Origin of the sequence: Winogradskyella psychrotolerans, from assembly GCF_018860565.1 — a bacterium.
GTDB lineage: Bacteria > Bacteroidota > Bacteroidia > Flavobacteriales > Flavobacteriaceae > Winogradskyella > Winogradskyella damuponensis.
Window position 1 is genome coordinate 173,014 of the sequence record NZ_JAHKPS010000009.1, and the last position, 83,706, is coordinate 256,719.

An 83,706-nucleotide genomic window follows, 5' to 3' on the forward strand; every position below is an offset into this window, starting at 1 on the left:
GAAAATTAAACCCGGAAAACACAGCTTAATTGTGCCATTGGGTGCTAAAGCAAAACTAAAATTTAACGCTTCACAAATTAAAAATTTACCAAAAGGAAACTACACATTAAAAATAACAGACATTAGTGGAGCCAGCTGGAAACATCAAATAATCAAATAGAAGTATCACAATTCAACTCCTAAAGCTGGTCTTTAGGAGTTTGTTTTTCTAGATAACTTCTAAAAATAAGTCTATCCCTCACAAAAATAGATGTAACTTATTTGGGTTCTGATTTATTCCACCTATTTTTATCAAAACATATTACAAATTTTTTCTTTTATGACGACTTCACCAAAATTCATTGCAACACTAATCATAGCCTTATCAATTTCAATCGCTAGTTGCGCTCAAGTCGCCAATAAAAAAGCCACACCAATTTTTAAAGATGGAGAAGCCCAAATTGTAGAAGCTTTTAACAATCCAGAAAAATGGCTTCGTCACGATTTATGGGTCGAAACAACGTTTGATACTGATGGTAATGGAAAGCCAGACCGTATGCATGTGTCTGTAACTCGTCCTGAACAAACGGAAACTGAAGGTTTAAAACTACCAATAGTTTACGTTACAAGTCCTTACTTTGCTGGTGTTGCAGCAGATTTACCCGGAGTAATGTGGGACGTTAATATAGAATTAGGAGAAACGGCAAAAGAACGTGTTCATCCCGAAGTTACACGTCGTGGAAAACGCCCAATTATTTCAAATTCACATATCAGAAAATGGGTACCAAGAGGCTATATCGTTGTACATTCCTCTTCTCCTGGGACAGGATTGTCTGATGGTGCACCAACTATTGGCGGAGAAAACGAATCTTTAGCGCCAAAAGCCGTAATTGATTGGTTATGTGGCAGAGCAAAAGGGTACACAGAACGCGAAGGCAATGAAGAAGTAAAAGCGTATTGGTCTACAGGTAAAGTAGGCATGACAGGCACTTCTTATAACGGAACACTTCCTCTAGCAGCAGCAACCACTGGAGTTAAAGGCTTAGAAGCTATCATTCCTATTGCTCCAAACACGTCATACTATCATTATTACCGCTCTAATGGTTTGGTACGCTCGCCAGGTGGCTATTTAGGTGAAGATATTGATGTATTATACGATTTTGTACATAGTGGTAAAGAAGAAAATAGACCTTATAATAATGAAACTGTTAGAGATACCGAAATGAAAAATGGTATGGACAGAGCAACAGGTGATTATAATGATTTTTGGGCTGGTAGAGATTATCTCAACCAAATGGATAACATGAAAGCTGCCTTATTAATGTCTCATGGTTTTAACGATTGGAATGTAATGCCAGAACACAGCTACCGAATTTATAAAGCCGCAAAAGAAAAAGGCTTACCAGCTATGATTTACTATCATCAAAATGGACATGGAGGACCACCTCCAACTTCTATGATGAACAAATGGTTTACCAAATACCTTCATGGTATAGATAATGGTATTGAAAAAGTAGAAAACAAAGCTTATATCGTAAGAGAATACAATAATCAACAACAACCTACAGCATATAAAGATTATCCTAATCCTGAAGCTTCTGATGTCACATTTAATCTAACGGCAGGAGGAGTAATGTCTGGTGGTTTAACGCTTAATTCTGGTTCTAAAAAAGATGAAACTCTATCTGACGATGCAGCGATTTCTGGTAGTGAACTTGCTAAAGTAGCCTACTCAAAAAATAGACTATTATATGTAACTCCTAAGTTAAAAAACGACCTTCATATTTCAGGTGTAACAAAAGTGAGTATAACGTTATCTAGCGATAAACCTGCCGCAAATCTTTCGGTTTGGTTAGTATCCTTACCTTGGGAAGAAGATGCTAAAAAAATCACTAAAAATATTATAACACGTGGATGGGCAGATCCAAAAAATTATAAGTCAATAACAGATGAAGAAGATTTAGAACCCGGAAAATTTTACACTGTAAATTTCGATTTACAACCAGATGATCAAATCATTAAAGCTGGGCAACAAATTGGTTTTATGATCTTTTCTAGTGATAAAGAATTTACCTTACACCCAAAAGCAGGAACTGAGCTAACTATTAAATTAGACAAAACGACATTGACTTTACCCGTTGTTGGCGGAAAAGAAGCTTTTACGAAGGCAACTAATTAGTATGGTTTAGTTTTTTATAAGAATATTGATATTTATTAATTGTAGTGTATTTAAAATGAAGAATACCTTGACAATTTTACTACTTTCAATTTTAGCATTTAGTTGCTCAAAAAATGATTTTGAAGACACCAATCTGTATATGGAATTTGACAAAGAAACGTATCAATCTAATGATAACTTTGAATTAACAATCCGAATTGCACCAATCAAAGCAGAAAAAACCATCAGACTCTATAAAAATCTAAATAATATTGAAATTTCATTTTTGTCAAAAGCTGAACAACTTGGATTTAATCAGGAATTAAAAAAACGTTTTGTTGAAGGACCGAGTTTGACTGGAGATGATAGTGAATATATAGATAAATATACCATATCAAAGGAAAATCCATTTGAAAAAAAATTATTAGGTACCATTTCTGAAACGGAAAAAGAAATAGTGATTGAAATTTCTGAATTGAAAATAAAGAATAAAATAGACAAAATTTATTTGCTCGATAATCCAATCATTTTAATTAAAGGAAACTGTAGAACAGTTTATGGGATTGAAGGTAAATCCTTTGAATCGACAGAAATAAAAATAAAAGTGGAATAAAAAACTTACTACAAAACCAAAATGTCTAAAACGTTAGTTTTTTCAACTTTTAAAACCTACTTGCAAATCAAATCTTAATTCTAACAGCGAAGCGCTCTAAACTCTTAAAATAAATAACTAATTCTTATCTTCCAACATAGGAACAAACCTAAAATCACCAAATTCATGTTTTTCAAATTCCTTTGGTCCTTTTCTAATAAACATAGTCATTACTTGTACATCATCACCAACAGGAATGACCAAGCGACCTCCTATGGCTAATTGACTTAATAATGGATTTGGAACAAACGGCGCACCTGCAGTAACAATAATACCTTGAAACGGAGCTTCATCTGGCATTCCTTTATAACCATCGCCAAATATGAGACTTTTTGCTCTGTAACCAATTTTTGGTAAAAACTTAGACGTCTTTTTAAACAATTCTTGCTGACGTTCAATACTAAAAACCTTTGCGCCTAGCTCTAAAAGCACAGCAGTTTGGTAACCACTACCTGTTCCAATTTCTAATACTTTATCGCCTGCCTTTACTTGTAATAATTCAGATTGAAAAGCCACCGTATAAGGTTGAGAAATGGTTTGATCTGCAGCAATAGGAAATGCTTTATCTTGATAAGCGTGATCTATAAAACTAGAATCCATAAAAAAATGCCTAGGAATTTTACCTATAGCTTTTAAAACAGCTTTATCTTTTATGCCTTTATTTATTAAAGTTTCAACGAGTTGTTGGCGCATCCCTTGATGCTTAAATGTATCTTTCAAAGCGTAGTTTAGTTTAAGGTAAAAATACTTCAAAACTATTCAAACTTCAAAATGAAAGTTCCTGTTTTTTTCTCCTGATTCAATTCATCTTTGAAATCTAGACACTTATTAATTTCGTAGTATTTTATATTTTCTTTTTTCAATTTCTGAACGAAAACGACTATTTTTGTTAAAAACAGAAAAACATGCTCAAAGTTGGTGTTCTTGGTGCTGGTCACCTTGGTAAAATTCATTTAAGACTACTTAACCAATCTCATAAATATGACCTTGTTGGCTTTTATGATGCAGATGCAGAAAATGCAGAACGTGTAGTTAAAGAGTTTGGCTATACCTACTTCGATTCTATTGACGAATTAATAGATGCCGTAGATGTTGTAGATATTGTAACTCCTACGCTTTCGCATTATGATTGTGCAAAACAAGCCATAAAAAAAGGAAAGCATATTTTTATAGAAAAACCAATCACCAACACTGTTGAAGAAGCCGAAACCATTAGAACTTTGGTTGCTGAACACGGAGTAAAAGGTCAGGTTGGCCATGTAGAACGTTTTAATCCTGCATTTATAGGAGTTAAAAATCAGATTGTAAATCCGATGTTTATAGAATGTCATAGACTTGCGGAATTTAATCCTCGTGGTACAGATGTACCTGTAGTTTTAGATTTAATGATTCATGATATTGACATTATTTTAAGTGTTGTTCAATCTCCTGTTAAACATATTTCTGCAAGTGGAGTTTCAGTAGTTAGTGAAACTCCAGATATTGCCAATGCACGTATAGAATTTAAAAACGGTTGTGTTGCTAATTTAACCGCAAGTCGAATTTCTTTAAAGAATATGCGTAAAACCCGTTTCTTTCAAAAAGACGCTTACATTTCTGTAGACTTTCTTGAAAAGAAGTGTGAAGTGGTTAAAATGAAAGATGCACCAGAAAATCCAGGTGATTTTGATATGATACTACAAAATGCAGAAGGCATTAAAAAACAAATCTATTTTGATAATCCAGATATAGCAAACAATAATGCTATTCTAGACGAACTAGAAACATTTGCAGATGCCATAAATAACAATACAAAGCCAATTGTAACTTTACATGATGGTACTGAAGCTTTAAGAGTTGCCAATATGATTATTAATCAGTTCTAGCACTCTTTAAAGCAAAAATCTTATCAAATCAGATAAATATTAGATTAACAGATTCCTGTTTTTACAGGAATAAAAATTAAATTTTTTAATGAAAAACATAGCAGTTATAGGCGCAGGAACTATGGGTAATGGAATTGCCCATACTTTTGCACAATCAGGATTTAACGTTCAACTTATTGATATTAGTGAAGCATCTTTAAAACGCGGCATGGATACTATTGCCAAAAACTTAGATCGTATGGTCGCTAAAGAAAAAATTAGCGCATCAGATAAAACTGAAACTTTAGAAAAAATTACAACTTTTACAAATACAGAAGAAGGTGTAAAAAATGCCGATTTAGTTGTTGAAGCTGCAACAGAAAATATCGATTTAAAACTAAAAATCTTTAAACAACTTAGTGAGATTTGTAATGAAAATACCATTTTAGCTACAAACACATCTTCAATTTCAATAACGCAAATTGCAGCAGTTACTTCCAGACCTGACAAAGTTATTGGTATGCATTTTATGAATCCTGTACCAATTATGAAATTGGTAGAGATTATTAGAGGCTACAATACAAGTGATGACGTTACTTCTACTATTATGGAACTCTCTAAAACTTTGGGTAAAGTACCAACCGAGGTGAATGATTATCCTGGCTTTGTGGCTAACCGTATTTTAATGCCAATGATAAACGAGTCTATTGAAACGCTTTACAACGGAGTTGCAGGTGTTGAAGAAATAGATACAGTTATGAAATTAGGTATGGCACATCCAATGGGTCCATTACAATTGGCCGATTTTATTGGTTTAGATGTCTGTTTATCTATTCTTAATGTGATGTACGATGGCTTTAAAAATCCTAAATATGCACCTTGTCCTTTATTAGTTAATATGGTAATGGCAGGGAAATTAGGTGTAAAATCTGGAGAAGGGTTTTACGATTATGCTGAAAGTCGAAAGGCTGAGAAGGTTGCTGGGCAGTTTTTGAAGTAAAAAGTGTAAAGTGTAAAGGCTGAAGTTTGAAGTTTGAAGTTTGAAGTTTGATTACTCAATTAATACAGTAATTTATGAAAGTACATGACTTAATAGCTTATAAAAAAGGTTTTAAATTAGTAATGGACATCTTGCATTTTTCTAAGAAATTTCCTAAAGAAGAAACGTATTCACTTACGGATCAAATAAAAAGATGCTCTCGTAGTGTTTGTGCTAATTTATCTGAAGCCTATCGAAAACGACGCTATCCGAAACACTTTATTAGTAAACTTACAGATTGCGATGCTGAAAATGGTGAAACACAAACTTGGCTAGAATTTGCTTTAGCTTGTGACTATATTTCAAATGAGAGCTACAACAACTTACTGAAAGAATCACAAGACATAGCAAATTTATTAAACTATATGATATTAAACCCTAAAAAAATCGGTTCAAGCGAATCTTAATTTAAAGTGAAATGACCTAAAAAAGAACTCTCACTTTTTACTCAACACTTTTCACTTTTCACATAAAACATGCCAAAAATAGTCCCATTCAAAGCCGTAAGACCTACAAGAGCAATTGTTGGTCTTGTTGCTGCGCGCCCTTATCAAAGCTATACAGTTGATGAACGAGAATCTCGAATGGCTTATAACCCGTATAGCTTTCTACATATTGTAAATCCTGGTTATAAATACGATCAAGAAGTTACAGGTGAAGAACGTTATAGGTTGGTTAAAAATAGATATTTAGAATTTAAAGAAGAGGGTGTTTTTGTTCAAGATGAAAAGCCATCATTCTATGTTTATAAAATAGTAAATCGGCATGGACAAGAATTTAGTGGTATTATTGCGGCTACTAGTGCAGAAGATTATGAAAATGACATTATAAAAAAGCATGAAGACACAATAGCCAAACGCGAAGAAACGTTTAAAAGTTATCTGCAAACGGTTGGCTTTAATGCAGAACCAGTGCTACTCACCTATCCTGACAATGCGGTTATTGCACACATTATAGCAGATACACAAAACACACTACATGCCGAGTTTGAGTTTACTATGACTTACAGAGACACGCATTATTTATGGAAAATAGATAAAAAAGAGACCATTGCTACCATTCAAAAAGAATTTGAAAAAATGGGCACAATTTATATTGCTGATGGTCACCATAGATCTGCGTCGTCATACTTATTATTTAAAGATGAAAAAGAAAAGAACACCAATCATAAAGGCTGTGAGTCTTATAACTTTTTTATGTCGTATTTAATTCCAGAATCAGATTTAGTAATACACGAGTTTAATAGACTTATTAAGGATTTAAACAGTTTAACCAAGGAAGAGTTTTTAATTAAATTAGATACTTTTTATCGTATTGAAAACAGAGGACTAATGCCCTACAAACCATCCAAACTACATCATTTTAGTATGTATTTAGATGGTGAGTTTTACTCCCTTTATTTACGAAAAACAAGCTATGAATTTAAAACATCCTTAGATAAATTAGATGCACAATTGTTATACAAAACCATACTTCAACCAATTTTAGGTATTGATGATTTACGAGATGATAGTCGTATTTCATACGTTAATGGGCAACACGACATGATTACTATAAAAAGCAGTGTAGATAGTGGAAAGTTTAAGGTTGGTTTTGGTATGTGTCCGTCTAATGTAGAACAAATGAAACAAATTGCAGACGATGGTTTAACAATGCCACCTAAAAGCACTTACATTCTACCGAAGTTGAGAAGTGGAATCACTATATATGAATATTAAATTATGACTAAAAAATATATATTATTATTACTTTTTATAAGTATTAGCTTCGCCTGCTTTTCTCAAAACCAAGGTGATACCGTTATAAAAAGTGGAGTTGGCTTAGGTAGTGTTATTGCTGTTGTAATCTCATGGGACAGAAATAAATCAATTCTATGGGCAATTTTACACGGCATATTCAGTTGGCTATATGTTATATACTATGCATTAACTAGAGATTAAATAATTATGTCTATACAAGAAAACCTATTAAAAATTAAATCAACCTTACCTGAGCACGTTACACTTGTAGCCGTTTCAAAAACGAAACCAATCAGTGATTTAATGGAAGCTTATAATACTGGACAACGCATTTTTGGAGAAAATAAAATCCAAGAAATGGCAGAAAAGCATGAACAAATGCCAAAAGATATTGAATGGCATATGATAGGACATGTTCAGCGAAATAAGGTAAAATATATGGCTGAATTTGTAAGCCTAATTCATGGTGTAGAAAGCTTCAAATTATTAAATGAAATTAATAAACAAGCCCAAAAACACGATAGAATAATAGACTGTTTACTTCAAATTAAAATCGCTGAAGAAGACAGCAAATTTGGGATGTCTGCCGAAGATGCTTCTAACCTACTAAAATCCAATGAGTTTTCTGAATTAAAGCATATTAAAGTTGTTGGCTTAATGGGAATGGCCACATTTACAGATGACACCAATCAGATAAAAAAAGAATTTAAAAGCCTAAACCACACATTTACAGAACTTAAACAACTACACCCTGAACTTAAAACCATTAGTATGGGAATGAGTGGAGACTATAAATTAGCTATTGATTGCGGAAGCACCATGATTCGCGTTGGAAGTAGTATATTTGGTTCTCGAAATTATAATTAACACGTTACCCGAAAAAAGTATAACAAAGCTGTCTTTAGAATTATAAAGACTGCTTAACTCTGTTCGTAAAAACGTAAAATACTTAACGCTATCTACGCAATACTAGACATAGAAACCACAGGTGGAAAGTACAATGAAGAAGGCATCACTGAAATTGCAATTTACCAATTTGATGGTCATAAAGTAACTGACCAATTTATTTCTTTGGTAAATCCCGAACGGGAAATTCAACCTTTTGTAGTTAATCTTACAGGCATAAATTCTAATATGCTTAAAAACGCACCAAAATTTTACGAAGTTGCAAAACGTATCGTTGAAATAACTGAAGATTGTATTATTGTAGCCCATAACTCTTCTTTTGATTACCGAATTCTTAAAACCGAATTTAAACGTTTAGGCTTTCCTTTTAAACGAAAAACACTTTGCACGGTTGAACTATCTCAACAACTCATTCCTGATATGGAATCCTATAGTTTAGGCAAACTAACACGAGCATTAGGTATTCCTATGAGTGATAGACACAGAGCCAATGGAGATGCAATGGCCACTGTAAAGTTGTTTAAAATGTTATTAAACAAAGATTTAGAAAAAGTTATTATTAGAGATGCTGTTAAAATTGAACAGAAATCTAATATTCCAACCAACCTTATAACAATTATAGAAGGATTGCCTTCAGATACAGGAGTGTACTATATTCATAACACAGAAGGTGAAATTATTTATATTGGAAAAAGTAAAAATATTAGAAAACGAATTATTCAGCATTTTACAGGTAAGAACTCTAAATCTAAAAAAATTCAAAAATTAGTTAGTACTGTTACCTACGAAAAAACGGGAAGCGAACTCGCGGCTTTATTAAAAGAAAGTGCAGAGATAAAAGCAAATAAACCCATCTTTAATAGAGCTTTAAGAAGAACCATTTTTACCCATGTCCTTTACAGTTTTACAGATAAAAATGGTTATATAAATCTTTTTATTGATAAATCTAACAGAGAAGAAATGCCTATTACAACCTTTAGTACAAGAACAAGTGGTAAACACTTTCTCTTTAAAGTTGTCGAGGAATTTAATCTATGCCAAAAACTTACCGGTTTATACAATACAAAAACAAGTTGTTTTAAATATGAAGTAAAAGAATGTTCTGGAGCATGTATTAATGAAGAGCCTGTTGAGGCCTATAACAAAAGGGTAAATTCATTAATAGAAAAGTATAGTTATGCTAATAAAAACATGCTAATTATCGATAAAGGGAGAGCTATAGAAGAAAAAAGCGTGTTTTTAATAGAAAATGGTATCTTTAAAGGCATGGGCTTTTTTGATTTAAACCATCAAATAAATAACAGAGCTATCTTGGACTCTCTTATAACTCCAATGGAAAACAACAGAGACACACAGCATATTATTCAGAGTTATATGAGAAGAAATAAAAGACTTAAAATCGTTAGTTTAAACTAATATATACAAGACATATAACTTAAAAATTGTAGCATTATTTGCTGCTTTTTTAGGTTATTACAACAGAATAAATAAACCACAACCTAAAACTTTAGAAACTATAATTTAACTTTTCGTACATTTAGAATATGATATCGAATCAAAAACATAATTGGAAAAATAGAATACATGAAGTTATCTATGAGGCTGATACTCCTTCTGGAAAACTTTTTGATATACTGTTATTAATATTCATATTAGTTAGTATTTTACTGGTTATGCTAGAAAGTGTCGTTAGCATAGATAAAAAGTACCACGAACTCTTATATATTGGTGAGTGGGTTGTAACCATATTATTTTCTATTGAATATATTTTAAGAATAATTTCAGTTAAAAAACCATTTAAATATATATTTAGTTCATTTGGAGTCATCGACTTCTTATCAACCATACCAATGTATTTATCTTTCTTTTTTGTTGGTTCCCAAGCTTTAGTCACCTTAAGAGCATTACGGTTACTAAGGGTCTTTAGAATTTTAAAATTGGCGCGCTATCTAGGAGCATCAAATCACCTAAAAGCATCTTTAGTTGCAAGTCGTGTAAAAATTATGGTTTTCTTATTTGCTGTAATGATTACTTCGGTCATTTTTGGAACTATTATGTATTTAGTAGAAGGAGAAGCCAATGGTTTTGACAACATACCAAAAAGTATTTATTGGTGTGTAGTAACATTGACTACCGTTGGATTTGGAGATATAGCCCCTCAAACGCCTTTAGGTCAGTTTATAACAACATTTATCATGATTTTAGGTTACGGAATTATTGCAGTACCAACAGGAATTGTTTCTGCAGAATATGTTAGAAGTGGTCAGAAAGAAGATGCCGAAAATGAAGCATTAAAAACGAATAAAAATAGTCCAGAAAATAATTCATCTGACAATATTACTATTCACCTCAATTCCCAACATTGCTCAAATTGCCATGCATCAGACCACAAAGATAATTCAGATTATTGCTATAACTGTGGAAATGAACTCAATCCTTTATTGTAGATTAAATAATGCCTAAGATATATCCCAAAACTCTCATTACCATTGTTGGTCCAACTGCGATTGGTAAAACAGCATTAAGTATTAAGCTTGCTCAACATTTTAAAGCTAAAATTATTTCTGCAGACTCTCGGCAATTTTACAAAGAAATGTCTATTGGAACTGCTGTACCTTCCGTAGAAGAACTAAATGCGGCACCACATCATTTTATTCAGCATAAATCTATAGATGAAAATTATAATGTTGGTGATTTTGAAAGCGATGCCATATCTAAAATAAAAGAATTACATCAAGACAATCCTGTTGTAATCATGGTTGGAGGTTCTGGATTATATGTAAAAGCTGTAACAAAGGGCTTAGACTATTTTCCTGAAGTTGATTCTAATATTAGAGAAAGCCTTAATCTTCAACTAGAAAAAGAGGGTTTAAATACTTTACAAGAACAACTCAACGTTTTAGATCCAGAGGCTTTTAAAACTATAGCAATAGACAATCCACAACGTGTTATTAGAGCTCTAGAAATTTGTATTGGCACAGGAAAACCATATACTTCTTTTCTTACCAATCCTGAAAAAAATCGAGACTTTAAGACTATTAGTATTGGCTTAAATGCTAAACGTTCTGTTATTTATGATAGAATTAACCAACGTGTAGATCTAATGATTGAAAACGGATTATTAGAAGAAGCAAAAGCTCTATTACCAAAAAAGCATCTTAATGCACTAAATACTGTTGGTTACAAAGAGTTATTTGAATACTTTGAAGGTAATGACTCTCTAGATTTTGCTGTCTCTGAAATTAAAAAGAATACCAGACGTTTTGCCAAACGACAACTCACATGGTTTAGAAAAGATGACGCAATTAAATGGTTTGATTATAAAACTGACGCTAACGCTATTATACAATATATTGAATCTAATCACCAAAAGTAATCATTACCATTTAAGTAAGAATGAGTAATTACATAATATCCATCACAAAAAAATCCAGCGTAATAAACTGGATTTTTTCGAGATATAAAAAAGGATATAAAACTTATTTGTTGTTAATAACCAACCTAAAGCCTTCTCCATGAATATTTAAAATTTCTACGTTAGGATCTGGTTTTAAATATTTACGCAATTTAGCAATATACACGTCCATGCTACGAGAGGTAAAATAATTATCATCTCTCCATATTTTAGTCAGTGCTAATTCTCTAGGCATTAAATCATTTTCATGCAATGCCAATAAACGTAACAACTCGTTTTCTTTTGGCGATAATTTTGAAGGTTCACCTCCATCGAACTTTAAGAAACGAAGTTTTGAATTGAGATCAAAACGTCCAATTTTAAATTCAAATTGTTTGCTGTCTGCAACCGTATCTGTTGCCTTACGTTGAATTATAGCTTTAATTTTCATTAATAAAACCTCACTATCAAAAGGTTTATTAAGGTAATCGTCTGCTCCTACTTTATAACCTTTTAATACATCTTCTTTCATCGCTTTGGCGGTTAAGAAAATAATAGGAACGTCTGTGTTTTTTTCGCGAATTTCTTTAGCTAATGTAAAGCCATCCTTATAAGGCATCATCACATCTAATATACAAAGATCGTAATCGTCTTTTTTGAACTTTTCAAAACCTTCCATTCCATTTTTGGCATGGACAACGTCGTAATCGTTCATCATTAAATAATCTTTTAAAACGGTTCCAAAATTTGGATCGTCTTCTACCAAAAGAATTTTCTTGTTTTGTTCTTCCATAATTCGTTTTTAAGATATTAACGGCATCTTTATAATAAAAGTACTGCCTTTTCCTTTTTCACTTTCTACTGATATATGACCTTGATGGTCTTCTACTATTCTTTTTACATAGGCTAAACCTAAGCCATGTCCTTTTACATTGTGCACATTACCTGTGTGTTCTCTATAAAATTTTTCAAACACACGTTTGGCAACAGCTTTTGACATTCCATTGCCTTGATCTGCTATTTTTACAATAATATTATTTCCTACGTTTTCAGTATACACATCTATTTTTGGTGCATCATCTGAATACTTAATAGCATTATCTAATATATTAACAATCACATTTGTAAAATGTGTCTCGTTTGCTAAAACTGATGACTCAGCAGCGTTTAAATGCATTTTTACATAACCTTTACGATCTTCAACTATTAATTCTACATGTGTAATAGCATCTTCTACTAAGTCGTGTAATTCTATATGTTCCTTACTAATATTAAGTTCGTTTTTTTCTAATTTAGAAATACGCAATACATTTTCTACTTGAGCATGCATACGCTTATTTTCTTCTTTTATCATTCCTAAATAACGTTTTACCTTTTCTTGGTCATTAATTATTTTAGGGTTTTTTATAGAGTCTAAAGCTAAATTGATGGTTGCAATTGGCGTTTTAAACTCATGTGTCATATTATTAATAAAGTCTGTTTTTATCTGTGATATTTGTCGTTGCTTTATTAATTGATAAATCGCACTAGCATAAGCTATGATAATAATACTTGTAAATAGTATAGACAAAAATCCCATCTTTAGTACAGAGGATATTAAATACTTTTTTCTATCCGGAAAATCAACCCAAAGATTATAATTACTCTCTTTATTATTGTCTAAAAACACAGGAATACCATAAGCCTTTTCTTTTTCAAAATTTTGGGTTTGCACCTTTGTTGCTAAATCATCATCATAAATAGCAAACTCAAAATTTAAATCTATGCCTTCATCCTTCAGTTCTCTTTTTAAGAATGCTTCAACTTGTTTAGTCGTAACACGTTTATAAATTGGAATATCTTTTAAATACTCCTTTATAACATCTTCATACATTTGCTTTTCAATAATTGGCATAGATGAAATCTCTACCAATCGTTGCATAGGTTTTATAGAAGTATTACCATCTAAACTAGAATTACTATAAACTTCTTTAACACGCTCATTAGTTAATTTACTAATGTTAAAACTGTCTGCATCAATTTCAAAGAACAACGAAGGGACTTTAAGACGCTCTTCTAAAACCGTATTACGATTTATTATAGTGAGGTCATTTAAATCATCTTCTGATGTAATAAAAAGCTGTCTTATTTTTACCGAATCTACTTTAGTGTCTTTATTTAAGTGAGGTTGAAGCTTTGAAAATGCATCTCTTAACTCCATTTCTTCAATTGAATTAGACACAAAACTTAAAGCTCGTTTTACACTTAGTGTAAAATTTTTGTCCTCATTTTCTAAACTATTATTAATAAAAAATGATTGCACAAAAATTATTCCAATGAGAGATAAACTCATTAAGACTATCAATAAGACAAATAATTTTTTACCCATCAGTCAAATTTAACATTTTAACATTTAGTACAAATTAGGTTTAACCTTACATTAACAAAAGAAATTCTTTTATTTTTTGTTAATATCTTGAAGTATTTGCTGATGAATTTCTAAAGCTTGCTTTTTTGCTGATTCCAAATCATTATTTGTGATTACAAAATCTGACTTTTCAATTTTCTCTTTATCAGACAATTGATTCTTAATAATTGATTTTACCTTTTCTTCTGAAGTATTATCACGTCTCATTACACGTTGTATTCGTAGATCTTCATCTGCAACTACTGTGATAATGTAATTGTATTGATTTTCAAGGTGATTTTCAAAAATAATAGCGGCTTCTTTTATAACATAATGTGAATCCTGCTTTTTTAGCCAACGTTTAAAATGCGATGCAACTTTTGGATGTACAATCGCATTCATTTTAGAGAGTAAGGTCTTGTCGCTAAAAATTTTTGAAGATAAATACGGTCTATTTAATGTATCATCTACATAGGCAGCGTCACCAAACAACTGAATAAGTTTTCTTTTAATAATTTTAGAACGATTCATTAAAGCTTTGGCTTCGACATCTGCAATATAAACTGGTACTCCAAACGATTGAAAACACTTTAAAACCGTTGTTTTCCCACTTCCTATTCCACCTGTTAATCCTACTACTATCATCTTATAACTTTATAAAATCTATTCGTTTCTGTTTTATATTAACATGTTTTACAGACGCTGGCTTCTTTACTATTTTAGGTACTAAATACGTTTGGTTTGCATTTAAGTCTGTATAATCACATTCTAATTTAAAATTTGAAGCTTTGATAGCGTTATAGCTTTCCAAAGCTACATAATAGGAAACACTAACTGTTTTTGGAAAATAATTAATTGTAACATCCTTGGGCTGATTGGTTATAGTAACAGGAACTTCTACAATGCCTTCTGTAAATCTAGCAACCTCTCCTGATACGGAAATTGATTTTGGAAATATTTCAATATTTTCAAAACCTGAAATATCTAAATTTACGTTTTTTTCAATATTGTTTTTAACATTATTAAGGGTTAAATTCTCAGTATTAATGTGAGTAATTTTGTCGACCTCAGAAGTTGAACCTACAATTTTCACACTGTCTTTATCAAATTTAAGTTCCCCTTTTAAATCATAACCTACAGCATAATTAATAGTCTGTTTTAAAGTTATAGGAACCATTTTTGAAGCTCTCTTAGAAAATAAAATTAAAAGTGTATCTGGTAAAACAGAAAGTAATTTATAGGAATGACCTAATTGATCTTCTATTAAATATTTATGCTTTTGTACATCAAACAAAAAATGATTGGATTTTACAGTCACATCTTTTTTTGCGTTTAAAACAAGTCCTTTATAGCTATTAAACATTAGCGGCACTAATGAAAAGCCTTTAGCCTCTACATACGCATTAATATAAGTAATCGAGTCATTTTCTAACAAAATTTCATCTTCAAAATCGACTAAATTTACTTTTAGTTGTATTGTCTGTTTATAATCGTTAGATAACTTAGAAATAATTAAAAACACAAATGCAATGGCAAAGAACAGACTAAAACGCTTAACGCTTTTCTTTTTTAAATAATCTAATATGTTTATTTTTTTCTTAGAATTCATTTATACTTTAAAAAAAAGTTGTGGAAATGCCTCTTCTGGGTGCTTACCCAAAACAACCAGATTAAATGTAGACTTAAAAAAACCATAACCATAGCCTACAAACTGAATAATTATAGCAAATAAAGCCTGAAACGCTACACTGATGCTTCGAGTTAAAATTAAAGCCATTACAAAAGCTAAAGTAAAATATAAGCCATAAAGATATAATGGCAAATTTACATGTAATAATGCCAATATAATTGAAACAATTATCCCTAAACTAAATAAAGTAGGAAACCAATACACTACACTTTTAGACTTAGGGTGCCATTGATTAAGAATTGGTCTTACCATACCAAATTTGTAAACTTGAGTATAAAACTTAGACCAAGAGACCCGGCGTTTATGATAAACAAAAGCCGTTTCAATTAGTGTAGTTTTAAAGCCTAATTGGTGTAAACGTAATGACAAATCGGGATCCTCACCTGGATGAATTTTCCCAAAACCACCAGAAGCTAAAAATGCTTTTTTAGACAATCCCATATTAAAACTTCTTGGCTGAAAATCTTCAAGCTTTTGTTTTCCGCCTCTAATACCTCCTGTTGTTATAAACGAAGTCATAGCAAAATTAATAGCTTTTTGCAGATTCGTAAACGACGAATGCGCAGCGTCTGGCCCACCAAAGCAATCGTAATAAGATGCATTTAAAAACGTTTCAACTTCTATTAAATAATTTGACGGCAACAAAACATCTGAATCTAAAATAATATAGTAGCTTCCTTTTGCTTTTGTCATACCAAAGTTTCTAGAATCACCTGGACCTGAATTTGGTTTAAAATAGTATGAAATATTTAGATGATTACTAAATTGCTCAACTATGTTTTCTGAAGTTTCTGTAGACCCATCTTCTACAATGACAATTTCACAACTACGATGACCTTCAAAATTTAAAAAACTCTCTAGGAGTTCTTTAATTTCATCTGGCCTATTATAAACTGGAATAATAAAGGAAAAATCAATGTCATTCATAGGTAACAAAGATAAATAAACCAAGCGCAACTTTTAATAGTTACATGAGCTTTAAATGCATAGACCACCATTTAATAAAAATGACACATCGAAGTCTTGGTTATAAATAAAAAAAGCCGCTAAAATAGCGGCTTTTCTGTAATTATATGTTGATTAAACTTATTGCTTAATCACTCTTATTGTTTCTGTAACGTTTGCAATAGTTACTTTAACAAAATAAGTACCTGTTTGTAAGCTAGACATATCTAAATCACTATCTACTGAGTTAGGAGTCGCTCTTAATACTTCTTGTCCTAGCATATTATACATTGCCACTTGCTCTATGGTATTTTTAGCATTTAATGTTAATGTATTTTTAACTGGGTTTGGAAAATAAGAGAATGCTGCTTCAGTTTCAAAATTGTTTACACTTAACGCTTCATCTGGAGACCATAAGGCTATTGTGAAATTTGGTGTAGACGTTGGGCCTGCACTATAATAAAATACTCTTACAAAGTAAGTTTCACCTACCACAAAATCAGTACGACTAATTCTTGGGTTAGCATATGTAGAATCATAATCATCACATTCAATTGAGACTAAACTACCACAAGCTCCACTAAATAATTCAACTACCCCATCAAAATCATCAGTTACATCAATATTAGCAGCTGTTGAAGTGGCTACAAAACTATACCAAACATCATCATTTGCATTACTACCTGCACAAGCTGCAATACCTGAGTCGGTTGCACTAGCAATAGTTCCTGATATTTGTGTTGCAGAAGCTAAATCAGTAATTTCATTTTCAACAGTTAATACTACTGCACCTTCGCAATCATCATTAGCTGGTGGTGGTGGTGGTGTTCCAATACAAATATCAAAAGTTGTCGTTGGATTAGCTGCTGTACCATATGAATTTACTCTTAATAAATAAGTTTCACCTACCGTTAATCCTGTTAAAGTACTGTTATCAGCGTCACTACAGTTTATGTTTGTAAGTGTCCCACAAGCTCCTGACCAAACAGAATGGTATAAATCAGTAGGCGTACCTGCTACATTTAACAAACTAATTTTATGAGAATCTGCTGTTGCCACAAAAGAAAACCATACATCATCATTTTCAGTACCAAAACATGTCGCTTCATCTTCACCTGATGCGGTAGCAAATTGAATTGTACCAGCTGTAGTTACTGCACAATCAAAATCTGCATTAACAGTTAATGCAATTGCTCCTGCACAATCATCATTAGCTACCGGATCTACAACAAGCTCGATACTTACATTGTTAGTCCCATCCCAAGTGCCATTGAAACCTCCATAAGTATAAGCTGCGTTATTTAAACGCCATCTTGCTGCTACATAGTTTGTACCAGGTTGAGTATCCGAAGTCGTATATTCATATTCATCATCATTACCTGAATCGCTGCTATATGTAGCAACTTTCCATAGTGCGTTGTCCCACGTTGCAGGATCAGTATCTTCGTCGTTAATTGCAATCCAACATTCAACACCTGCACCTGCACCTGCTGCATCGGTAACACCAGCTTCGTAGCCTTTAGCATATACTGTTACGGCTGTACCAGCGTTAACAGATAAAGATGTATCACTACCATTAGTACCATCAGTCACCCATTGTACATTGTTAAAATCCATAGCATCAGTAGGCGCAGCTACAATAGTTAGTTTGTAATCCTCTACCTCACCTCTTCCAGAACCAAAGGCACAGGCATCATCATTAGGATTAGAATCATTATAATCTACCATAGTTCTAAGTCTATAGTCACCCATAGCTGTTCCACTTGGCACGGCTATTGTAGCTTCAAATGGACCATTATCATAACCTGTTGTATTGTAAACGGTTTCTGTGTCAGCATCGAATATAAAATCATTATTCCAATCTACCCAAACAGCATAACCAGCTGTTCCACCTACAATTTCTGCAGAAAAATCAAACGCACCTCCTTCGAAGCTTTCAATTGTATTTGTATCATAATAATCTGCGTATCCAGTGCCTGTATAACCTGTTTCACTTGTTGAAGTATCCATTAAAGCACCTGTTACAGTAAAAGAATCTGTATACGTACCAGGATCTGTAGATTCAGGAATACAATATCCTGTATAAAAATATTCAGGTCCAACCCATGCACTTACATCACCACCTGTACAATCTGCTTGTACATAATATTCATATGCTGTATCTGCAGTTAAACCAGTTTTAGTAAATGAGTTTGCAACACCAGTATCAGTTGCAATACCAGTTGGAGCGTCTCCTGCTAATACAACTTCAACGTTATATAAAGATGCAGAACCATTTTCTACCCAAGATAAAACTGCTTGCGTTGATTCTAAGTTAGAAACTGTTAAATCAGAAGGTTGAGGACAGCTAATAGCCTGAGTAACATAAATATTATCTAAGTAAAAATAACTGTCACCTGATACCCACTCACCTCTTACTCTAAATTTAAAATCTGATCCACTTGGCAGACTAGCCGCAGGTATTACTTCAGAATATTGCGTACAAGCTGTTGTTTCTGTAACCGCAAAAGAAGAAATTAAATTCCAGTCTGTACCGTCATTTGTTGAATACTCTACATAAATAATATAATCTACTGCATTAGTAGTATATGGTCTAGCATTCCATTCAAACTCAACTGTTGTATCTGTCTCATTAGATACACCTACGTAATTAGGAGAAGTTAAATCGCCATCGTAAGCCTCTTCAGACCAAGTGTTATAATATAAGTTATTATACACATTCCCTGTACCTTCACATAAGTAATCTGCAGTTGAATTTGAATAATAATAAGTGTTAGTCCAATCAGCAGGAACCCCTGAATCTAATGACTCGTCAATAAATATTTGCGACTGTCCTTGCCAAGAAAAGGCAAAGCAACACAGTGCAAATAAGCAAAACGTAATTTTTTTCATAAAATTGTATTTTAAAGTTAGTAATTCTTTAAAAATATGTTAATTATTTAGAATAACTTTTAGTTTAACTTTCAAATCGTTGAAATGTCGAAAATACCGACAAAACACATTTTGACTACATTTTAAAATAATTGACTATTTTACTTCAATAAGTCTATCAAAATTCATGAATTTTAAAAGCCATAAAAAAGCCGCTATGTCATTAACATAACGGCTTAAAAGCATATTGTCTATTATTTTTTTTTTATTGTTTATTTATAAAGGCATCCATAACGGCATCACTGACTCCCATATTACTAAAACCTCCATCATTATACAAATTCTGAAGCGTTACACGTTTAGTTAAATCACTAAATAAAGAAACGGTATAATTAGCACAATCTAGTGCTGTTGCGTTTCCTAATGGAGACATTTTATCTGCATAAGCAATAAAACCATCAAAACCTTTAACACCCGAACCAGCTGTTGTTGGTGTTGGTGATTGCGAAATGGTATTAACGCGTACGTTTTTATCTCTACCAAAGAAATAGCCAAAGCTACGTGCAATACTTTCTAAATATGCTTTGTTATCTGCCATATCGTTATAATCAGGAAATACACGTTGTGCAGCCATATACGTTAAAGCTACAATACTTCCCCATTCATTCATAGCATCGGCTTTATAAAGTGTTTGCATCACTTTATGAAAAGACATCGCAGACACATCTGTTCCTTTTTGTGTCCATGCATAATTTTGATCTGTATAGTGTTTTCCTTTTCTAACATTAATAGACATACCTATTGAATGTAAAACAAAATCAATTTTACCTCCTAAAATCTCCATAGATTGTTCTACTAAATTTTGTAAATCTGCTTCCGATGTTGCATCTGCAGGAATAATTTGAGAGCCTGTTTTTTTAGCCAATTCATCTATCTGTCCCATTCTCATAGCAACAGGCGCATTAGTTAATACAAACGTCCCACCTTCTTCATGTACACGTTCAGCAGTTTTCCAAGCAATAGAGTTTTCGTCTAAAGCTCCAAATATGATTCCTTTTTTTCCTTTTAGTAAATTGTATGACATATGGTTATTGTTTTAGTTGTTTGTTTTTTAAAGTCTAAAAATTGCGACTGCAAGCTTATAAATTCATTTTAGGTTATAATTCTTCAATAATATTATTCCATTTATCTGTCCATTGGCCGTCTTTATATATAATGGGACCAAATTTTTTATGATAATATTTATCACCATTTTGTAATACGACGCTATTATCTGGAAAAATATAGTCAGGAACACATTCTCCATTTATAATGACATGATTAACCTCACAAGGATCATCTTTATCACAAGCAAGACACACAAGGCCTCCTGCAAATAATAGAATTATAAAATACCGTTTCATCTTTTAAAATTAATTAATTTAACAATTGCTTTGCATGTGCCATTGCTGAATCTGTAATATTTAATCCACCAAGCATCTGAGCAATCTCTACGATACGTTCGTCTTCATTTAATTTTTTAAGCTGTGTATGTGTTACTTCTTCGATATCTGTTTTAAACACTTTAAAATGTGAGTTGCCTTTGGCGGCAATTTGAGGTAAATGTGTAATTGTAAACACTTGCATCTTATTACTCATTTGCTTCATTATCTCTCCCATTTTGTTGGAAATCTCACCTGAAACACCAGTATCAATTTCATCGAACATTATAGATGGCAACTGAATATATTCAGCCAATATAGATTTTATAGCCAACATTATACGTGACAGTTCTCCACCTGAGGCCGACTTTTTAAGTTCGTTAAAACTAGCCCCTTTATTAGCCATAAATAAAAACTGCAAGTTGTCTTTTCCATTTTTAAGAAAATGACGAGTAGCCTCTAATTCTACTTTAAACTTTGCATTTGGCATGCCTAAATCTGAAAGTATAGCCTCTAACTTTGAAACGAAAGTTGGAATAATTTTCTTTCTTTTATTATGGATTTTTAAAGCCACCTGATTAAGCTTCTCTTCTAATTTTAAAATCTGCTCTTCTTTAAGGCGTATGGTATCGTCTAAAATTTCGGTATTGTCAATTTTAGATTTTAAATCATTTTTAATAGTGATTAATTCTTCAATTTCTGAGACCGAATGTTTTTGAAATAGATTGTTTATAATTTGAAGTTTACTACCAATTTGTTCTAATTCTTGCGGATCTGTAGATAAATTTTCTTCTAAATTATCTAACTCAACTAAAATATCTTCGAGTTCAATTCCAACACTATCAATACGATCTTTTAAGCTTTCATATAATTTACCAAAACCAGCAATTTTAGACAATTCTTGCTTTACAGCTTTTAATTGATCTATAGCACCAAGGTCTTCGGTATTTAATATGACTTTAGAACTACTTAACTTCTCTCCTATGGTTTCCACATTATTGAGCTCTTCATATTGATTTTCTAAATCTTCAAGATCAATTTTCTCTAAATTTATTTCATTTAACTCATTAGATAAAAACAGATTATAATCGTATTCTTTTATCAATTCAGCCTTAGAAAGCTTTAATTCTTCTAAATCTTTTTGAAGTGACTTATACGCTACTAAGCTTTTTGAAAATGTTTCCAAATTAGACTTATTTTCAGCTAAAGCATCTATAACTTTAAACTGATAATCGTCTTGGGTTAATTGTTGTGTTTGATGCTGCGAATGAATATCTATTAAGTAGCTACTCAAAGCGACTAAACTTTCTAAGGTTACAGGTGTATCATTAATAAAGGCTCTTGATTTTCCTGAAGGTAAAATTTCGCGTCTAATAATAGTTTGCACATCATAATCTAAATCTAAAACCTTAAATAGTTCTTTTAAATCATAATTGGCGATGTCAAATACGGCTTCTATAATGCATTTTTCTTGTGCATTTTTCACCTGACTTAAATCTGCACGTTTGCCTAAAACTAAAGATAGACCACCTAATAAGATAGATTTTCCGGCACCTGTCTCTCCTGTAATGATAGTTAAACCATTATTAAATACAACATTTAACTCATCTATGAGTGCGTAATTTTTTATGTAAAGTGATGTGAGCAAGACTTTATAATTTGTTATACAAATTTAAGCGTTTACTTATTCATATTTTGAAATAGGTAAAAAAATATTCGAGTTTACTATACTCTTATATGTTCTGGTAAAAATATAAAGGATTCTGAAATACTGCAATAACTTAAAACGGATGATTCTACATGAGAAATAACAGTGTAGACTATTTGAATAGCATATTAATACTTAATATTTCGCCATTTTTGTGAATGCATTGGCGCTATTCGGTTTAAAATATCCATTGCTTTTGTAATGTTAACATTTGGTCCTCCAGAAAGAATATCCATAATTTCATCTGCTTTAGCATCAAAAAACACACGCATTAGAAATGAGTTTGGTCGTATACTATGTACTTTCTGTAATTCATCTAATGCAGAAATAATTTGTGTCTTTCCGTCCTTTGCGCCTTGGTTCATAATATCTAAGCCTTCAATATGATATTTATACATTGTAGATCTCATGGCTTTATATGATGGTGATAATAAATTATCTATTAACGCAAAACGCGACTGCAAACCATCTTCTAGTTTCCAGCCTTGTCCACTTAGCTGCTGCGAATAATTTGCAATTGTTTGAGCTTGTTTAAAATAATTATCTCCTCCATTAAGCTCAAACGTATCTGCATCCATTCCTAAAATCATATACACATGAAATGATAATACTGAAATTAAGTTAGATTCAAACTGGCTCTCATTAAACACTAAATTTTGGAATTCTAAATACTGAAAATTAAAATCTCTATCATTATAATTATAAACAGGTGAACTGTAAGTTGAATTAAAAACTGGTCGAGATGATGATACTTGAAGTGAAGCCGAAAACGAATCGTTATTATAGTCTTTAACATTAATTACCATACTACAATTAATACGCTCTTGTGCTCCAAATTTTTCTCTTGTCCATTTGGTATTATTAATGAACTCTGTGAGTTGTTTTTCTAATGTTCTGAAAACAACATTATTTTCATTTCCTGTTTGTTGAGCTATAACGCTAACCGTACAATTTAATTCTTGAGAGAATGTTACTGTTGTACATAAAAAAGCAAATAAAAAAAGTAGGTTACGCATGTGTTTGTTTTAATATAAGTTGCATTAAATCTTCAGCCACTTCGGTCTTAGATTTTAATTCATTTTCAATAATACTGTTAGAAGATGTTATAAATGTAACTTTATTTGTTGACACCCCAAAACCTGCTCCTTTATCTTGTAATGAGTTTAGTACAATAAGATCTAAATTCTTAGACTTTAATTTACCTTTGGCATGTTCTAACTCATTATTTGTTTCTAAAGCAAAACCGACTAAAAATTGGTCTTTTTTTATCTCTCCAAGAGATTTTAAAATATCTTTTGTCTTTTCTAACTCAATAGTAAACGTTGTTTCTTTCTTTTTTATTTTCTGAGTGGCAACATTCTTTGGTCTATAGTCTGCAACAGCTGCCGAAAGAATAGCAATATCTGAAGTATTAAAATGTTTATGAACTTCAGTATACATGTCTTCTGCACTAACTACAGGTTTTACTGTTACAAAGTTATCTGCTAATTTTTGATGTGTTGGACCAGTAACTAAAATTACCTGAGCACCTAATTTTGATGCTGCTTTTGCAATTTCAAATCCCATTTTTCCGCTAGAATGATTACCAATAAACCTAACAGGATCTATGGCTTCATAAGTAGGGCCAGCTGTTATTAAAACACGTTTTCCTCTTAAAGGTAATTGCTCTAGAATATCTTTTTCAATAAAACTAACAATGTCTTCTGGTTCTGCCATACGACCTTCTCCAACCAAACCACTAGCGAGTTCACCAGTACCTGCAGGAATGAGTTGATTTCCGTATGATGTTAGCTTGTCAAAAGATGTTTTGGTAGAATGATGCTTATACATATCTAAATCCATAGCAGGAGCAAAATAGACAGGGCATTTTGCAGAAAGATAAGTTGCTAATAAAATATTATCACAAACACCATTTGCCATTTTAGCCATAGTATTTGCTGTAGCAGGTGCTATAACAAACAAATCAGCCCAAAGAGCTAAATCGACATGATTGTTCCAGACTTGGTTATTATCTTCTTCATCTGTAAAAGATGAATACACCGGATTTTTAGATAATGTAGAAAGGGTAAGTGGAGTTACAAACTCTTTAGAAGCAGGCGTCATAACGACTTTTACGTTAGCGCCTGCTTTAATAAATAATCTGACTAAACTAGCAGATTTATATGCGGCAATACCAGCAGTAATGCCCAATAAAATATTTTTATCCTTTAGAATAGACATCTAAGGTTTTTATTTATGGCTGAGGGTCATCAGTATTTCTGTGATAAATCTTATCATCTAACCACTCTTTAACAGCTAAAGAATGTGGCTTTGGTAATTTTTCATAAAACTTAGACACTTCTATTTGTTCTTTGTTTTCAAAAATTTCTTCAAGACTATCATTGTAAGTTGCAAACTCTTCTAGCTTGTCAATTAACTCACGTCTAATATCTGTATTAATTTGCTCAGCACGTCTAGAAATTACAGAAATAGCTTCATAGATATTATCTGTTGCTGCATCAATTTCGTTTCTGTCGTAAGTAATAGTACTTACAGGTGCATCTGTCTTTTTTAAATCCATCGTTATAATGTTTAACTTTTAGTAGTAAACGTATTTAATTCTTGTTCTAATTCTTGTTTTTGTATCTTCGCGTCTTCCATATGTTCTGAATTTGGATACGCTTTTTCTAATGCGTTGTAATAGGCTAAAGCGTCTTTTAAACGTTTTTCCTTCAAATAATCTACACTTAATATCGCTAATTTGTAAGCAGAATCAAATCTGTAATAAAAAACTTCGCTTCTTAAAGAAGATCCTGGAAATTCAAGCAACATATTATTAAATGATTTAATAGCCGCACCATAATCGCCACTATAACCACCTATTAAATTGTATTGCATAGCTATTTCAAAAGCTTTTTTCTCTAATTTGAAATCTAACTCTTTAATTAATGCATTTGCTTCTGCTAAATATTTAGAATTAGGATAAACATTTACAAATAATTGTAATTTTTCAATAGCTTCTACCGTTTCTTTCTGTTCTTTAGAATAAACAGGCGAATTGAAGTAATAGCCTTTAGCAGATAGGAAAGCAGCTTCTTCTGCTTTTTCACTCTGCGGGTAAATATCTGTAAACTTATCTAAATGATAACTTGCAATGTAATAATCTCCTAAGTGATAAGAGCACATTGCATGCATATAGGTTAATTTTTCAGCTTGTGGTTTCCCTCTATACTTCTGAAGAATTTGTTCACATAATCTAAAAGATTTGCTCCATTTTCCAGCATCGTATAGCTCAGTTGCCATTTCAAACTTTGCGGCAGTATCTTCAGATTTTAATGTTTTCTGAAAATCACTACACGAAATAAGTAGTACACTAACAAGTAGTATGTAAAGTCCTCTCTTCATAAATTTTAAACAGAATGCAAAAGTAAGCATTATTAACGGATTTAAAAAAAATTATTATATGCTAAAGTAAGTGATGTTATTATGCTAAAAACCTATTTATATAAAGTTTAACTTTTCCCTAATGACTTCAACTCTTTTTTAATCATTTCTTTGAGCTGATCTGTAGCTTCTACAAGCGGTAAACGCACATGTGATTTTGAAATATTTAACACTTCTAAAACTGCTTTTATACCTGAAGGGTTATTTTCAGAAAATATTAACCCTGTAATAGGCATTAATTTAAAATGAATATCATAAGCTTCTTTTGCTTTACGAGCAATACCTAAGCGTATCATTTCAGAAAACTCTTTTGGCAGTGCTTGTCCTATAACAGAGATAACACCTGAACCACCAGCTAAGGCAACACCCAATGCTAAATCGTCATCACCAGATAACACTAAAAAGTCTTTTGGTTTACTTCGTAATAATTCTAAATATTGGTGTACATTATTACCCGCTTCTTTAATAGCAACTATATTATCAAAATCTTTTGCCAATCTAAAAGTAGTTTCTGGCAACATGTTAGACGATGTTCTTCCTGGTACGTTATATAAAATTATTGGTTTTGGCGACACTTCTGCAATAGCTTTAAAATGCTGATAAACACCTTCTTGAGTTGGTTTACTATAATAAGGAGAAACCGATAGAATTCCATCAATAGCAGAAAAATCTGTAGCTTTTATTTCAGCTACAACTTCTGCTGTATTATTTCCTCCAATACCTAAAACTAATGGTAATCTTCCATTATTTACCTTAGCTATAAATACTATTAATTGTTTTTTCTCTTCAGCGGTAACAGTTACACTTTCTCCTGTGGTTCCGCTTATCACTAAATAATCTGTACCGTTGGCAATATTGTATTCTACCAAACGCTCTAAAGCATCAAAATCAATACTTAAATCAGCGTTAAAAGGTGTGATTAATGCTACACCAGTTCCTATAAATTTGGTCATTATATTTTTTTTAAAATGTTTAAGTATTTTTTTAATTCTTGTTTAAAAATATTGATATCCTTTAACTCTACGTCAATTATTAAATCATACAAACGTTCATCTTCATTAGAAATTCCTACTTTTAAATTGGCTTTTGAAGCTGCAGTTATAAGGTTTAATTGCAATACAGGATTTTTATAAAAGCAAAGCAACATATCATAAGGCTCATTAATAAAATCTTCTAAGTCGATATTTTTTATTTTTCCTTTCCACCCAAAATCTTTTGGACTAAAATGTGCGTTCCATTGGTTATACTCTAACTTATCATCCATAGTAAAGGCTACAATTTTATGCTTTGGAGACGTTAATCCCAATTCTTTAAAATAAACTCTAAACACTTCAAATTCATGAAATTCGCTAGCATTAAGTAATACTGCAATTGTCTTTATTTTATTGTTGTTTACCGTAGGTTTACGCTCTGTCAACAATTTGTTCACATATTTTCGATTTGATTTTTCTTTAAATGCTTTTAAAATCATTTATCTTTAGCCTTTGTGCAAATTTAAGAAAAGCACTCACATTTTATTACAAACTCCTTATAAGTTATTCAATGACTATTAAACATATTTTAAAACTCGGTATTCTGCTGCTCATATTTTCTTGTGCATCAACAAAAATTTCAAAGATTGAAGGTAAGCGTCTTGAAATTGACGACACGCTTAAACCTAATCTGGCCATTGAAAATTTTATTAAACCTTATCGTGAACACGTTAATAAAAATATGGATAGTGTTATTTCTTATGCTAAAGAAACCTACACCAAAACTGATGGTGATTACAATACTGCAATTGGAAATTTAATGGCTGACGCCGTTTATACTGAAAGCAATCTTGTATTTAATAAGAGAACAGGAAAGGACATAGATTTTGTTTTACTTAATCACGGAGGTATACGTTCTATCATTTCTAAAGGAAATATAACAATACGAACAGCATACGAAATTATGCCTTTTGAAAATTCTGTAATCGTAACCGCTATAAAAGGCAAACAAGTTAATGAAATGATGACATATCTTTCTAAATCCAAACGCGCGCACCCTGTTTCTAATCAACTACAGTTAGTATTAGATAAAAACGGCGCTATTAGTTCTGCTACAGTTCACGGAGAACCGATAGACGAATCAAAAACCTATTATGTAGCTACTAATGACTACCTCTATAATGGCGGAGATGGCATGGTGTTTTTTAAGCCTAATGAAAACACTTATGTCTTAAATTATAAAATTAGAGATGTCTTAATTGACAATTTCAAGAAGAAAGACACATTAAACCCAAAACGCGACCAACGCTTTATACAATTAAAGGATTAAGACACCAACTGCACACAAAAAGCTATCACCTTTGAAATAGGCAATAGAAAAGCGCAAGTGAATGTTAAAAACCAATAAACACAAGACACGTGAAAAGAAGACAATTTATACAAAAATCTACAGCAGCAACAGCTCTAGCTAGTATTGGAGGCTTAAGCTTACAATCCTTTAGTCCTTCCAAAACAAAAAAAATAACAATACTACATACCAACGATGTGCATAGTCATATTGACCCTTTTGGACCAGATGATGGCAGAAATGCTAATAAAGGAGGTGTTGCTAGACGTGCCACTTTAGTCGACTCTATAAGACAAGACAATCCTAACACCTTACTATTAGATGCAGGTGATATTTTTCAAGGAACACCTTACTTTAATTACTATGGAGGCGAATTAGAATTTAAACTAATGAGCATGCTAAAATATGATTTAGCAACTATTGGTAATCATGATTTTGACAATGGCATTGACGGTCTTTATGCTCAAATTCCTCATGCAAAGTTTGATTTTGTCTCAGCCAACTACGATTTTTCAAATACAGTAATGGACACACATGTTAAACCTTATAAAATCTTTATAAAAGATGGGATTAAGATTGGCGTTTTTGGACTTGGAATTAAACTTGACGGCTTAGTCGATAAGAACATGTATAAAGAAACTGTTTATCATCATCCCATTGAAATTGCTCAAGATATGTCTCGTATTTTAAAAGAAGAACAAGGGTGTGATTTGGTGATATGTTTATCTCATATTGGCTATTACTACAAAAATGCTCCAGATAAAGTTAGCGACATTACCTTGGCAAGAGCCACAAAAGATATTGATCTTATTATTGGAGGACATACACACACCTTTTTACCAAAACCAACCATTGAAAAAAACAGTATAGGAAAAAATGTGCTTGTCAATCAAGTTGGAGCCTATGGCTTGTATCTCGGTAAAATTGACTTTTATTTTGAACCCGGTAAAAAAGTCTCATCTGAAGGAGCTTCAATTATAGTTTAGCACCCTAAAAATCAAACCTCTACACTATCATCTGAATATAATGGAATTGGATCAGTAACGATATGTTGAGATTGCATATAGTAAAACACAAATGCAACCACTAAGAAAAACGAATAAACATAACCTAAACTATTATCATCATCCAAAATATAGAAGTAGGCTAATTGCATAATTTCTGAAAAGACAATAAATATAGAACCTATTAAAAACAGCATTGATTTATTATTATTCCTATACATGTAATTAATTAAAGCCATAGATAAAAGTATCATTACCACAGAGTTGTACGCAAACTCTAGCGTATACTCATAATAATTAAAAACATTTTCTGTTGTGCTTGATATTAATGATACACAAAAAACATCTAAAACAACCAATACTATTACCGGAATAGCTAATTCTGAAAAAACTGTTTTGAGATTTAATTGAAGTAACATTTTAATTATAAGAAAACCATAAGAAGCAATACTTAGAATATTAGATATGTAATACAAATAATCTGTTTGTCCTTCCTTGAGATCTGGACTATACCAAGTAATATAACCTAATACTTGCGCAATGGTAAAAACCACTAAAAACAACAAAAACAATTTTGACTTATGTTTTGTCCATCCTATATATAGCCATGTGAGTAATATAAACGATATAGCTCCAACAGTATCACCTTCTACTTCTAAAGCAAAACCTTGAAGTAAAACGTAGAGGCCACCTAAGAGCAATAATACTACCTTTATAATTTTTTTTATTAACATTAATTAATCCCTTATTAACGGTAGCAAATATAAACAATTTTTTTACACTTTAACGTATTAAACAAGCATTTCATCGAATAAATAGCCTTTTTTATGTAAGAATTTACTTCAATTTAGATAAAAAGGCCTTTTCTGTCAGTATAGAAATACCTAAATTTTCTGCTTTAATAAGCTTACTTGGCCCCATTTTATCACCAGCTACTAAATAACTCGTTTTAGATGAGATAGATGAAGACACTTTACCTCCATTATCTTCTATTAGTTTTTTAAGGTCATTACGAGAGATTGTTTCAAAAACACCAGAAACAACTATAGAGAGCCCTTTTAATTTATCTGTTTGATTAGCTAGTTTTTCGGCAGAGATTTCTAATTGTACTCCAAAAGATCTCAAACGCTCTACAATTTGTCTGTTTTCTTCTGAGTTAAAAAACTCAACAACACTTTCTGCTATACGTTCACCTATTTCATCAACCGTCACTAAATCTAATATTGAAGCAAACATTAAGGCATCTATAGATTTATAATGCTTGGCTAATTTTTTCGCTACGGTTTCACCAACATAACGAATACCTAACGCAAATAATACACGTTCAAATGGAATTTGTTTAGATAGCTCAATCCCTTTTACCAAATTCTCAGCACTTTTTTGTGCCATACGCTCAAGCGGAATCACCTGTTCAACAGTTAATTCGTATAAATCAGAATAATTATGAATCAAACCTTCTTTAACTAATAAAGCAACCGTTTCACCTCCCAAACCATCAATATCCATTGCTTTTCTAGAAATGTAATGCTGAATTCGTCCGATGACTTGAGGAGGACAAGCTTTATAATTAGGACAATAATGTTTAGCCTCACCTTCTAGTCTAACAAGTTCCGTGTCACATTCTGGACATTTTGAAATATAAGTTGTAGGTACCGAATTAACTGGACGCATAGATAAATCTACAGCAATAATCTTTGGAATAATTTCTCCTCCTTTTTCAACAAACACTTCATCTCCTTCTCTTATATCTAACTTTTCAATTTGATCGGCATTATGAAGGGAAGCCCGCTTTACAATCGTACCTGCTAATTGCACTGGCTCTAAATTGGCCACTGGCGTAATAGCTCCGGTACGACCAACCTGATAAGTAATTTCGTTGAGTCGCGTAGACACTTGTTCGGCTTTAAATTTATAAGCCATTGCCCAACGTGGTGCTTTGGCCGTAAAGCCTAATTCGTCTTGTTGGTATAAATTATTCACCTTAACCACTACTCCATCAATTTCGTATGGCAAATTATATCTGTGTTCATCCCAATATTCAACATACTCTAAAACGTCATCAATAGAACTAACCAATTTAGCCTCTTGCGGCACTTTAAATCCCCATGATCTCGCTTTTTCCAGGCCTTCAAATTGCGACGTTATATTTAGATTATTCCCTACTATACTATATAACAAACATTCTAAAGGACGTTTTGCCACTTCAGCACTGTCTTGCAGCTTTAAACTTCCCGACGCTGTATTTCTTGGGTTTTTGTATGGTTCCTCATCATTTTCAACGCGTTCTTCGTTCATTTTTAGGAATCCTTCAATCGGTAAGACTATTTCTCCTCTTATATCAAAACGCTCAGGATAATCGCCTTTTAATTGAAGTGGAACCGTATGTATTGTTTTTACATTTGCAGTCACTTCATCTCCTTGTACTCCATCTCCACGAGTTACAGCTCTTAATAATTTACCATTTTCATAAGTTAAACTTATAGAGGCACCATCGTATTTTAACTCACAAATATAGCTAACCTCACCATCGACCATTTTTTTTACTCGGGTTTCCCAATCTAACAAATCTTCTTTGGAATACGAATTATCTAACGAATACATTCTAGAATCATGAACCGTAGTTTTAAAATTCTTAGTCACAGCTCCTCCAACCCGTTGCGTTGGCGAATTGGCATCAAAAAACTCAGGATTTGCTTCTTCTAACGCCTGAAGTTCTTTGAGTTTTATGTCAAACTCATAATCACTAATGGTGGCATCATCTAAAATGTAATAATTATAGTTGTGTTGACGCAGTTCTTCTCTAAGGGATTCTATTTTTTGTTTTGTATTCATTTCTAGGGAATGTAAATTATTCGCTTTATGTTTAATTCTTCATCAATAAAAAAAGTGACATTATAGCCTAAATAGCCATCACTATTTCCCATTGTTATAATAATTTCTTTATCGTAATAATACGCCTCAGTTAAATCGAAATTTGGTTCGTATAGGTCTTCAAAATAACGTTTATCAATTTCAACATGGTTATTACTTAAATCTAAATACATTTTTGAAATATAGTTATTCGGAATACCCTCAGTCCCTATAACATCATGATTATCAATTTGAGTAATATTTAAGCTATCACTATCGTAAGTAAGTTTGGCTTTGTTTTTTTCGAACTTAGATTTATGAAAAACAATTTCTATATTTTTAGTATATAAACTAATAGAATCAGAATATAATCTTTTAATAAATGGCTCATAATCGAAAGTGTAATCTAAATTAGCATCACTTTCTAAAAAATCGAAACCTACAATTGTATCTCTTGATTTTTCATCATCATAAAGTTTTATATGATAAAATCGCTCTTGTAATTCTTGGAGTTTTAATTTTTGTTTTTCGTCTTCTTTATTTAAAGTTTGATGCGTATCTGTTACAGTTTTATTTTCTATATCAATAATCTCTTCTTTTTTCTCTTTACAAGAAAAGCAAATTATAAAAACGATTAAGGACACTAAAACTCTCATATTATCCTTTCTCACCTTTCAACATTCTATCATTCCCATTCAAATCTTTGAGCAACTCAATCGCTTCAAAATTGGCATCTATTAATAACTGCTGCGTTTCTTCCCCAAGATATTGGTTAATTTCAAAATATAAGCTCCCTTTATCTTTTAACTTTTTAATCGCAAAATTGGTAATCGCTTTGTAAAATAACAACGGATTACCATCTTCTACAAACAGAGCCAAATGCGGTTCATTATCTAAAACGTTAGGCTTAATTTCTTCTTTTTCCAAGTTTCTTACATATGGTGGATTGGAAACAATGATATCAAAATTAGATTCCGCTTCAAATGCTAAATGACAAGTATCATCTAAAATACTAGCCTCAATAAAATTAATGTCAACCTTATTGATTTCTGCATTTTGTTTAGCAATCTTTAACGCTTCTTTACTCACATCCAAAGCATAAACTTTGGCATTAGGCAAGTTTTTAGCAAGAGCAATCGCTATACATCCCGATCCTGTTCCAATATCTAGGATTATCACAGGTTTATCAACTACAAGCGACGTCACAGAACGAATAATTAAATCCACTAACTCTTCTGTTTCTGGTCTCGGAATCAATACATTTTTATTCACCTTAAATGGTAATCCGAAGAATTCAGTTTCACCTAAGATATACTGAATAGGTTTTTGCTGTTTTAAATCCTCTAAAACTTTAAAAAACGTATCCGTTTCAGGTTTAGTGATTGCTAATCCTGGCTCTAAAGTCAACTGTATTCTTGGCACATTCAAATAATGTTCTGTGCATAAATAGAAAAAACTATCGACTTCATGCTTACCGTAAATAGCATCTAATTCAATATGAAATATATGTTGAAGTTCTTTTAAAACCATTATTTACAAATCTTTAAGCATCCAAACGGTACACGAATAATGCCCTGTATCTCCCATTGGTTTTTCAATAGACTTAAACCCCACTTTTTTATATAATTTACTAGCATCCTCCATATATGGTAAGGTTTCTAAATAGCATTGTTCAAAACCAGATTGCTTAGCAAAATCTAAACATGTATTCATCATTTCGCTTCCTAAACCTTTGCCTCTGACTTCTTGCATAAAATACATCTTTTGTAATTCGCACACATTACCTTCGTAATGATCTAAAGGCGAAATTCCTGCACCTCCAATGATATCGTTACCGCGTTCAACTACAAAATACGCTTTCTTAGACTGGCTGTACGTTTCTGTCATACAATCTAAGGCTGTATCTTCATAAGCTGTACCTACTTTTGGCACTCCCATTTCTATTAAAACACTCCGAATTGCTCTAGCAATTTTAGGATTGTCCTTGGCTTCAATTTCTCGAATAACAATAGTATCTTTACGCACTAAATTCTCTTTTTTAGACAAAACCAAAAATACATATAAAAACAATTTTATGTTTAAAAGACTCATAATGTTTTCCTTAATTTTTACATTACTTTTCAACTGCTCTTTTACAAAAAAACCAGAGTTTGTTAGACTAGAGGATTTTGAGGTTGTCGACTCCAATTCTAAAAACATAACGATTAGAGCGGAAGCTTTGTTTCTAAATAAAAATGATGTTGGCGGAACTTTAAAAACAGACGATCTTAAAGTCTATATTAACGAATTAGAATTGGCATCAGTAGTTTCAGAAGAATTCGATGTCCCTAAACGAGAGAAATTTACCATTCCGTTGACTATTAAGGTTGAAACCGATAGTTTTACAAATGACAAAAATCTCGGAAGCCTATTAGGCAGTTTAATTTTACAAAAGTTAAAAGTGCATATTAAAGGCGAAATTAAATATAAAATTATGGGGTATTCGTCAACATACTCTATAGATGAAATCCAAGATGTAAAAATAAAATTGTAATTGAAACAACACGAAATCTATATAAAACGCTGTTTACAAATTGCTAAAAACGGATTAGGAACCACCAGACCAAACCCGATGGTTGGTGCTGTTATTGTTTATAATGACCACATCATTGGAGAAGGCTTTACAAGCGAATATGGCTGTAATCATGCAGAAGTAAACGCCATAAACTCGGTAAAAGATAAAACGCTTTTATCAAAAAGCACTATTTACGTTACGCTAGAACCTTGTAGTCATTATGGAAAAACACCTCCTTGCAGTGACTTAATTATATCGCATCATATCCCTAATGTTGTCATTGGATGTATTGATGACAACCCCGAAGTTGCAGGAAAAGGTATAGCCAAATTAAAAGCTTCTGGCTGTAATGTTACTGTTGGTGTTTTAGAAAATGAATGCAAAATTCATCACAAGCGATTTTTTACATTTCATAACAAAAAGCGTCCTTATATTATATTGAAATGGGCCGAAACTGCCGATGGTTTTATTGCTCCTATCCAAAAAGACGAAAAAAAACCGGTATGGATCACAAACACATACTCGCGTCAACTCGTACATAAATGGCGAGTAGAAGAACAAGCTATTTTAGTAGGAACCAATACGGTTATAGAAGACAATCCGAATTTAACGGTTAGAGATTGGTCGGGCGAAAATCCTATTAGAGTGGTTTTGGACAAAACTTCAAAATTAAACTCAGACTACAACATTTTTAATGAAGACGCTAAAACCATAAGACTTACCAATAAAACTATTGATTTTGACAAACCGATAGCCACTCAAATTGCAAAATTGTTACATCAGCAAAGTATTAACTCTGTTATTATTGAAGGGGGAGCAACAACACTACAAACATTTATAGATGAACACCTTTGGGATGAAGCACGTATTTTTATAGGCAATTCCGAATTTAAGAACGGTACAAAAGCACCTAAACTTAAAGGGCAAACCATTCAGGAACATCATATTTTAAAAGACCAACTAAAAATAATGAGACCACATTCGTTTTAAGACGTAACATAATCTCTATACAATATTATATACAGCATGATTAAAACATTAATTTTCGATTTTGGAGATGTATTTATCAACCTTGACAAACAAGGTGCTATGAAAAATGCTTTAGACGTCTTCAATTTAGAAACTTTTGAAAACGATATGATTAGAACCAATGAATTATACGAAGTTGGAAAAATTTCTACTTCTGAATTTATTGCGTTTTACAAAACAAAGTTTCCAAACATTACTGAAAAACAACTTATTGATGCTTGGAATTTTATAATTAAAGAGTTTCCTAAGCACCGATTAGAATTCATTAAAACATTAGCAGAACAGAACAAATACAAACTTATATTATTGAGTAATACCAATGATATGCATATTGATTTCATAAAAGAAAATGTTTCATTTTATGAAGAGTTTAAAGCTTGTTTTGATGTCTTTTACTTGTCTCAAGAGATTCATCTTAGAAAGCCTAATAAGGCTATTTTTGAATTTGTTTTAAACGAAAACAAACTCGTAGCTAATGAATGTCTTTTTGTCGATGACACCAAAGACAATACAGATACTGCTGCCAACATGGGATTCCATATATGGAATATAGACGAAACTAAAGAAGATGTGGTAACACTTTTTGAAACTAAAAAAGCGCTCTTTTGATATATCTACTCATCAGTATCCTTTCTTCTACCGCTATTTTTGTAGTATTTAAACTCTTCAAAAAATATGAAGTTAATACCCTACAAGGTATTGTTGTTAATTATTTTACAGCATTCCTCTTAGGCTTTTTACTTTATAAGGGACAAATTGTACCTTCAGAAATCATTCAAACGGATTGGTTTATCGCTGCTATCATGCTCGGATTCTTATTTATCGCCATATTTAATGTTATGGCCTTAACCGCTCAGAAAAACGGTCTCTCCGTCGCTTCTGTTGCTAGTAAAATGAGCGTTATCATCCCTGTAGTCTTTGGTATTGTGGTGTTTAAGGAAAGTGTTGGTACTCAAAAAATATTAGGGATCATATTAGCTTTGGTTGCTGTTTATTTAACCTCTGTAAAACAAAAAGGAAATGTTGTACTAACCCAATCTATATATTTACCTGTTATCTTGTTTTTAGGATCTGGAATTATAGATACGTCAATAAATTATTTTGCTCCAGATGATAATATTCCTTTATTCTCGGCAACTATTTTTGCCATGGCAGCCCTCATTGGTGTTATCCTATTACTCGTAAGCCTTGCTCAATCTAAAAACAAACTTAAACTAATAAGTATTCCCTTTGGTATTGCCCTTGGTCTTGTTAATTACTGTTCTATTCACTTTTTACTTTTAGCATTAAGAGTAGAAAACACCGAAAGTTCAACCCTATTCACCATTAATCACATTGCTATTTTAGCACTCTCAACATTAATAGGACTAGTCTTATTTAAAGAAGATATTTCCAAGAAAAACTGGATTGGTATTATTTTAGCCTTAATTTCAATAGCATTAGTCACTTTAGCATAATGGAAAACGATTTATACAAAACAATAACAACTCCTGCTCAAGGCGAATTATTTAAAGACAAGAATAGTAAATTCTATGGTTTTGCTTTTCCTGTTACCACAGAAGAACAAGTAAAACAACATCTTGAAGACATAAAAAAAGAGCATTATGCCGCCAGACATTGGTGTTACGCTTACCAAATAGGAACAGAAGCTATTCAATACAGAGCTAATGACGACGGCGAACCTAACAATTCTGCAGGAATGCCAATTTACGGTCAGATACAATCTTTTGAAGTTACCAACATCCTAATTATAGTAGTAAGATATTATGGAGGTGTAAAACTTGGAGTTGGTGGTCTTATTAATGCTTACCGAACAGGTGCGCAATTAGCATTAGAAGCTTCAAAAATTGTAGAAAAAACAATTAATAAAAAATTTCAGCTCAAATTCGAATATAAAAACATGAGCAAAGTGATGCGAATTTTAAAAGAGAATGCTGTTGAAATTACAAATCAGACCTTAGAATTAAATTGTTTGTTAGAAATATCTGTCAGAAAAAGTCACAGTTCTAAACTATTTGAACTGTTCGATCAATTTTTCGGTGTAACTATCGATGAATTATAACGAATAATTTTGCAGTTTGTCTAAAAGATATTTTGGACATCGTGTAGGCCTATTCTTCTTCGTGTCAATAAATGCTAAAATTGTACTCCCGGTAGCCAATAAAACATCAGATTGGTTTCGCAATTCATATTCAAATTCTATGGTTGCGGTTGGCATCTTTTTAAGTGTTGTTTTTACTTTAAGCACATCATCATAACGTGCTGAATTTTTGTAATTTATAGACAATGAAACTACTGGCAACATAATCCCATCAGCCTCCATTCCGCTATAACTAAGTCCAAACTCACGTAACCACTCGGTTCTACCTACCTCAAAATATATAGCATAGTTCCCATGGTACACAACGCCCATCTGGTCTGTCTCGCCGTAGCGTACTCTTATTTTAGTTTCATTATAATTCATATATAAATCTTAGATTAAGAAAAAATATTGTAATTTTAAAAATCGTTTTAAACATGAGGAAAAAATTCTAAATATTCAAAACTATTTAATTTTTTTATTAAGAATTTTGTTCACATATTTGTCCTGTTGAAAACTACTAGAGAATCCTATTTTCTCTTTTTTTTTTGCTAATATAACTAACAACGAAAAATTTAACTTAACGCATGGAGAACACAGCGCAATCTGTATGGAGTAATTGTCTTGCTTTTATAAAAGATAATATCCAACCACAAGCCTATAAGACTTGGTTTGAACCTATAGATGCAGTGAAGCTTTCTGGTAACGCATTGAGCATCCAAGTTCCTAGCAAATTTTTCTACGAATGGTTAGAAGAACATTATGTAAAAATCTTAAAGGTTTCTCTAACTAAAGAGCTAGGTGAAGATGCCAAATTGGTTTACGTTATTAAAATGGAAAACACCTATGGCAATAAACAACCTTTCACTGAAAAGATTCCAAGTTCAAATAGGTCTGCTGTAAAATCGCAAGATGTAGATGTACCTTTTAATAATAAAAGTCCTGAATTAAGAAATCCGTTTATAATTCCTGGTATTAGAAATGTAAAGATTGAATCGCAACTTAATCCAAGTTACAGTTTTGAAAATTTCTTAGAAGGTGACTCTAACCGTTTAGCTAGAAACGCAGGTATTGCAGTCGCTAACAAACCAGGTGGCACCTCTTTTAACCCCCTATTAATTTTTGGCGGTGTTGGTTTAGGAAAAACACATTTAGCACATGCTATAGGTGTTGATATTAAAGATAAATATCCTGAAAAAACAGTTTTATATATTTCTGCTGAAAAATTCACGCAACAATACATAGATTCTGTAAAAAAGAACAATAGAAATGATTTTATTCACTTCTATCAAATTATAGATGTTTTAATTATTGACGACGTACAATTCCTTTCCGGAAAAACAGGCACGCAAGACGTCTTCTTCCATATTTTCAATCATTTACATCAAAACGGTAAGCAAGTTATTTTAACAAGTGATAAAGCTCCCGTAGATATGCAAGATATTGAACAACGCTTATTATCGCGTTTTAAATGGGGACTTTCAGCCGAGTTACAAACACCTGATTTTGAAACTAGAGTTTCAATTTTAAAGAATAAACTCTACAGAGATGGTGTTGAAATGCCAGAAGATATTATAGAATATGTTGCCAAACATATTAAAACTAACGTTAGAGAACTAGAAGGTGCCATTATTTCATTAATCGCTCAGTCTTCTTTCAACAAAAAAGAAATTACAATCAATCTTGCAAAAGATATTGTAGAGAAGTTTGTTAAGAATACTAAACGAGAAGTATCTATTGATTACATTCAGAAAGTAGTTTCCGATTATTTCCAAATGGATGTTAATACACTTCAATCAAAAACACGTAAACGTCATATTGTACAAGCGCGTCAGTTAGCTATGTTCTTTGCTAAAAAATACACCAAAGCTTCATTAGCTAGTATTGGCTCTCAAATAGGACAGCGTGACCACGCTACCGTACTACATGCTTGTAAAACTGTTGATAATTTATCGTCAACAGATAAGCAATTCAGAAAGTATGTTGAAGATTTATCTAAAAAATTAGCGCTTTAATTCGCTTTTAATATGACTAGTATCTTAATGGTATGCTTGGGGAATATTTGCCGTTCTCCATTAGCTCATGGTATTCTGCAATCTAAACTTCCAACAGACCTTTTTTATGTTGATTCTGCAGGGACTGCTGCCTACCACATAGGAAATACTCCTGACACACGCTCTATTGCTGTTGCAAAACAAAACGGCATAGACATTAGCACACAAAGCGCTAGACAGTTTAAAGTTTCCGACTTTGACCTGTTTGATTACATCTACGCCATGGATCAATCTAACTATACTGATATTATTAGCTTAGCGAGAAATGATATTGATATCAAAAAAGTAAAGCTCTTTCTCAATGCTAATGCCGCTATTAAAAATAAGAATATGCCAGACCCTTATTATGGAGATAAAAGTGATTTTGAATACGTTTTTAAGCTCGCTAATGAGACTTGTGACATAATTGCAAAGACTTTAAAACACTAATACACACAATATTGCTTATTGCAAAAGTCTTTTTTTGTAAATTAGTACCTAATCCCATTAACAAATTAAGATGAAATCATTAATAGTTCTAGTTTTCTTAGTATTTACAACTATTCCTTTTTCCAATGCTCAAGAACTAAATTTAGAACTCTTTGCTTCAAATTTAGATCGCCCTATTAGCATTAAACATGCAGGCGACAACAAACTATATGTTGTAGAACAAGATGGTTATATAAAAATAATTAATGCTGATGGTACAATTCAAAGTGCTCCATTTTTAGACATTGATAGTATTGTCATAAACACAGGAAACGAAAGAGGTCTCTTAGGCTTAGCCTTTCATCCAGACTACACTACCAATGGTTACTTTTTTGTTAACTATATTAACAACTCAGGGAATACTGTAATTTCAAGATTTTCAAGAGACGCTACAAATCCCTTATTAGCAGATGCTTCTTCAGAGCTTATTATTCTAACTTACGACCAACCTTATAGCAATCATAATGGAGGAGATATGGCTTTTGCTAGTGATGGTTTTTTATATATTGCTTCAGGTGATGGCGGCCTATACGATGACCCACAAAACAACTCACAAAACACATTAACCTTACTAGGTAATATTTTAAGACTAGATATTAATTCTATCACAGCAACACAAAATTATAGCATTCCATCAAGCAACCCTTTTATAGGAGATCCTGATGTTAGGGATGAAATTTTTGCTTATGGCCTAAGAAATCCATGGAAATTTTCTTTTGATCGTCAAACCAATGATTTATGGATTGCTGATGTTGGACAAAGTGGTTATGAAGAAATTAATATGGTTTCTGCAGCAGAAGCTGCAACAGGCCTTAATTACGGCTGGAGATGCTACGAAGGCAATGGCCCATACATTACAGATGATTGCTCAGATTCAAGTGCATACACCTTTCCTATAGAAGGCTATAGCCATTCTGGTGATGGCCTTTTTAAATGTTCTATTACCGGAGGTTATAGGTACAGAGGCACCAATTACCCTAACTTTAATGGTTTGTACTTCTTTGCTGATTATTGTAGTCAAGAAATTGGCTACTTATTTTACAATGAAACAACAGAGGCTTGGGACAAAAACCTAAGTCTATTCAATGGTAATTGGTCTACTTTTGGAGAAGATATTAACGGAGAACTTTATATTGCAGATATATCAAGTGGTAATATCTACAAACTAATTGATACGAGCTTAAGTATTAATGACGATATATCTTCTAATATTTCTATTTATCCTAATCCAACAAAAGGCATATTTAACATCAATTTTGGCCCAAATAACAATACAGACATTTCAAATCAAATTACGATTTATAATTTACAAGGTAAAGAAGTAAAAGTAATTCAAAGAAATACAGAAACGATTCAAACAATAAATACATCTCAACTCTCTATTGGTATTTATGTTTTAAAAATTAAGAATCAAAAAGGAAATCAAAGCACACATAAACTGGTTATACACTAATGAACAATCCCAAAGGAAAATTATACCTTATACCTACACGACTAGGTGATAATCCGCCACTCGAAGTTTTACCCATCTCTATTAAAAAAATAATTGAGCACCTCGATTATTATATTGTTGAAAATGAAAAAACAGCTCGTCGTTTTATAAAGCGTGTCTCGCCTAGTAAATCGCAACCTTCATTAAAGCTTCAAGTATTAAATAAATACACAACTGAGGCCGAACGTAATACATATTTAAACGCATGTCTAGAAGGAAACTCTATTGGTTTGATATCTGAAGCAGGCTGTCCTGCTATTGCAGACCCAGGAGCTGACATTGTAAGTTTAGCACATCAAATGGATATAACAGTTGTTCCTCTTGTTGGACCATCTTCTATTCTACTCGCTTTAATGGGTTCTGGCATGAACGGCCAAAGTTTTACTTTTAACGGTTATTTACCCATTGACAAAAGCGAACGAAAAGCGAAATTAAAAACTTTAGAGCGTTTATCTTCAGAACACAATCAAGCTCAAATCTTTATTGAAACTCCTTATAGAAATATGAAAATGCTTGAAGATTTAGCTAATACGCTACATCCAAATACAAGAATTTGTGTGGCATGCGATTTAACCTTACCAACTGAGTTTATCAAAACAAAAATAGCAAAAGACTGGAAACATAATAAAGAGGATTTACATAAGAGACCAGCAATCTTTATTATTCAGAAAGACTAAGAGCTTACTATTAATAAAAAACTATAAGGTAACCTTAGCTTTCTTATCAGGCTTAATCATAGACGTATCATAACCCGAAAACTTTTTCATATAATACCTAACAGAAGAGCCATAAGCGTCCGAAAGATTATTACCTCCATGACTACGCAAAAACTTTTTTACATTTCCAGGACCAGCTAAATGTGCCGCTGCTAAAATTCCAGACTCGGTTACTTTTATTCCCGAAATATGCTGCCCTTCAAAACGTTTAATGTCTTTTCTAAGCACCCACTTATTACGCTCTGCATTGGCAATAAACGCTTTTTCTTGCAATTCTGGATTGTATAAAAATTGATTTGGAGTATAAATTCCTATCAATTTTAAAGTCTCAGATCCAAACTGATATTTACCCAAATACCCTAAAGTATTCACCGTAAAATAGTTTCCTCGAGACTCTTTAAATGCCAAAGCCTCTTTAAATCCTTCAAAAGATTTTCCTAAATGTGGAGTAAAGATGCTATGCTCAATAAATTGGTCTTGATTAGCCATAGCTAATTCCTCAGAAATATTATAATTAAGCTCTAATCCTTCTGTAGAATATATTTCAGGATCAAGAGATGAATCAGGATATAATGCTAACGCACTAAATACACAGATTGTAAATGGTATTACAAAACTCTTAACGCTATTTTTAGTCATAACAGCTAAATTTTTACTGTAAAAAAGTTTCCCCAAACCGTCTTACAAAATTCGCGTGCAAATATACAACAATTTTACAACAACTGAAAATCAACCGATTAAGTGTAAAAAACTCACTTTAAAAGTATATATAATGCCATTTTATACCTCTTTTATCATTGAGTTCTAAAGTAGGAAACGGGACTTTTATAACGTTAAAAACGTCGAAAATGGTTTTTAAAAAGTTAGAATTTGTCTTAATTCTAGTTAAATCCACATCTAAACTAAGGTAATATTGACGCGTTCTATTCTGATCTGTGAACAAAGCATCATTTGCTTCTCCTGTTAACATACCTTCTGCCCCATACCCAAAAGCCAAATTCAACCAATCAGGAATAGTTTCTGTTTTTAAAAACGAATTAAGATTAACACTTAGCCAATAGGTTTGACCATTATAATCTTTTAGAAACTCTTCAGAAAGTCCACTACCTAACTTACTTGGACGTTGTTTTGCAAACTTAGTTCTATGAAAGGAGTATTTTAATACTATACGTTGTTCTGCCCAAAGTAATTCTTGTCCCATATGTAATCCGGTTCCCGCTGTATTAGCGGCCATATCGGTCCACGAAAAGCCCCATTCTTTTGAAAAACCATCCATTACTTCTATTGCTGTTAAAAACCCTAAACCTAAGGTTGCCCCATAAAGCATCCGATCTTTTTTACCAACTCCAGCCCAGTCTAAAGTATTAAATCCAAACCTTCCTAATTGATAGGATGAAAACACATGGCCCATTTTATCCATCTGTAACCACTCTCCACTATCATTTAAAGTCTTAAAATTAGAACGCGGATAATCTGCATACCACAATTGATTAAGCCCAATTAATGTCGCTGAAGCCAATGCCGTTTGTGTTATAACAACGGTATTGCGTCGTAATACATTAAGTGAATCACTAGGCTTTAAAAAAGTATTAAATTTAGATTGAGAAAAAAGCGAGTTACCTAATAATAAAAAAACTATGATATAAACATAAGCGCGCTTCACCTTATTTATTAATACCTTGAGAGGATAAATACTGATGATATGCTCTTGCATTATTGTTATGCTGCCCTAAAGTTTTAGCAAACTTATGATATCCCAAACGTTTGGCATCTGCAGCAAAATACAAATAACTATGCTTTTCCGGATTTAATACAGCTTTTATAGCTGATAAATCTGGCATAGCAATTAATCCTGGTGGTAAACCTGTATTTTTATAAGTATTATAAGGCGAAACAATATCTTTATGCACATTTAAAACACGTCTAATGATTGTATTTTTATACTGAGGCAATTGATAAGCTGCAAATTTTAAAGTAGGATCGGCCTGTAAAGGCATACCTATTCGTAATCTATTGAGATACACTCCTGCAACTCTAGGCTGTTCATCGGCTTGTTTTGATTCTTCATGAACAATAGACGCTAAGGTTATAACTTCATTAGGAGTTAAATTTAATTTTTTAGCTTGTGCTTTTCTGGTATCTGTCCAAAATCGGTTGTACTCCGTTAACATTCTATCTCTAAAAGTTTCTGCAGATGTATTCCAGAAAAATTCATAACTATTAGGCAAATACATACCTAAGGCTGTTGCCTTATTAAAACCATTCTCAGCTAAAAAAGTATCGTCTGACATTGCTTTTAATAACGACAAACTATCTGCTTCAATTTGTTTACTTACTCTACTTGCTAAATCTGCTAAACTATGCTGATTATTAAACGCAATTTTAATTGGTAGGTTCTTACTTCGTATGGAATTAATAATGTCATTATTATTCATTCCCTTAGAAATAGCAAAACGACCAGCTTTAATATTTGTACTGTATTTTTTCTGCTTTGCTAAAGCGTCAAACGTATTTATATTATCTAAAAGTGGTTCTAATTGAGAACGTACTTCAGCATATGTTGAATTCGTAGGCACATAAATATATGCGGTTTCATTTTCAAACTTTGTGTTAGACGAAAACATCGCGCTATAAAAATAATAGGCAACTGCTCCACAAATTACTAAACCGATAAGCGCAACAGCCCAAAGTATTTTTTTAATGTACATAGTTAATCTTTAATTCGTTGTAATATATATTCGTTCGTGTAGGTTTCGCCATCAAAACTCCAATCTTTTTTTAATCCTATTATTTCAAAGCCATTACCTTTAAACAACTTTAAACTGGCAGAATTACTTTCGGAAATATTAGCATAAACCTGATGCAAATGTAATGTCTGAAAACAATAATTCACCAATAAACTTAGTGCTTCTTTACCATAACCAAGGTTTCGGTTTTTTTCATTTTGAATAAGAATGCCAATACCAGCACGTTTGTTTTTTATATCAAAATCAAACACATCTATTAAACCAATCGTTTTGTTTTTCGTATTACAAATGGCTAACCTTAGTTGCTTAGCTTCAAAGATATCTTGCTGGGCATTTTCGAGATATTGTTTGATTAAAAATCTAGAGTACGGCGTTTGTGTATCGCTTAAATACCACAATGACGTATCGTTTTCAATGCTATAAACAAACTCTAAATCTTCAGGTTCTAAAGCTCTTAAATAGATATGCTCTCCTTGCAAACTTACCATTTTATCTCTCCTTTAAAAACTTGCTCTGCTGGTCCTACTAACCAAATATTCTTATAACCTTTATCGTTACTATTAAAAGTAACGTTAAGCTCTCCACCTTCTGTCTTTAAACTAATGTTTTCACTTTTAGTTTTACCAGATTTGTGCATTGCTAAAGCAACTGCGGTTACTCCTGTGCCACAAGATAATGTTTCATCTTCTACGCCGCGTTCGTATGTTCTAACCGCAAAATTATCGTCTGATAATTGCTCTACAAAATTCACATTACTCCCCTCTTTGTTATAAGGCTGTCCGTATCTAATTTTTGAACCATTCGCTTTTACTTCAAAATTGGCTAAACCTGAAACCATTTCTACATGATGCGGAGAACCTGTATCTAAAAATTGATGATTATCAAAGGATTTAATTTCAGAAACATCTTGCATTTGAAGATAAACCATTCCATTTTCAATCTTTGCCTTGTGTAATCCGTCAATAGCGACAAATGTTGTTTCGTTCTTTATGATACCTAAAAAATTTGCAAAAGCAACAATACATCGGCCGCCATTACCACACATAGTACTTTCATTGCCGTCTGCATTGTAATAAACCATTTTAAAATCAGTGTTATCATCATTCTCTAAAAGAATATATCCGTCTGCTCCTATGCCAAAACGTCGATGACATAGACGTGCTATGCGTTTGGTATCATTTTTGTTTATTGTTTGTAAACGGTTATCTACAATTACAAAATCGTTTCCCGTGCCCTGATATTTATAAAATGTCATATTCATAATTAAGGGCAAATATAAGAATATTAGACGTTAAAAACAGTTGTTAAACACGCGTTAAAATTGGCGTTAAAAAGTCGTTAAATTAAAAATTGAAATCAATAATTATCTAATTTTAATCGTTAGTTAAAATGAAATAGTAATATTTAAATTTAAAAAAAATGAAGAAGATCCTAACATTAGTCTTTGTTTCTGCTCTTGGAGGTTTATTAACCTTAGGAGGATACAAATTTTTTATTGAAAACGAAACACAGCCATTAGCCGTTGAGCAGTCATCTGACCTTCCTGTCTTTGTACCTACAAATAATACTATAACGAGTAGTACTGCCACTGCTCCAGATTTTGTAACAGCGGTAGAAAAATCATTAGATGCTGTTGTACACGTTAAGAATACTGCTATTATAAATGCACCTATCTCTATGCGTGATTTATTTTATGGTCGTAGCTCGCAACGTGCGCAAGTTGGTACGGGAAGTGGTGTCATAATTTCACCAACGGGTTATATTATTACAAATAACCACGTTATAAAAAATGCCAACGAAATCAGTATTACTTTAAATGATAATAAAACTTATGATGCTGAATTGATTGGCACAGACGAATCTACTGATATTGCTTTATTAAAAATAGAAACAGAAAAAGAATTACCATTTATGGCTTTTGGAGATTCTGATAATGCCAAAATAGGAGAATGGGTGTTAGCTGTTGGAAATCCGTTTAACTTAAATTCTACAGTAACTGCAGGGATTATTAGTGCTAAATCGAGAGATTTAACAGGCCAACATCAGCAATCGTTCATACAAACCGATGCTGCTGTAAATCCAGGAAACTCTGGAGGTGCTTTAGTTAACACCAATGGAGATTTAATAGGAATTAACACTGCTATTTCTTCACAAACAGGCTCTTATATAGGATACTCTTTTGCCGTTCCAAGCAATATTGCTCGAAAAATAGTAAATGATATCATGGAATATGGAAATGTACAGAACGGTATTCTTGGTGTCTCCATACTAAACAAAAATTCTCGAGAAGCTATTGAGAACAAGTTAAATGAAATTGAAGGTGTATATATAAGTGAGGTACAAGAAGACACCGGAGCCGAAAAAGCGGGCATTAAACCTGGAGATATCATAAAGAAAATTGATAATATTTACATCCATAAATTTGCAGATTTAACAGGCTATTTAAAAACCAAAAATCCTGATGACACTGTTAATGTGACATTATTAAGAGATGGAGATGAAAAAACGCTTCCAGTAACATTACTAAAACCAACAACAACTGTCGTTGAAAAAATAGGATTTGTAAAAAATGCCTCTAAAAAAGATTTAAAAAACTTCAACACAGATTATGGAGTGAAAATTTCGAAATTTGCAGATGAAAACTATAAGGCTGGTTGGAATCGTGTAGGTGTTGAAGAAGGTTGTATCGTTACAAAAATTAACGGTGAAAAATTATATTCCGTTGATGATGCTCAAAAAGCATTAAGAACTAGAAATCCTAGAGAACCTCTTCAAATTGAAATCATCAATAAACAAGGAGAGAAAATCATTCATAGTTTTAGATAAAACACACCTATAAATAGACTTAATTAACCCTTCAAAGTAATATTCTTTGAAGGGTTTTTATTTTCGTCAAAAAGCATTACGAAAACGTTTGAAATATGTATTTTTGCACAAAATTTAATTTTATTAAACCAAAAACAAATGGGTTTTAACGACACTTACGAAAAAGAGTTAGCATTTCAAGCAGATCGTCGCAGAGCAACGGTTGAATTTATTAAAATTGTAAGCGACTTATGGTACGACAAGTCTATTGAACTTGTGTTATTTAGAAATCAATTAATCGATAGAAATGTGAGCGAAATTTTAAACTTGCACGAATATGCAGGGGAATTTGTTCAAAAACCTATTTCTATTTTCGATTCTGTTGAAATTGCACAAGCGATTAAAACTTTAGATCTGCCACCAGCAAAGCTAGATATAGGCAAACTAACTTACGAATTTCATTTAGAAGATCAAAAATATAGTAACGCTACTGCTTTTGTCGCTTCTAAATTAGATAATGCTAAAGAAAATGAAGGCATAAAGCCAAAAGATGTTGTGCTTTATGGATTTGGTAGAATTGGTCGATTAGTAGCACGTGAGTTAATGACTCGTACAGGTAAAGGTAACCAATTAAGATTAAGAGCAATTGTTACTAGAGGAGCTATAAACGAAACGGTTTTAGAAAAACGTGCATCATTATTAAGAAATGACTCTGTACATGGTGATTTTTCTGGACTAGTAAGCACCGATGTTAAAAATTCTGCCCTAATTATTAATGGTACTACTGTAAAAATCATCTCAGCTAATGCACCAGAAGATATTGATTATACAGCATACGGAATTGACAATGCTCTAATTATTGATAATACAGGAGCATTTAGAGATAAAGAAGCCTTAAGCAGACACTTAAAAGCTAAAGGTGTTGATAAAGTATTATTAACTGCACCAGGAAAAGGAATTCCTAACATAGTACATGGAGTTAATCATAAAGAGTACAATCCTGATGAAGTTAATATTTTCTCAGCAGCATCATGTACAACAAATGCTATTACACCAATATTAAAAGCTGTTGAAGATTCTTTTGGAGTAAAAACCGGACATTTAGAAACGATTCACGCCTATACAAACGATCAAAACTTAGTAGATAATTTCCATAGTAAATACAGACGCGGACGTGCAGCTGCTTTAAATATGGTAATTACAGAAACTGGAGCAGGAAAAGCCGTTAGTAAAGCATTACCATCTTTAGAAGGAAAACTAACCTCTAATGCTATTAGAGTTCCTGTACCAAACGGATCATTAGCTATTCTAAGCTTAGAATTAGAAAACAAAACTTCTGTTGAAAGTATGAATTCTATCATGAAGAAGTATGCACTTGAAGGTGATTTAGTTGAACAAATTAAATACGAAATGAGTGACGAGTTAGTCTCTAGCGATATCGTTGGTAGTTCTGCTCCTTCTATATATGATAGCAAAGCTACTATCGTAAGAGCTGATGGAAAAAATGCAATACTATATATATGGTACGATAACGAATATGGCTATAGCCACCAGGTAATTCGTTTAGCTAAATATATTTCTAAAGTAAGACGTTATGCTTATTATTAGACTTATTTTAAAAAATTAATAACTCATAAAATCTTGTCTTTTAGGCAAGATTTTTTGTTAGTTATTAATTTGAATAATCCTCCTATATTAAACATCTAAAACAGCGTTTTTACCGTATATAAAATGCCTTACTATATTGTGAGGCTAATTGTTTAGTAATTCTTTATGAAATCTTTATAAAATTATTATCTTGGCAATCAATTAATCTAACCAAAATTAAAATTACAACTAAGATGAAATTCTTAACCAAACTTTCTGTAATTCTACTAGTTACAATGAGTTTACAATCTGTAAACGCACAAAAGAGCAATGAAGAAGCAGAAGACAAATTGTCCTTAAATAGTGGCAATATTGACAGCCAGTTTGAATATGTATTTAAAAAATCTGGTAATTTCAAAGGTACAGATGGACAGCGTTATGAAGCTGTAAAATTTTCTTCTCTTCTTACTTTAAAAAATAATGTTCTCGATTCTTTAAAAACAACCTATTCTAAATTAGAAAGTTCTGAAAAAGTTGTTGAAAACCAAGCCAATGAAATTGAAGAACTAAAAACAAAACTTGCCAATACGCTGTCGAGCTTAGAACAAACAGACTCTGAAAAAAATAATATGGCATTATTAGGCATGCAAACTAGTAAAACCAATTACAATGTTATCATGTGGTCTATTATTGCTGGTTTATTAGCATTTTTATTATTCTTTATCTATAAATTTAAAGGCAGTAATTCTGCAACACGTGATGCTAAACACAAATTAGACGAAGTAGAAACAGAATTTGAAGAACATAGACGAAATGCTTTAGAACGTGAGCAAAAAGTAAGACGTCAATTACAAGACGAATTGAATAAGCAAAAGGCTTAAATTAAAGTGCTGCAAACACTTAATTAAAAATACTTAACACCATAAAAATCCGTAATTTTAATTGCGGATTTTTTTTATCCTAAACTATAGAAACTAACCACTCTCTTTTCATTTAGGATTATCCCTATTGACTGTAATTCAATTTCTATTTAGAAACTAAAAATAGGATTAAATCCTTCTGTATCATTTTTAGAAAATCACCATTAGAAATAAAAAAAACATCGCAATTAAACATACCTTTGCAACTTATTTGAACATATTATGCGCATAGATATTATAACCGTATTACCAGAACTTTTAAAAAGTCCGTTTGAAGCCTCTATCTTAAAACGTGCCATTGAAGCCGGTTTAGTAGAAGTCCACTTTCATAATTTAAGAGATTATGCTACAGGTGGCTATAAATCTGTAGACGACACACAGTTTGGAGGAGGAGCAGGAATGGTAATGTCCATAGCACCTATTGATAAGTGTATTTCTAAATTACAGCAAGAACGTACTTACGATGAAATTATTTATATGACACCAGATGGGGAGCAGCTTAACCAAAGTATTGCTAACCAAACCTCTTTAAAAGAAAACATTATTATTTTGTGTGGACATTATAAGGGAGTGGACCAACGCGTACGTGATAAATTTATCACTCGTGAAATATCTATTGGAGATTATGTATTGTCAGGTGGCGAATTAGGTGCAGCTGTATTATGCGATGCTGTAATCCGATTAATTCCTGGAGTTTTAGGTAATGAAACCTCTGCCCTAACCGACTCTTTTCAAGATAATTTATTAGCACCACCTATTTATACTAAGCCTAGAGAATATGATGGCATGAAAGTTCCAGAAGTATTATTTAGCGGTAATTTCAAGGAAATTGAAAAATGGAGAGAGGAACAAGCTTATAAAAGAACTAAAGAAAGACGACCAGATTTACTTAAAGACTAAGCACATTACCTATGAATAGTTCTACAGAAATTCTCTTTTATACTGGTCAAATCATTAGTGCGTTATCAACTTTTATAATATTAATTGCTAGCATAATTCTCTTTATAAAAAAACGTACCCTAGCGACTTGGTTAATATTAATTGGTAGTGTACTAGTTATACTAACTTCTGTTACTAGTTTGGTTATCCGTGTTTTTGCGAGTGCAGAAAGTGTAGGCACCTTATTATTAACACAAGGGATTTCAATTATAATTCAAAATGTATCTTATTTAATATTTTCAGTTGGTTTAATCATTTTAGTTGTATCGGAATTTTCAAAAAAATAAATTGTAAAATAAGCTCAGGACAACTTCTAACGGGAGACAAAAAATAAAACAACAAAGCATTGTAAATAAGCAAAAAAGTAGTACTTTTGCAAACCAATTTAGACCAACCTCTGGCGAGAATCGTGAATGTTGCTTTAAATCAACTATTATAAATAAAATAAAATGGATTTAGTAAAATTTGTACAAGACGAATTTGTAACCCGTAAAGACTTTCCAGAATTTAGTGCCGGTGATACCATCACAGTATACTACGAAATTAGAGAAGGTGAAAAAGTGCGTACGCAGTTTTTTAGAGGTGTTGTATTACAGCGTAAAGGAAGTGGATCTTCTGAAACATTTACCATCCGTAAAATGTCAGGAACAATTGGTGTAGAGCGTATCTTCCCAATTAACTTACCTGCTTTACAAAAAGTAGAAGTTAACAAACGTGGTAAAGTACGTAGAGCTAGAATTTTCTACTTTAGAGGCCTTACTGGTAAGAAAGCAAGAATCAAAGAAGTTAGAAGATAATTCAAACTTATATATTACAATTAAAAGCCTTCTCTTTAAGAAGGCTTTTTTTGTTATTAACATTTGTTAATAATATGAGTTCATAAACTGTTGATATCTAAAATGTTAAAACCTCATAGATATCAAAAATATTTCACTAAATTTGTAAAACAATTAACGACAAAACTAAGTATGGTTTTGAATTGTGTTAATGCGTATTAAAGATTTGTTCTTTATATATTGAGGTTGTTTTTTGAGGTTGTATAGCAACTTGTGTAAAACAAGTGTTTGCAAAGCAATCAAGAAGCTTTACTAATATAACACACTATTGTAGGTTATATTAGTAAAGTGAAAAGCTCCGAAGAAGTACTGGGATCGAAAGTGAACACGAAAAGGACGAGCAATGTTTTAGTCTTAATATTTATTAAAGTTGAAGGTATTAAGAAAACATCAAGAAAAACAAGCCTAAGAAACAAAGTAATATCAGGTCAATACATTTTGAAAGGTATGAAATGTTTCGAATTGAAACAGTAACTCTTAAACCGAAAAAGGTGATGGCATTGGTCTATCAACTGAGTTAGCAAAAACTAAATAGGTTATGTTAGTACTGTTTCTAAGAAAGCCATGTCAGCACAGATTTCTCTGAGTGATATGGCTTTTTGTTTTAGTAAAGTTAACAGCCTTACCTACATTTATAGAGTCCAGACTAGAGTCTAATTTAATAACAAACCACACTAGACTGTGGCAAATACATTTCTTTTCGTATTCTTGCGACATGGATCAACCACTAACAGAAAACCACAATTTCAAAAACAAAGATTATACCACTAGCAATCTTTTTAAAACAGAATATACAGACTGTACGTTTACCAATTGTAATTTTGAAAATTCAGACCTTTCAAACATTAGCTTTTTAGAATGTGATTTTTTAGATTGTAATTTCAGCAATGCTAATGTAATGCACACATCTTTTAATGATGTTACTTTTAAAGGCTGTAAAATCTTAGGTGTTATATTTCAAAATTGCAACCTCTTTCTACTGTCTTTCAAGTTTATAGATTGTACGCTTAATTTAAGTAGTTTTTATCAATTAAAAATCAGTAAAACCAATTTTTTAAAATGTACAATGCATCAAGTAGATTTTACAGAAGCTGAGGCCAAATATGTGGTTTTTAAAGATTGTGATTTATTAGGAGCTACCTTCTACAGAACCAACATTGAATATTCTGATTTTACTTCTGCATTTAATTTCAATATTAATCCTGCATTTAATAAAATTAAAAACGCCTCATTTTCAAAAGAAAACATTTATGGCTTATTAGAAAGCTTTCACATCAAGATAATAGAATAAATTCAAGGTTTTAGCTATTAAATTATCAATATCACAAAATTTGATCTTGTTTAGTATAAATCATATACCTATTAAAATCAAACGTTTTCGTATATTCGCATTTCTCAATTTCGAGGAGAAATTTATTCAATTTATTTTCAAGACTTATGACAAAAACAGCAAAGATTGTTTACACAAAAACAGATGAAGCACCAGCTTTAGCAACACGTTCATTCTTACCAATTGTTCAAGCATTTACAAAGTCTTCAGGCATAACCATAGAAACAAAAGATATATCTTTAGCCGCTAGAATATTAGCCGCTTTTCCAGATTTTTTAACTGAAGATCAAAAAGTATCTGATGCATTAGCAGAATTAGGCGAGTTGGTAAAAAAACCAGAAGCTAACATTATAAAATTACCAAATATTAGTGCATCTATACCACAACTTACTGCTGCTATTGAAGAACTTCAAAACAAAGGTTTTAAACTTCCTGATTACCCAGAAGAACCACAAAATGACGCAGAAAAAGACATCAAATTACGTTACGACAAGATAAAAGGAAGTGCCGTAAACCCAATACTTAGAGAAGGAAATTCTGATAGACGCGCACCTAAAGCGGTAAAAAACTATGCTAAGAAAAATCCGCATAGTATGGGAGCATGGTCTTCAGATTCTAAAACACATGTCGCAACAATGTCTAAAGGAGATTTTGCGCACAATGAAAAATCTGTAACACTTGCAGATGCAACTACAGTAAAAATTGTACATACAGATACAAAAGGCAACCAAACCAATCTAAAAGACAATTTAGGCTTACTAAAAGGCGAAATTATTGACGCTACAGTAATGAGCAAAAAAGCCTTAATCGAGTTTTTAGAAGAGCAAGTAGAAGATGCCTTAGATAACAGTGTATTGTTTTCATTACATATGAAAGCAACAATGATGAAGGTTTCTGACCCAATCATTTTTGGTCATGCTGTACGTGTATTCTTTAAAGATTTATTTGAAAAGCATGGACAAACATTTGATAAAATAGGTGTTGATGTAAATAATGGTTTTGGAAATTTACTTGAAAAATTAGGCGATCTTCCAGAAGATAAACGCGACGAAATAAGAGAAGATATTCGTTTTGCTTTAGACCATAGTGCTGATTTAGCAATGGTAAATTCAGATAGAGGCATAACCAATCTTCACGTACCAAGTGATGTTATTATCGATGCTTCAATGCCAGCAATGATTAGAACTTCTGGGCAAATGTGGAATGCAGAAGGGAAGCAACAAGATACAAAAGCTGTTATACCAGATAGTAGTTATGCTGGTGTTTACAGTGCAACTATTGATTTTTGCAAAAAACATGGTGCTTTTGATCCTACAACTATGGGAACAGTTCCTAATGTTGGTCTTATGGCTCAAAAAGCAGAAGAATATGGTTCTCATGATAAAACTTTCGAAATAACATCTAAAGGAAAAGTAGATGTTATTGACGCTAATGGTAATGTATTATTAAGTCATAAAGTTGAAGAAGGTGATATCTGGAGAATGTGCCAAGCAAAAGATGCTCCAATCCAAGATTGGGTAAAATTAGCTGTAACTAGAGCAAGAGCTTCACAAACACCTGCCGTTTTTTGGTTAGATAAGAAAAGAGCACACGATGCTGAATTAATTAAAAAAGTTAACACCTATTTAAAAGACCATGATACTGAAGGTTTAGATATTAGAATTTTATCTTTAGAAGATGCTACTAATTTTACATTAAAACGCATTAAAGAAGGAAAAGATACCATCTCAGTAACAGGAAACGTGTTAAGAGATTATTTAACAGATTTATTCCCAATTTTAGAAGTTGGAACAAGTGCAAAAATGCTATCTATTGTTCCTTTAATGAATGGTGGTGGTTTATTTGAAACTGGAGCTGGCGGATCTGCACCAAAGCATGTTCAGCAATTTTTAGAAGAAAACCATTTACGTTGGGATTCTTTAGGAGAATTTTTAGCATTAGCAGTTTCATTAGAGCATTTTTCAGAAGTAAATAACAACAAAAAAGCACATATTTTAGGTGAAACTTTAGATGATGCTTCAGATAAGTTATTAGAAAACAAAAAAGGACCTTCTAGGAAAGTAAATCAATTAGACAATAGAGGAAGTCATTTTTACTTGGCATTGTATTGGGCTGAAGCTTTAGCAAACCAAGATAAAGATGCCGATTTAAAAGCTGAGTTTACAACCATTTTCAATGCATTATCGTCAAATGAAGAGACTATTGTAAAAGAGCTAATCGATTGTCAAGGAGAACCTGTAAATATTGAAGGTTATTACCTTCCTAATGAAGATAAGATTTCAGATGCTATGCGTCCAAGCAAAGCACTAAATTCAATTTTAAATTCATAATCACATTAGATTAATGTTATGTTAAAAAGCTTCTTTCGAGAAGCTTTTTTTTATTCATTTAATTTACTTTTAATGTAACAACTTTAGAGGTTATTCGTTTTAATTAAAATATGTCATCAATCAAAATAACAATTAACATAAAACATGAAACTACTTCTTAGAGGGATTATACTCTCGTTATTACTGAGTGCTTTCTCTCTTCAAGCACAAGAAAAATTTACCTTAAGTGGAAAAGTAACTGATATTCTCAGTAATGAAACCCTAATTGGTGTTAACATCATAATTCCAGAGTTACAAACCGGAAGTGTTACCAATGAATATGGCTTCTACTCTATTACATTACCTGAAGGATCCTATAGTATACAAATAAGTTATTTGGGGTTTAAAACCATTTCAGAAACAATAACATTAACCAACAATCTTACTAAAAACTATCAACTCGAAGAGGCTGCAGAAAGTTTAGACGAAGTCATATTAACTGATGACATTGAAAGACTAAACATCAAAAAACCACAAATGAGTGTAAATTCGTTATCCATAAAAACGATTAAAAATATGCCAGTGGTTTTGGGTGAAGTTGATGTGATAAAATCGATTACGCTATTGCCAGGAGTAACTAATTCTGGTGAAGGCTCTTCTGGTTTTAATGTTAGAGGTGGCGCGGCAGACCAGAATTTGATACTTTTAGATGAAGCTACTATTTTTAATTCCTCACATCTTTTTGGTTTCTTCTCTGTTTTTAATCCTGATGCCATAAAAGATCTTAAACTATATAAAGGTGGAATTCCTGCAAAATATGGAGGACGTGTTTCTTCTGTTTTAGATATTTATCAAAAAGAAGGTAATAGTAAAGAATTTCATGTTAATGGTGGTATTGGTTTAATTTCTAGTAGGCTTTTAGCAGAAGGGCCTATTAAAAAAGATAAAGGTTCTTTTTTACTTGGTGGTCGTAGTAGTTACGCCCACTTATTTTTACCCCTTTTTGATATAGACAGTAAAGCGTATTTCTACGATTTAAACACAAAATTAAGTTACAATATAAACAACAATAACAATATTTACTTATCGGGTTATTTTGGCAGAGATGTCTTTAAAATTTCTGATACTTTTGAAAACACATTTGGAAACACAGTGCTTAATTTTAGATGGAATCATTTGTTTTCTGATAAATTATTTTCCAACCTTTCCTTAATCTATTCAGACTATTACTACGGATTAACATTAAACTTTGTAGAATTTGATTGGGAATCTGGCATTAAAAATTTCAATTTAAAATATGATTTTAAACATTATATAAGTAATGACTTTAAACTCGAGTATGGATTAAACACCATGTATTACACATTTAATCCAGGAGAAATTACCCCAACGACTGAAACTTCCGGAATTAATCCTTATAAGCTAATTGATAAATTTGCTTTTGAAAATGCTATATATATTGATGCCGAACATAAATTAAGCGACAAACTTTCGGTAAGCTACGGAGCAAGATTAAGTATGTTTCATCGCTTAGGACAAGACGAATTAAATATTTACGAAAACAATAATCCTTTAACTTTTAATGAAGCTATTGGCATCTACCAAAAAACAGAGCCTATTGGAACTGAAACCTTTAATAAAAGTGATGTTATTGAATCGTTTGCAAATATAGAACCTCGAATTGCTGTCGCTTATCAGCTTAACGATAACGCTTCTGTAAAAGCAAGTTACAACAGAATGAGTCAATATTTACACTTATTATCTAATACAAGCTCACCTACTCCGTTAGATATTTGGACTCCAAGTGGCAAATATGTAAAACCTCAGCTCTTAGATCAAGTTGCTATTGGTTATTTTAAAACGTTTAAAAACAACGTATTCTCTCTAGAGGTTGAAAGCTTTTATAAAACTATTAAAAATCGCATCGATTATGTAGATGGTGCCGATTTAATAGCCAATGATGCTATTGAGCAAATCATTTTAAATGGAGAAGCAAGAGCCTATGGCTTAGAAGTCCTTTTAAGAAAAAATGAAGGTCGTTTTACAGGTTGGTTAGCTTATACACTTTCTAAATCTGAACAGAGAACTCCTGGTAAAACAGCAGCAGAAACTGGAATTAATAACGGAGAATGGTACAATACAGCTTACGATAAAACACATGATATATCTTTAACAGGAAGTTACGAACTCAATAAAAAATGGTCTTTTAGTTCTAACTTTATATTTCAAACCGGTCAGCCTACCACCTATCCAAACGGGCAATATGAATATAACGGATTGGTTATTCCTAATTATGAAGCGAGAAACTCAAGCAGATTACCGTCTTATCATCGCTTAGACATATCAGCTACTTACAATCCAAAACCAGAAAGTATCAAAAAATTTAAAGGCGAATGGGTTTTTGGAGTTTATAATATCTACGGCCGTAAAAACGCAGCAAGTATCTCTTTTAGAGAAAATAGAAATACAGGTGTTAATGAAGCTGTACGATTAGCCATTTTTGGTATAGTGCCTTCCGTTTCTTATAATTTTAAATTTTAAATCATGAAAAAAACAATATATATACTCTTTATTTTCTCTTTGTACTTTAGTTGCGAAGATGTTATTGATGTTAATCTTAATGAAGCGGAACCAAGATTAGTTATTGAAGCTTCAATTAATTGGTTAAAGAATACACCAGGCAACGAACAAAGCATAAAACTATCACTTTCTGCACCATTTTTTGATGAATCTGTTCCACCTGCCAATGGTGCTACAATTCAAATAACAGATAATAACAATAATACCTTTAATTTTATTGAAGAAGGCAATACCGGAATTTACAAAAACACTAATTTTATTCCTGTTATAGATGAAGACTATTATTTAACTATTACTTATAATGGTGAAGTTTATACAGCAACAGAAACCTTGAAATCTGTAGTTCCAATAGATTATGTAGAGCAGATTAACGACGGAGGTTTTTCAGGCGAAGATATTGAGATAAAAACTTATTTTACAGATCCTGCCAATATTGATAATTACTACTTCTTTGAATATATAAGTGATATACCAGTTATTCCAACATTAGACGTGTTAGATGACGAATTTATTGATGGTAATCAAATTTTTGCCTATTATACTGAAGAAGATTTAGAGTCTGGTGACGAAGTGATAATGCGCCATTTTGGGATTTCTGAACAGTATTATGAGTTTATGGTTATTCTTTTACAACAAGGAAGTGACCAAGGCGGAGGCCCATTTGAAACACAACCCGCAACAGTTAGAGGTAATTGTATAAATACAACTAATGCAGATAATTATCCTTTTGGTTACTTTAGATTATCTGAAGTAGAAGAGTTGATTTATATTGTAGAATAGTTCAAATTATCTGCTCTATAAGTTTGAACACAAAAGATTACCCCCTATCATTAAAGAGAACCACAACTGCTTAAACATGTTGTGGTTTCTGTTTTTTGTTGATTAAAGCTTATTATCTACACATTAAAAAATAAAAAAAACATAACCTTCGTTATGCTTTATTCTTAAGACAAAATGTTTTATCATCTCTTATTTTCTATCTAGCAGGTGTCTAGACTTATCTTCTTTCTTAATCATTTTAATAATATTAAATAGCTGTGTCTTAAGCGACTTATATTCATTCAAGAATTCTGAAATAGCAATAATTAAATCACGATGTTCTTTAATATAAGCCTTTTCCTCTTCTAACTCATCAATGCCATCTACCATTATTTGTAACTTATTTTCATGAATTCTAACAGCCTCTATAAGCGTGTTGTTTTGCTTTTGAGATCGGTTAATGGCATCAATAATTTCTTTACTGCTAGAAAAATTACCTAAGGCAATTAACTGAGATGTAAATTGAGTTACTAAATCTTCAAAAAAGAGATGTTCATCTTTTATAAAGTTTAATTCTGATAACCATTCTTTTGAAGCTTTATGCATTTCTTCTGCATTAAGCCATTCTACGTAACGCAAATGTGTTTGTGTGGTATTCATTTTGATTTTTTTTAAACAACGAAACAAAACGTGATCATTTAAACCACGTTTTGTTTTTCTGTTGTTATAAGACTTCAATAACTTTCTTGGCTTGCCCTTTTGCTTCTTCTTTCTTTAAAAGATTAAGTTTTAGGATACCATTTTTATACGTTGCTTTTACATCCTGATCTGTATTTACGGTTTTAGGTAAGCTTAAAGATCTCTTAAAAGAGTTGTAGTTAAACTCTTTACGAGTATAATCTTCTTTTTTCTCTTCTTTTTCTTCCTTTTTCTCACCACATACATTCAGTACATTATCATCTATGGTGACTTCAAAGTCTTTTTTAGTAAAGCCTGGTGCTGCAAATTCAATTTCAAAATCATTGTCATGTTCTTTAACATTCATTGCTGGCATTAATCCATCTTCATCAAAAAAATCATTATTGAAGAAATCATCATTGCTTAAAAAATTTTTTAAGCCTTCATTATTCCAAGATGGGAATAATCGGTTTCGGTTGTTAAATTTAATGAGTGACATAATTATAAATTTTATTATTAAACTTAAATTTTACAACTCTAAATTACTTATAATAAATCGCTTATAAAATGACAAATGTCAGTTTTAGCCATTAACTTTTAAACCAACACTTTACTTACATCGGTAAGTTTAGGTATGGTGGCATTCCAATTGTATACAGCTTTTAATTTCACTCTAAAAGCGTCCAATGATGCTGGCTCTCCATGAATTAGATATACATGTTCTGGTACATTTTTAATATCACTAACCCAGTCCAATAAATCTTTCTGATCTGCATGAGCCGATAAGCTTTCAATATTTTTTATCGTAGCTTTTACGGGATAGTATTTTCCAAAAAACCGAATTTCGTGGGCTCCTTCTTGTAGTTGTCTGCCACGAGTGCCTTCGGCCTGATAACCTACTAACAAAACAGTTGTAGATGGTTCGTCTATAAGTTGTTTTAAATAGGTTAAAACGCGTCCTCCTGTAACCATACCACTTCCTGCAATTATGATTTTAGAGCGTTTATCGTCAATAGTTTCCCAAGTTTCTTTGTATGATTGAATAATATTAACATGATTACACATGGCAGTATAATCTTCAGAAGATAGTTTATGCCATTTTGGAAAACGTTTAAAAACATCTAACACATTATTTCCCATAGGACTATCTACAAAAATTGGAATGTTAGGAATTCTGTTTTTTTGATATAATTTCCACAGAATAAACATTAATGTTTGTAAGCGTTCTACGGCAAAACTAGGTATTATAAGATTCCCTTTTTTATGAATTGTTTCTAAAATGATTTCGGTTAGTACATCTTCAATATTTTCTACAGGATGTAGTTTGTTACCATAAGTACTTTCAATAAACAACACATCTGCCCATTCTGGTTTTTTAGGATCGCTTAATAAATAATCATTTTTTCTTCCTATATCTCCAGAAAACACAAATCGCTTTTCGTTAATATCTAATTCTATAAACGTTGCTCCAATAATATGGCCGTTATACTGAAAACGGAAAGCGATATGTTCTGATAATTGCACCCATTTATCTTCAAGTTCTACCTCAAATTGTTTTATGGTATTTTCGGCATCCTTAATAGTATAAAAAGGCAAGGCAGGGCTATGTTTAGTATATTTTTCCTTATTTGCTTTATTCGCTTCTTCCTCGTGTATTTTAGCACTATCTTTTAATATAATTTCTGCAATTGCCAAAGTTGGTGCTGTACCTTTAATCTTTCCTTTAAAACCTTGTTTTAACAAACGCGGAAGATAGCCAACATGGTCTAAGTGTCCATGAGTTAACACCACTACATCAATAGAACTTACATCTATAGGAAGATCTTCCCAATTAAGTTCTCGCAGCGCTTTTAAACCTTGAAACATACCACAATCTATAAGGATATTTTTTTCTGAAGTTTCAATTAAAAATTTTGACCCCGTTACAACTCCTGCTGCACCTAAAAAATTGATTTTTACAAATTTTTCCATTTTAATATTTGATTAGCCACATAAATGTGAAATTTCATCTAGAATTTTCTTTTTTCGCGTTTCAGAAACACCAAGATGATCTAAATAAAACTTATCGTTTATTAATTCTCTACAGAGTACAACAGACCGACTTAAAAGAAACTGCTTTTCGCGTTGCGAAAGCAATGTGGATACGGTTATTGGATATAAGCCTAAACGGTCAATTCGGTCTTTTAAACCATCATTTAGAGGGTAATCCCAACTCAATAAATACAATCCACAACAATTACCATATTCTAATGCATCTTTTGTAAACCTTGTATTTGTAACGACCCAACCTTGTGTAAGCGGGTCTTCCTTTTTCCTTAGCTTTTGCCAATTATCTTTAATATCTCGGTATCTTGAATTGATATATAAAGGAATTTTAACGTTACAATTAAGACCTTGATCACCGTGAAATTTACACTCAATAATGGTGACTTCAGAATTTTTTCGCGCTATCACATCGACCTCATGTGACACACATTTACCTTGTAAAATTTTACCAATTTCGGTCTTATAGCCAGAATATTTTAAAATAGCACTTACAAAGCGCTCAAAAGGAAAACCTGTTGGCCCTAATTCGTAAATCGCCTTCTTTAATTTATATTTTGAAGCGAAATAGCTTTTGTTTTTTTTAAGTAAGGCAAATGCTCTGTTGTATATCTCTTTGGTTGAAATACCTTGATAGAGTTCATCACGAACTTTATCCAATACCTGATTAACAATATGTTCTTCTGCACCAGATCGCTTTAATGATGCTCGTAATTTTTCTAATGAAAATTTTACTTTTTCACCTGAGGATTTAATAATATCTATGTCTGAAATATTCATATTGATGTTTTAAAAACTGTCTAAACAAAATTTGTTTTAACCGCTTTACTTCCTAGTCACAAACAATTATATACTTCGCTAGAGATTAAATTTTAATGCTCATAAAAATTGGTTAAAATAACTGTGTTTAGATTTTATTTATAAAGTTAAAGTGTTAACAATCTATAAACTATGATATATATCAGATAGGTTTATATAAAAAAACATCTAACTAAAATAGCTAGATGTCTTTCTGATTAATAGCAAAAATCATTTTTAAATATGTATAAGCACTAAATAAAAAGAATAGGTTTCTCTTTCTAATTTTTAAACTTATACAAGTACAATTCCATAGACCTCATTCAGTAAAAAAACACCAATTAAAAACAATAACGTATAAATTACTTGAACCATTTTAACATTGATGATTACCAGCCATTTAACTGTTTTCTTAGGAAACATAAATAAAGCTAATCCTAAAAACAAAGAGGTCCAACCAATGAGTGTAATAATTAAGGTGTAATTCGGCTCCCAAATGTTATGAAATATTACATTTAGTAATCCAATGATAATAGCCATAAAAGAAAAAATGATTAGAAATTTTTCATCTTTTAAATCATTAAATATTTGTTTAATACGCTTTGGGTTAAGACTTAATATTAAAAAGAAAATGATAAGATACCATCCCCAAAATTTTGCTAAAAAAACTGAAGTGTCCATAATTAAAGTGATTTATTCGTGCAATACCAAAAACGGTATATCTGTATGATATGTTATTTTTTCAACTCTAGTATGAAATAGAATATTTTGAAAATAATTTAGATTCTTAGCTACCATAACAATCATATCTACAGCTCTACTTTCTACAAAGCACTGTATAGCATCTTCGACTTTTTTATTAGTAAGAAAATGGAAACTTGGATTAAATTCTTCAAAATAATCATTAAGCAATTCTTTATTATTGAGTTGTTCTGGGTTTAATGATGCTGCTTTACCTTGAATATGTATAACTCTTAGATTACTCTCTAAATTTTTTAAAATATCTGTTAAAGGTTGTAGTATATTAATATCGTACGAGAGATTAAAATCTGACGAAAATGCAATTTCCTTTAACGCTTTATATTTGGCGTATTCTGGAACGACTAAAGTGGTGCATTTTACTTTAGTAATAACATCTCCGGTGTTACTTCCTATGATATATTCCTTAAGTCCTGATGCGCCTTTTGTACCCATAACAATCATATCTATTTTCTTTTCTTCGACATGTTTTCTTACCGATTCTAAAAAGAAATAATTATCAATAAGTGTGTAAAAACGGTGTTTTGGATTTTCACCGTGATTTTCACTTATTTCTTTGAGTAGTTGTCTTAATTTATCTCTTGAAGGCTTAGTATATATTTCTTCTATAACTTCTGCTGTTGGCATGTAACTGTCTTCGCCTGCAACTATAGCCTCTATTCTGTTAACATGAAGCAGGTAAAAATTACATTCCGAAGATTTAAAAAAATCTATAGCATACGAAATAGCATTGCGTGCGTTTTCAGAAAAATCCGTTGGTAATAAAATATTCATCACTTTAAATTTCTTAGTGTAAACAAATTTAAAGCGATGTACACTTTTATAATATGATATTGGTCATATTAGATAAACACGAAAAGGGATTAGTGGATGTCTTGCAATTTCTGAAGGTCTAAAACCTTTATGTTTCTACCTTCCATTTCTATGAGTCCTTGCTTTTTAAAATGAGACATGGTTCTTATCAAGGTCTCAGTAGCAATACCGGCAACACTTGCCAAATCGTTACGGGAAATTTTAATAGGATCTTCTGGTTTTGAATTTATCTTTTCTGCAAACCTTAAGATGGTTAAAGCCGTTTTTCTTTGTACAGAACTGTAAGCCATTTGTAATAATTGGTCTTTAACACCTGTAATGTCATCGGTTAATAACTGAATAACTTCTAAAGTTAGCTTGTGATTTTTATCCAATACCTCTTTTAACTGGGCTTTAGAAACACCTACCATTTCTACATCTTTCAAAGCTATTGCTGTTTCTCTATAAGGAATATTATCTGTGAATGACGTATAACCAAAAAGATCGTCTTCTTTATAAAGTGCTGTAGTAAGCTCCTTTCCTTTTTCATCAAATTTATAACACCTTACAATACCTTTAGTCACTAAATAAATATAATTAGAATTATGTCCTTCTTTGTAAATGATATCATTTTTGCTGTAGTTAAAAATCTTCCCATTATCATCAAAGAAGTTTTTTAAATCATTTAAGGTTCTTAATTCATCTTCATTGGTATCACTAGTGTTATTAGCAGATTCTCGTTCATCCTTCAATATAGCAGCTTTTGCAATTCTACTCTCTATAGCACTTAAAATTTCATCTTCAGAAAAAGGTTTTGTAATATAATCATCGGCTCCTAAATTCATGCCTTTTCTTACATCTCCACGTTCGGTCTTAGCAGATAAAAATATAAATGGAATAAACTTGGTGCTATCCTGTTTTGATAGGCCTTCTAATACAGCATATCCATCGAGAATAGGCATCATTATATCACATATTATAATATCTGGAGTTTGATTTCTTGCGACTTCTAGGCCTATTTGTCCGTTGGCAGCAGTAATTACCTCATAGTTAGAAAGCTCTAATAATTCTGCTGTATTTTCTCTTAATACGGTATCGTCTTCTATTAATAATACTGTTTTCATTCTTGTGCTTTATTGGGAAGTTTTATGGTAAACGTTGAGCCTTTGTGTTCTTCGCTTTCAAATGCGATACTACCATTTAAGTTTTCTAAATGGTCTTTTACAATATTTAATCCAATACCTGTGCCTTGCATGAGTAATGCATTTTCTGCTCTAAAGTAGCGATTGAATATATTTTTTTGATCTTTCTCAGGAATACCAATACCATTATCCGTTACTTTAAAAATGGTAGTCGTTTCATTTTGAGAAATATTGATATCAATAATGGTATTTTCAGAGGAATACTTAATAGCGTTATAAATTAAATTAGATAGAGATAGTTCTAAGATTTTTTCATCCTGATATAAAGAAATATCATCTATATTTTCTGGATAGTTAATTTTCTGACCATCTTTTAATAACATATTGGCATTATAAATGACCTCATTTAAGACTTTACTCAATTTAAACGTGGTAAATTTATAATTAACTTTACCTTTTTCTAGTTTTTCTACAGAAAGAAAATCGTTTAAAATGGTATTGAGATATTGAACTTTATCTGTAATAGTATTAATGTGTTTTTCTCGTTTTTCTTGCTGCTCAGTTAATTTATATTTTTTTAATAACATCGTAGAAGTTAAAATACCACTTAAAGGTGTTTTAAATTCATGTGATACCATGGATAAAAATTTTGTTTTTAATTCATTTAATTCTTTTTCTGCAGCTAAAGCCATTTTAAGTTCTTCTGTACGTACGGCAACTGTTTTTTCTAAATTTTTAGTATAATTTTTTTGTTCAGTTATATCCAAAATAATAGCCAAAAACACATCTTTATCTCCTAATTTTGAGCGCTGCAAATGTACATTTACAGGATATGTACTTCCTGACTTTCGTTTATGAACCGTTTCAAATTCAATCTTTTCGACTTTGGTATTATTAAGTAAATCTAATTTTTCTCTAAACTCCGATTCTTTAAATTCTGGTTTTATATCAAGAGGTGTCATATTGGTTAGTTCGTCTAAACTATAACCAATGTTTTTCTGTGCCCCATAATTAACGTTTATAAATTTTAAGTCTTGAGTGCTAAATACATAAATTTCATTTAGTGATTCCTGGAAAATACTTGCCAAATGGTTTCGTTCTTGCTCCATGTACTTACGCTCACTAATATCTATCACCAAAGCCATAACATAGTCTTTTCCGTATATGGTAAACGGGTTTAGTCCTGCTTCTACAGGAAAAACACTTCCATCTTTTCGAGCGCCAAAAAGATCGCGTCCATGCCCCATTTGCCTGCGCTCTTTATGCTTCATAAAACCATTAAAATGAGCTCCATGACCAGCATGATAATTTTGAGGGATTAAAACGTTTAAGGGCTGTTTTATGAGTTCCCCTTTAGCATAACCAAACATTTGGTTTGCAGAATCATTAGTTTCAACTATATTTTGATGTTCATCAACCACTATAACCCCTTCGGAAACAGCGTCTAAAAGCACTCTAGATATATCTTGATCTTGTTGAAACATATACTTCAAATATTAGGTTGATAAAGCATCTAAAGATAACTGATTTATATCATTCTTTAAAACGAATACTAGCTCTAAATTTGATTTATTCTAAAAACCTTAAAACATGGCAACTAAAAAGAAAATGACATTAGCATTTTATCAAAACCTTGGTAAACTGTTTTATGCCATTGCAGCATCAGATGGCAATGTAAGACCTATAGAATTTGATAAATTAAAGAACCTTGTAAAAAAACAGTGGTTAGATATTGATGAGCTTGAAGATACTTTTGGTACAGATGCCGCTTACCAAATAGAAATTGTTTTTGACTGGTTAAATGAAAAAGAAGAACTCAACGCAGAAGCCTGTTTCAAAGACTTTATCGCTTACAAAAAGAGCCAAAATCATCTTTTTACTCCAGACATTAGACGTTTAACGTTAAAAACAGCATCTACTATTGCTTATGCCTTTTCTGGCATAAACAAGTCAGAATTAGCACTGTTAGCAAAACTAGATATAGAATTAAAAATACCTTAAAACGGCGCCATTACTACGACCAATTAAAATGAACATAGCAAATAACAAGCTATACTAGCCTATTAGACATGAAAGTATATTTTTTTATCAGTGTTCTATTACTCTCGTTATCTTGTTCAGAAAAACAAGATAAAACCTTACCTACCGAACAATCATTGTCCGAATCTGTTTATGCTTCCGCTACAATTCAACCAGATAGTCTCTATAATGTGTACGCTGTGGTTTCTGGAATTTTAGATGACGTTTTAGTAAAAGAAGGAGACGTAGTAACTAAAGGTTCTCCCTTATTTCAAATCATAAATAGTACACCTAAACTAAATAGTGAAAATGCGAGGTTTGCCTTAGAACTCGCCAAAGAAAACTACAATGGTAGTGCCGCTATTTTGAGTAGTATAAACGATGAAATTGAGGCGGCTAAGCTTAAATTTAAAAATGATTCTGTGAATTATTTTAGACAAAAAAAGCTATGGGAACAGCATATAGGTTCTAAGCTGCAATACGACACTAAAAAGCTTAATTATGAACTAGCTGCAAATCAATTAAAGCTTCTAAAAAACAAATACGACAGAACTAAAAACGAACTACAAACAGCAGTAAACCAAGCTCAAAACAACTTTAATACAGCAGCCATTGCTACAAATGACTTTATGGTTACAAGTAAAATAAACGGCAAAGTTTACGCGCTACTAAAAGAACCTGGTGAGATTGTAACAAGCATGGAACCACTAGCTGCAATTGGAAGTGCTAATCGTTTTGTAATTAATCTGTTAGTAGATGAAGTAGATATTGTTAGAATAAACAAATCTCAAGACGTATTACTTGTTTTAGAAGCTTATGCAAATACCGTTTTTAAAGCTCAAATTTCTAAAATTTACCCAAAAAAAGATGAACGAAATCAAACTTTTACGGTTGAAGCCATATTTATAAATCCCCCAGAAGTTTTGTATCCTGGTCTTTCTGGTGAAGCTAATATTATCATTGCTAAAAAAGAAAACGTATTAACCATTCCTAAAGCTTATTTAATAGATCATAACAAAGTAAAAACAGACGAAGGTATCGTAACTGTAAAAACAGGTGTACAAAATATGGATGCTATAGAAATACTTTCAGGCCTCACTAAAGACACCTATATCTACAAACCAACAGAATGACCAATTTGAATATTATATTAAGTATTGCAAAAACGCATTTGCTCACAAAACTGAAACAAACATCTATTGCTGCATTAGGTGTTACTTTTGGTATTGGCTCTTATATTACTTTAGTCTGTTTTATGACAGGTTTAAATACCATGTTAGACGATTTAATTCTAAATCAAACACCACATATTCATATTTACAACGAAATTGAACCAACCGAAAACCAACCCATTTCATTATATGATGATTTTAAAAATATTTTTAACGTTGTTCATTCCATCAAACCCAAATTAAGTCAGAAAAAAATACATAACGCCTTACCTATTATCAATTATTTAGAAAACGATGATAAGGTATTAGGTGCGCTTCCGCAGGTAAAAGCACAAATTTTCTATATCGCAGGCTCGATAGAGCTTAGTGGAAATCTCACAGGCATTAACCCAATAGAAGAAGCCAAATATTTTAATATAGGTGATTATATTGTAGAAGGTTCTGCTGAAGCCTTGCAAAACACTGATAATGGGATTTTATTAGGTATTGGCATTGCAAAAAAAATGGCCTTAAAAGTTGGTGATCGTATTCAGGTAAGTCCAATAAACGGAGGTATATTCCATTTAAAGATTGTAGGATTTTATCAAAGTGGTGTTGCCGATTTAGATGCTATTCAAAGTTTTACTACTATTAAAACAGTACAACGCATTTTAGGAGAAGCTAATAACTATATCACAGACATTAATGTAAAACTAAATGACATAGAAACAGCGATACCATTAGCAAAAAAAATAGAACAACAATTTCAGCTTAAAGCTATTGATATAAAAACGGCAAATGCACAGTTTGAAACCGGAACCACGATTAGAAATTTAATTACATACGCGGTATCTATAACGCTTTTAATCGTTGCTGGATTTGGCATCTACAACATTTTAAATATGCTTATTTATGAAAAGATGAATGACATTGCTATTCTTAAAGCTATAGGGTTTTCAGGGAAGGATGTTCAATTTATATTTATGAGTCAAGCCATGATTATTGGTTTTGTTGGAGGTGTTTTGGGTTTAATTATTGGTTTTGGATTAACGAGTCTTATCGATACAATTCCCTTTAAAACTGAAGCCTTACCAACGGTAGATACATATCCTATAAATAAAGATCCGTTGTACTTTATCATTGGGTTTTCGTTTGCAATGGTTTCCACTTTTCTTGCAGGCTATTTGCCATCTAAGAAAGCAAAAAAAATAGATCCAGTAAAAATTATAAGAGGACAGTAATATGAGTATTGTTTTAGAAGCTAAACATATCAATAAATATTTTAAAAAACCTGTGAAGTTTCACGTGTTAAAGGATATTAGTTTTCAAATTAAAAAAGGGGAATTTGCATCCATCATGGGAAAATCGGGCTGTGGAAAATCGACATTACTTTACATTCTATCTACCATGGATACCGATTATGAAGGCGAACTGTATCTCAAAAACAAACTTATAACAGGTCAAGATAGTACGCATTTATCCTATTTACGTAACAAGCATATTGGTTTTGTCTTTCAGTTTCATTATTTACTTTCAGAGTTTTCAGTATTAGAAAACGTAATGTTGCCTGCCAAGAAATTAGCAGAAAAATCGCTTCAAGAAATTGAGCACAATGCCATGCAAAAGCTTAAAATCTTAAATATTGAGCATTTAGCTCATAAAAAAGCTTCTCGCGTTTCTGGTGGCGAAAAACAACGTGTAGCTATAGCACGTGCGCTTATAAACGATCCTGCTATAATTATGGGAGATGAACCTACAGGAAATTTAGACAGCCATAATGCCGAAAATGTGTTTAACATTTTTAAACAATTGAGTGTTAAGCAAGGTTTATCACTTTTAATAGTAACACATGATGAAGATTTTGCAAATAAAACCGATAGAATTATTCAAATGGGAGATGGAAAAATACTCCCTTAGCTTCACCTCTTATTTATGATATAAATCATTTGTAATAAGCGTATTTGTAACTAACTTTATAATCAAGTTTTAATCAAATGCTATGAAAACAATTCAAGACATAGAAAACCAAATCATCACTTTAACAACAAGTATTGAGGTAAATTATCCTGAATTATATGCGACCTTGGATGAAAACCCAATGACTATTCCTACTAAAATTCATCCCGATATGACTATTAAGATTATGGAAGATTATCTCGAAAGTTTAAAACAAATATTAAAACAATACAGTAAAACTCATAATAAACAGTAATGGCATTTATAGATTATTATAAAATACTTGGTATTTCAAAGAGTGCCACAGAAAACGATATTAAAAAAGCTTATCGTAAGTTGGCACGTAAATACCATCCAGACCTCAATCCAAATGATAAGGATGCTGAGCAAAAATTTAAGGAGATTAACGAAGCTAACGAAGTATTAAGCAATGCTGAAAATCGTAAAAAATACGATGAATATGGAGAACATTGGCAACATGCAGAAGAATACGAAAAAGCGAAACAGCAAGAGCAGTATCAACGAAGCTCACAAAGCACTCAAGGAGGTTATTCTGAAGAAGATTTCTCAGATTTTTTTGGTAACATGTTTGGTGGTAGAGCTTCTGGAAGCGGCGGAAGACAAGTAAAATTTAGAGGTCAAGATTTTAATGCGCAACTACAACTAGACCTAAAAGATGTTTACACCACACACAAACGCACATTAACCGTAAATAACAAAAACATAAGAATTACCATTCCTGCTGGTGTAGAAAATGGACAAGTCATTAAAATAAAAGGACATGGCGGAAAAGGCATGAATGGTGGTCCAAATGGCGATTTGTATATTGAGTTTTCTGTGGTTAATAATTCCCCATTTAGAAGGGATGGAAACAACCTATATATTGCTGTAGATTTAGACTTATACAAAGCCCTTTTAGGTGGCGAAATTATGGTAAACACCTTTGATGGTAAAGTAAAACTTAAGGTAAAACCAGAAACCCAAAACGGCACTAAAGTAAAGTTAAAAGGCAAAGGGTTTCCTAAATACAAAAAAGAAGGTCAATATGGAGATTTGTATGTTACTTACAACTTAAAGTTACCTGAAAATCTTTCAGCAAAAGAAAAAGAACTTTTTACAGAACTCTCAAAATTGCGATAATATGGACACAACACAACTTATATCAATACAACAGTTTTGCACGCATTACAATGTGCCTATAAAGTTTATTAATGCTTTACAAGAATACGAATTAATAGAAATCACTATTACGGACAATCAAGATTATTTACAGACAAATCAGCTTAATGCTATTGAAAAAATGATGCGAATGCATTATGATTTAGACATTAATTTTGAAGGGATTGATGCCATTTATAATTTACTAAAACAAGTAGAACAACTACAAGAAGAAATACGTGTTTTAAAGAACAAATTGAGCGTTTATGAAGGTTTTTAATCCTCTACTATGACGTCTATAGAATACATAAAAGAATGGTTAAACGCCAATCCATTTAGTTGGAATGTGATTAGGTTCATTGCCATTTTAATAGTTATTTTATTGGCCATTCAGCTAATAAGACGTTATTTAAAAAAGCGTATTTCTAATACCTCGATTCGCTATAAATCCCAAAAAGGCATAGAAATTTTAGGCTATGTGCTGTTAATCTTTTTAGCCATCACTTATTTTTCTGGATCTATAAAAGATTTTACAATCATCATAGGCTTATTTACAGCGGGTTTAGCATTTACATTACAAGAATTAATTTTAAGTATAGCGGGTTCTATTTATATCTTTTTAGTAAAAGTTTATAAACCAGGAGATCGAATTGAAATCAATGGTATTAAAGGAGATGTTATTGATGTAGATAGCATTTATACCACCATGATGGAGATAGGCCAATGGGTTGAAAGTGACAATTATAGTGGGCGAATTGTAAAACTGAGTAATGCCTTCGTTTTTAAAGGACCAATCTATAACTATTCGCAAGATTTTCCTTTTATCTGGGATCAATTCAACTTGCCAATTCGTTATGGTTCTGATATGGAACTTGCCAAAACTATTGTACTTAAAATTGCTTCAGAAACCCTTTCAGAATACACCAAAGCATCTAAATTCCAATGGGAAGCGGTAGTCAATAAATATTATATTGAAGATGCCGAAGTTGGACCAACACTCGCTATTAGACTTACTGATAATTGGGTAGAATTTAATTTAAGATATATTGTAGATTACAAAAAAAGACGATTGACAAGACACCTACTTCACGATAATATTCGTAAAGCTTTTGAAACAACCAACGGCAAGGTCGTATTAGCATCAACGACCATAGAACTTATTAAAATTCCTGAACAAAAGGTACAATCAGAAGAAGCTAAAAAGACACAATAGCAAATAACGGTCATTTCTGTTTGTAAGCCACGACACTTCTAACAATTTGATTTTTAAACAAGTACATAATATAATTTAGTACTTTTAATAATTTTGAATTAAGATTATTTCATTCTCAATGGCAAATAAAGAACAAGAAGCACACTCTCATCATCAAATTTTAGGTAAAAAGACAGAGCTCTATTTTGCCTTTTTGTGCGGCATTTTTCTAAGCATAGGTTTTTTCATTGAAAAATTAACAGGTTTAGCAGATTGGATGTCTTTATTAAGCTACATAATTTCCTACTTTTTGGGAGGTTTCTTTATCTCTATTGAAGCATCTAAAAAAATTCCTAAAGGCGAATTTGATATTGATTTTTTAATGATTGCTGCAGCTGTTGGTGCGGCCTATATTGGTAGTTGGGCAGAAGGCGCATTGCTTTTATTTCTATTTAGCTTGGGCCACGCTTTAGAGCATTACGCCATGAATAAAGCTAAAAAATCAATTGAAGCTTTAGGCCATCTTTCTCCCAAAACAGCACTGGTTAAAAAAAACGGGCAACTTAAAGAAGTTGCAATAGAAGCTTTAAAAATTAATGATGTTATTGTAGTAAAACCTAATACTAAAATTGCTGCTGATGGTGTTATTATAAATGGTAGTACAAGCATTAATCAGGCACCAATAACAGGAGAAAGCATACCTGTAGACAAAACCTTTATTAAAAACACTACAAATTTACCAGAGTTTAAAGATATTAACAAAACTCATGTCGTCTTTGCAGGCACCATTAATGGAGATAGCAGCATTGAGATTTTAGTACTCAAACTAACAAAAGACTCCACAGTATCACGATTGGTAAAAATGGTAAGCGAAGTTGAAGCTCAAAAATCACCAACCCAAAGGCTCACCAAAAAATTCGAAAAATGGTATGTACCCATTGTTATTATCGTTGTATTTCTATTGTGTTTTGCATTCTTGGTTATAGACGAAAGTTTTGATACTAGTTTATATAGAGCTATAACAGTATTAGTTGCTGCCAGCCCTTGCGCCTTAGCAATTTCTACACCAAGTGCTGTTTTAAGTGGTATTGCAAGAGCAGCACAAAAAGGAGTACTTATTAAAGGTGGAAAAGCCTTAGAAGATTTAGGCGAAATCACAACGATAGCTTTTGATAAAACCGGTACACTCACAGAAGGAAAACCTAAACTTACAAATCTAATTCCGTTAAAGAATATTGATGAAAAAACCTTGGCTAAGCTGGTGTTTGAAGTCGAAAGTTTAAGCAATCATCCACTAGCAAAAGCCATAGCAAATGATTTAAAGCTAAAATACACTATTGATTTCGATAATAAAGCCTCAAATATTAACGCCATTCAAGGAAAAGGTATTCAAGCAAATTATGAGAGCAAAAAAGCATTCATCGGAAATGTAAAACTGATGGAAGACTCAGACATAAAAGTGACTGATTCTATCCACTCTAAAATGGATCAGCTTTTACAAAATGGACACACCGTAATGCTAGTGGCTTTTAATAATGAAATTGTTGGACTAATTAGTGTTATGGATTTACCTCGAAAAACGGCTACCTCTACTCTATTACGTTTAAAAGAAATTGGCATTAAACACATGATTATGCTCACAGGTGACCATCAAAATGTTGGAGATGCCATTGCCAAACAAATTGGACTCACGGAAGCCAAAGGGAACTTACTACCAGAAGATAAAGTTTCAGCTATAAAACAATTAATCAAACGCGACAAAAAAATAGCCATGGTTGGAGATGGTGTTAATGACGCACCTGCAATGGCATTGAGCACCGTTAGTATTGCCATGGGAGCCGCAGGAAGTGATGTTGCTTTAGAAACAGCCGATGTCGCTTTAATGTCAGATAAAATTGAAAATTTACCTTTTGTTATTGGTTTGAGTAGAGCGTCTAAACGTATTATAAAACAGAACATTTTTATAAGTCTTGGTGTTGTAATACTGCTGGTTCCTGTAACCATTTTAGGGTTAACAAATATAGGTGTAGCTGTTGCTTTTCATGAAGGCTCAACCATTGTAGTGGTTTTAAATGCTTTACGACTGCTTCGCTACAAAGTGAATTAATTGCTGTTTTATAAAAATTACAATTAACCTTTAAATAAAGAAAGAGATCAACTCATTTGATTTTTAGTAGAACTGACCAATATCATAGTCTAAAGCAAACATTCTGAATAAATTAGCTTAATCACAAAAATCCGGATAAATTTCCCTGTTGGTTTCTAAATAAAAACAGATGAGATTACAGGTCAATTAAAACGCAACCAATTTGTAAAACCATGACTATAAAATATTTATATATAGCGCTATTATTTCTAATCGTTTCAGCTTGTAAAAATGAAAAGCGAAAAGAAAGCAACATTGATCATAATCTTATAGAAGATACAAATCCAATAGTGAACGATACTATAAAAATAAAGGACTTAGATATTAAATCCTTAGATAAATCTATTACTATTGAATTAAAGCAAAAACAATTCATTGAAAAAAAAGACGAAAGTGAAGAGCTAGAAAAATTAATTATTGATAAAAAATATCTCGTCGATAAAAAAGATTACACCATCAATTTTAAATACCCATTGCTAAACGAATCTTATAAACCCACGAACAGTAATTTCAATGAATTTATTAATGATTATTACATTAATATCACCCAAACAGAATCGGATATCTTAGAGAATAAATTATTATGCGATAGTATTACAGCAAAAACTTTTAGGGAAGAACGCTTTATAGATTACAAAATTTATAATGTAAATGACCAACTTGTAAGCGTATTGTTTTACAAAGAGAATTTTTATAACGGAGCAATGCATCCTAGCTTTTCTTTTGATTGTTTTAATTTTGACTTAAACAGAGGAACTTTTATGACTTATGAAGACTTTTTTAATCAAGGGTCAGAAGAAGAATTAGTAAGTATTATAAATGAAAGTATAAACAGTCAAATTGGTAAAGGAGAAATGTATTACGACTGTTGGGAAGTTTCTTCGGATGATTTTTTTACAAGTAAAAATAACTTTGTACTCAATGATACCTATATAGAATTTTATTTTGATGATTGTGTCATCTGCCCATCCTATACTGGTACGTATTCCATAGAACTTCCTTTAACAGATTTGCTATCGGTTTTAAAAAAATACGAATCTAATCCGTTAGTCTTTTAATTTATACGTTATAGAATTATGCTCTACTAAAAACGGTATTTGGAAGCCAAAACAATTATAGCTATTATAATATACAATCATTCTTTCGTTTTAACTTCTTTTTTCTCTTGTCGCTCTAATTTTCTAAAATAACCACGAGTTAAAAAGTTGTGTTTTAAGGCTTCCATATTTTGATTGAACTTATCAGTGCCTTCGTTTATATTTTTAAGCGTAGATTTTAAGCTATTAACCAACGAGGTATCCTTTACCATATAATTATAAGCTCCATTACTAGAATTAAAATCACTTACAACGGCATTGGCATTGTTTAACAGCGTCTCAATTTCTGCACTTGATATCTCAAGATTAGTTACAACTGTTTTCAATTTTCCAGCTGAAATAGAATCATTCAACAACATTCCTAAAATGGTATTATCTTCTGTTTTTACCGAAGAAACAATACTATTTAGCTCTGCAATAGTATGAGAAGCGCCACGACTTGCTATTTTTAAATTATGAATAGACTGTTTTAAATCTTGTGCCATAACGGTATCATTGATAAGCACACCTATGGTGCCTTTTCCTGTTGTAATTCTGTTTGTAATTTTCAATAAATCTGAAGTCAGTATAGCTGCATTTTCAGAGCTTGTGTTAAGAGTATTTAAAATATCATCCGTTCCAATTCTACTGTAAGATGCTATAATGTCTTCATTTTCTATAATTTCTGACGCTCCTTTTCCTGGAACGATATTCACAATCATATTCCCAACTAATCCGTCTGATCCAATAGTAGCAATCGCATTTTTTTTAATATGCGAAAGAATCTTTTCCTCGATAGACATTTCTACTTTTATTGTAGAATCATTAATCATTACAATATTTTTAACCGTCCCAATATCAATACCAGAATAGCGTACATTATTTCCTTTTTGAAGACCGTTGACATTCTGAAAATAAGAACTCAATGTAAAGGTCTTTTTAAACATATCTTGACGTTGCCCAATTAAATACACACCTGCTATAAAAAGAATGGTACCTATGAGGACAAAGGATCCCAATCGTAGTTTTTGTGAGTTTGTTTTTTTCATTGTATATAATTTGTGTCTTCCTTTAAATGAAAGGCATATTAATGTTTAAAAAAAGCTTTAATTTTTGGGTCTTCAGACGTTGATAAAGCTGTATATGTACCAACAGCATAATCAATACCATCAATAAGCAATAACATGCGATCTGAAATAACGCGAGCACAATCTACATCATGCGTTATAATAAGTGACGAGGTGTTATATTTTTTCTGAACGTCTTGCATAAGAATGATAATTTCTTTTGCAGTAATAGGATCTAATCCACTAGTAGGTTCATCATAAAGAATGATTTTGGGTTGAAGAATTAAAGTTCTCGCTAAAGCCACACGACGTTTCATACCACCAGATAATTCCGAAGGCATTAAATCTATAGCATGAGCTAAACCAACGTTGGTTAAAGCTTCCAAAACAAGTGCTTCGGTATTTGAATCTTTGTGCTTTTTTTTAGAATGACGTCTTAGAGGAAATTCTAAATTTTCACGAACAGTCATAGAATCATACAGCGCACTACCTTGAAACAAAAATCCAATATCAGCTCTTAAAATATCTAAAGCCTCTTGAGTTAACGTCGTAATATCTTTACCCATAACTGAAATTAAACCACTATCGGCTTGCATTAAACCCACCAAACATTTTATCATTACAGATTTTCCTGAACCAGACTTTCCCATAATGACTAAGTTTTCACCTTTATAAAGTTTCATATTAAAGCCATTTAGCACATGGTTATCGCCAAAACTTTTGTACAAGTCCTTAATTTGAAGCACTATGTCTGGATGTGATATATTTCTATCTCCTTTCATAAATCATAAAAAATATCTGTTACAAAAACGGCAATAAAATCAATGACAAATAACAATAATGAACTGACCACAACTGCAGAATTGGCCGCTTTACCAACACCTTCAGTACCTTTGGCGCAATAATAGCCTTTATAGCATCCCACAATTCCGATAGCTAAACCAAAAAAGAAAGATTTAATTGTAGCTGGGATAATGTCTCCAAATTCAATAGAATCAAAAACTTGATTAAAATAAAGTGTAAACGACACGTTGCCTTTAAGGTTTTCAACTAAAAAAGACCCAAACAGCGCAATAGCATCTCCAATGATTACTAATAATGGAAGCATCAAAGTAACCGCCAATACTCGCGTAACAACAAGGTATTTAAACGGGTTTGTCCCCGAAACCTCCATAGCATCTATCTGTTCTGTAACACGCATAGAACCCAATTCTGCACCAATACTAGAGCCTATTCTACCTGCACAAACTAAAGCGGTTATAATTGGCCCAATTTCTCTAACTATAGAAATACTAACCATAGATGGCATCCAAGATACAGCGCCAAATTCCATTAATGTAGGACGCGTCTGTAAATCCAATACCAAACCAATAATAAAACAAGTTATACCAACTAATAGCAATGAACGATTGCCCATATTATAACATTGCCGTAACAACTCTTTTATTTCAAAAGGTCGCTTAAATACTTCTTTAAAAAAACGTCCCGTAAAATACGATATATCACCTAGCTCAATTAAGAACACCTGTAATCGATCTTTAATTTTAGAAATACCAGACATTTTTTATTTAATAGTATATAACCAAATGTATTGTAATAGTGGATTTTACGAAATGATATAAATCATTTTATAAACAAGGTATTCCTCTTAACTTTAACAATCAATACATTCATAGATTATGAATATTGGCTTAGTATTATCAGGAGGTGGTATGAGAGGAGCTGCACATATTGGTGTTATTAAGGCTTTAGAGGAACACGGCATCTTTCCAACCCATATTTCTGGTGCAAGTATAGGTGCCATTGTTGGAGCCTTATATGCTTATGGATATGATTGGAAGACCATTTTAAAATTCTTTAAAACATTTCAGTTGTTGGATATTAAAAAATATGCCCTTGGCAAACCCGGTTTTATAGATGCTGAAAAATTTTATCCTCAATTTAATAGTCTTTTAAAAGATGATAATTTTAATGCCCTAAAAAAACCTCTGACCATTACTGCTACAGATATTTTAAAAGGCAATCTTAAAACATTTAGTGAAGGAGAACTCATTAAGCCCATTTTAGCATCGGCAGCTTTTCCTGGTGTTTTTGCACCTGTAAAAATTGGTGATTCTTTTTATATAGACGGAGGTGTACTTAATAATTTCCCTATTAGTGCATTACAATCAAAATGCGATATAATTATTGGAAGCTACGTTAATGACTATGATACTGTTACTATTGAAGATTTAAAACACTCTCATAATGTTGTAGAGCGTGCCTTTAAATTAAAATCAGTTAAAGAAGATTATAAAAAATTTAAATATTGCGACTTAGTAATATCACCTAAAGTACTTAGCAAGTATGGTACTTTTGACAAAAAGTACCTAAACGATATATTTAATATTGGCTATAACACAACTATTGAAACACTAAAAAGTAATACATCGTTTAAATTAAAGCTTGTTAACAATCCCCTTTTAAAAACACCAACATCTACATTATCAAAAGGTTGATCTTAGTTTGGATTAACTCATATTAATAAAAATAAGTTCTGATTATTAAACGCAAAAAACCCACAACTTACGTTATGGGTTTCCTTTTGCGGAGAAAGAGGGATTCGAACCCCCGGAGGTGTGACCCTCAACAGTTTTCAAGACTGCCGCATTCGACCACTCTGCCATTTCTCCTTTAGCGGGTGCAAATATAAAATCCTTTTTCTTTTAACCAAAGGTTTTTGTCTCGTTTTTTTAAAAAATTTTAAATTCATCAATTTGAAAACCTAAATCAATCATATTTATATGCCATTTTAATTTTCGGCACAATATATGTTTAGACAAATAAACAACTTAGAATCAACGTTATCATCATTTTGTTTTTACAAAAGAAACAATGTTGTTAAACAAAGCCTTATTTTATTTTAAATTAGCACAAAAATTAAAAGCGTATGAGAAAAGTTATTATTATCCTCGGTCTAATCACATCAATAGTAGCTACAATCTTATCCGTTACTAAATTTTCAAGTTTAGCAGTTACTCCAATAATTATTGCATTTTTATGTGGTCTTATTATTTTATTTCTTTCTAAAAAAGAACAAACCAAAACTAAGACTATTCAATATATATTTCTATTAGTTATTATTTCTTTGAGTATAACCATTTACAAAGGAGTTGTTGATACTGTTGAAATAGACAATACAGCACAACCCAATGAAATAAATACAGAAGGTGTTAAAGAAACTCTTAATGACACTAAAACTGAAAAAGATTTATAAAATTTCGATCTAATTGTAAGAAAAAATTACGTCTATTTATCTTATTTTTACCAAAATCAATTAGTTACATAAAATATCCGGGTTCAAAATTTTATTTCCTAAAAGAAAAAGGAAATAATGAACAGAATGTAACCATATATAAACAATAGGTATAAACACATGAAAGTATTAGTTGCATCTGCACTTCTTCTTGTTGGTTCTTGTGCTACAATAAGACATAGCGAAAAAATTAACAACCTCAAGAATAGCATAATTTACAAAGATAAAACTATTGTAGAAAAATATTTAAATACTATTAATGTCCAAGAACTAAAACAACACCTAGAAGAAGTTTCCTCGGATAAATATAATGGTAGAATGACTGGTGAAGAAGGACACAACCAAGTTTGTGATTATATTAGAACACAATATAAAAATCTCAATATTAGTGCGCCAGAATCTACTCCAAATTACTATCAAAAGGTCCCAAAAGATGCTTTACCAAACGATTTAAACGATTCTCAAAACATTATCGCCTATATAAAAGGTTCAGAATTTCCTGATGAATACGTATACATTTCTGCCCATTCTGACCATGAAGGCGTTATTGACGGACAAATTTATAATGGTGCTGATGATAATGGCTCTGGGACTTCGGCTGTTTTAGAGATGGCTGAAGCATTTAGTATGGCTAAAAAAGATGGTTATCATCCCAAACGAAGTATTGTCTTTTTACATGTCACAGCTGAAGAAGTTGGTTTACACGGTTCTAGATATTATACAGAAAACCCTGTATTTCCATTGGAAAATGCTATTGCTAATTTAAATATAGATATGATTGGTAGGGTTGATAATAGACATATAGATGATGAAAATTACATTTACCTTATTGGCTCAAATAAAATGAGTACAGAATTAGATTTTATTGCCAAAAAAGCCAATGAAACCTATACACATCTTTATCTTGATTATAAATATAATGAAGATAGAGATCCTAACCGCTATTATTACAGGTCTGATCATTATAATTTTGCGACAAAAGGCGTTCCTGTTATCTTTTTCTTTAACGGCGAACACGAAGATTATACAAAACCTACAGATACCGCAGATAAAATTAACTACCCTTTATTGGCTAAACGCACAAAGCTAATTTTCGCTACGGCTTGGTATTTAGCAAATTCAGAAACACCGTTAAAGAAAGAAATTATCTAGTGTTAAAATTTGTTAAAAGAATTTTAACGACAACTTAAAGCCTTCCCTTTTTTGTAGCTTTATCGCTTGGCTTATTTTAAAGTCAAAAAGACACCATCATATAAACTATTTACTTAACGAATACTTCAATGAAAAAAATACTGTTAATTTTTTGTGTTTCTGGCTTAATTGTAAGTTGCGGAACCTCTTCTAAAACTAATGCTTCATCAGAAAAAACGACTCAAGAAAAAATTGTTGACCCTTCTATATATGCATCAACAATTACTTCTGATGAATTACAAACCATGTTATATAAATATGCTTCTGATGAATTTGAAGGAAGAGAAACAGGTGAAAAAGGTCAGAAAATGGCTGTTGAATATCTAAAAGAACAGTACATCGCTATGGGAATTCCTACACCTTTAGGTGAAGACGATTATTTTCAGGAAGTCCCTTTAGAAAAACAAAAAGTAGCTAAAGCAAAATTAAGTGTTAATGGAAAACCTTTCAATGCTTTTGAACACCATATTGTATTAGCCGTTTCTAAAAGTATGAACATTTCTATTAATGACATTGTGTATGTTGGTTATGGGATTGATACAGAAAAGTATTCGGACTATAAAAATGTAGATACAAAAGGCAAAGTCGTTTTAGTAAAAGCAGGAGAACCTAAAGATGCAAATGGTAACTATGTAACTTCTGGCACAACGGAAGAGACAAAATGGACTAATGGTCGCCAAGCAATGTCTAGCAAAAGAGAAGCTGCAAAAGAAAATGGTGCTACAGGCTTATTATTAATGGATAATGATCTATTTTCTAGATATGCTCCTTTCTTTAAAAGACAAGAAGAATCAGGTGCTTCGGGACGTTTATCTTTAAAAAGTAACGAAGAAGCAATGACAATGCTTATGATTAATGAAGATTTAGCTAAAGCATTACACCCTTCTATTTTAGAAGATAATACACCTAAAGTTCTAAGCTCTAAAATGGATTTAGCCATTGAAAATAAATCTGAAACTATAACTTCTGAAAACGTTGTTGCCTTTATTAAAGGTTCTGAAAAACCAGATGAAGTTCTAGTAATATCTGCACATTTAGATCATGAAGGTATTAAAGATGGTCAAGTTTATAATGGTGCAGATGATGATGGTTCTGGTACAGTTGCTATTTTAGAAATTGCTGAAGCATTTAAAATGGCTGAAAAAGCAGGTAATGGCCCAAAACGTTCTATCTTATTTTTACATGTTACAGGTGAAGAAAAAGGGCTTCTTGGTTCTAAACATTATACAGATAATGATCCTATTTTCCCTTTAGAAAATACTGTTGCAGACTTAAACATAGATATGATTGGTAGAATAGATCCTAAACGTACTGAAGGCGATAGAAACTACATCTATTTAATTGGAAGTGATAAATTAAGTACAGATTTACATAATATATCTGAAGCTGTTAATACAAAGTACACCAATATTGAATTAGACTATACATATAATGACGAAAACGACCCAAACCGTTTTTATTACAGATCTGATCACTACAACTTTGCTAAAAATAATATTCCTGTAATATTTTACTTTAATGGTACACATGACGACTATCATAAGCCAACAGATACGGCAGATAAAATTGAATACGATTTATTAGAAAACAGAACACGTCTCGTATTTTATACAGCTTGGGAAGTAGCTAATAGAACTGAAAGAATTGTAGTAGATAAAGCTTCTAAATAAGTTTAAAAACTTATTTAGAAAAATAAAAAAGCCTTTCAAA

Annotated in this window: 85 protein-coding genes and 1 tRNA gene (1 of these 86 only partly in view); 47 read left to right on the forward strand and 39 right to left on the reverse strand. The window is 31.9% G+C overall.

The features are described 5' to 3' along the window. The 3 genes from KO504_RS03280 to KO504_RS03290 form a co-directional block, all read left to right on the forward strand. Nucleotides 1-160 carry the 3' end of a TQO small subunit DoxD gene (locus tag KO504_RS03280; protein WP_215924896.1) on the forward strand. Its footprint begins 854 nt before the window's first position, so the window shows 160 of its 1,014 coding nt (coding positions 855-1,014); the start codon falls outside the window, past its left edge; its stop codon occupies nucleotides 158-160. Between the two features lie 159 nt (nucleotides 161-319). Continuing rightward, complete coding sequence (locus KO504_RS03285) at nucleotides 320-2,158, forward strand: Xaa-Pro dipeptidyl-peptidase (RefSeq protein ID WP_215924897.1); 1,839 nt, start codon at nucleotides 320-322, stop codon at nucleotides 2,156-2,158. 139 nt (nucleotides 2,159-2,297) lie between these two features. Further along, a complete protein-coding gene (locus KO504_RS03290; protein WP_215924898.1) occupies nucleotides 2,298-2,750 on the forward strand; it encodes a hypothetical protein in 453 nt (150 codons plus the stop codon). Nucleotides 2,751-2,867: 117 nt separating this feature from the next. Here the strand turns inward: KO504_RS03290 and KO504_RS03295 are convergent, their stop codons facing one another. Next, nucleotides 2,868-3,509 carry a protein-L-isoaspartate(D-aspartate) O-methyltransferase gene (locus KO504_RS03295; protein WP_215924899.1) on the reverse strand — a complete coding sequence of 214 codons (642 nt, stop codon included), beginning with the start codon at nucleotides 3,507-3,509 and terminating at the stop codon, nucleotides 2,868-2,870. A 185-nt stretch (nucleotides 3,510-3,694) separates the two neighbouring features. On the opposite strand from KO504_RS03295, the gene KO504_RS03300 reads away from it, so the two are divergent. The 9 genes from KO504_RS03300 (at nucleotide 3,695) to miaA (ending at nucleotide 11,693) form a co-directional block, all read left to right on the forward strand. Beyond that, complete coding sequence (locus KO504_RS03300) at nucleotides 3,695-4,654, forward strand: Gfo/Idh/MocA family protein (RefSeq protein WP_215924900.1); 960 nt, start codon at nucleotides 3,695-3,697, stop codon at nucleotides 4,652-4,654. An 88-nt stretch (nucleotides 4,655-4,742) separates the two neighbouring features. Further along, the gene (locus tag KO504_RS03305; RefSeq protein WP_215924901.1) at nucleotides 4,743-5,633 is read left to right on the forward strand and encodes a 3-hydroxybutyryl-CoA dehydrogenase; all 891 of its coding nucleotides are present in this window, start codon (nucleotides 4,743-4,745) and stop codon (nucleotides 5,631-5,633) included. A 74-nt stretch (nucleotides 5,634-5,707) separates the two neighbouring features. Next, nucleotides 5,708-6,079 (forward strand): four helix bundle protein, encoded by a 372-nt coding sequence (locus tag KO504_RS03310; protein ID WP_215924902.1) that lies wholly within the window; start codon nucleotides 5,708-5,710, stop codon nucleotides 6,077-6,079. Between the two features lie 69 nt (nucleotides 6,080-6,148). Further along, complete coding sequence (locus tag KO504_RS03315; RefSeq protein ID WP_215924903.1) at nucleotides 6,149-7,390, forward strand: DUF1015 domain-containing protein; 1,242 nt, start codon at nucleotides 6,149-6,151, stop codon at nucleotides 7,388-7,390. A gap of 3 nt (nucleotides 7,391-7,393) precedes the next feature. Beyond that, a complete protein-coding gene (locus tag KO504_RS03320) occupies nucleotides 7,394-7,612 on the forward strand; it encodes a hypothetical protein (protein ID WP_252723609.1) in 219 nt (72 codons plus the stop codon). Nucleotides 7,613-7,618: 6 nt separating this feature from the next. After that, entirely contained in the window at nucleotides 7,619-8,278 is a 660-nt protein-coding gene (locus KO504_RS03325) for a YggS family pyridoxal phosphate-dependent enzyme (protein ID WP_215924904.1), read from the forward strand. Between the two features lie 90 nt (nucleotides 8,279-8,368). Beyond that, nucleotides 8,369-9,733 carry an exonuclease domain-containing protein gene (locus KO504_RS03330; RefSeq protein WP_215925059.1) on the forward strand — a complete coding sequence of 455 codons (1,365 nt, stop codon included), beginning with the start codon at nucleotides 8,369-8,371 and terminating at the stop codon, nucleotides 9,731-9,733. Between the two features lie 128 nt (nucleotides 9,734-9,861). Continuing rightward, complete coding sequence (locus tag KO504_RS03335) at nucleotides 9,862-10,764, forward strand: ion transporter (RefSeq protein WP_215924905.1); 903 nt, start codon at nucleotides 9,862-9,864, stop codon at nucleotides 10,762-10,764. Nucleotides 10,765-10,772: 8 nt separating this feature from the next. Beyond that, nucleotides 10,773-11,693, forward strand: a complete 921-nt coding sequence (miaA, locus tag KO504_RS03340) for a tRNA (adenosine(37)-N6)-dimethylallyltransferase MiaA (protein WP_215924906.1) — start codon at nucleotides 10,773-10,775, stop codon at nucleotides 11,691-11,693. Between the two features lie 103 nt (nucleotides 11,694-11,796). Here the strand turns inward: miaA and KO504_RS03345 are convergent, their stop codons facing one another. From KO504_RS03345 to KO504_RS03415, 15 genes are all read right to left on the reverse strand, one after another. Further along, nucleotides 11,797-12,504, reverse strand: coding sequence for a response regulator transcription factor (locus tag KO504_RS03345; protein WP_215924907.1), 708 nt, complete (start codon nucleotides 12,502-12,504; stop codon nucleotides 11,797-11,799). 9 nt (nucleotides 12,505-12,513) lie between these two features. Further along, nucleotides 12,514-14,043 carry a sensor histidine kinase gene (locus KO504_RS03350; RefSeq protein WP_252723610.1) on the reverse strand — a complete coding sequence of 510 codons (1,530 nt, stop codon included), beginning with the start codon at nucleotides 14,041-14,043 and terminating at the stop codon, nucleotides 12,514-12,516. A gap of 105 nt (nucleotides 14,044-14,148) precedes the next feature. Beyond that, nucleotides 14,149-14,742: a dephospho-CoA kinase gene (gene coaE, locus KO504_RS03355; protein ID WP_215924909.1), complete on the reverse strand. Its 594-nt coding sequence runs from the start codon at nucleotides 14,740-14,742 to the stop codon at nucleotides 14,149-14,151. A 1-nt stretch (nucleotide 14,743) separates the two neighbouring features. Beyond that, complete coding sequence (locus KO504_RS03360) at nucleotides 14,744-15,706, reverse strand: CdaR family protein (protein ID WP_215924910.1); 963 nt, start codon at nucleotides 15,704-15,706, stop codon at nucleotides 14,744-14,746. Continuing rightward, nucleotides 15,707-16,714 (reverse strand): glycosyltransferase, encoded by a 1,008-nt coding sequence (locus tag KO504_RS03365; protein WP_215924911.1) that lies wholly within the window; start codon nucleotides 16,712-16,714, stop codon nucleotides 15,707-15,709. Between the two features lie 159 nt (nucleotides 16,715-16,873). After that, on the reverse strand, nucleotides 16,874-19,624 hold the full coding sequence (locus KO504_RS03370) for a GEVED domain-containing protein (RefSeq protein ID WP_215924912.1): 2,751 nt from the start codon (nucleotides 19,622-19,624) through the stop codon (nucleotides 16,874-16,876). 244 nt (nucleotides 19,625-19,868) lie between these two features. Then, nucleotides 19,869-20,687 (reverse strand): enoyl-ACP reductase FabI, encoded by an 819-nt coding sequence (locus tag KO504_RS03375; RefSeq protein WP_215924913.1) that lies wholly within the window; start codon nucleotides 20,685-20,687, stop codon nucleotides 19,869-19,871. A 73-nt stretch (nucleotides 20,688-20,760) separates the two neighbouring features. Next, complete coding sequence (locus KO504_RS03380; protein ID WP_215924914.1) at nucleotides 20,761-21,006, reverse strand: hypothetical protein; 246 nt, start codon at nucleotides 21,004-21,006, stop codon at nucleotides 20,761-20,763. A 13-nt stretch (nucleotides 21,007-21,019) separates the two neighbouring features. Continuing rightward, the gene (recN, locus tag KO504_RS03385; RefSeq protein WP_215924915.1) at nucleotides 21,020-22,672 is read right to left on the reverse strand and encodes a DNA repair protein RecN; all 1,653 of its coding nucleotides are present in this window, start codon (nucleotides 22,670-22,672) and stop codon (nucleotides 21,020-21,022) included. A 188-nt stretch (nucleotides 22,673-22,860) separates the two neighbouring features. Further along, complete coding sequence (locus KO504_RS03390) at nucleotides 22,861-23,748, reverse strand: DUF4835 family protein (RefSeq protein WP_215924916.1); 888 nt, start codon at nucleotides 23,746-23,748, stop codon at nucleotides 22,861-22,863. After that, nucleotides 23,741-24,952: a bifunctional phosphopantothenoylcysteine decarboxylase/phosphopantothenate--cysteine ligase CoaBC gene (gene coaBC / locus KO504_RS03395; protein ID WP_215924917.1), complete on the reverse strand. Its 1,212-nt coding sequence runs from the start codon at nucleotides 24,950-24,952 to the stop codon at nucleotides 23,741-23,743. The genes KO504_RS03390 and coaBC overlap by 8 nt, the downstream gene beginning before the upstream one ends. Before the next feature lie 13 nt (nucleotides 24,953-24,965). After that, a complete protein-coding gene (locus KO504_RS03400; protein WP_215924918.1) occupies nucleotides 24,966-25,292 on the reverse strand; it encodes a DNA-directed RNA polymerase subunit omega in 327 nt (108 codons plus the stop codon). 11 nt (nucleotides 25,293-25,303) lie between these two features. Continuing rightward, complete coding sequence (locus KO504_RS03405; RefSeq protein WP_215924919.1) at nucleotides 25,304-26,116, reverse strand: outer membrane protein assembly factor BamD; 813 nt, start codon at nucleotides 26,114-26,116, stop codon at nucleotides 25,304-25,306. A gap of 107 nt (nucleotides 26,117-26,223) precedes the next feature. Next, a complete protein-coding gene (dapA, locus tag KO504_RS03410; protein WP_215924920.1) occupies nucleotides 26,224-27,108 on the reverse strand; it encodes a 4-hydroxy-tetrahydrodipicolinate synthase in 885 nt (294 codons plus the stop codon). Then, on the reverse strand, nucleotides 27,108-27,626 hold the full coding sequence (locus KO504_RS03415; RefSeq protein ID WP_215924921.1) for a DUF6913 domain-containing protein: 519 nt from the start codon (nucleotides 27,624-27,626) through the stop codon (nucleotides 27,108-27,110). The genes dapA and KO504_RS03415 overlap by 1 nt, the downstream gene beginning before the upstream one ends. Nucleotides 27,627-27,697: 71 nt before the next feature. Between KO504_RS03415 and KO504_RS03420 the strand changes: the two genes are divergently transcribed. Together KO504_RS03420 and KO504_RS03425 are read left to right on the forward strand one after the other, a co-directional pair. Next, nucleotides 27,698-28,456, forward strand: a complete 759-nt coding sequence (locus KO504_RS03420) for a 5'-nucleotidase C-terminal domain-containing protein (protein WP_215924922.1) — start codon at nucleotides 27,698-27,700, stop codon at nucleotides 28,454-28,456. Nucleotides 28,457-28,545: 89 nt separating this feature from the next. Then, entirely contained in the window at nucleotides 28,546-29,460 is a 915-nt protein-coding gene (locus KO504_RS03425; protein WP_215924923.1) for a bifunctional metallophosphatase/5'-nucleotidase, read from the forward strand. Between the two features lie 11 nt (nucleotides 29,461-29,471). Here the strand turns inward: KO504_RS03425 and KO504_RS03430 are convergent, their stop codons facing one another. The 5 genes from KO504_RS03430 to KO504_RS03450 form a co-directional block, all read right to left on the reverse strand. Next, nucleotides 29,472-30,212, reverse strand: coding sequence for a hypothetical protein (locus tag KO504_RS03430; RefSeq protein WP_215924924.1), 741 nt, complete (start codon nucleotides 30,210-30,212; stop codon nucleotides 29,472-29,474). Nucleotides 30,213-30,315: 103 nt separating this feature from the next. Continuing rightward, nucleotides 30,316-32,310, reverse strand: a complete 1,995-nt coding sequence (gene ligA / locus KO504_RS03435; RefSeq protein WP_215924925.1) for an NAD-dependent DNA ligase LigA — start codon at nucleotides 32,308-32,310, stop codon at nucleotides 30,316-30,318. A gap of 2 nt (nucleotides 32,311-32,312) precedes the next feature. After that, entirely contained in the window at nucleotides 32,313-32,999 is a 687-nt protein-coding gene (locus tag KO504_RS03440) for a hypothetical protein (protein ID WP_215924926.1), read from the reverse strand. Next, a complete protein-coding gene (gene prmC, locus KO504_RS03445) occupies nucleotides 32,986-33,858 on the reverse strand; it encodes a peptide chain release factor N(5)-glutamine methyltransferase (RefSeq protein ID WP_215924927.1) in 873 nt (290 codons plus the stop codon). The genes KO504_RS03440 and prmC overlap by 14 nt, the downstream gene beginning before the upstream one ends. A gap of 3 nt (nucleotides 33,859-33,861) precedes the next feature. Next, entirely contained in the window at nucleotides 33,862-34,419 is a 558-nt protein-coding gene (locus KO504_RS03450) for a GNAT family N-acetyltransferase (protein WP_215924928.1), read from the reverse strand. A gap of 1 nt (nucleotide 34,420) precedes the next feature. Between KO504_RS03450 and KO504_RS03455 the strand changes: the two genes are divergently transcribed. Genes KO504_RS03455 through KO504_RS03475 form a run of 5 tightly spaced genes read left to right on the forward strand, consistent with a single transcriptional unit; the run spans nucleotide 34,421 to nucleotide 37,973 of the window. Further along, on the forward strand, nucleotides 34,421-34,861 hold the full coding sequence (locus tag KO504_RS03455) for a hypothetical protein (protein WP_252723611.1): 441 nt from the start codon (nucleotides 34,421-34,423) through the stop codon (nucleotides 34,859-34,861). Beyond that, nucleotides 34,862-35,872: a bifunctional diaminohydroxyphosphoribosylaminopyrimidine deaminase/5-amino-6-(5-phosphoribosylamino)uracil reductase RibD gene (gene ribD, locus KO504_RS03460; RefSeq protein ID WP_215924930.1), complete on the forward strand. Its 1,011-nt coding sequence runs from the start codon at nucleotides 34,862-34,864 to the stop codon at nucleotides 35,870-35,872. A 36-nt stretch (nucleotides 35,873-35,908) separates the two neighbouring features. Continuing rightward, nucleotides 35,909-36,520, forward strand: coding sequence for an HAD-IA family hydrolase (locus tag KO504_RS03465; protein ID WP_215924931.1), 612 nt, complete (start codon nucleotides 35,909-35,911; stop codon nucleotides 36,518-36,520). Next, nucleotides 36,517-37,368, forward strand: coding sequence for a DMT family transporter (locus tag KO504_RS03470; RefSeq protein ID WP_215924932.1), 852 nt, complete (start codon nucleotides 36,517-36,519; stop codon nucleotides 37,366-37,368). The genes KO504_RS03465 and KO504_RS03470 overlap by 4 nt, the downstream gene beginning before the upstream one ends. Next, nucleotides 37,368-37,973: an IMPACT family protein gene (locus KO504_RS03475; RefSeq protein ID WP_215924933.1), complete on the forward strand. Its 606-nt coding sequence runs from the start codon at nucleotides 37,368-37,370 to the stop codon at nucleotides 37,971-37,973. Before KO504_RS03470 ends, KO504_RS03475 begins: the two co-directional genes overlap by 1 nt. Here the strand turns inward: KO504_RS03475 and KO504_RS03480 are convergent. After that, a complete protein-coding gene (locus KO504_RS03480; RefSeq protein WP_215924934.1) occupies nucleotides 37,968-38,375 on the reverse strand; it encodes an acyl-CoA thioesterase in 408 nt (135 codons plus the stop codon). The genes KO504_RS03475 and KO504_RS03480 overlap by 6 nt on opposite strands. A gap of 203 nt (nucleotides 38,376-38,578) precedes the next feature. On the opposite strand from KO504_RS03480, the gene dnaA reads away from it, so the two are divergent. The 4 genes from dnaA to KO504_RS03500 all read left to right on the forward strand — a co-directional run bounded on the left by dnaA (nucleotide 38,579) and on the right by KO504_RS03500 (nucleotide 42,682). Beyond that, nucleotides 38,579-40,006: a chromosomal replication initiator protein DnaA gene (gene dnaA / locus KO504_RS03485; RefSeq protein WP_215924935.1), complete on the forward strand. Its 1,428-nt coding sequence runs from the start codon at nucleotides 38,579-38,581 to the stop codon at nucleotides 40,004-40,006. A 12-nt stretch (nucleotides 40,007-40,018) separates the two neighbouring features. Then, nucleotides 40,019-40,474: a low molecular weight protein-tyrosine-phosphatase gene (locus tag KO504_RS03490; RefSeq protein WP_215924936.1), complete on the forward strand. Its 456-nt coding sequence runs from the start codon at nucleotides 40,019-40,021 to the stop codon at nucleotides 40,472-40,474. Nucleotides 40,475-40,544: 70 nt separating this feature from the next. Next, nucleotides 40,545-41,966 (forward strand): PQQ-dependent sugar dehydrogenase, encoded by a 1,422-nt coding sequence (locus tag KO504_RS03495; protein ID WP_215924937.1) that lies wholly within the window; start codon nucleotides 40,545-40,547, stop codon nucleotides 41,964-41,966. Next, nucleotides 41,966-42,682, forward strand: coding sequence for an SAM-dependent methyltransferase (locus KO504_RS03500; protein WP_215924938.1), 717 nt, complete (start codon nucleotides 41,966-41,968; stop codon nucleotides 42,680-42,682). Before KO504_RS03495 ends, KO504_RS03500 begins: the two co-directional genes overlap by 1 nt. Nucleotides 42,683-42,703: 21 nt before the next feature. On the opposite strand, the gene KO504_RS03505 is transcribed toward KO504_RS03500, so the two are convergent. The 5 genes from KO504_RS03505 to dapF form a co-directional block, all read right to left on the reverse strand. Further along, complete coding sequence (locus tag KO504_RS03505) at nucleotides 42,704-43,360, reverse strand: peptidoglycan-binding protein LysM (protein ID WP_215924939.1); 657 nt, start codon at nucleotides 43,358-43,360, stop codon at nucleotides 42,704-42,706. 118 nt (nucleotides 43,361-43,478) lie between these two features. After that, the gene (locus KO504_RS03510; protein ID WP_354667379.1) at nucleotides 43,479-44,384 is read right to left on the reverse strand and encodes a DUF2279 domain-containing protein; all 906 of its coding nucleotides are present in this window, start codon (nucleotides 44,382-44,384) and stop codon (nucleotides 43,479-43,481) included. Between the two features lies 1 nt (nucleotide 44,385). Next, nucleotides 44,386-45,429: an endolytic transglycosylase MltG gene (gene mltG / locus KO504_RS03515; RefSeq protein WP_215924941.1), complete on the reverse strand. Its 1,044-nt coding sequence runs from the start codon at nucleotides 45,427-45,429 to the stop codon at nucleotides 44,386-44,388. 2 nt (nucleotides 45,430-45,431) lie between these two features. Next, nucleotides 45,432-45,956 (reverse strand): GNAT family N-acetyltransferase, encoded by a 525-nt coding sequence (locus tag KO504_RS03520; RefSeq protein ID WP_215924942.1) that lies wholly within the window; start codon nucleotides 45,954-45,956, stop codon nucleotides 45,432-45,434. Then, entirely contained in the window at nucleotides 45,950-46,729 is a 780-nt protein-coding gene (dapF, locus tag KO504_RS03525) for a diaminopimelate epimerase (RefSeq protein WP_215924943.1), read from the reverse strand. Before dapF ends, KO504_RS03520 begins: the two co-directional genes overlap by 7 nt. Nucleotides 46,730-46,887: 158 nt before the next feature. On the opposite strand from dapF, the gene KO504_RS03530 reads away from it, so the two are divergent. The 10 genes from KO504_RS03530 to KO504_RS03575 all read left to right on the forward strand — a co-directional run bounded on the left by KO504_RS03530 (nucleotide 46,888) and on the right by KO504_RS03575 (nucleotide 59,554). Beyond that, nucleotides 46,888-48,294: a S1C family serine protease gene (locus tag KO504_RS03530; protein ID WP_215924944.1), complete on the forward strand. Its 1,407-nt coding sequence runs from the start codon at nucleotides 46,888-46,890 to the stop codon at nucleotides 48,292-48,294. Between the two features lie 138 nt (nucleotides 48,295-48,432). Further along, on the forward strand, nucleotides 48,433-49,881 hold the full coding sequence (locus tag KO504_RS03535; protein WP_215924945.1) for a glyceraldehyde-3-phosphate dehydrogenase: 1,449 nt from the start codon (nucleotides 48,433-48,435) through the stop codon (nucleotides 49,879-49,881). Between the two features lie 233 nt (nucleotides 49,882-50,114). Then, a complete protein-coding gene (locus KO504_RS03540; RefSeq protein ID WP_215924946.1) occupies nucleotides 50,115-50,741 on the forward strand; it encodes a tRNA (guanine-N1)-methyltransferase in 627 nt (208 codons plus the stop codon). 261 nt (nucleotides 50,742-51,002) lie between these two features. Then, complete coding sequence (gene trmD / locus KO504_RS03545) at nucleotides 51,003-51,680, forward strand: tRNA (guanosine(37)-N1)-methyltransferase TrmD (protein WP_215924947.1); 678 nt, start codon at nucleotides 51,003-51,005, stop codon at nucleotides 51,678-51,680. Nucleotides 51,681-51,691: 11 nt separating this feature from the next. Next, complete coding sequence (locus tag KO504_RS03550) at nucleotides 51,692-52,006, forward strand: hypothetical protein (protein WP_215924948.1); 315 nt, start codon at nucleotides 51,692-51,694, stop codon at nucleotides 52,004-52,006. Nucleotides 52,007-52,168: 162 nt separating this feature from the next. Beyond that, the gene (gene rplS / locus KO504_RS03555) at nucleotides 52,169-52,516 is read left to right on the forward strand and encodes a 50S ribosomal protein L19 (protein ID WP_215924949.1); all 348 of its coding nucleotides are present in this window, start codon (nucleotides 52,169-52,171) and stop codon (nucleotides 52,514-52,516) included. A gap of 754 nt (nucleotides 52,517-53,270) precedes the next feature. After that, nucleotides 53,271-53,846 carry a pentapeptide repeat-containing protein gene (locus tag KO504_RS03560; RefSeq protein ID WP_215924950.1) on the forward strand — a complete coding sequence of 192 codons (576 nt, stop codon included), beginning with the start codon at nucleotides 53,271-53,273 and terminating at the stop codon, nucleotides 53,844-53,846. A gap of 146 nt (nucleotides 53,847-53,992) precedes the next feature. Then, entirely contained in the window at nucleotides 53,993-56,215 is a 2,223-nt protein-coding gene (locus tag KO504_RS03565; protein ID WP_215924951.1) for an NADP-dependent isocitrate dehydrogenase, read from the forward strand. Between the two features lie 144 nt (nucleotides 56,216-56,359). Beyond that, nucleotides 56,360-58,735: a TonB-dependent receptor gene (locus KO504_RS03570; protein WP_215924952.1), complete on the forward strand. Its 2,376-nt coding sequence runs from the start codon at nucleotides 56,360-56,362 to the stop codon at nucleotides 58,733-58,735. Between the two features lie 3 nt (nucleotides 58,736-58,738). Then, nucleotides 58,739-59,554: a DUF4249 family protein gene (locus tag KO504_RS03575; RefSeq protein ID WP_215924953.1), complete on the forward strand. Its 816-nt coding sequence runs from the start codon at nucleotides 58,739-58,741 to the stop codon at nucleotides 59,552-59,554. A 189-nt stretch (nucleotides 59,555-59,743) separates the two neighbouring features. On the opposite strand, the gene KO504_RS03580 is transcribed toward KO504_RS03575, so the two are convergent. The 8 genes from KO504_RS03580 to KO504_RS03615 all read right to left on the reverse strand — a co-directional run bounded on the left by KO504_RS03580 (nucleotide 59,744) and on the right by KO504_RS03615 (nucleotide 67,229). After that, the gene (locus KO504_RS03580; RefSeq protein WP_215924954.1) at nucleotides 59,744-60,193 is read right to left on the reverse strand and encodes a hypothetical protein; all 450 of its coding nucleotides are present in this window, start codon (nucleotides 60,191-60,193) and stop codon (nucleotides 59,744-59,746) included. A 64-nt stretch (nucleotides 60,194-60,257) separates the two neighbouring features. Beyond that, nucleotides 60,258-60,710: an Hsp20/alpha crystallin family protein gene (locus tag KO504_RS03585; protein WP_215924955.1), complete on the reverse strand. Its 453-nt coding sequence runs from the start codon at nucleotides 60,708-60,710 to the stop codon at nucleotides 60,258-60,260. A gap of 98 nt (nucleotides 60,711-60,808) precedes the next feature. Continuing rightward, nucleotides 60,809-62,182, reverse strand: a complete 1,374-nt coding sequence (locus KO504_RS03590) for an MBL fold metallo-hydrolase RNA specificity domain-containing protein (protein WP_215924956.1) — start codon at nucleotides 62,180-62,182, stop codon at nucleotides 60,809-60,811. A 12-nt stretch (nucleotides 62,183-62,194) separates the two neighbouring features. Beyond that, nucleotides 62,195-63,034, reverse strand: coding sequence for an ATP cone domain-containing protein (locus KO504_RS03595; protein ID WP_215924957.1), 840 nt, complete (start codon nucleotides 63,032-63,034; stop codon nucleotides 62,195-62,197). Nucleotides 63,035-63,346: 312 nt separating this feature from the next. After that, nucleotides 63,347-63,733 (reverse strand): hypothetical protein, encoded by a 387-nt coding sequence (locus KO504_RS03600; RefSeq protein ID WP_215924958.1) that lies wholly within the window; start codon nucleotides 63,731-63,733, stop codon nucleotides 63,347-63,349. 12 nt (nucleotides 63,734-63,745) lie between these two features. Beyond that, complete coding sequence (locus KO504_RS03605) at nucleotides 63,746-64,585, reverse strand: universal stress protein (protein WP_215924959.1); 840 nt, start codon at nucleotides 64,583-64,585, stop codon at nucleotides 63,746-63,748. Nucleotides 64,586-64,674: 89 nt separating this feature from the next. After that, on the reverse strand, nucleotides 64,675-65,727 hold the full coding sequence (locus KO504_RS03610) for a response regulator (RefSeq protein ID WP_215924960.1): 1,053 nt from the start codon (nucleotides 65,725-65,727) through the stop codon (nucleotides 64,675-64,677). Further along, a complete protein-coding gene (locus KO504_RS03615; protein ID WP_215924961.1) occupies nucleotides 65,724-67,229 on the reverse strand; it encodes a sensor histidine kinase in 1,506 nt (501 codons plus the stop codon). Before KO504_RS03615 ends, KO504_RS03610 begins: the two co-directional genes overlap by 4 nt. A gap of 106 nt (nucleotides 67,230-67,335) precedes the next feature. Between KO504_RS03615 and KO504_RS03620 the strand changes: the two genes are divergently transcribed. From KO504_RS03620 to KO504_RS03665, 10 genes are all read left to right on the forward strand, one after another. Then, the gene (locus KO504_RS03620) at nucleotides 67,336-67,746 is read left to right on the forward strand and encodes a hypothetical protein (protein WP_215924962.1); all 411 of its coding nucleotides are present in this window, start codon (nucleotides 67,336-67,338) and stop codon (nucleotides 67,744-67,746) included. 68 nt (nucleotides 67,747-67,814) lie between these two features. After that, nucleotides 67,815-68,897 carry an efflux RND transporter periplasmic adaptor subunit gene (locus tag KO504_RS03625; protein ID WP_215924963.1) on the forward strand — a complete coding sequence of 361 codons (1,083 nt, stop codon included), beginning with the start codon at nucleotides 67,815-67,817 and terminating at the stop codon, nucleotides 68,895-68,897. Continuing rightward, nucleotides 68,894-70,156, forward strand: coding sequence for an ABC transporter permease (locus KO504_RS03630; RefSeq protein ID WP_215924964.1), 1,263 nt, complete (start codon nucleotides 68,894-68,896; stop codon nucleotides 70,154-70,156). The genes KO504_RS03625 and KO504_RS03630 overlap by 4 nt, the downstream gene beginning before the upstream one ends. A 1-nt stretch (nucleotide 70,157) precedes the next feature. Beyond that, a complete protein-coding gene (locus tag KO504_RS03635) occupies nucleotides 70,158-70,832 on the forward strand; it encodes an ABC transporter ATP-binding protein (protein ID WP_215924965.1) in 675 nt (224 codons plus the stop codon). A gap of 82 nt (nucleotides 70,833-70,914) precedes the next feature. Continuing rightward, nucleotides 70,915-71,127 (forward strand): hypothetical protein, encoded by a 213-nt coding sequence (locus tag KO504_RS03640; RefSeq protein WP_215924966.1) that lies wholly within the window; start codon nucleotides 70,915-70,917, stop codon nucleotides 71,125-71,127. Then, the gene (locus KO504_RS03645) at nucleotides 71,127-72,011 is read left to right on the forward strand and encodes a DnaJ C-terminal domain-containing protein (RefSeq protein WP_215924967.1); all 885 of its coding nucleotides are present in this window, start codon (nucleotides 71,127-71,129) and stop codon (nucleotides 72,009-72,011) included. Before KO504_RS03640 ends, KO504_RS03645 begins: the two co-directional genes overlap by 1 nt. A 1-nt stretch (nucleotide 72,012) precedes the next feature. After that, nucleotides 72,013-72,309: a chaperone modulator CbpM gene (locus tag KO504_RS03650; protein WP_215924968.1), complete on the forward strand. Its 297-nt coding sequence runs from the start codon at nucleotides 72,013-72,015 to the stop codon at nucleotides 72,307-72,309. A 9-nt stretch (nucleotides 72,310-72,318) separates the two neighbouring features. Continuing rightward, complete coding sequence (locus KO504_RS03655) at nucleotides 72,319-73,242, forward strand: mechanosensitive ion channel family protein (protein WP_215924969.1); 924 nt, start codon at nucleotides 72,319-72,321, stop codon at nucleotides 73,240-73,242. 118 nt (nucleotides 73,243-73,360) lie between these two features. Continuing rightward, entirely contained in the window at nucleotides 73,361-75,328 is a 1,968-nt protein-coding gene (locus KO504_RS03660) for a heavy metal translocating P-type ATPase (protein WP_215924970.1), read from the forward strand. Nucleotides 75,329-75,540: 212 nt separating this feature from the next. Continuing rightward, entirely contained in the window at nucleotides 75,541-76,425 is an 885-nt protein-coding gene (locus tag KO504_RS03665; protein ID WP_215924971.1) for an RsiV family protein, read from the forward strand. A 77-nt stretch (nucleotides 76,426-76,502) separates the two neighbouring features. On the opposite strand, the gene KO504_RS03670 is transcribed toward KO504_RS03665, so the two are convergent. Genes KO504_RS03670 through KO504_RS03680 form a run of 3 tightly spaced genes read right to left on the reverse strand, consistent with a single transcriptional unit; the run spans nucleotide 76,503 to nucleotide 79,071 of the window. Next, nucleotides 76,503-77,492 (reverse strand): MlaD family protein, encoded by a 990-nt coding sequence (locus KO504_RS03670; RefSeq protein WP_215924972.1) that lies wholly within the window; start codon nucleotides 77,490-77,492, stop codon nucleotides 76,503-76,505. 38 nt (nucleotides 77,493-77,530) lie between these two features. Further along, nucleotides 77,531-78,292: an ABC transporter ATP-binding protein gene (locus KO504_RS03675; protein WP_215924973.1), complete on the reverse strand. Its 762-nt coding sequence runs from the start codon at nucleotides 78,290-78,292 to the stop codon at nucleotides 77,531-77,533. Next, nucleotides 78,289-79,071 carry an MlaE family ABC transporter permease gene (locus KO504_RS03680; RefSeq protein WP_215924974.1) on the reverse strand — a complete coding sequence of 261 codons (783 nt, stop codon included), beginning with the start codon at nucleotides 79,069-79,071 and terminating at the stop codon, nucleotides 78,289-78,291. The genes KO504_RS03675 and KO504_RS03680 overlap by 4 nt, the downstream gene beginning before the upstream one ends. A 118-nt stretch (nucleotides 79,072-79,189) precedes the next feature. Here KO504_RS03680 and KO504_RS03685 point away from each other — a divergent pair, with 118 nt between their 5' ends. Beyond that, on the forward strand, nucleotides 79,190-80,008 hold the full coding sequence (locus KO504_RS03685; RefSeq protein WP_215924975.1) for a patatin-like phospholipase family protein: 819 nt from the start codon (nucleotides 79,190-79,192) through the stop codon (nucleotides 80,006-80,008). Nucleotides 80,009-80,097: 89 nt separating this feature from the next. Here KO504_RS03685 and KO504_RS03690 read toward each other — a convergent pair. Continuing rightward, nucleotides 80,098-80,182, reverse strand: a tRNA-Ser gene (locus KO504_RS03690). Between the two features lie 257 nt (nucleotides 80,183-80,439). On the opposite strand from KO504_RS03690, the gene KO504_RS03695 reads away from it, so the two are divergent. The 3 genes from KO504_RS03695 (at nucleotide 80,440) to KO504_RS03705 (ending at nucleotide 83,666) form a co-directional block, all read left to right on the forward strand. Continuing rightward, entirely contained in the window at nucleotides 80,440-80,766 is a 327-nt protein-coding gene (locus KO504_RS03695; protein WP_215924976.1) for a hypothetical protein, read from the forward strand. Between the two features lie 159 nt (nucleotides 80,767-80,925). After that, nucleotides 80,926-81,957, forward strand: a complete 1,032-nt coding sequence (locus KO504_RS03700) for a M28 family metallopeptidase (protein ID WP_215924977.1) — start codon at nucleotides 80,926-80,928, stop codon at nucleotides 81,955-81,957. 128 nt (nucleotides 81,958-82,085) lie between these two features. Next, complete coding sequence (locus KO504_RS03705; RefSeq protein WP_215924978.1) at nucleotides 82,086-83,666, forward strand: M28 family metallopeptidase; 1,581 nt, start codon at nucleotides 82,086-82,088, stop codon at nucleotides 83,664-83,666. Nucleotides 83,667-83,706: the final 40 nt, after the last annotated feature.

Bases quoted from the DNA above. Each gene is read 5' to 3' on its own strand.
- KO504_RS03345 (WP_215924907.1), bottom strand. From the start codon at position 12,504: ATGGAAGAACAAAACAAGAAAATTCTTTTGGTAGAAGACGATCCAAAT.
- KO504_RS03695 (WP_215924976.1), top strand. From the start codon at position 80,440: ATGAGAAAAGTTATTATTATCCTCGGTCTAATCACATCAATAGTAGCT.
- KO504_RS03540 (WP_215924946.1), top strand. From the start codon at position 50,115: ATGAAATTCTTAACCAAACTTTCTGTAATTCTACTAGTTACAATGAGT.
- KO504_RS03685 (WP_215924975.1), top strand. From the start codon at position 79,190: ATGAATATTGGCTTAGTATTATCAGGAGGTGGTATGAGAGGAGCTGCA.
- KO504_RS03680 (WP_215924974.1), bottom strand. From the start codon at position 79,071: ATGTCTGGTATTTCTAAAATTAAAGATCGATTACAGGTGTTCTTAATT.
- KO504_RS03570 (WP_215924952.1), top strand. From the start codon at position 56,360: ATGAAACTACTTCTTAGAGGGATTATACTCTCGTTATTACTGAGTGCT.
- KO504_RS03415 (WP_215924921.1), bottom strand. From the start codon at position 27,626: ATGATTTTAAAAGCATTTAAAGAAAAATCAAATCGAAAATATGTGAAC.
- KO504_RS03675 (WP_215924973.1), bottom strand. From the start codon at position 78,292: ATGAAAGGAGATAGAAATATATCACATCCAGACATAGTGCTTCAAATT.
- KO504_RS03520 (WP_215924942.1), bottom strand. From the start codon at position 45,956: ATGGTAAGTTTGCAAGGAGAGCATATCTATTTAAGAGCTTTAGAACCT.
- KO504_RS03620 (WP_215924962.1), top strand. From the start codon at position 67,336: ATGGCAACTAAAAAGAAAATGACATTAGCATTTTATCAAAACCTTGGT.
- KO504_RS03645 (WP_215924967.1), top strand. From the start codon at position 71,127: ATGGCATTTATAGATTATTATAAAATACTTGGTATTTCAAAGAGTGCC.
- KO504_RS03350 (WP_252723610.1), bottom strand. From the start codon at position 14,043: ATGAGTTTATCTCTCATTGGAATAATTTTTGTGCAATCATTTTTTATT.
- KO504_RS03635 (WP_215924965.1), top strand. From the start codon at position 70,158: ATGAGTATTGTTTTAGAAGCTAAACATATCAATAAATATTTTAAAAAA.
- KO504_RS03310 (WP_215924902.1), top strand. From the start codon at position 5,708: ATGAAAGTACATGACTTAATAGCTTATAAAAAAGGTTTTAAATTAGTA.
- KO504_RS03705 (WP_215924978.1), top strand. From the start codon at position 82,086: ATGAAAAAAATACTGTTAATTTTTTGTGTTTCTGGCTTAATTGTAAGT.
- coaE (WP_215924909.1), bottom strand. From the start codon at position 14,742: ATGATAGTAGTAGGATTAACAGGTGGAATAGGAAGTGGGAAAACAACG.
- KO504_RS03370 (WP_215924912.1), bottom strand. From the start codon at position 19,624: ATGAAAAAAATTACGTTTTGCTTATTTGCACTGTGTTGCTTTGCCTTT.
- KO504_RS03365 (WP_215924911.1), bottom strand. From the start codon at position 16,714: ATGAATGACATTGATTTTTCCTTTATTATTCCAGTTTATAATAGGCCA.
- dnaA (WP_215924935.1), top strand. From the start codon at position 38,579: ATGGAGAACACAGCGCAATCTGTATGGAGTAATTGTCTTGCTTTTATA.
- KO504_RS03285 (WP_215924897.1), top strand. From the start codon at position 320: ATGACGACTTCACCAAAATTCATTGCAACACTAATCATAGCCTTATCA.
- KO504_RS03420 (WP_215924922.1), top strand. From the start codon at position 27,698: ATGACTATTAAACATATTTTAAAACTCGGTATTCTGCTGCTCATATTT.
- KO504_RS03670 (WP_215924972.1), bottom strand. From the start codon at position 77,492: ATGAAAAAAACAAACTCACAAAAACTACGATTGGGATCCTTTGTCCTC.
- KO504_RS03400 (WP_215924918.1), bottom strand. From the start codon at position 25,292: ATGGATTTAAAAAAGACAGATGCACCTGTAAGTACTATTACTTACGAC.
- KO504_RS03580 (WP_215924954.1), bottom strand. From the start codon at position 60,193: ATGAATACCACACAAACACATTTGCGTTACGTAGAATGGCTTAATGCA.
- KO504_RS03615 (WP_215924961.1), bottom strand. From the start codon at position 67,229: ATGTTTCAACAAGATCAAGATATATCTAGAGTGCTTTTAGACGCTGTT.
- KO504_RS03550 (WP_215924948.1), top strand. From the start codon at position 51,692: ATGAATAGTTCTACAGAAATTCTCTTTTATACTGGTCAAATCATTAGT.
- KO504_RS03320 (WP_252723609.1), top strand. From the start codon at position 7,394: ATGACTAAAAAATATATATTATTATTACTTTTTATAAGTATTAGCTTC.
- KO504_RS03640 (WP_215924966.1), top strand. From the start codon at position 70,915: ATGAAAACAATTCAAGACATAGAAAACCAAATCATCACTTTAACAACA.
- KO504_RS03700 (WP_215924977.1), top strand. From the start codon at position 80,926: ATGAAAGTATTAGTTGCATCTGCACTTCTTCTTGTTGGTTCTTGTGCT.
- coaBC (WP_215924917.1), bottom strand. From the start codon at position 24,952: ATGTCTATTCTAAAGGATAAAAATATTTTATTGGGCATTACTGCTGGT.
- KO504_RS03535 (WP_215924945.1), top strand. From the start codon at position 48,433: ATGGGTTTTAACGACACTTACGAAAAAGAGTTAGCATTTCAAGCAGAT.
- KO504_RS03390 (WP_215924916.1), bottom strand. From the start codon at position 23,748: ATGCGTAACCTACTTTTTTTATTTGCTTTTTTATGTACAACAGTAACA.
- prmC (WP_215924927.1), bottom strand. From the start codon at position 33,858: ATGGTTTTAAAAGAACTTCAACATATATTTCATATTGAATTAGATGCT.
- KO504_RS03495 (WP_215924937.1), top strand. From the start codon at position 40,545: ATGAAATCATTAATAGTTCTAGTTTTCTTAGTATTTACAACTATTCCT.
- ligA (WP_215924925.1), bottom strand. From the start codon at position 32,310: ATGAATACAAAACAAAAAATAGAATCCCTTAGAGAAGAACTGCGTCAA.
- KO504_RS03315 (WP_215924903.1), top strand. From the start codon at position 6,149: ATGCCAAAAATAGTCCCATTCAAAGCCGTAAGACCTACAAGAGCAATT.
- KO504_RS03565 (WP_215924951.1), top strand. From the start codon at position 53,993: ATGACAAAAACAGCAAAGATTGTTTACACAAAAACAGATGAAGCACCA.
- KO504_RS03290 (WP_215924898.1), top strand. From the start codon at position 2,298: ATGGAATTTGACAAAGAAACGTATCAATCTAATGATAACTTTGAATTA.
- KO504_RS03660 (WP_215924970.1), top strand. From the start codon at position 73,361: ATGGCAAATAAAGAACAAGAAGCACACTCTCATCATCAAATTTTAGGT.
- KO504_RS03610 (WP_215924960.1), bottom strand. From the start codon at position 65,727: ATGAAAACAGTATTATTAATAGAAGACGATACCGTATTAAGAGAAAAT.
- KO504_RS03375 (WP_215924913.1), bottom strand. From the start codon at position 20,687: ATGTCATACAATTTACTAAAAGGAAAAAAAGGAATCATATTTGGAGCT.
- KO504_RS03585 (WP_215924955.1), bottom strand. From the start codon at position 60,710: ATGTCACTCATTAAATTTAACAACCGAAACCGATTATTCCCATCTTGG.
- KO504_RS03575 (WP_215924953.1), top strand. From the start codon at position 58,739: ATGAAAAAAACAATATATATACTCTTTATTTTCTCTTTGTACTTTAGT.
- miaA (WP_215924906.1), top strand. From the start codon at position 10,773: ATGCCTAAGATATATCCCAAAACTCTCATTACCATTGTTGGTCCAACT.
- rplS (WP_215924949.1), top strand. From the start codon at position 52,169: ATGGATTTAGTAAAATTTGTACAAGACGAATTTGTAACCCGTAAAGAC.
- KO504_RS03380 (WP_215924914.1), bottom strand. From the start codon at position 21,006: ATGAAACGGTATTTTATAATTCTATTATTTGCAGGAGGCCTTGTGTGT.
- KO504_RS03335 (WP_215924905.1), top strand. From the start codon at position 9,862: ATGATATCGAATCAAAAACATAATTGGAAAAATAGAATACATGAAGTT.
- KO504_RS03490 (WP_215924936.1), top strand. From the start codon at position 40,019: ATGACTAGTATCTTAATGGTATGCTTGGGGAATATTTGCCGTTCTCCA.
- KO504_RS03630 (WP_215924964.1), top strand. From the start codon at position 68,894: ATGACCAATTTGAATATTATATTAAGTATTGCAAAAACGCATTTGCTC.
- KO504_RS03500 (WP_215924938.1), top strand. From the start codon at position 41,966: ATGAACAATCCCAAAGGAAAATTATACCTTATACCTACACGACTAGGT.
- KO504_RS03305 (WP_215924901.1), top strand. From the start codon at position 4,743: ATGAAAAACATAGCAGTTATAGGCGCAGGAACTATGGGTAATGGAATT.
- KO504_RS03450 (WP_215924928.1), bottom strand. From the start codon at position 34,419: ATGAGTCTTTTAAACATAAAATTGTTTTTATATGTATTTTTGGTTTTG.
- KO504_RS03475 (WP_215924933.1), top strand. From the start codon at position 37,368: ATGGAAAACGATTTATACAAAACAATAACAACTCCTGCTCAAGGCGAA.
- trmD (WP_215924947.1), top strand. From the start codon at position 51,003: ATGCGCATAGATATTATAACCGTATTACCAGAACTTTTAAAAAGTCCG.
- KO504_RS03530 (WP_215924944.1), top strand. From the start codon at position 46,888: ATGAAGAAGATCCTAACATTAGTCTTTGTTTCTGCTCTTGGAGGTTTA.
- KO504_RS03360 (WP_215924910.1), bottom strand. From the start codon at position 15,706: ATGAATTCTAAGAAAAAAATAAACATATTAGATTATTTAAAAAAGAAA.
- KO504_RS03650 (WP_215924968.1), top strand. From the start codon at position 72,013: ATGGACACAACACAACTTATATCAATACAACAGTTTTGCACGCATTAC.
- KO504_RS03665 (WP_215924971.1), top strand. From the start codon at position 75,541: ATGACTATAAAATATTTATATATAGCGCTATTATTTCTAATCGTTTCA.
- KO504_RS03605 (WP_215924959.1), bottom strand. From the start codon at position 64,585: ATGAATATTTTATTACCAACGGATTTTTCTGAAAACGCACGCAATGCT.
- mltG (WP_215924941.1), bottom strand. From the start codon at position 45,429: ATGTACATTAAAAAAATACTTTGGGCTGTTGCGCTTATCGGTTTAGTA.
- KO504_RS03480 (WP_215924934.1), bottom strand. From the start codon at position 38,375: ATGAATTATAATGAAACTAAAATAAGAGTACGCTACGGCGAGACAGAC.
- KO504_RS03465 (WP_215924931.1), top strand. From the start codon at position 35,909: ATGATTAAAACATTAATTTTCGATTTTGGAGATGTATTTATCAACCTT.
- KO504_RS03655 (WP_215924969.1), top strand. From the start codon at position 72,319: ATGACGTCTATAGAATACATAAAAGAATGGTTAAACGCCAATCCATTT.
- dapA (WP_215924920.1), bottom strand. From the start codon at position 27,108: ATGACCAAATTTATAGGAACTGGTGTAGCATTAATCACACCTTTTAAC.
- KO504_RS03600 (WP_215924958.1), bottom strand. From the start codon at position 63,733: ATGGACACTTCAGTTTTTTTAGCAAAATTTTGGGGATGGTATCTTATC.
- KO504_RS03430 (WP_215924924.1), bottom strand. From the start codon at position 30,212: ATGTTAATAAAAAAAATTATAAAGGTAGTATTATTGCTCTTAGGTGGC.
- dapF (WP_215924943.1), bottom strand. From the start codon at position 46,729: ATGAATATGACATTTTATAAATATCAGGGCACGGGAAACGATTTTGTA.
- KO504_RS03505 (WP_215924939.1), bottom strand. From the start codon at position 43,360: ATGACTAAAAATAGCGTTAAGAGTTTTGTAATACCATTTACAATCTGT.
- KO504_RS03325 (WP_215924904.1), top strand. From the start codon at position 7,619: ATGTCTATACAAGAAAACCTATTAAAAATTAAATCAACCTTACCTGAG.
- KO504_RS03300 (WP_215924900.1), top strand. From the start codon at position 3,695: ATGCTCAAAGTTGGTGTTCTTGGTGCTGGTCACCTTGGTAAAATTCAT.
- KO504_RS03405 (WP_215924919.1), bottom strand. From the start codon at position 26,116: ATGAAGAGAGGACTTTACATACTACTTGTTAGTGTACTACTTATTTCG.
- KO504_RS03455 (WP_252723611.1), top strand. From the start codon at position 34,421: ATGTTTTCCTTAATTTTTACATTACTTTTCAACTGCTCTTTTACAAAA.
- KO504_RS03590 (WP_215924956.1), bottom strand. From the start codon at position 62,182: ATGGAAAAATTTGTAAAAATCAATTTTTTAGGTGCAGCAGGAGTTGTA.
- KO504_RS03625 (WP_215924963.1), top strand. From the start codon at position 67,815: ATGAAAGTATATTTTTTTATCAGTGTTCTATTACTCTCGTTATCTTGT.
- KO504_RS03595 (WP_215924957.1), bottom strand. From the start codon at position 63,034: ATGAATATTTCAGACATAGATATTATTAAATCCTCAGGTGAAAAAGTA.
- KO504_RS03560 (WP_215924950.1), top strand. From the start codon at position 53,271: ATGGATCAACCACTAACAGAAAACCACAATTTCAAAAACAAAGATTAT.